We start from the raw sequence: 110,709 nt of genomic DNA, 5'->3' as shown, positions 1-110,709 counted from the left end.
CAGTGAATAAAATTAAAGCGGTAAAAAGACAGATGTACAATAGGGCAGGAATTAAACTACTGAGAGCGAAGATTATTTATTCACAATAGAAGAAGTACCACCAAATTTGACGAAGAACCAGATTACCACCAAATTTGACGAAGAACCCTTTTTCTGTAGAGGGGCGGATGGAAATTGTGTTTAGTTTATCGCCATACCTTCTTAAACAAATTTTTAATGCAGTTCCCCTTATTAAGCCTTTGATTATTTGCCGTTTCCGATAAAAATGTTATCTTTGGAGATAGATAATGTGCATCACATCATTTTCCAGTGCTCACAATGAAAATGAATTAAAATCTAAATAACGGATTGTTTAATCTTCTAAAGTTTGCATGATGGAAAAGACAAAAATTGGCTTGAATGCCGGGAAAGTATGGCGCATCTTAAATGAAAAAGGTGAACTTTCAATGTTCGATTTGTGCCGTGAATTAAGTTTGACGTTTGAAGACGTAGCTCTTGCTATTGGTTGGCTGGCCCGAGAAGACAAGATCTTTTTGAGGAAAAGAGAAGGAATGCTTTTTGCCAGTATCGAAAATGTCGAATTTACTTTTGGCTAAGGTGGTAGCTAACCTACATTTAAGATGGATCTCCACTTTATTATTTACACTGCTAAAAAAGTAATGAAGTGGATCAGTAGGATTTTTTATGCTCGTTTTTACTATTCCCCCTATTATTCTGTTTGATAAGAGAAGCATCTAATCTACTTTTTCTGTACCTTTGCACCCCATAAACTACTAAACACATAAATTCATGAGTGCATTGAAAGGGCATCCGAAAGGCCTTTATTTGATTTTCGCGACAAGCACGGCAGAACGTTTCAGTTATTACGGTATGCGTGCGATCTTTATTCTTTTCCTGACGCAGGCATTATTGTTTGATAAAGAAGCGGCAGCATCCATCTACGGCAGCTATACCGGACTAGTTTATTTAACCCCGTTGATTGGCGGATACATTGCCGATAAATATTGGGGAATCCGTCGCTCCGTGTTTTGGGGAGCGGTAATGATGGCAGTCGGACAATTCCTGATGTTTATGAGTGCTTCCACTTTAGATAATACAAACCTTGCCCACTGGATGATGTATGGCGGACTAGGCTTCCTGATCTTGGGCAATGGTTGCTTCAAACCCACTGTCTCTTCTCTGGTAGGTCAGCTCTACGAACCCGGAGACAGGCGGCTGGATGCTGCATACACCATTTTTTATATGGGAGTGAATGTAGGCTCTTTTGCTGCTCCTTTGATTTGTGGTTATCTGGGTGATACCGGTGATCCGCATGACTTTAAATGGGGATTTCTTGCAGCCGGAATCATGACACTGTTCACCGTTGTTCTTTTCGAGACTCAAAAGAATAAATATCTTTTTTCTCCTTCCGGAGAACCGATTGGTATTATCCCCGATGCTAAACGTGAAAAGAAAGAAGACAAGGCCGACCATATCTCACACCCGAAGATGGACAAACGTACCAAAGTACGTAATACCCTTGTAATCACAATTCTTACCATTGCTTTAATAGCCTTCTTTAACTATGCATTTGAAGGCGATTGGGTGAGTATCGGCATTTTTACCGCCTGCATTGTTTTCCCTGTTCTGATCCTGTTAGACGGTTCATTGACAAAAATAGAACGCAGCCGTATTTTCGTTATCTATATAGTAGCCTTCTTTGTCATCTTCTTCTGGGCAGCCTACGAACAGGCGGGAGCTTCTTTAACTCTCTTCGCATCCGAACAGACGAATCGTGATATTCTCGGTTGGGAAATGCCGGCTTCATGGTTTCAATCTTTTAATCCCTTGTTTGTAGTTGTTCTGGCATATATCATGCCGGGTGTATGGGGTTTCCTGAACAAACGAAAGATGGAACCCGCTTCTCCTACCAAACAAGCGATTGGTTTGTTACTCCTTTCTTTAGGTTATCTTTTCATCTGTTTCGGAGTGAAAGATGCAGTTCCCGGAGTGAAAGTGAGCATGATTTGGCTGACAGGACTTTACTTTATTCATACCATGGGTGAAATAGCTTTGTCGCCTATCGGACTTTCAATGGTAAATAAATTGAGTCCGCTGCGTTTCGCCTCCCTGATGATGGGAATCTGGTATCTGTCTACTGCCACAGCCAATAAATTTGCGGGAATGTTGAGCGGGCTCTATCCGGAAGCCGGAAAAGTGAAGTCAATCTTTGGTTATCAGATTGCTACCATGTATGATTTCTTTATGGTATTCGTCGTAATGTCCGGTGTTGCTTCGTTGATTCTGTTCCTTCTCTCGAAGAAATTACAGAAGATGATGCACGGGGTAGAATAAAAAATCGTATTTTTGCAAGGTTATTTTTAAATTACCGGTTATGGATACCATTCAGATAAAAGACAAATTGTTTACCGTTTCCATTAAGGAACAAGAAATTCAGAAAGAAGTGATTCGCGTAGCGAACGAAATTAACCGCGATTTGGCAGGTAAGAATCCGCTTTTCCTTAGTGTGTTGAACGGTTCGTTCATGTTTACCGCTGATTTACTGAAGCACATCACCATCCCTTGTGAAATCTCATTTGTGAAGTTGGCGTCTTATCAGGGCATCACTTCCACCGGAGTGATTAAAGAGGTAATCGGCCTGAATGAAGACATTGCCGGACGTACCATTGTAATCGTAGAAGATATTGTAGACACAGGACTGACGATGCAGCGACTGCTCGAAACATTAGGTACACGCAATCCCGAAGCTATCCATATCGCTTCTCTGTTGGTGAAACCTGAAAAGCTCAAGGTAAACCTCAACATTGAATATGTAGCGATGGAAATCCCGAACGACTTTATCGTAGGTTACGGACTGGATTATGATGGTTTCGGACGTAATTATCCCGATATTTATACAGTAGTAGATTAATATTAAATAGGTACCAGTTTAAATGGTAAATAGTAAATCGTTAAATTGTAAATAACAAAATGTTGAACATCGTAATTTTCGGTGCTCCGGGTTCAGGAAAAGGAACACAGAGCGAACGTATCGTAGAAAAGTATGGAATCAATCACATCTCGACAGGAGATGTATTGCGTGCTGAAATCAAGAATGGCACAGAACTGGGTAAAACAGCTAAAGGTTACATCGACCAAGGTCAATTGATTCCTGATGAATTAATGATTGATATTCTGGCAAGCGTATTCGACAGCTTCAAAGATAGCAAAGGTGTAATTTTCGACGGTTTCCCAAGAACAATAGCACAAGCAGAAGCATTAAAGAAAATGTTGGCAGAAAGAGGACAGGACGTTTCTGTAATGGTTGACTTGGATGTTCCGGAAGAAGAACTGATGGTACGTCTCATTAAACGTGGCAAGGATTCCGGTCGTGCTGATGATAACGAAGAAACAATCAAGAAACGTCTGCATGTATATCATTCACAGACTGCTCCACTGATCGACTGGTACAAGAACGAAAAGAAATACCAACACATCAACGGCTTGGGTACTATGGAAGGTATCTTCGCTGAAATCTGCGAAGCAGTAGATAAATTGTAATAATACAATATTATAAATAAATAAGTCAGTAGCCGGAGTGTTCTAATTAACTGCTCTAACTACTGACTACTTTAACTTTTAAAAAAAATATGGCTGAATCGAATTTTGTTGATTACGTAAAGATATACTGTCGCTCGGGCAAGGGCGGAAGAGGCTCTACGCACATGAGGCGCGAGAAATATTGTCCTAACGGAGGTCCTGATGGGGGCGATGGTGGAAGAGGAGGTCATATCATCTTGCGCGGTAACCGTAATTACTGGACATTGCTGCACTTGAAGTATGACCGTCATGCAATGGCCGGTCATGGTGAATCGGGGAGCAAAGGACGTAGCTTCGGAAAAGACGGTGCGGATAAAATAATAGAAGTACCCTGCGGAACGGTAGTTTATAATGCCGAGACAGGGGAGTATCTTTGTGACGTAACAGAAGACGGACAGGAAGTTATTTTGCTCAAAGGCGGTCGCGGCGGTCAGGGTAACTGGCATTTCAAGACGGCCACCCGTCAGGCTCCGCGTTTTGCGCAGCCGGGAGAGCCGATGCAGGAAATGACCGTTATCATGGAGCTGAAACTGCTTGCCGATGTCGGTCTGGTAGGTTTCCCGAATGCGGGAAAGTCAACTTTGCTTTCTTCCATTTCGGCTGCCAAACCGAAAATTGCCGATTACCCGTTTACTACGCTCGAACCCAACTTGGGCATCGTTTCCTATCACGGTGGAAAATCCTTTGTGATGGCGGACATACCGGGTATTATCGAAGGAGCCAGTCAGGGAAAAGGTTTGGGACTGCGTTTCTTGCGTCATATCGAGCGTAATTCATTACTGCTGTTTATGGTTCCGGCAGACAGCGACGACATTCGTAAAGAATACGAAGTCTTGCTGAACGAACTGCGTACCTTCAATCCTGAAATGTTGGACAAGCAACGCGTGTTGGCTGTCACCAAGAGTGATATGCTCGATCAGGAGTTGATGGACGAGATTGAACCTACATTGCCGGAAGGCATTCCACATGTATTCATATCTTCTGTTTCCGGTTTGGGCATCTCGGTGTTGAAAGACATCCTTTGGGAAGAACTGAACAAGGAAAGCAATAAGATAGAGGACATCGTTCACCGTCCGAAAGACGTGACCCGTCTGCAACAGGAACTCAAAGACATGGGCGAAGATGAAGACATCGTTTATGAATATGAGGAAGATGTCGACGATGACGATGATATCGATTATGAATACGAAGAAGATTGGGAAGAAAAATGATTTCACTTACAAAACATAACGAGTTGAAGGGATATAAGTCACTGGAGGCATATCCCGAAGTAGCTCATTTTGTAACTACGCGTCACGAAGGTATAAGCACCGGAGCTTACGGCTCTTTCAACTGTTCGCCTTATACCAACGACTCATGTATGAATGTCAATCGCAATCAGAGCTGGTTGTTTCAGTGCATGAATCATCAGATAAAGGAATTATTTATTCCTGAACAGAATCATGGCTGTGCCAGTCTGATTATCAATGAATCATTTTTTAAAGAATCATTGGAAATGAGACGGCTACTTCTGCGAGGAATGGATGCCTTGATAACTAATGTGCCGGGATATTGCGTTTGTGTCACGACGGCGGATTGTGTTCCTGTATTGCTGTACGACAAAAAACAACACGTTGTGGCTGCCGTTCATGCCGGATGGAAGGGAACGGTGAAGCATATTGTCAGTAATGTGATGGACCACTTGAATAAGATGTTCGGGACGCAAGGCGAAGATGTGATAGCTTGCATCGGGCCGAGCATTTCGCTCGAATCATTTGAAGTAGGTGATGAGGTGTATGATGCTTTTGAAGAAAGCGGCTTCGATATGTCTCTTATTTCTATGAAGAAGAAGGAGACGGGCAAATATCATATTGATTTGTGGGAAGCCAACCGGATTGAATTACTGAATCTCGGAGTGCCTGCAGAACAGATAGAAGTGGCCGGAATCTGTACCTATATTCATCATGATGAATTCTTCTCTGCACGTAGACTGGGAATAGATTCCGGTCGTACATTGTCGGGAATAATGATTAGAAAGTAATAATTGGTGTCCGTAATCGCAGGACGCTGATGATTGGTTTATGATAAGTTATGTTTGAAATAAAAGTATCTAAAGAAATAAAAGACGCATGCCCGGTTTTTGCCGGAGCCGCCGTGTATGCTGCAGTGAAAAATACAGCTTACAGCGAAGGGCTTTGGCAGGAGATCGACGCTTTTACTAGGCAACTGACTTCCACAACACAGATGGAAGACATCAAACATCAACCCGTTATCTTTGCTACCCGTGAGGCTTATAAACGTTGTGGCAAAGACCCCGGACGTTACCGCCCGTCAGCCGAAGCTCTACGCCGCCGCCTGATGCGTGGAATTCCTTTATATCAGATTGATACGTTGGTAGACCTTATTAACCTTGTGTCTCTTCGCACAGGACATTCGATCGGTGGTTTTGACACGGACAAAATACAAGGTACGCATCTTGAACTCGGTATCGGCAAAGCAGGAGAACCGTTTGAAGGTATCGGACGCGGTGTATTGAATATCGAAGGATTACCTGTATATCGTGATTCTTTCGGCGGAATCGGAACCCCGACAAGCGACCATGAACGTACGAAGATGGACCTCGGAACTACTCATATCCTAGCCATAGTCAACGGTTATAACGGAAAAGAAGGTTTGCAAGAAGCTGTTGAAATGATACAGACCTTATTAAGAAACTATACAGAATCGGATGGAGGCGAAATCGTATTCTTTGAATAATTAGAATGAGTGCTCTAAGAAAAAAGACATGAAAAACATACTTATCTTACTGACAGTTTTATTATTGCCGCTGACTGCCGACGGGCAGGATAAACCTTCCTTCTCTGCCCGCGAAATGGCTGATGTACGGGTAGCTACTCCCGGATTATTTGCTAAAAGCAATCATATCTATCTGCATTTGGATTCTCTGAAAGATCACGAATATGCTTTCCCATTACCCGGAGGAAAAGTAATCTCTGCCTATGGAACTCGCGGAGGACATTCGGGAACAGACATTAAGACCTGTGCAAAAGATACGATTCGTGCTGCTTTTGATGGAGTGGTGCGTATGTCGAAACCCTATTATGCCTACGGAAATATCGTTGTAATCCGCCACGCTAACGGATTGGAAACACTTTATAGCCACAATTTCAAGAATCTGGTTAAAACTGGTGATGTTGTAAAAGCCGGACAACCTATCGGGCTGACAGGACGTACCGGTTGTGCCACTACCGAACATGTACACTTCGAAACCCGTATTAACGGGCAACATTTTAATCCGAATCTCATTTTTGACTTAAAAGAGAGAACATTGCGGAAAGAATGTATCAAGTGTACCAAGAACGGGAGTAAAATCGTTGTGAAGACTCAAATTCCTGACAATCGGATTGCTCAAAATAAAAAGTAAAGGGCTATCAGTAGTTGATGAATAGCCAGGGGATTATGACAAATTATGGCACAAATTTTATGCAGACCGGCTTGTCTACTTTTATATCCTGCTGTACATCTGTTAATAGTCCTGTATCTGCATCTCTTTCATAAACTTGTATCACATTGCTGTCTCTGCAAGCAACCAACAAGTATTTACCATTAGGCGTGATGATGAAATTGCGTGGATGAATCCCTGTCAGTTGGTAGCCTGCTTTTGACAACATTCCGTTATCCGGGTGAATACTGAATATGGCAATACCATCTGCTTTCAAACGATTGCTGGCATACAGGAATTTACCATCCGGGCTGATATGAATATCGGCGCTTCCTTGTGCGTTTACCGTATCGGCAGCGATTGTTTGCATCTCTTTTAAATCTCCGTCTTTGTATTCAAAAGCGATTACTGTGCCCGATAACTCATTAATCAGATAGGCATAATGACCGTTTGGCGAGAAAGTCAGATGGCGGGGACCCGAACCGGCTTTCACTTTAAAGGCAGCAGGCGATCCTTCTTTCAGAAATGCTTCCTTATTTTCTGCATTTGCAGCTGGGTTAATGATAAACTTATGTATTTGATCTGTACCCAAGTCATCGGCAAACAAGTATTTACCATCCGGAGTGATACGGACACAATGCAGATGCGGTTTCTCTTGTCGTTCCTTGTCTACTCCCGTACCTTTGAATTGTATAATATCGGAAGCGGGTAGGAGCGAGCCATCTTTTGCGATAGGGAAAACGGAAATGCTGCCGCCACTGTAGTTGGCGGTTATCACATTATTTCCACTGGCGATGATATAACAGGGATCTTCACCTCCCGTTTGCTGTGAATTTAATAGTTGCAAAGTACCTTTTTCTTTATTGAAGGCAAATGCATTGGCGGCAGCTTGTGTATTATTGAATTCACTGACTGCATAGACGAATTTTCCGTCGGCAGATGGAACAAGATAAGAAGGATTTTCAACTTCCGTTTCACTTAACGGAGTGGCAGTCCCGTCTTCTTCGTTGAAGCGGTAGCTATATATCCCTTTACTGGTTCCTGATGTGTAAGTACCCACCAACATGGTTAGTTCGTTTTCCGTTGTATCGGTTGTTTCCATAGGAGTCTTTTTTTTAGAAGTACAGCCACTGATACTGATTCCGAATATGCAAACAGCGGCAAATGCTTTGAATATAGATGTTTTAGATAGATATGTCTTAATCATAAGTAGCTTATTATTGGTTGATTTTTCATGATGCTTTTTCATCTTAAATATAAAATAGCTCCGTAAAGATAGTGCTTTGATATAATATTTGCTAACGTCTTCTCGTAAATTAGAAAACATTTCCTATCTTTGCACTCTCGGAAAGCGTTCTAAACAATCGCTATTCTGTACGAATAAAAATTTGGGGTTGACTGGATTTGACAGCGGGCAGAAATGGTAGGTAAGCATGCAGTGGGTCGGTAATTTCCACTTAAATATCAGTTATCAAAATTTTATCTGGCGAAACTAATTACGCTCTTGCTGCTTAATCGAATCACAGTAGATTAGCTTAATCCAGGCACTAGGTGCCAGGACGAGACATCACTCGGAAGCTGTTGCTCCGAAGCATTCCGGTTCAGTGGTGCAGTTACATCGGGGATAGTCAAAGGCGGCCTCGCACTTTTGATGAAACTTTAGAGGATAAGGCAGGAATTGATGGCTTTGGTTCTGTTCCTGCACGAAAATTTAGGCAAAGATAAGCATGTAGAAAGCTTATGATTTCCTCGTTTGGACCGGGGTTCGATCCCCCGCAGCTCCACTTTAAATGCTGATTTCTAGCGTTTTATGAGATTTGCACCCCGCTTTACATCCTAATAATGTAAAGCGGGGTGTTTTTGTTTTATTTAATATTTCTATTTTCTGTGATATTTATCTGTTCGTCAATGCTCGGGTCGAATCGGTCGTTGTATAGGTGGCAGACGGCTTAAATGTCAAGACTGTCCAAACGGGACTGATCGGATTACTTTTCGTCTTTCTTGTTATCGAGTAGCTGTGATAATTCTTCCTCCACTTCCTCGATACTTGGCAAGGCGGATTTCAGATTTTCGGGAATGGCTTTGCTTAGCTGGTAGTCGCTAACTCCTATGGGCTGTGCATAGCCCGTCAAGGCATATTGTGCTACTACTTCATCCTTGCCTTTGCAGAGCAACAATCCTATTGTCTTGTTGTCGTTTTCACCTCTCAACTGGTCGTCTACGATGTTAATGTAGAAATTCAATTGCCCTGCATATTCTGGCTTGAATGGAGTAGCCTTTAATTCTACGACTATATAGGCGTGGAGTTTTATGGAGTATAGGATAAGGTCTGCATAAAAATCGCTGTCCCCGACTTGGAAATGTTTCTGTTTGGCTACAAAGGCGAAGCCGTTCCCCATTTCCAATAGATACCTTGTGACGTGTTCTACAAGCTGTTTTTCAATATCCCTTTCATCTGCCAGTTCTTTTGTACCTGCTACATCGAATATATACGGGTCTTTCAGCAAATAGTTGGCTAAGTCACTTTGAGGGGCGGGCAAGGTCTTTGTGAAATTGTTGACTTTCTGTGTTTCTATCTGCCGTTTGAACAGATTAGTCTCAATCTGTATCTTTAATACGTTGCTGCTCCATCCGTTTTCAACGGACTGTTTCATGTACCAATATTTGTTTCCTAAGGGTAATGAGCTATCCAATAGTATCACATGACTGGTCCAGTTTATTTTTGAAATGGGGGAACAAACAAAATCCTTTTCAATATCATCAATGGATGTTTGCAGCATTGCGGAGATTGTCTTGTCTATCTTTTGAATTTGCGCAAGAGGCTCTTGCGTAAATTCTTTTGATTGAAATATATTTGTCTGAAATTGCGCAAGAGGTTCTTGCGTAATTGGTAAACAGTTCAGTTCATCAGTCAAGGATAGCATATTGGGGATTGTTGGCGTTCTCAACACCTTGTCACAAGAAAGCATTCTTTGTAATATCTCTAGTGGGTATGTTCGGGCAAACTGACACATATAGGTAAGGCTTCTCGCTGAATATCCTTTCTTTTCGGGATAGTGCATCTTGATAGCCTTTGAAATCTGACTTATGGCTTTTGGATAGCCTCTTTTTATTATGGAGTCATAAATGAAGCACTCCCACTTCGCGAACCATTTATTTTTATATCCGTATCAGGCAATAATCTTTTAATACGCTCTATTTCCTCTTTAGTAATCTTTCCATATAAACTCAACGATCCGATTTTTATTTTTGATATTTCGTCCGGTATATCAATTGTATCGATAAATTGGATATCCAACCTTTTTATTTCTTTGAGCTCCAACAGTACAGCCGGAAATTCTTTTACTCTGATATTGATGCCGCTTCCCCAGCCATCCTTTTGAGCATCAGCACTTAATTTACTTTTTAATCCCTCCTTATTAACGTCTTTCTTCCTGACCATCCAACCAATTTGCGGTCGCAGAGCAAAAGTCTTGCTGTTTTGTTCTAACCCGATGAAACCTGCCCAAAATTCTAATGGAGTTTCTTTGACAGCGTCGCCATATACTTCCTGATACTTTACGTCTACCTTCACTATCTCATCAGGGAGACAATTCCTGCCTTCCAGCTGTTTCAGATTATTTCTTTTCCCTTCCTTATCGTAAGGGAAAAACTTCACGATCCATCCATCAATAATGTTTGGGGCTCCGTATCGTTTCTGTGAATGATATTTAAACATGTTGCGCCAAAAGTTCTTATTAACTTCTCCTTTGGATGCTTTGACAAATTCTTCCAAAAGAGGTTCCAGTTCTGAAATCCACCAATCGAGTTTGTATTCTTTCAAGCCTCTGGCTTTGTGCAGTAGTTTTTCCCAGTCCTCCGGTGTTCCTTCGAGAGTTATTTCAGGTATTCCACAGACAATGCGTATGATTATAAACTCAAAGTAAGGTTTTACAGCTTCCATGATTGTTATTTCGGAAGCAACTTTCTCTAAAGAGGTAGTCGTTGAAAAATTGCAGGTGAGCAGTTCGGTCAGATGCTTACCGGCGTATTGGGATATTTGTTCTGTAAATTGCGGAAAGATTTTCTCCCATGAAAGAGTAGGGTCCTCCAATTTTTTGTCTTCTCTGACAATTAAGGATAGTTTGCCGGAGAAATCAACAAGCTCATTTCTCATAGATTCCTGATTGGCATTGATATGGCGTGCAAATCCCTGGCTGATTAATAGCCAAATCATGTCCGGGGACAATACGAATGGCCTGTGATCCGCATAAGCCTGATACATACCATTGAAAAAAGAATTAGGGCCAAAAGAAACGAGACTGTCGGGAGATTCGCTCTTTGCAATGATATGATAAGGAACCTTGATATTCTTCTCTTTTATCTCATAAGGCTCTATGTCCATATCTGATAATATAAGACTTTCGTAAATTTCATTCGGGGAGTGTAGATGAAGTAATTCTTCAGGCTTTGAAAGCTTTTCGACCTTAAAAGTGATTCCATTTTGAGCGAATGTGGAAACACTGCAAAATATGAATAAGCAAAATAATGTGTTTTTCATAATCTTAAAGAGTTGTATGGTGGCACAAACTTATTAACTACCTCTATATTTTGAATAGACGATATGCAAATATAATATAATAAGAACTGTCTTTGACAAGATATTGAATGTTTTTTTGACTTATATCTATAAAAATCATAAGCATATTATTTCTTGAACCGATAAGCAGGATTTATTCAGGAATTTATAGTAAGTTTGCTCTGCTAATCCTAAACAATGACGCAGAGAAAGATTATACATATCGACATGGATGCCTTCTATGCCTCTGTAGAGCAGCGTGATAATCCAGAACTTCGTGGCAAGCCTTTAGCGGTAGGTCATGCTGAAGAGAGGGGAGTTGTGGCTGCTGCCAGTTATGAAGCCCGGCGTTACGGTGTCCGTTCCGCCATGGCTTCGCAAAAGGCGAAACGTCTTTGTCCCCAACTCATTTTTGTACCTGGCAGGATGGATGTTTATAAATCCGTTTCCCGTCAGATACATGAGATTTTCCACGAATATACGGATATCATCGAACCTCTGTCTCTGGATGAAGCTTTTCTGGATGTCACTGAAAATAAGAAAGATATTTCCCTGGCTGTGGATATAGCAAAGGAAATAAAGCAGAAGATTCGGGAGCAGCTCAACCTTGTTGCGTCTGCCGGAGTTTCTTATAATAAGTTTCTGGCTAAAATAGCTTCGGACTATCGTAAACCGGACGGCTTATGTACCATTCATCCGGAACAAGCCCTTGATTTTATAGCCCGTCTTCCTATCGAGTCTTTTTGGGGAGTGGGTCCGGTGACTGCAAAGAAGATGCATCTACTTGGCATCCACAATGGACTTCAACTACGGAAATGCTCTCTTGAAATGCTGACAGCCCATTTCGGGAAAGCCGGCGCACTGTATTATGAGTGCTCACGAGGAATTGACGAACGCCCTGTCGAAGCAATTCGTATCCGTAAATCCATTGGCTGCGAACGTACATTGGAACGTGATATTTCAGCCCGTTCATCGGTCATTATCGAACTATACCATGTAGCAGTAGAGCTGATTGAACGTCTTCAGCGAAAAGACTTCAAAGGCAACACGCTTACCCTGAAAATCAAGTTTCATGATTTTAGCCAGATAACCCGAAGCCTTACTCAATCGCAGGAACTCACCACCTTAGACCGGGTACTCCCACTTGCAAAAGAATTGCTTAAAAGTGTCGAATTTGAGCAACATCCAATCCGGCTCATCGGTCTTTCCGTCTCCAATCCAAAAGAGGAAGCCGATGAACAACACGGTGTTTGGGAACAGTTGAGTTTTGAATTTAGCGATTGGGATTGAAGGCGAAGAGGAAGAAATAGAGGAATGAAGAGGAAAGAATAGGGGATGAAAAAGAAGAGAATTAAAGAATGAAAAAAGAAAGAGGATAGAATATCCAAACAGATACTTTGTCTGAAGTAAAACAGATACTCTATTTGAAATAAAATAGAGCCTTTATTTGACCTAAACAGAGCCTCTGTTTGGAATAAATAGAACCTCTATTTTCTCCAAAGGAAGCCTCTGTTTTCTAAAACTGCATCTTTGTTTTTCCGAAATGAAAACCCGGTTTCCGTGTGACTTAAATTGTTTTTATAGTGACTTAAATTGTTTCTACAATGACCTAATTTGCTTTTATAATGACTTAAAAGCCTAAAATATAGCAATTAAAAGTACTATTTTTGAAGTATGTACTTTTTTGTCATCAGGTTCGTATGATTTACTCACCTCATTTTTTATCAGATACGTTATCTTTGCAATACTTAAATGAATGAAAATACCATGAATCGAATGAAACATTTATTTTGTGTTCTTTTACTAGCAGCTTTAGGAAGTTTTTCTTTCAAGGCAAACGCTTACACCGAACGCAATATGCTGCAAAAAGCGGCAGACGAAACTACGTTGAAAAACGTGTTGGTAATGAAACAAGCATGGGTGCCTTATCCTGCTTATACAGATCGTGCCGCCTGGGATTCTTTGATGGGCCCCAATAAGCAACGCCTCATCGAAGCCGGCGAAAAACTCCTCGACTATAAATGGCAACTGATACCTGCCACCGCTTATCTGGAATACGAACGTAGCGGTAACCGTAAAATAATGGAAGTTCCTTATGACGCCAACCGCCAGGCACTTAACGCCTTGATGCTCGCCGAACTGGCCGAAGGGAAAGGGCGTTTTATCGACCAATTACTGAACGGAGCATATATGAGCTGCGAAATGAATTCATGGGTTCTATCCGCACACTTGCCCCGTCAGAGCAGCAAACGTTCACTTCCCGACTTCCGCGAACAGATTATCGACCTCGGTTCAGGCGGATACGGAGCTTTAATGGCTTGGGTACACTATTTCTTCCGCAAACCATTCGACAAAATTAATCCTGTGGTATCCTTGCAAATGCGTAAAGCAATCAAAGAACGTATTCTCGATCCGTATATGAACGACGACGAAATGTGGTGGATGGCTTTTAACTGGAAACCGGGAGAAATCATCAACAACTGGAATCCCTGGTGTAACTCCAATGCCCTGCAATGTTTCTTACTGATGGAGAACAATAAGGATAAGTTGGCGAAAGCTGTTTATCGCTCCATGCAGTCAGTCGATAAGTTTATCAACTTCGTGAAATCCGATGGTGCCTGTGAGGAGGGAACCTCTTACTGGGGACATGCTGCCGGAAAGCTCTATGACTATTTGCAGATACTCTCTGATGGCACAGGCGGTAAACTGTCTCTGTTCAATGAACCGATGATTCGCCGGATGGGAGAATATATGTCCCGCTCATACGTGGGCAATGGCTGGGTGGTGAATTTTGCTGATGCATCGGCACAAGGCGGAGGCGATCCTTTGTTAATCTATCGGTACGGTAAAGCTGTAAACAGCGATGAAATGATGCATTTTGCCGCATACCTGTTGAATGGAAGAAAACCGTATGCTACCATGGGCAACGATGCTTTTCGTTCGCTTCAATCTCTACTTTGCTGTAATGAGCTGGCAAAAGCAACTCCGAAACATGATATGCCGGATGTAACCTGGTATCCCGAGACGGAATTCTGTTATATGAAGAATAAGAACGGTATGTTTGTTGCCGCTAAAGGCGGATTTAATAACGAAAGCCATAACCACAACGATGTAGGAACCTTCTCTTTATATGTAAATACAATTCCTGTTATTATTGATGCCGGTGTAGGTACATATACCAAACAGACGTTCGGCAAGGACCGCTATACCATCTGGACGATGCAGAGCAACTATCATAACTTGCCGATGATTAACGGAGTACCGCAGAAATTCGGGCAGGAGTATAAAGCTACCAATACCGTTTGCGATGAGAAGAAACGGATGTTCTCTACGGATATAGCTACTGCTTATCCGGCAGAAGCGAAAGTGAAAAGCTGGGTTCGCTCTTATGCTCTTGATGATAAAAAACTCATTATTGGTGATATTTATACGTTGGATGAGGCTATTGCTCCTAATCAAATGAATTTTTTAACCTGGGGCAATGTGACTTTCCCTTCAGCCGGAAAAATCCGCATCGAAGTAAAGGGACAAAAGGTGGAAATGAACTATCCGTTGCAGTTTAAAGCCGAACTGGAAACAATTAAACTGGATGATCCGCGCCTGTCTAACGTATGGGGCAAAGAGATTTACCGCATCACACTAAAGACTGAAGAAAAGAAAGTGACTGGTAAATATGGATTTGTTATTCAACAAGTGAAGTAGGATGAAATAGATTTTTAAAGCTAGAAAAAATAAAGTATAAACAATTAAATCACAGTAAGATGAAAAAAGTATTATTTGCCGGGCTTTTGGTCCTTGCAGGAGTAAGCGTAAGTGCGCAGAACCTGATAAAAAACGAAAAATTCGCCACTGAAGTAAAGACTAAAGTGACTAATGCCAACAAAGCTACCGCAGGAGAGTGGTTTATCATGAATAATGAAGCTGACGGTGTAACTACTATTGCTTGGGAAGAAACAGGAGATGCCAAATATTCGAATGCAATGAAATTGGATAACTCCGGTGCTGAAAAGAATCTCTCTTGGTATAAAGCTTTCCTGGGACAACGTATTACCGATGGTTTGGACAAAGGTATCTATGTTCTTACTTTCTATGCAAAAGCTAAAGAAGCAGGAACTCCGGTCAGTGTATACATCAAGCAGACCAATGAGGAAAAGAACGATAGTGGCAAGTACAATACTACTTTCTTCATGCGTAGAGACTATGACGCGGATGCTCAACCAAATGCTTCGGGCGCACAGTACAATTTTAAAATTAAAGATGCCGGTAAATGGACTAAAGTAGTGGTTTATTATGATATGGGGCAAGTGGTAAATGCTATTAGCAGCAAGAAAGCAAATGCTAACTTGGAAGTGTCTGATACAGACGATGATGCTGCTATTCTGAAAGATTGTTATGTGGCTATTCTTTCCCAGAACAAAGGCGGCGTTGTAGAAATCAGCGACGTGACATTGAAAAAGAAATAAAGAGCAAAGAATTTAATATAGTAGGTTAACAAAAAAATAGGGCAGTGAAGTAGTGATACTTCGTTGCCCTATTTTTTTTGTTATATGAATATAATGGAGAGTTCCGAATAAATAAATGTATGAAACAGTCAATCTCCCTTCGGGGCTGATTTCATGCGATTTATTGAATTCCGAGTTTCTTCTTCAGTTCCTTAGGCAGAGAATCTTTGTGTACCATCACACAGATTGTTTTAGCACGTACATAGCTTTCAGACATATTCAGATAACCTCCGGATTTGTTGCTTTCCGCTCCCCAGGAATTCTTGGTGATATAATATTTAGTACCATTCTGATCTTTTACAATGCCGGTGATGTGCATCAAGTGGTCGTCAGTTGTCACAAACTTCTCGTAACCATCCTGACGGATTTCCGGTGTTACGTTGATTTCCGGATAAGGATGTTCAAACTTGAATACTTCGTCCATTCGTTCGTATTTAGGCATTTTCTCAAAACGGGCACGGTCGGTGGTCGAGTAATCTTTCACATCCTCCACTTGCGGGTTGATGGCGATTCCGTTCTTGAAAGAGAAACCTTGTTCGCTAACGTCACCGTCCCAACATACGGTATATCCTTTGTTCAGTGCATAGTCGATAGCCCCGATCAGTTCGTCCAACGGAAGATTATACATCGGCTGGTTTTCCCAGTTGTCGGGAACTTCAGGTGAGAATGTCTCATAAGATGGCTTGTGAGTGAAACTAGTCAACTCAACGTAATCATCCATATTCAATCCCAGACTTTCTGTGAAAGATTGAGAAGTATATTCTTTTCCTTTATAAGTGAATTTTTCGGGAAGCTTGCCCAGATAAATATCGAACAGATTATTAATAAGCGCATCAAATTGCGGAGTACGCTTTTTAGATTCAATATTTGCGTCTACCAATGCTTTGAGGTAGCGTGACAATGCACCGTGATTGTGGTCTTTGTTATCGCCCGGCAATCCGGTGTACACTTCTTCCGGAACAATTCCCGCTTTCTTATAAGCGTTTTTGAAAGTGTGTGCCAAACTTCCTTCACCGATACTTCCTTTACCACGACGGAGATAATTGTCCTCCATCTGATTCATGTACTTTTGGCGGACGATAAACATTTCCGAGAGATCATATTCTCCTTTTCCCATTCGGAGCAGTTCCGACTCCATGAAAGAAGCGGTGGCAAAGCACCAACAGGTTCCTGTGGAACCCTGATCTTTAACAGGCGTTGCTTGGTGGGACACAACGGTTGTGAACTCATAACCGGGTGTTTGTGCAAAAGAGGTTACGACCAATAAGAGGAGCGCAACCGACATAAATAGCTTTTTCATAATGTGTTTTATTATCTTTCTTCTGCAAATGTATAAAAAAAGCGAGGATACTCGAAAGTTCCTCGCTCTATTTATTATAATTAGTGTGTTTATTTACATGGCAACCTGCTGTGACAGCAGTTTTTGAAGTTTACCGTTTAATGTTTGGCACATGGCACCATTTCCCATTGCTTGATAGCGTTTAATACGGTACTGTAACATCATAATTTTTTCATTTGCATTCTTTTTCATAATTTGTTTCCTCTTTTTTTGCCCTCCACGTTTTGAAGAGCGGTTTTACATCTTGTTTTCTCTAATAACACTGCAAAGATACAAATTGTTTTCGAATTATATGCTGTAAAACATAAAAATCTTCTTTTTCTTTTGAATTTTCTTTTTATAAGGGTTCGAACACGGTCTATATTACAAACCTGTTACAAAATTCCCGGATTTTCCCATCAATGACAATATTATTCTTATCTATCACATTTTTATGTACTTATCTAGGTATTCAGAAAATATTCTTCTATTTTTGTCAGTCAGCAACCTTATTAATAGAATAAACCAAACACTTATATGAAAACATTCACCCATCTTTTGTGCGTCCTGATTTTGTCGATTGTACTGTTTGCTTGTAACAATGCTCACTTCCTCAAAGAAGAATCCTACCGGAATCAAGTAGCTCAAGACTTTGAGCAGAAAAAACAGGCACTTCCTCATGGAGATTTATTTGCGATCTTTGCCGATTCTATTTTGTCAGTCTACGAGCGCGAAGCATTGATGTTTCTCTACGCTTATATGCCAATAGGGGATGTGACGGATTATCCGGGAGATTATTACTTGGAGAATGTCCGGCTGTCGAAGCAGACACGTGACGAGATGCCTTGGGGCAAAGAGATTCCCGATGAAGTGTTCCGTCATTTTGTTCTGCCGATCCGAGTGAATAACGAGAATCTGGATGATTCCCGTCGTGTGTTTTATGATGAACTAAAAGACAGGGTGAAGGGACTGCCGATGAAAGACGCGATATTGGAGGTGAATCATTGGTGTCATGAGAAAGTAGTCTATCGTCCGAGTGACGCGCGTACCAGCTCACCATTGGCATCCGTCAAAACAGCGTATGGGCGTTGTGGCGAAGAGTCTACATTTACGGTGGCTGCGCTCCGGGCAGTCGGTATTCCGGCACGACAAGTGTATACGCCCCGCTGGGCGCATACGGATGACAATCATGCTTGGGTGGAAGCATGGGCGGATGGGCATTGGTACTTCTTCGGCGCTTGTGAACCGGAACCGGTTTTGAACCTGGGATGGTTTAATTCCCCTGCCAGTCGGGGAATGTTGATGCATACCAAGGTTTTCGGACGTTACAACGGTCCGGAAGAGATTATGCTTGAAACACCCAATTACACAGAAATCAATGTGATTGATAATTATGCCCCTACTGCCAAAGCTATCGTAACGGTGACGGATGCCGACGGTCAACCGGTAGCAGATGCCAAAGTCGAATTTAAGATATACAATTATGCGGAGTTTTATACAGTAGCCACGAAATATACAGATGCAGAGGGGAAAGCCAGCCTGACTGCCGGTAAAGGAGATATGTTGGTTTGGGCATCCCGCAACGGACAATTTGGTTATGCCAAAATCTCATTTGGAAAAGATGATGCATTGCAACTCTCTTTAAATAGGAAAGAAGGTGAAGTCTATTCCTTGCCAATGGATCTTGTACCTTCGGTGGAAGGAGCGAATATTCCCGAAGTCACTCCCGAACAACGGGCGGAAAATGATCGGCGGATGGTGCAGGAAGATTCAATCCGCAATGCGTATGTAGCAACAATGATGACGGAAAAACAGCCCAAAGAGTGGATAGATAAACTATATGGAAATACCTTACAACCGGAAAAGAAAGAAAAATTAGTAAACTTCCTGGTTGCTTCGCGAGGAAACCACCAAACCTTGAAAGACTTCCTTTCGCCTATCCGAAAAGAGAAAGACGCTGTTTCATGGGAAGAAATACGGGCTATATGGATATTAGAGAGTCTTTCGGCTAAAGATCTCCGCGATGTAACTCTGGATGTATTGAATGATCATCTGCTGACTAATATCTCGGATTGGGAGAAGATAGAGACTGATTTATTTAAAAGAATGTACCTCAATCCTCCTCGTATAGCCAATGAGATGTTGACTCCTTATAAGAAGGTACTTCGTGAAGCCATTGAAAAAACAGTGTACCAGTCTGTGCCCGATAGCATGAAACGTGATCCCAAAGTATTAATAGAATGGTGCAGAAAAGAGATTAAAATCAATAATGAACTGAATTCTCAACAGATTCCTATTTCTCCGATGGGAGTATGGAAAGCACGGGTGGCTGATGAAAAGTCGCGTGACATATTCTTTGTGGCAGCTTACCGGAGCATGGGATGGGCGTCCGCTGCCTGGATTGATGAAGTGACCGGAAAGGTGCAGATTCTAAATGAAGAATTTGCAAAGGAAGATGTCAACTTCGATACGGCAGAAGCTGCACAGTCTCGAAAGGGAGTATTGCAAGCTACTTATACTCCTATCCGCTCTGTGGAAGATCCTAAATATTATTCGCATTTCACTCTTTCCAAGTTTAAAAACGGCACATTCCAGTTGCTTAATTATGACGAAGGAGAGACGGATATGGGGGATGGAACTACCTGGCGTAATTTGTTAAAATATGGGAGAGAGCTTGATGAAGGCTATTATATGATGGTGACCGGAACTCGGTTGGCAAGTGGCGCGGTGCTTTCCAACAGTACATTTTTTACTATAGAACCCGGTAAGACAACCACCGTTGACCTTGTGATGCGTGAAAGCAAAGATCAGGTGCAAGTGATCGGCAATTTTAATTCGGAAGCGACCTATCGTCCGGTTGACAACACTGAACAGCGGAGTATTCTGCAAACCTGTGGACGTGGCTATTTTATAGTAGCTGTGCTTGGAGTAGGGCAGGAACCTACCAATCATGCGCTAAGAGATATAGCCGCTTTGGGCAATGACTTCGAACAATGGGGGCGTAAGATGGTCTTTCTTTTTCCTTCGGAAGAACAATACAAGAAATTTAATGCCGACGAATTCAAAGGACTTCCGTCTACCATCACTTACGGTATTGATGTCGATGACAGCATCCGCAAAGAAATAGTGCAGGCTATGAATTTAAACAATTCTATTCTGCCAGTGTTTATCATTGCAGATACATTTAATAGGGTAGTCTTTGTTTCTCAAGGATATACAATCGGTTTGGGTGAGCAATTGATGAAAGTTGTACATGGGTTATAGAAAAGAGGAGGTATACAATAATCGTTAATTCTTGCCCTTAATGCGTTTTTTCGGAAAAGAATGATTACGTTTGCAGCAAATTATGACTAAGTACATTTTTTGCATATTAGCATGTGCATTTCTGGTATTGGGATTTAGTAATGTTTCCAATAAAGAATTGCAGGGATTTCAGAAAAAAACTGAAACCTCGTCTAATGACATGCGATATGAAGCAGTGTCATGCTGTTGCGTTTCTTCTGCCGGCTTCGACAAGCCAGGTAAAGATTCTCATTCGCAGTTTGTTGACGAGACATCCACTTGTAATGTTAGTGACTGCATTTTTGACAATATCTCTTTTCCGAGAAGCATTGTTCCTTTCAAGAACCTGAAGTTCAATACCAATACTGTCATTATACAGATATTGAGCTCTCTGAATGTTATGCTTCCGGAGAATCGTTTGGGGCATACCGGCCTTGATGTCAATTACACTAAATATTCGTGTAAGTATTACGTCTATACATTGGCGCATATTCTCATTTAGACTATATTCTTATCTTTGGGTAAGGTGAGGTGCCTATTCAGATCCTCCATCTACCATCATTTTCTTTATTTATTATCTTAGTTTTATTCATGTTAACATGGAAAACAAAGAATGTATTTCCTATGACTTGGAACAAAGGACGGATATTGATGTGTCTGTCTTTAAGGATTAAAATATTGTGTTCCCGTTGTGAAACGGGAGTTACGTCGTATAAAAGCAAGGATATTTGAATAAGATTATACAACCTAATTTTTTATATTACTATGATTCATTTATTACTATCTACTCTTGCGATGATGGGGCTTACGTTCCTCATCGGTTTTTTTGTCGCTGCGGTCATTAAGTTGATTGCCTATGCGGCCGATTCATTTGATTTTTATAGTTCTCACCGTTTGGAGCTACTCCGTTTGCGACGCTGGCGTCAGCATCGGCAAAAGGTGGAGAGATTAGTCCGACAGATTCCCATTGCAGATGAAGATGCTTTGGGAGATTTCCGTGAAGATTACAGTAAGGGGATCGACAGAAACTTTACTGGCTATTCCGGCTATTATCATGGCGTGAGTCCGGGAGCTTCTGAAAATAATCTGATGAATTATTATTATTCACAGGATACCCGCGAATTCTTTCTTCGGGAAGAAGAGCAGGCGCATGTCAATAAGAAGAACTCAAAGAAACTTACTAACAACAAACAATAAAAGAAAACTAATTTATGGAAAATATAGATTTTGCTACCTTGTTTCAAGGTATTGGTACAATGATGGCAAGCGGATGGGTGCTTGCTTCTGCAAGAGTTTTTTTAGTACTTCTCGGTTTGTTACTGATCTATTTAGGCTGGAAAGGTATACTCGAACCGATGGTAATGATTCCGATGGGATTGGGAATGGTAGCTATCAACTGCGGAACCCTCATTATGCCTGACGGTACACTGGGTAATCTCTTTCTCGATCCGATGCTTTCAGATACGGATCAATTAATGAATACTATGCAGATAGATTTCCTGCAACCTGTTTATACCCTGACGTTTAGTAACGGGCTGATAGCTTGTTTTGTCTTTATGGGTATCGGGACGCTTCTAGATGTCGGCTTCCTGCTTCAGAAACCATTTGCAAGTATATTTCTGGCTTTGTGCGCAGAGCTGGGCACTTTTCTGACAGTACCTATTGCTTCTGCTCTTGGTCTGACTCTGAAAGAAAGTGCATCTGTGGCTATGGTGGGTGGAGCCGACGGACCAATGGTGTTGTTTACTTCGTTGGCATTGGCAAAGCATCTCTTTGTTCCTATTACGGTGGTTGCTTATCTTTATTTGGGCTTAACGTATGGAGGCTATCCTTACTTGGTAAAACTTTTGGTTCCCAAACGCTTCCGCGCTATTAAGATGGTGACAAAGAAAGCTCCGAAGAATTACGATGCTAAAGTGAAACTGGCTTTCTCTGCTGTTCTTTGTGCTATTCTCTGTTTCTTGTTCCCGGTAGCTTCTCCTTTGTTTTTCTCTTTGTTCCTAGGTGTTGCTGTTCGTGAGTCGGGTATGAAACATATCTATGATTTTGTGAGTGGTCCGTTGCTTTATGGTTCCACTTTTATGTTGGGCGTACTGCTCGGTGTACTTTGTGATGCACATCTGTTGCTCGATCCGAAGATCTTGAAACTATTAGTATTAGGTATTGTAGCATTATTACTTTCCGGTATCGGAGGAATAATCGGAGGATATATCATGTATATTATTAAACGGGGTAATTACAATCCGGTAATCGGTATTGCAGCTGTTAGCTGTGTACCTACTACCGCGAAGGTTGCACAAAAGATTGTAAGCAAAGATAATCCGGACTCATTTGTTCTGGGAGATGCTTTGGGAGCTAATATCTCGGGAGTAATTACTTCGGCTATTATTACTGGTATTTATATTACGATAATTCCATATTTATAAATAAAAGTATAGCAGTTTTTTGAGATACTGTTGGTAATGATGCAAAAAAGAAATGGTGAACAAAAGGCTTGAAGGCTGTATGTTCACCATTTCTGTCTTGTATTAGTACTATTATGAAGCGATATCTCATCCCTTGCTGCCATATTTATCCATGTAAAGCGGCATCAATCGTTTCTTTTACTCTTCGTATGGAAGTTACATTTCGTTCGTACTCATTGATGTGTACTGTTCCTCCCATGGAGACAGCTTCATTTTTGAATATCATTTCGCTCTGAATACTTTCACGTGCCGAGAAATGAAACTCGTTGATTCCGGTTTCTGCGGCAATGCGTGCGATATTATTTTCATTTACTCCGCATCCGGCGAGTAACATGATTCTTCCGGCAGCCTGTTTCTGTGACTCTTTTAAAAGGGGGATTCCCTGTTCAGCCGTAGGTTGCTGACCGGAAGTCAGAATACGGTTACATCCCAGTTTGATGATCTGTTCCAATGCTCTCTGCGGGTTACGGCATACATCAAATGCCCGGTGAAAAGTCACAGATAGCCCTTGAGCTGCTTCCATTAGTTTCTGCATTGCTGGCAAGTCTACTTCACCCTCTGCTGTCAGGCAACCGAATACCACTCCGTCTGCCCCTAATTTCCGTGCAATTTCAATATCTTTCAGCATTGTCCGGATTTCGATATCCGAATACAGAAAATCTCCTCCACGAGGCCGGATAATAACGTGCAGGCGGGTATGAGTCAGTACTTCCCTTGCGATGGCGATCTCACCATAGGAGGGCGTTGTTCCACCTTCCGGTATTCCGGCACACAGTTCCACACGGTCTGCACCACCTTTCTGTGCGGCCAGGCAACTTTCCACTGAATTGGTACAAATCTCAAATTGATACTTTCCCATAGTCGTGTATTAAAAAAGGGCGAATTTCTTCGCCCTTATATGAATCTTCTTTTGAATCGTTACGTTATTTAGCGAAACTTACCGCACGTGTTTCACGGATGACGGTAATCTTCACTTGTCCCGGATAAGTCATTTCATCCTGGATCTTCTTGGCGATTTCACCTGACAGGCTTTCTGTCTGCTTGTCGTCAATCTTATCTGCACCAACGATAACGCGGAGTTCGCGTCCTGCCTGGATAGCATACGTCTTTGTTACACCCGGATAAGCCATTGCCAGCTGTTCGAGATCGTTCAGACGCTTGATATAAGCCTCTACGATTTCGCGGCGTGCGCCCGGACGTGCACCGGAGATGGCGTCACAAACCTGTACGATAGGAGCCAGCAGACTGGTCATTTCTGTTTCGTCATGGTGAGCACCGATAGCGTTGCAGATATCCGGTTTTTCTTTGTATTTCTCGGCAAGTTTCATACCCAACAATGCGTGCGGCAATTCCGGTTCTTCATCAGGCACTTTACCAATATCATGCAGCAAACCTGCACGTTTTGCTTTCTTCGGGTTCAGTCCCAGTTCTGATGCCATCACAGCACAAAGATTGGCTGTTTCGCGTGCATGCTGCAACAAGTTCTGACCGTATGAAGAACGATATTTCATCTTACCGATGATACGGATCAATTCAGGATGCAGACCGTGGATACCCAAGTCGATGGTAGTACGTTTACCCGTTTCGATAATTTCTTCTTCCACCTGTTTGCGTACTTTAGCTACCACCTCTTCGATACGGGCCGGATGGATACGTCCGTCAGTCACAAGCTGATGCAGGGCCAAACGGGCAATTTCACGGCGAACCGGGTCGAAGGCAGAAAGAACGATTGCTTCCGGGGTATCGTCTACAACGATTTCAACACCGGTAGCAGCTTCCAGAGCACGGATATTACGTCCTTCACGTCCGATAATACGTCCCTTGATTTCATCCGATTCGATATGGAATACTGTAACAGAGTTTTCAATGGCAGTTTCCGTAGCCACCCGTTGGATAGACTGGATAACGATACGTTTGGCTTCTTTGCTGGCAGTTAATTTAGCATCATCCATAATGTCGTTGATGAATGATTGTGCCTGCGTTTTAGCTTCTTCCTTCAGTGATTCTACCAGGCGTTCTTTGGCCTCTTCGGCAGACAATCCGGAGATTGCTTCCAGTTTATCGATTTCCTGCTGTTGCAGTTTATCGAGTTCTTCTTTTTTCTTGTCAACAATCACAAGTTGCGCTTCCAGATTCTCTTTTACCGCTTCGGCTTCCATCTTTTTACGTTGGATTTCTTCCTGACGCTGGCTAAGTACCATTTCACGTTGCTTCAACTTGTTTTCCGCTTGCTGAATCTTCTGATTCCGCAATGCTACCTCCTTTTCAAGGTCCGCTTTCTTATTCAGGAATTTCTCCTTCACTTCCAGCAGCTTGTTTTTCTTAATTACTTCCGCTTCCGTCTCCGCTTCTTTCAGGACATTGTCGTATTTGGATTTCAGTACATACCGGAATAGTATATATGAAAGGACTCCTCCTACGATGAAGCAAGCAATTGCTGTTGCTATTATTGCTATCATTCTACATTTAATTTAAGTATATAAATAAAAACGCACCGCCAAATATCAAAGCAATTATTTTTGCTTGGATATTGTGCAGTGCGTGGTTGTTTTATCTCTTATCAGCGAATAGCCGGTCGGGGATTTATTCTTCCTTAAAATAATCCTCCAGCAATTCTGTCAGTTCTTTTACCTTCTCCACATAGGGGCTGGTATCATTACGTTGCATCAATTGCAGTCTCTCTAACGAGAACTGATAGGCTACCATGGCAATAATTTTTTCGGGTTCCAGATTTTTATAGACTTCCCGATACTTATTAAGCCTGATATTTACCTGCTTGGCGGCTTCCCGTACCATTTGTTCTTCCTCACGGTTGATGGTTAACGGGTAGTTTGAGTCTGCTATCTGCAGGTTTATCTTTATTTTATCGTTCATACATCTTCTTCTTATTCATTCAACAAAGCGATGCATTTATCGACTTCACGCACTAATTTTGACAATCGCAGCTTCGTCTCTTTTACGTCGCTGCCGTTAAGGCTGATTGCCGTAGCTGTTTTTAGGTTTGTATAGCTGACTTCCAATTCATCGTATTGAGCTTGTACCTTCTCGTTTTTCAGCTTTTCATTTTCGAGAAGCTTCTTCAACTCGGCATTTTCACGCTTAAGTTCATCGTGCAAATAAATCAAATGCCGTAGTTGCGTTTCAAAGGAATTCAATAACTTTTTTTCTTCTTCTGTCATCACTACACCAAAATTGTACACAAAAATACGATTAACTCTGATATTACAAAAACTTTTCGGGAGAAAATGTTCTTTTTAGCCTAAATTAGCTATGAACGGAGGGAAAAGTAGAGTATTGCATAGGAAGCAAATACAGACTGCTTATAATATTATGGTATATTTTAAATTAATGCGAATTAGTAATTGAAAATGAATTGTCATTCATTTTTGTACGATTCTGAATCATTACAAAATCGATTAAATTTTTCTACTGGGTATTTATTTTCAATCTTTCTATTTCTTCTTTCACCTTTTCTCTGTCTCTTCGATGAATAAGGAGTTTGCGGGTGAAGAGTAACAATTTCACCATCTCTTCACCTGTAGCGAGTAGTTTCAAAAATAGTTTCAAGGCTTGAAACAATCTGTTTCACACCGAGAAACACTTCGTTTCGCTACTTGAAACAAAGTGTTTCCCGCCTTGAAACTTTTAGTTTCAAACAAGGTTGAAACTAATTACGAAATAGCTTTACTAATTTTACTCAATGGTGGAATCTGGAGGCTGCAATTTGATTTGATTCACGATGAAGAGCAGGTGAAGGGGCGGCTATTCACCTACAAACTGCTTGTTTATCGGCCATACAGAAGAAAAGTGAAGGAGCTGGAAGAATTGGACGTATTATAGAGAAAGAGCATTGAATGATTCAAAACTGTATAAATCTGAATTCTTCTTTTTTTGTTGGTATCGTATAAGATTACTATTCAGCAAACTTTTGTAACTTCGGTATGTTTTTCAGGAAAGTATTAAGATATAATATCTGGTAGATAAGTCATTAATATACCTCCAAACGTGGCGTCGATGCACGCATTTTGATTTCCGCATCCAACACGATTGAATGATTGGGAGATGCCGGATCTTTGATTTTCTCTAAAATAAGTTCGGCAGCTTTTCTCCCCATCTGGTACAAAGGCGGTTCTACTGTAGTCAATTTGGGATAGACTATGTTGGAAAGTTCAGTTCCTGAAAAACTGGCTACGGCGATTTCTTCGGGTATTTTTTTCCCAAGTTCCCTCAATCTGTTCATAGCTCCAATGGTCAATGTTTCCGTAAAAGCGAAAATAGCATTGAAAGGAATATTTCTTTCCACTAATATATCCGCAGCTTTTTTCCCTTCTTCAAAAGTCATACCGGTTTTTATCAGCATATTATTCTTATCAAAAGGAATCCCGAATTTAGCCAAAGCGTCTTTGTATCCTCTGACACGTTCTATGGAGTTGTAAATATCGTCCGGTCCCTGTATATGAACAATCTGTTTGCGTCCGCTTCGGATCAGACTTTCTACAAGAAAGAATGACTTCATATAATCGTCCACTATTACCTGCGGGACTTCAAGTCCATAGGGAATACGATCATAGAACACCATAGGCATTCCCGCTTGCTGCAAACGAGCATATTCCTCCTTATTCCTTTTATAACTGCAAAGACAGATGATGATGCCATCCACCATGAATCCTTCCATCAGTTGCAGGTTCTCTTTTTCTTTTTCCGGATCTCCTCCCGACTCTGCAATAATCACCTTTATATTTTTGGTGTGAAGCACTTCTTGTATGCCGTTTATTACTCGTGAAGCAAACGGCGTAACCATTTCAGGAACGATCACTCCCACGGTATTGGTATGTCCGTATTTAAGGTTGATTGCTACAGGGTTGGGTCTATATCCCAATCTTTTAGCTGCTTCTATCACCTTTTCTTTCGTTTCTTTACGGATATTCTTGTCATCTCCCAATGCACGAGATACAGTGGAGACGGATATTGACAAATGTCGAGCGATGTCTTTTATGGTTATATACTTCATGCTGAATGATTGTTTAAATCAAAGCAAAGATATTGATTTCAAACAATAAATCCTAATATTGGAGTAAAATACGAATCCCATTTGCCTTTGTGTAATGCTTTTGTAACGTTTGCAGATTTTGGGAACGTTCCCGCAATCGTTTGCAGGCAAAAGAGTTAGGAAAAAACTTTTTTTCAAGCTCTTGTTCTTTATCTTTGCTACATCAACATGATGTCGAACTAAAGAAAAAGAACTATGAAAACACACCTCTTTTCTTATAAGTGCGGTCGAAAGCACATCAAAGTTTACCATCTATTTGAATTGGTAATAATTAAAGGATAAAAAACGGTCATGGACAAGAAAGTACGAAGTATAGAAATTTCGAAACGGGTTCCAATTGTGGGCAACTATGATGTAGTTGTCTGCGGTGGTGGGCCAGCTGGTTTCATTGCGGCCATTGCGGCTGCTCGCAGTGGTGCGAAAACTGCTGTTGTGGAACAATATGGGTTTTTAGGTGGAATGGCTACAATGGGGCTTGTTACTCCTTTGAGTGTTTTCACCTATAATAGTGAAAAGGTGATAGGCGGTATTCCATGGGAATTTATCGAACGGCTGGAGAAGATGGGAGGCTGTATCATTGAGAAACCTCTTGGCAATGTAGCTTTTGATCCGGAGCTTTACAAGCTTTTATGCCAGCAAATGATGCTGGAAGCCGGCGTGGATATGTATATGCACTCTTACTTAAGCGGTTGTCAGGCAAAAGACGGCAAAATATCCTGTATCCTCTTTGAGAATAAGAATGGGACAGAGGCCATTAGTGCCGATATGTATATCGACTGCACTGGGGATGGTGACCTTGCCGCTATGGCGGGTGTTCCGATGCAAACAGATGAATGTAAACCGCTGCAACCTCTTTCCACTTATTTTATATTAGGCGGTGTGGATACAGATTCGCCCATGATAATTGATGCCATGCACCATAATAAACAAGGGCAGAATTGTCATTGCATTGCAGTTCGTGAGAAACTTTTGGCAATGAAAGAGAAGCTTGGTATCCCCGAATTCGGAGGTCCTTGGTTTTGCACCACTCTTCGTCCGGGCGAAGTAACGGTTAATATGACCCGTACTGCAGGAAATGCCATTGATAATAGAAATTTTACCGCAGCGGAATGTCGCTTACGGGAAGACGTATTTAAAATAGCACGAATCTTTAAAGAGAACTTTGAAGAGTTTAAAAACAGTTATGTGACGACCGTCGCCGTACATGCCGGTATTCGTGAGACACGTCGTATCAAAGGTGTACATACCATTACAGCAGAAGAATATGTGAATGCTTATAAATATCCTGATAGCATATCACGCGGCGCACATCCTATAGATATCCATGTGGCAGCAGGTGCGGAACAGAGCGTGACTTTCCTTAAAAAAGCGGCGTATGTACCTTATCGCGCTCTTATAGCTGAAGATTTTTCGAATCTGCTCGTAGCGGGACGCTGTATTAGTGCTGATAAGACTTCCTTTGCGTCACTTCGCGTTCAGGCAAGTTGTATGGGGGTAGGACAAGCCGCAGGAGTGGCAGCCGCACAATGTATAAAGGCAGGTGTGACCGTACAAAAGGCTGATATTCACAATCTCATAGAGGAATTGAAGAAACTTGGAGCAATTATATAAAGAAGAACCAGAATATGGAACAGTTAGATTATATTATTATTTTACTCTACTTTCTCGGACTGATTGCCGTGAGTGTTGTGATGTCCCGGAAAATCAAAAACTCCGAAGATATGTTTATTGCCGGGCGAAATTCTTCGTGGTGGCTGTCGGGAGTCTCTTCCTACATGACTATCTTCTCGGCAAGTACCTTTGTCGTTTGGGGAGGCGTTGCTTATAAATCGGGACTTGTTGCGGTAGTTGTTGCACTTTGTCTTGGCATAGCATCGTTTATTGTCGGTAAATGGATCTCGGGCAAATGGCGGGAGCTACGTATTAAATCGCCGGGAGAGTTCCTTACTATCCGGTTTGGACACCGCACGGTGAGTTTTTACACAATTTCAGGAATTATAGCCCGTGCGGTGCATACGGCAGTGTCTCTGTATGCGGTAGCGGTTGTGATGTGTGCATTAATCAAAGTTGATGGTGGCAGTATTTTTGCAAGTACGGGTATGATGGGTGATTCACCGATGGGTTACCTAAGTATTTGGTGGGCGCTTCTTATCCTTGGTGCCATCGCTCTTGGATACACCATTGCCGGAGGATTTCTTGCGGTACTAATGACTGATGTAATTCAGTTCGGAGTACTTCTGGCCGTGGTTGTATTTATGATACCTCTTTCATTTAACGCGGTAGGAGGCGTAAGTGCATTTATTGATAAGGCCAGTGAGATACCGGGATTCTTCTCGGGCACATCTCCGACCTATACATGGGGGTGGCTTTTACTGTGGATATTTCTCAATGTTTCTATGATTGGCGGCGACTGGCCGTTTGTACAGCGATACATAAGCGTGCCTACTACAAGAGACGCAAAAAAGAGTACTTATTTAATCGGAATTCTTTATATCGTCACTCCTCTCATCTGGTATCTTCCTACCATGATTTATCGTGTGATGGAACCCGGACTTGCGCTTGATTTGGATGCAACCACAATGACTTTCAACGGCGAACACGCTTATGTGAATATGAGCAAACTCGTGCTCATGAAAGGAATGGTCGGCATGATGTTGGCAGCGATGCTATCGGCCACATTGAGTAATGTTTCGGGTATTTTGAATGTATATGCCAATGTATATACTTATGATATTTGGGGACACAAAGAGAAAAACCGTCAGGCAAATGAGAAAAAGCGTATCAAGGTAGGACGTCTCTTCACATTTGTCTTTGGACTTGTGATTATCGCTTTGTCAATGCTCATTCCTTTTGCCGGAGGTGCCGAAAAGGTGGTAGTAACTCTTCTTACTATGGTGATGTGTCCTTTATACATTCCGTCAATATGGGGACTGTTCTCGAAGCGGCTGACAGGCAACCAACTTATTTCTGCAATGATTCTTACCTGGCTCGTTGGTATTATGGCTCGCGTCATAATTCCCGCCTCCGTTATTAGTCCAAGCCTTATAGAGTCAGTTGCCGGTTGTGTACTTCCTGTACTTATCCTTGCAATTATGGAAGTTTGGTCGGCACGTAAAAAGTATGAAGACAATGGTTATCAAGCCATTTGTGAATATACTGATCCTGAAGCCGATCGCGAACCGACATTAAAGGAGAAGAAAGCGGTATTAATCTATTCGCATTTGGCTGTTAACTGCTTCTGTATTACCATTGGTGTCGTTGCGCTCTTACTGACAGGTCTGCTTATTGCTGGAGATCCGAAGACCCTTGCGGTCAAAGGAATTGTGATAGGAAGTATCATACTGATGATTGCCATGATACTTGCTTATGTGATATACAGAATTATATATGCAAGACGTCTGAAAATGTCTAGCTAGTCAATTATTAATAACCCTAAATACTAATCAAATGAATCTAAAGATGTTATTGTTTGCAAGTGTGTCGCTTGTGCTTTTTGCATCTTGTCATAACTCGGATGATCCGTATATGACACTCGCGACAAAGACACTTGATGTAGAAGCAGAAGGTGGACTTTTCACTGTTGACCTTTCATCTAATGTCTATTACAGAGTCAATAACGATTGCCAGACCGATGGAAGCGATAGCCATTGGGCAGTTGTTGATTCGCATGAGACACAAGGTGAGATTACTAAGTTTACAATCAAAGTCTCTGAAAATTCATCGACTAGTTCACGTGTCGGTACCATTCGTTTCATTGGCGATGATGTAACTCCTCTAAAGCTGGTTATTACCCAAAAAATGATTGTTCCGAAAGGTATCAGTCCTATCACCGAATCGATTGACGCAACTACAACAGAATCCTCATTCAAAGTCTTTGGCGATAAGGAGTGGAAGGCTGTATGTGCAGATGCGGATGTGACCGTTTCTCCTGCAAATGGGGTAGGCGAATGTGATATTAAACTTACTTTCCCGGAGAACAAGACATTTGCCAAACGGACAATTAAAGTAACGGTAACCATCCAGGATGATACAGACTATACCTATACTCTTGTACAAGATGCTTTCTCGGGCATTTTGGCTGATTGGGACTTGAAGAGTTTAACTGCCAACACAAGTGGAACATTTGCTGATGATGAGGCACAATCGGTATTCCCGGGAACCAATGGCAAGTATATTGCTCCGAGTGCCGGAAGTGGTAAGATTGAGTATTGGGCATGTGACCGGACAGGTTATGTAGAGCAGAAAGTCGTATGCAGCCGTGCCGTGGGTGCTAATGGTGACCCGTATGTATCAGGAGCTATTCCGGGTGATTATTGGTATGTCTATGGGGATATGAAAGGTACGACCATTCCTGCCGGTACCAAGATACACTTCTATTTTGTGACCAAATTAGGAACGATGTGTTCCAACTACTGGATGATCGAATTCAAGGATGGAGAAGAATGGAAACCGGCTCTTCCGACTTCGACTCTTCAGGAAAGTGCGACAGAGACACTGTCGGGTGCACCTATCAATTACTCGGTGACTATTACCTACAACTTTGCGGGAATGTTGCTCGATAGCAGTAACAATGGCGCATATATCCCTGCCGAAGGAGTATTTACCACGACTAAGGATATGGATGAGATTGTGTTAAGATTCGGACAGGCAGGTCGTTTATGTCTTAATGGCGCCAAATTCGCTGGAAAGTATATCGACTGGACACATGCAAGCGGCCAGACACGTTTTTCAGCGCAACATCCGAGTAATCCTGAAACAGGTGCGGCAATCAAAGAGTATAACCAACATGTATTGCTTGAAATCGTAGAATAAAGAGTATGAAAAAAAGTATATTAAGCCTGTTATTGGCATGTTTCCTGCAAATCAATCTGGCTTTTGCACAGAATGTAATGAAGGGTGTCGTTAGCGATGCCAATGGTCCTCTTGTCGGAGTGGTGATCCACGATAAAGACAATGCAAAAGGTACTACCTCCGATATGTCGGGAAAGTATGCGCTCAATGGCGCTGAATCAGGCCATACAATAGAATTCCGTTATCTTGGTTATGTGACCGAGACTGTGGTATGGGATGGTAAAAGTGTAGTAAATATAAAACTTAAAGAGGATGCTGTACAACTTGAAGAGACGGTTGTTATCGGCTATGGATCTGTAAAGAAGAAAGATCTTACAGGTGCGGTCGGTGTAATCAACAGTTCGCTTATCGAGAAACAGAGCACGTCTCAACTTTCACAATCTTTGCAAGGACTGATTCCGGGACTGACGGTTACCCGTTCGAGCAGTATGCCGGGAGCGAGTGCTACGGTTCAGGTGCGTGGTGTGACAACAATGTCTGATTCGAGTCCGCTTATCCTTGTCGATGGTATGATGGTCAGTAGCCTCGACAATATAGCAAGCGAAGACGTACAGCAGATTACTGTACTTAAAGATGCAGCTTCTGCATCCATCTATGGTGCCCGTGCTGCTGCCGGTGTTATCTTGATAACGACTAAGGAGGCAACCGAGGGACAGCTTTCGATCGGTTATAACGGAGAGATTTCGTTGTCTTCTCCTACCGAATTTCCGAAATTCCTGACAGACCCTTATCACTACATGACAATGTATAACGAATGGTCGTGGAACGATGCCGGTAATCCTGCGGGAGGCGAGTTTGCCAACTATTCACAGGACTACATCGACAACTATGCTACCAACAACAGGTATGATCCCATTCAATATCCTATCTATGATTGGAAAGACGCTATTCTTTCGAATACCGCTATGCGCCATAAGCACAACTTGACCATGACGTATGGCAACAAGGTAATCAAGAGCCACACTTCCGCTACCTACGAAAATGCCGACGCTATCTATAAAGGTTCAAACCACGAAAGAATCTCTATCCGTTCGCGTAATAATCTCAAGATTAGCGATAAGCTCTCCGGTTCTATCGATTTCTCGGTACGTTATGCCACGAAAAATGACCCGACTTCCGGTAGTCCGATTCGTGCAGCTTATATGTATCCTTCCATTTATTTGGGACTTTATCCGGACGGCCGTGTAGGTCCCGGTAAAGACGGCAGTCTTAGCAATACGCTTGCCGCCTTATTGGAAGGCGGAGAGAAGAAGACTGTATCCAACACAATGACCGGTAAATTCTCGTTGAGCTATAAGCCCATAAAAGATTTGACCCTTACTGCCAATCTGACTCCTACCGTCGGAACTGTTTCGATCAAGGAGATGAAGAAAGCCATACCTGTTTACGATGCATACGAAACCGATGTTATGCTGGGATATGTTTCAGGATATACTTCCAATTCGTTAAGTGAAGAACGCCGTAACATCAAATCATTGGAGAAACAATTCATCGCTACATACGACAAGACCTTTAGCAAGGTACATAACTTCAATGCCATGGTCGGTTATGAAGATTATAGTTATACGTATGAAACGATGTCGGGATCGACCAACGATATATCTTTGTCTTCTTTCCCTTATCTTGATTTGGCGAACAAGAATGCTCTTGCCGTAGCCGGCAATTCTTATCAGAATGCATACCGTTCATTTTTTGGCCGTGTCATGTATAATTACGACAGCCGTTACTACCTCCAGCTCAATGCTCGTGAAGACGGATCTTCACGTTTTCACAAGGATCACCGTTGGGGATTCTTCCCGTCCGCATCGGTGGGTTGGGTCATCTCTAACGAGAAGTTCATGCAAAACATAACCCCGATAAACTATCTGAAGTTCCGTGCCTCTATCGGTACGCTCGGTAACGAGCGGATTGGAAATTATCCTTACCAGACATACATATCGTTCAATAATGCCATTATGTATGACAGTGCAGGTTCTACGCCCCAATCATCGATGTCTGCCGCTCAACAGGATTATGCGTATGAGAATATCCATTGGGAGAAAACACAGAGCTGGGATATAGGTGTGGATGCCGCTTTCTTTAACAATCGTCTTGACTTTAGCGCAGACTATTATTATAAGAAGACAACAGATATGCTCTTGTCGGTGGCAATCCCGTCGTTTACAGGTTATTCGGCACCTGACAGGAACGTAGGTAAAATGCACACCCGTGGTTGGGAGGTGAAACTCGGCTGGTCTGATCGTATCGGAGATGTAACTTATGCAGTAAGTTTTAATATCTCTGATTACAAGTCTATAATAGATAATCTTAATGGCAGGCAGCAGTTTAACAGCGATGGTACCATTATTACCGAAGGCGCAGAATATAACTCCTGGTATGGATATAAGACTGCTGGTTTATTCCAGACCGCAGAGGAAGTCAGTGAAAGCGCTCTGCTTTCGGCTTCTACCAAACCGGGTGATGTGAAATATGTAGATGTCAGCGGTCCGGACGGCACTCCTGACGGAATTATCAATGAGACATACGACCGTGTAGTGCTTGGCAGCTCATTGCCACACTATCTATATGGAGGTTCTATTAGTTTGGGCTGGAAAGGTCTCTCCTTCTCCTTACTCTTCAATGGTGTCGGGAAACAACTTTCACGCCTCACCGAAAGTATGATTCGCCCCATGCAGGGACAATGGCTTCCGGCTCCGTCAGTCCTTCTGAACGACAATGGCAGCCGTAATTATTGGAGTGTGTATAACACTGCAGAGCAGAACGCGGCAGCCAGCTATCCCCGTTTGAGCCATCAGGGCGGTGAATACAACAACTACAAAATGTCGGATTACTGGCTCAAGAGTAGTGCCTATATGCGTATAAAGAATATCAACGTTGGCTATACAGTTCCTAAAAAAATCGTCTCTAAAGTCGGAATCAAGGGACTTCGGGTGTACGTCAATATCGATGATCCATACTGCTTTGATAGTTATCTTTCGGGATGGGACCCTGAAGCAGGCGCTTCTACCTATATCACACGCACTTATACATTTGGAGTGGATATCAAATTCTAATGGAGTATGAAAAAATTACATAATATGAAAAAAATACATGTATTGATTTGCATGATAGCTCTTCTATCTGTAACTTCTTGTGTGAACCTCGATCTGAATCCTCCTTCAGCCGCATCCAGTGAAAACTGGTTCTCGTCACCGGAGGAAGTTCGAATCTCATTGAACGATTTTTATCGCAGTACCTTCTTTGTTATAGAAGAAGGTTGGACGCTGGATCGTAATACGGATGACTGGGCGCAACGAACCAACATTTATACCATTGCGGCAGGTTCACTGAATGCGTCTTCTACAAGTAATCCTAACATCAAGACTGTTTGGAGTTACACGTATAAGAACATTAGTCGTGCCAACCGAATTTTGGAGGCACTCGACAAACTTGAAGGCAAATATTCCACCACTGAACTGAATACGCTTCGTGCCGAAGCCCGTTTTTTCAGGGCATTTGCTTATTCACGTTTGATTACTCTTTGGGGAGATGTTCCTTTCTACGTGACTTCGATTACTCCGGAGGAAGCATTTGAGATGGGGCGTACCGACAAAGCTGTCGTTCTGAAACAAATTTATGAAGATTATGACTATGCCGCAGAAAATTTACCGGTCGCAAATAATAATAGCGGCGCCACCCGTGTGGACAAAGGAACGGCTTATGCTTACAAGGCTCGTACCGCTCTCTATCAACACGACTATGGGACTGCCGCAAACGCTGCGCAAGACTGTATGGATCTGGAAGTATATGACTTGGCCCCTGATTATGGAGAACTTTTCCGCGACAAGACAAGAGGAAGCAAAGAAGTTATCTTCTCTGTTGCTCACTCAAGCGACCTTGAGTTGGATGAAAACGGTAAACCTACTACACAGGCTATCGGTTCCTTTATTGCCCGTTCGGCAGGCGGTACACATAATGCACAACCTTCGTGGGAACTTCTTGCTGTCTACGAAATGACGAATGGCAAGACGATTGATGAACCGGGCAGTGGCTTTGATCCTCACGCTCCATTTGCCAACCGTGATCCCCGTTGCCTGGAAACATTTGCTGCTCCCGGCAGCCGTATCTATGGTATTGAGTGGAACCCTGCGCCAAACGCACTCGAAGTAATGGACTATACGCAAAATCGTATGATTACAAACAAAGATTCCAAAGGCGGTTCGGATGCTTCCAACTGTGCTTACAATGGTTGTTGCCTGCGCAAAGGCGCGCAAGAATCATGGCGTACTACTTTGTATAACGACAACCCCGTTATTCTCATGCGTTATGCCGATGTTTTGTTGATGTATGCCGAAGCTAAGATTGAACTGGGGGAGATTGACGCTACTGTCCTTGCTTGCATCAACGATGTCCGTGCCCGTGCTTATGGCACCACCCGTACACAAACCAACGACTATCCGTCCATCACGACAACCGATCAGACGGCATTGCGCAAAGTGCTCCGCCGTGAGCGTCGTGTGGAGTTTGCATGGGAAAATCTGCGCTATTTCGACTTGCTTCGTTGGCATCAGTTTGAGAATGCTTTCGGACACAATATGTACGGATTTACCCGTACAGCCAACAAGGCAAAGGAATACTTTGCGGCAGGCAACTGGTTTTGGCCGGAGACTCCGACATTTGACAAAGACGGATTTCCTTCTTTTGAAGCGATGGCCGACGGAACCTATATCGTCCAGCATGGTGAACGTAAGTATGATGAGAAGATTTATTTATGGCCATTGCCAAGTGATGATGTATTGATAATGAATGGCAAACTTGTTCAAAATCCAGGGTACTAACTTTATTAAATAAATGATATTATGAGCATTGGAGAAATTTTATTGCGCAGTCGCTATCAACCATTGAAAAGGGTGTTGAGCTATGATGTATTCAACACCGGCTTTAACGGCTGGATGACATTGATGCCTAACTTTACGGAATATCCCGATTTTGATGTTCCCAAGACATTGGTCAATAAAGACCAGTGGCCACCGGTCATGCTTAGTTCCGCTACTTTCAGGTATCCGGGCACTCACGGAGCTATGTCCGGCACTTACTCTCTTAAACTTTCGACAAGACCTGTTGCCGCTCCTTATACGGAGATTCCGGCGGAAGGTTGTCTGGGACATGCCATTAAGCGGCTTTCGTTCTCTCGTCCGGGCTGCAAATATTTGCAGATAGAATGTTGGTTTACATACACGGCGGAACAGGATGTGGTGGATGGCGGTGACCGTCCGCAACCGGGTTTACATGAGAGTTCCATCCGCGATTTTGGTATGGGATTCGATGTACAGGAGGGTGGAAAACGTTACCATGTAGGAATTCGTTATCTCAATGCAGTAGATGGCAAATTAATGCAGAAGTGGCAGTATGAACATTCCAATGAAGACATAACCGACCGCGATTGGGCTTATGGACTTGACGGAGACTGGTGTAAGAGGGGAGTCGATCCCTGGTGGTTCGGCCGCCGTTATCCTAATGGCGACCACGATGGATTCAAGGATTTGAAAGATGGTCATCAGAAACTCATTTACAATGAGACCGACTGTAAACTCAATTGGCAATACATGCGTCTGAAACTTGACACAGAGCTTCGTGAATATGTAGAGTTCCAATGTCAGGACAGAATTTGGGATATGCGTGGCATTGCAGCTGATACCGTTGACGGATATGGACGCATCGACAATCTTATCAATCCTCTTTTCTGGGTGGGTACTGATACCAATCGTCGTGTATTCTTTTATATAGATTCTGTTGTTGTTTCACAAGAATAAAAGGAGGAATGTAATATATGAAAATGTTTAATGATTCCCATCTTGAGGTAAAGAAGTTCTTTAAAGGTACTTTCTTCACTCATCCTTACGAGGCTGGTTGGGCAGATGAGGCTATATTCTTTGTTATGGTTGAGAAAATAGAAGGAGATCCCGTATTCGAAGGTCGTGTACAACTATCGCAAGACGGTATACATTGGGCTGACGACGGTAGTGAGCCTGTAATCTTCAAAGGACTTGGCCAACATATTATAAAGGTAAATTCAAATTTTGGTAATTATATTCGTCTTGCCGTCAGCATTGAAGGCGGAGAGATGTTTTTAAATCTTCATATAGCATGCAAAGGTTAATATTTATATTTAGTCTGTTCATCCTTGCGATTGTAGGATGCAGCTCCAATGAGTCTCACTCATTTTTGATTCGTCCGGATGGAGGTGGGGAAGATGCTGCCACTGAAATAGAGGTAGGTAAAACGATTCCTGCCTGGCAGGAGGGTGTGATGGATATTCATTTCATCAATACGACTACCGGTGAAAGCATGTTTGTAATATTCCCGGATGGTACGCAAATGCTTATTGATGCCGCAAGTTCGAGTGTTACAACCAACTCTAATAGTAATACGACCAATACCGGTATCCGTAGTCGTTGGGATCCGACTCTGACTTCTACCCGTGGTTCGCAGATTATAACTGATTACATTCGTAAGTGTATGGTATGGACAGGTAACAGTACGATTGATTATGCCGTACTTACCCACTTCCATAATGACCACTTCGGCGGTTATACTTCTTCCTTGCCAAAATCAGCTAATTCCAATACTTATTCGTTGATAGGTTTTGCCGAGATTTTCGACAATTTCAAGATTGGTACGCTTCTTGATCGTGGCTATCCCGATTATAACTATCCGTTCGACATGGCGACAATGGCAGACAATGCTCCAAGTTGTAATAACTATATCAATGCAGTGAAATGGCATGTCGCCAATCAAAAGTTCGATGCTGCGATATTCAAAGCAGGGGCGAATAATCAGATCGTTCAGAAGTATAATCCTGCAAAGTATCCTACTGCAAAGGTGCAAAACGTGGCAGTGAATGGAGAGATCTGGACAGGTTCGGGCACTACCACAAAGAAGACATTCCCTGAACTCTCGGAGATTACATACGAAAACAGTAAGAACATTACCTCCAGTGACAATTGTCCGCCGGAGAATATAACCAGTTGTGTGATGAAAGTTTCGTATGGCAACTTTGATTTCTTTGCCGGTGGTGACCTTCAGTATAACGGACGTTCGAGTCATGCGTGGAAAGATGCCGAACTGCCCTGTGCAAAAGCAGTAGGTCAGGTGGAACTCTTGAAAGCTAACCATCACGGTGTAACCAACACCAATCAAGTAGATGCTCTGAAAGCACTCAATCCACAAACGATTGTTGTCAATTCGTGGGTAGATTGTCATCCCCGTACCGATATACTGAATTCGATGGAGACAACACTCCCTGCGTGTGACATGTTTATCACTAACTTCTGGCAGGGCGATCGCCCCAGCGGAGTAGACGACCGGGTTACGGCGGAAGAGGCTGCGAGAGTAAAGGGATATGATGGACATATTGTAGTTCGTGTGACCGATGGGGGAAACAAATACAGAGTTGTGACAATCACAGATTCTGACGGGGCAATGACTGTTAAGACTATTTCCGGTCCATATACAAGCAGATAATGAATACAAAATATTATGATGTAATAGTAGCAGGTGCAGGTCCTGCCGGGATATGTGCGGCTGTAGCCGCCGCCCGGCAAGGAGCACGTGTTGCCCTTATCGAAAGATACGGAGTCATCGGAGGTAACCTGACCGCCGGGTATGTCGGCCCTATTCTCGGTAGTGTAAGCAAGAACACGATGCGCGATGAGGTTTGTGCTATTCTTGGCGTCAAAGACAATGACTGGATTGGCGAACATGGAAATGCTCACGATTTCGAAGAGGCAAAACTTACATTGGCAGAATTTGTCGCCAGGGAAAAGAACGTCGATGTCTTTTTGCAATGTTGCGTGTCGGATGTTATTCGTGACGGAAAGGTGGTAAAAGGCATTAAGTGTGCAAGTAACGAGGGGACGCTCTGTTTTGAAGCCGCGGTTACAATTGATTGTACCGGTGATGCCATAGTATCTTTTCTTGCCGGTGCAAAAATAGAAAAAGGACGTGCTGACGGACTCATGCAGCCTGTAACCCTTGAATACACCATTGACGGCGTAGATGAATCGAAAGGAATTATCTGCATTGGAGATGTAGACAATGTTCAACTGAATGGCGAGTGTTTTCTTGATTGGTGTAAAAAGAAAGCCGATGAGGGCAAACTTCCCCGGATGCTTGCTGCCGTGCGTTTGCATCCGTCGGTCAGACCGGGTTGCCGTCAGGTAAATACGACACAAGTCAATAGAGTGGATATTACTTCGGTAAGCTCTATTTTCGCCGCCGATCTTGAACTTAGGCAACAGATACGCCTCCTGACTCAATTCTTGAAAGAAAATTTGCCGGGTTACGAAAACTGTAGAGTGATCGGAAGTGGTACAACAACGGGAGTGCGCGAAAGCCGCAGGGTGATGGGCGACTATGTGATTGATGCCGATGAAATGGCGGAAGGCTGCCGTTTTGCCGATGTGGTGGTACATAAAGCATTGTTCATTGTCGATATACATAATCCTGACGGAGCCGGACAGGCGGAACCGACCATCCAATATTGCAAACCATACGATTTGCCGTATCGTTGTTTTCTCCCGTTGGGCTTGGAAGGGCTTCTGGTGGCGGGACGGTGCATATCGGGTACTCACAGAGCTCACGCTTCCTATCGTGTCATGAGTATTTGCATGGCGATGGGAGAGGCAGTTGGTATTGCCGCTGCCATGAGTGCGTCGCAGCATTGTACTCCGCGGGCTCTCGATGTGGGAGAGTTGCAGAAACGGCTTGAATCGTTAGGCGTAGAGCTGTTCGATTAACGTAGAACATAATCATACTTTAAATTTATAGAGCATACTTATGAAAAAGATCTATTTGTCTGTCGTGTGCTTACTGATCTCTATTCCCCTTATCGCCCAGTTGTATGTAGAGCCGGAGAAAGAGGTAGAGTGCTCTGTCTTCCTGGCAAAGGAAGGACGGGGGCGGGCACAGCAAGGACTTGAAATGTGGGATGATTACATATTCTCGTGCGAGGATGGAGGGCACGTGAATATCTATGATTTCAAAAGTGCCGATCCGAAACCTGTGGCAGGCTTTGAGTTGGCGTCCTCCCATCCGGACAACCATGTAAATAATGTATGCTTTGGCGTCGAGACAAAACGCGGAGCATCGTTTCCTCTCTTGTATATCACAAACGGGAAGGTAGGAAGCGAGTTGGAATGGTTGTGTTTTGTGGAGAGCATTACCCGTCGTGGAAAACGTTTTAGCAGCGAAATCGCACAGACAATTGAACTTGATGGCTCGAAGTGGGTGGAGAAAGGGTATGTCCCTATCTTTGGAGCGCCAAGCTGGCTGGTCGATCGGGAACGGGGCTTTATATGGATATTCTCGGCGCGTAAACGTACTGTGGCGAAGGTGACAAAGCATGCATGGGAAAACCAGTATGTCGCCACCAAATTCCGCATACCGTCGTTGAGTGAGGGGGCAAAGGTGCGCCTCGACGAAAATGACATTCTCGATCAGGTGGTGTTCCCCTATGAGGTATGGTTCACACAAGCGGGCTGTATGCATGATGGTAAAATCTATTTTTGCTTCGGAGTTGGGAAACAGGACGACAACCGTCCTTCCTGCATCCGGGTGTACGATACGGATAGGCGGACGATTACTGCCCGGTACAATGTGCAGGAACAGGTTATTTACGAACCGGAAGATATTGTGGTCAAAGACGGGGTTATGTATGTCAATACCAATACGAATGCGAAAAAGACGTCTGATCTTCCTTGCATATTCAAACTCTCTCTTCCGAAAGAAAAGCCGGTGACCGAAAATCCTCTCGACGAGATACGCAGGGATCCGGAACGTGCGGGCGGCGTGTATTATGTGACCGATCTTTCACATCCGGTTACGCCGGCGCCCAAAGGATATACGCCTTTCTATATAAACGGCTATTTTCGTCATGGAGCGCGTCAGATAGACGATGAGGTGACTTATCCTGCCATATACGGCGTATTGGAGAAAGCTCATGCCACAAACAACCTTACCGATTTTGGGAAAGCCCTGTACGAACGTCTTGAACCGTTCAAGAAGAATGTGTTTTACAAAGAAGGCGATCTGACACAAATCGGTTATCGTCAGACAAGGGAGATAGGCCGGAGGATGGTACAAAACTATCCGGAAGTATTTGAAGGCCATCCCTATTTGAAGACTAACGCAACGAATGTGCTTCGGGTGGCAGCCACCATGCAATCTGTAAATTCGGGCATTTTGTCGCTGCGTCCCGGGCTTGAATGGGCGGAGATAGACAACTCCCGTTCGTTCCTTACCACACTGAATCCCTACGGTAACGTATGTCCCGACAGGAGTCCGCTTGATAAGTATATACTCGGTAAAGAAAACAGTTGGTATAAAAAATATCGTTCATATATAGATGAAAAGTTGGATGTGGATGCTTTTTTTACAAGACTGTTTATAGACGTAACACAAGTAGAAAGTGAGTATGACAAGTACGACCTGATCCATCGTTTCTGGTTAATGGCATCACTGATGCAATGCCTCGACCGCCAAGTGCCTATATGGGATATTTTTACAGAAGAGGAAATATTGGCTTGGGCGGAAATCGAGAACTATAAGTATTTTGCGCAGAAAGGTCCTGAACCGGTATCTCACGGGCGTAGTTGGGGACTTGCATCCCGCACGTTACGCCATTTGTTAGACGAATCTGCCGAAGATCTGGTTCGCAAGCGTCATGGCATCAATCTCAACTTCGGACACGATGGCGTTCTGATGGCTATCTTGACAAATCTGCAAGCCGGAACGTGGGCGCGGGAGGCTAGTAATTCCAAAGAAGCGTTGCAGAGTTGGAAGTATTGGGATATTCCGATGGGGGCGAACCTTCAGATGATCTTTTACCAATCAGAAGACAATCCGGACGTTTTAGTTAAGTTTATGCTGAATGAAAAAGACCTCCGGTTGCCGTTGGAAGCGGTTGAAGCATCTTATTACAAATGGAATGAGGTTTATAAATTCTATATAGAACATTGCGACAAGGTGGAAAAATCACTTGCCGAAACATTGAAATTATCGTATGAAGACTTTTAATTATAATCGTGCTGAAATAAAGGCCGGAATAGTACATTTCGGCGTTGGAAACTTCCATCGTGCACATCTCGAAGCTTACACAAATCTATTACTTGAAGATCCGTCACAAAGGTGCTGGGGGGTATTCGGAGCCATGATTATGCCTACGGACGGGGTATTGTTCAACGCCCTCAAGAAAGACGACGGCATATATCAGTTGACGACATGCAGCCCTTCCGGCGAACAGGATAGTATGCTGATTGGTTCGCTTGTAGAACTGGCATGGGGGGAAATAGATAGTGAGCCTATCATCGCTAAAATAGCATCGGAGGAGATAAAAATCATCTCTCTCACCATTACCGAAGGGGGATATAGGGTTGATTTTAACCAATCGCGCAGTGTGTTCTGGTATGTAGCCGAAGGACTTAAACGCCGGATGGAGAAAGATTTGCCGATTACGATTCTTTCGTGTGACAACATGCAGATGAACGGCAATGCCGCCAAATACGCGTTTATGTCATACTTCGAAGCGAAATATCCCGAGGTGGCAGCGTGGGCGAAAAAGAAAGTGACGTTCCCGAATTCGATGGTGGATCGAATCACTCCCGTAACAAAACCGGGTAAGGTTACAGATGTGTGTTGTGAAGACTTTATACAATGGGTGATTGAAGATAATTTCATTGCAGGCCGTCCTGCATGGGAGAAGGTGGGAGTTACATTCACCCATGATGTGACCCCGTATGAAATCATGAAATTAAGTCTTCTCAATGCGTCACATACTCTTCTTTCTTATCCTGCCTATATGGAAGGATTCAGGAAGGTCGATGCTGTAATGGCAGACGAGAGGTATCGTGCAATGATAAAGCTGTTTATGAACAGGGATGTTACTCCTTATGTTCCGGTTCCCGAGGGCGTTGACCTTGAAGCGTATAAAGACCAGCTTATCGAACGATTTTCAAACAAGGCGATCAGCGATCAGGTATCACGGCTTTGCGGCGATGGCATTGCTAAGTTTGCGGTTTATGTGGTACCCATACTCAAACAGATGTTGCAGGATGGGAAGGATATTTCGATAGAGGCTTTCCTGATAGCTGTTTATTGCAAATACCTGATAGGTGCGCGCACCGAGTCCGGTGAAAATATAGCTATCTCCGAACCTCACATCACCCCGGCGGACAGGAAGTTGATTTCGGGAGGATCGCCGGCCGAGTTCTTGAAGATATCACCTTTTGTGTCATTGGGACTGGACAAATACCCTGTGTTTATGGAAAAGTATGAGCAGTTTTATGCTATGCAGGTAGCAGAAGGGTTGAAGGTCTTATTACAGTAAACAACTAAAAAATCCAAGGCAATGAAGAAGTTTTTCATAACGGTTGTTCTGTCGCTTTCGTGCGTATTGTCGGTTTCGGCACAAAAACAGACGGAGGCGTCAACGCTTAACCTGATAGGTAAGCCGTTTGAATCGACTCCCAATCCGTATCATAGAGTCGATACATTGGTTTATAAAGGTTTTAACAGGACGGAGAATCGACAACTCCGTTGTTCTGCCGGTATGGCTGTGTTGTTTAAAACGAACACGCGTAATATACAGATTACGACAAAGTGGGGATATGTATATTCGAGCCATTCAACCATGCCGATCTCTTATAAAGGATATGATCTTTATATCAAAAATGCAAACGGTCAATGGCAGTATGCGGCAAGCGGTTCATTGAAAGCGTATAAGGGCGAGAAAACCGAGACATTCACGCTCATTGAGAATATGGATGGTACGATGCACGAATGTATGATGTATATGCCGATGTATTCGGAGGTCATTTCTTGTAAGATAGGGATAGATGACGATGCTGTTATCGAACCGTTGAAGTCCGATTTTCGTCACAGGATAGCGGTATATGGCTCTTCGTTTACGCAGGGAGTGAGCACGGATCGATCCGGTATGAGTTATCCCATGCAATTTATGCGTAATACAGGTCTTCAAGTCGTGTCGCTCGCAACAAGCGGACGTTGCCTGATGCAACCTTACATGCTCGACGTTCTTGCGGAAGTCAAGGCTGATGCCTTTATATTCGATACTTTTTCAAATCCTGACGCAGAACTGATAAGAGAGCGCCTGATGCCGTTTATCGATCGGCTTATAGCGGCACATCCGGCTACTCCGTTGATATTTCAGCGTACGATCTATCGTGAACGACGTTCATTTGATACAGTTCTTGATGCGAAAGAACGGGCTAAGGCGGCAACCGTAGAGGAGTTGTTTGCAAAAATCCGCACGAACCCGAAATATAAAGACGTTTATCTGATTACGCCTGATGCTTCCGATGCGCATGAGACATCGGTCGACGGAACTCATCCAAGTAGTTATGGATATGCACTTTGGGCGAAGTCGATAGAGACTCCGGTAATAGAAATTTTAAGTAAATATGGTATAAAATGAGACAAGCGGTATTAGTAGAACCAAAACATATTGAATTTCGTGAGGTTGAGGCGCCTAAGGCGTCGGACCTGAAAGAACATCAGGTACTTCTGAATATTAAGAGAATTGGTATTTGTGGAAGTGAGATACATTCTTATCACGGATGTCATCCGGCAACTTTCTATCCGGTAGTTCAGGGGCATGAATATTCGGCAGTGGTAGTCGCTACGGGGGCGGCGGTTACGATCTGCAAGGCGGGTGACGTTGTCACCGCACGTCCGCAACTCGCGTGTGGGAAGTGCAAGCCTTGTCAGCGGGGAGAGTATAATATTTGTGAAGAGCTAAGAGTGCAGGCTTTTCAGGCAAATGGAGCTGCGCAAGACTTTTTTGTGGTTGATGATGACAGGGTTGCGGTGTTGCCTGAAGGTATGTCACTTGATTATGGGGCTATGATAGAACCGGTGGCAGTAGCTGCGCATGCAACCATGCGTGGCGGGGACTTGAAAGGTAAGAATGTGGTTGTATCGGGTGCCGGAACAATCGGTAACCTCGTGGCGCAGTTCGCTAAGGCAAGAGGAGCCAAACGGGTTCTTATTACCGATGTGAGTGATTTCAGACTTGAAATCGCTCGTAAATGTGGCATAATAGATACGCTCAATGTAGCTAAGACGCCGCTCAAAGAAGGAGCGAAGAGGCTTTTCGGGGATGAAGATTTTCAAGCTGCGTTTGAGGTTGCCGGAGTTGAGTCGAGTATTCGTTCGCTTATGGAGTGTATTGAAAAAGGGAGTACCATCGTTGTAGTGGCGGTATTTGGCAAGGATCCGTCGCTTAATATGTTCTATTTGGGAGAGCACGAACTGAAGGTGAACGGAACGATGATGTATCGCCATGAAGATTATCTTACGGCTATCGATCAGGTAAGTTCGGGAGCTATCCGTCTCGAACCGCTTATTTCGAATCATTTCCCGTTCGAGCAGTATGACGAGGCATATAAATTTATAGACGAGCATAGTGCAACATCCATGAAAATAATTATTAAACTATAAAACCATGAAAATAATAGGTATAGGAGAAGTTGTTTGGGATTGCTTCCCGGAAGGTAAGAGACTTGGCGGAGCGCCTATCAATTTCTGTTTTTTTGCAAAGGAGTTGGGAGCAGAATCATATCCCGTTACGGCAATAGGTGAGGACGAACTCGGCGATGAAACGTTTACAGTGCTTAAAGAGACCGGACTTGATTTAGGATATATTTCCCGTAATATTTTGCCGACAGGTAAAGTGCTTGTGTCGTTGAATGAGGCCGGTGTACCGCAATATGACATTGTTGAGAATGTTGCTTGGGATACTATCGAGTGTAGTCCTGCGACCATGAAACTTGTCGGCGATGCAGATGCTGTTTGTTGGGGCTCTTTGGCACAGCGAAGCGAAAAGTCACGTGCTGCAATTTTGAGACTCATAGATGCCGTGCCGGATACCTCTTTGAAGGTCTTCGATATTAATATCAGGCAACATTTTTATTCGACAGACTTGATTGTGGAGTCCTTGCAAAAGGCAAATGTCCTCAAATTGAATGAAGACGAATTGCCGTTATTGATTTCTCTTCTTTCTCTTTCTACTGATTTTGTGGAAGCTATCGCAGAACTCATAGCTCGTTTCTCGCTCAAGTATGTTATATTCACACAAGGGGCAGTACGTAGTGGCATATATGATGCAAGTGGGGAAATTTCATCCATAGATACACCTAAAGTCGAGGTGGCTGATACTGTAGGTGCAGGCGACTCGTTTACTGCTACTTTTGTTGTGAACATACTTAGAGGGGCGTCGGTCGCTGAATCACACCGCAAAGCGGTAGATGTATCGGCATATACTTGTACACAAAGGGGGGCTATTAATCCGTTGCCGGATAGTAAAAAGTAATATTGGGTACTCCACATAAGGAAGTTTCGTACTTGGTTTGAATGATTCTTCAAACCAAGCGTGGTGGATATGCCTTGTTCTTGTTGATTGCAGTTTAATTCCGTTAGTTAACCGCAGAATTTGCGGCTTAGCATACCTCTTTTGGCCGCATTTTATAGATAACTCCAGTTAAATAGTTATTTTTGCAGAAATAACTGATGGTATGTTTATCCATGAAATAGAAAATTGGAGTTCATTCAGATGGAACATCAAAAGTTTGTCAGATGAAATAGCCTGGATAAATAGGGCTATAGTCTATCTCGTGGAGCGGTTGAGTACAATTGGATTTGAATAGTAATTTTTACGAAATAAAGGAACCCATGTTGAAAATATTAGTAACCTACGCCGTACAAGGCGAATTTGTAGAACTTAAATGGCCGGATATAGAACCTTACTACGTTCGTACAGGTATTGGTAAAGTTAAATCAGCCTTTCATTTGGCAGAGGCAATCCGTCAGGTACAACCGGACTTGGTGCTCAATATCGGAAGTGCTGGAACAGTCAATCATCAGGTAGGAGATATTTTTGTATGTCGCAAGTTCATAGACCGTGATATGCAGAAAATGAAAGAGTTCGGATTGGAGTGTGAGATCGATTCATCAGCTTTGCTCGAAGAAAAAGGTTATTGCACGCATTGGACGGAACATGGGATCTGTAATACGGGAGATGGCTTCCTCACCGAGTTGACTCACGTTAGCGGAGATGTTGTAGATATGGAAGCATACGCACAGGCATTTGTCTGCCGTTCAAAAGAAATCCCGTTTATTTCCGTGAAGTACGTGACTGACATTATTGGCCAGAACTCCGTGAAACATTGGGAAGATAAACTTGCCGATGCACGGCAGGGACTATCGCATTACTTTAACGTCTTGAAAGAAAGAATATGATAAGTGACTCCTGCGGCTATCAATCCCAGGAGAATCTTTACCCATATAAAAGGAATCAGGAAGAAAATGCAATAAAGCATCGTTCCCCACATTAATACGAGAGAAATTATTTTGGCACGGAGAGGAATCGCCTTGTTCTCGCGGAAATTGCGGATGTAAGGACCGAAGTGCCGATGGTTGAGCAGCCAGTTATATAATCGGGGTGACCCTTTGAAATAAAGGGCGGCGGTGAGCAATAGAAAAGGGGTAGTGGGCAGTAGCGGCAGAAAGATGCCGAGAATGCCGAGCGCAAGGGAAATACTACCTAAAACAATATATAGAGTTTTCATGCGGCAAAGATAGTGCAAAAAAAGGGAAAAAATAACACTCTTTGCTGGATGAAAACTCTATTTTATATTACCTTTGCCGTTGCATCGAGGTGACATTAGATGCGTGTAACTATTAAAATACATACACTCATGTTTACAGTAATCAAACGCATGGAGATTTCGGCTTCTCATAAGCTGGTACTCCCGTATCGCAGTAAATGCGCCAGTTTACACGGTCACAACTGGATTATCACCGTCTATTGCCGTTCCGCGCGGCTCAACTCCGAAGGAATGGTGGTAGATTTCACCCGCATCAAAGAAGTGGTCATGGAGAAACTCGACCATCAAAATCTGAACGAAGTACTCCCATTTAACCCCACAGCGGAGAATATCGCCCGGTGGGTATGCAAACAGATTCCTCAATGCTATAAAGTAGAAGTGCAGGAATCGGAAGGAAACATTGTCATCTACGAGAAAGAACCCAGCGGCGCAGAAGGACAAGAATAGCAAACCAAACAAATTTTGATGATGAGAAAGATTAATGAAATCTTTTACAGCTTGCAGGGCGAAGGCTACCATACCGGAACTCCGGCCATCTTCGTCCGTTTTTCCGGTTGCAACCTGAAATGTGACTTTTGCGACACACAACACGAAGAAGGAAAAATGATGACCGACGATGAAATTATCGCCGAAGTGAAAAAATATCCTGCCGTCACTGTTGTTCTTACGGGCGGCGAACCTTCCTTATGGATAGACGATGAATTGATCGACCGTTTGCATGAGGCAGGCAAATATGTGACCATCGAAACCAACGGTACACGCCCCTTGCCGGCAGCTATCGACTGGGTGACCTGCTCCCCCAAACAAGGGGGGAAACTTGCCATCGACCGGATGGATGAAGTGAAAGTGGTCTATGAAGGACAAGATATAAGTATTTTTGAACTCCTTCCGGCCGAACATTTTTTCCTTCAGCCTTGTTCTTGTAATAACACTGCTTCAACAGTGGACTGTGTAATGCGACATCCCAAATGGAGACTCAGCCTGCAAACACACAAATTAATCGACATCCGTTGAACAAAATAGACGGGTGATGCGGAAGAAGCTTAAATTATTACAAAATATAGTATGAAAGTAGGTTTGTTTATTCCTTGTTATATCAATGCTATTTACCCCAATGTGGGAGTGGCATCGTATAGACTATTGAAAAGTTTGGGAGTAGACGTCGATTATCCGTTGGATCAGACTTGTTGCGGACAACCGATGGCAAATGCCGGTTTTGAAGATGAATCGATGAAATTGGCACTCCGTTTTGACGATCTGTTCCGGGAATACGATTACATCGTCGGCCCTTCCGCCAGTTGTGTGGCATTTGTGAAAGAGAATCATCCGGGCATCTTGGAGAAAGAAGGACATGTTTGTCAGAGTGCGGGAAAGATTTATGATATTTGTGAGTTCATTCACGATGTCTTGAAACCTTCCAAAATTCCTGCACGCTTTCCTCATAAAGTCAGTATTCACAATAGCTGTCATGGGGTGCGCGAACTGTTGATTTCCGCTCCCACCGAACTGAACATCCCTTATTACAATAAATTGCGTGACCTGCTCAATCTGGTAGAAGGCATCGAAGTATTCGAGCCCAGCCATATTGACGAGTGTTGCGGCTTTGGCGGAATGTTTGCGGTGGAAGAGCAGGCAGTCTCCGTCTGCATGGGGCGTGATAAGGTAAAAGATCACATCGCTACCGGAGCCGAGTATATTGTCGGAGCGGACAGTTCCTGCCTGATGCACATGCAAGGTGTCATCAAACGGGAGCATCTACCTATTCAGATTATCCATATTGTAGAAATTCTAGCGTCGCAATCATGAGTACAAAACATTCAAAGGCTGCCGAAAAGTTCTTGCAGGACAGCAAGATGGCAGCATGGCATAACGAAACCCTTTGGATGGTCCGTGCCAAAAGGGACAAGATGAGCAAGGAAGTTCCCGAATGGGAAGAGTTGCGCAACAAGGCTTGCGAGTTGAAACTATACTCCAACAGCCACCTCGAAGAACTTCTGCTGGAGTTTGAGAAGAATGCTACCGCCAACGGCGCCATCGTACATTGGGCAAAAGATGCCGATGAATACTGCGCCATCGTCTACGAAATACTGAATGAGCATAACGTCCACCATTTCATCAAGAGCAAATCCATGCTCGCCGAAGAGTGTGGATTGAATCCTTTCCTGATGGAGCGGGGCATCGATGTCGTAGAGTCCGATTTGGGCGAACGCATCCTGCAACTGATGCATCTCGAACCAAGCCACATTGTATTGCCTGCCATCCACATCAAACGGGAACAGGTAGGCGAACTATTCGAAAAGGAGATGGGCACGGAAAAGGGAAACTTTGATCCTACCTACCTGACTCATGCCGCACGTAAGAACCTGCGCCATCTCTTCCTCAATGCCGAAGCCGCCATGACAGGCGCCAACTTTGCCGTCGCTTCAACCGGTGACATTGTGGTCTGCACCAATGAAGGAAATGCCGATATGGGTACTTCCTACCCGAAACTGAACATTGCCGCTTTCGGTATGGAAAAGATCGTCCCGGATCTGGACGCATTGGGTGTGTTCACCCGATTACTCGCTCGTTCGGCCACCGGACAACCGGTGACAACATATACTTCTCATTACCGCCGTCCCCGCGAAGGCGGTGAATATCATATTATCATCGTAGACAACGGCCGGAGTGCCTTACTGTCCAAGCCCGACCATATCAAGACACTGAACTGTATTCGTTGTGGTGCGTGCATGAATACCTGTCCGGTGTACCGCCGGAGTGGAGGCTACTCTTATACGTACTTCATCCCCGGACCTATTGGCATCAACTTGGGTATGGCTCACGCTCCGGAGAAATATTATGATAATCTTTCAGCCTGTTCTCTGTGTATGTCCTGTTCCGATGTCTGTCCGGTGAAAGTAGATTTGGCAGAACAGATTTACAAATGGCGTCAGGATTTGGACGGACTGGGGAAAGCCAATACGGGAAAGAAGATCATGTCCGGTGGTATGAAGTTCCTGATGGAGCGTCCGGCATTGTTCAACGCAGCCTTGTGGGCAGCCCCGGTGGTAAATGGCCTGCCTCGTTTCATGAAATACAACGATCTCGACGATTGGGGAAAGGGGCGTGAACTGCCGGAATTTGCCAGCGAGTCGTTCAATGAAATGTGGAAGAAAAACAAAGTACAAGGAAAGGAGGAATCCAAATGAGTAGTAGAGAAGATATATTAGCCAGCATCCGCCAGCATACGCAGACCCGTTATGATAAACCGGATATTGCGGATATGAAACGATTGTCATATCCTGATAAGATAGAACAGTTTTGTGCAATCAGCCGTGCAGTGGGTGGTGCGGCAGTTGTATTGGGCGAAGGGGAAGATGTGAATGCGGTCATACGCCGGACTTATCCGGATGCTATGCGCATTGCTTCCGTATTGCCGGATATTTCCTGTGCTACGTTCAATCCCGATAATTTGGATGATCCGAAAGAGTTGGACGGCACAGATGTTGCCGTAGTGAAAGGAGAAATCGGAGTAGCCGAAAACGGAGCCATCTGGATACCGCAGACGGTAAAATATAAAGCGATCTATTTTATCTCGGAGAAGTTGGTCATTCTGCTCGACCGGAATAAAATTGTAGATACCATGTATGACGCCTACCGCGAACTGGACGGACAGGAATATCAGTTCGGAACGTTCATCTCCGGTCCGTCAAAGACTGCTGATATTGAGCAGGCTTTAGTGATGGGAGCGCATGGGGCACGGGACGTGTTAGTGATATTAACCTAATGTTTCCGTGTTGATTATTCTAAAATAAATTTGGTTTCAAAACAATGGAGTTTTATATTTGTTAGTACAAACGAAATGGAGACTCCGTTGACGCTTAAAAACAGAGGCTCTATTGATAAGAAATAGAGCCTTTGTTTCATATAAACAGAGCTTCCGTTTGATGTAAATAGAGGCTCTGTTTGGATAAAGTCCGGTTTCCATCGGATGTAATAGAGTCTTTGGGAGAATATAGTCGAATCTCCTTTGATGTAAATAGGATATCTGTTTCTGTTTGTCCATAGTAGATAAATGAATTTGTAGGATAAGAGTAGTAAAACGTTTAATTATAAATTATATGTATGCCAATAAAGTAAAGAAAATAGCCGCCGTCCATGACCTTTCGGGAATGGGGCGCGTATCTCTGACCGTCGTCATTCCTATTCTTTCATCCATGGGTTTTCAAGTCTGTCCGCTTCCTACGGCTGTGTTATCCAATCATACGCAATATCCCGGTTTCTCCTTCCTCGACCTGACGGACGAAATGCCGAAGATTATTGCCCAATGGAAGAAACTGGAGGTAGAGTTCGACGCTATCTATACCGGATACTTGGGTTCTCCGAGACAAATTCAGATTGTTTCTGATTTTATCAGGGACTTTCGTCGGCCGGACAGCCTGATCGTTGCCGATCCGGTGTTGGGAGATAACGGACGGTTGTATACCAACTTTGATGGAGAGATGATAAAAGAGATGCGCCATTTAATCACGAAAGCAGATGTGATTACTCCCAATCTGACGGAACTGTTTTATTTATTGGATAAACCCTATAAAGCAGATAACACGGATGAAGAGCTGAAAGAATATCTTCGTCTTTTGTCTGATAAAGGTCCGCAAGTGGTTATCATCACCAGTGTTCCTGTACATGATGAGCCTCATAAAACATCTGTCTATGCTTATAACCGTCAGGGAAACCGCTACTGGAAAGTGACCTGCCCTTATCTGCCTGCACATTATCCCGGCACGGGCGATACTTTTACCAGTGTCATCACCGGCTCTTTGATGCAGGGAGACAGTCTGCCGATGGCGTTGGACCGTGCCACACAGTTTATCCTGCAAGGTATTCGTGCCACTTTTGGGTATGAATATGACAACCGTGAGGGTATTCTATTGGAGAAAGTGCTTCATAATTTGGATATGCCAATACAGATGGCTAGTTATGAATTAATATAAAAGATAAAGAGTTTTCACGGCTAAGAAAAAAGTCACACTGTAAAGATAAAGAATAAGGGCTGACTAAAAAGGACGGAATTGGTATAACCATCCCATCTGCGAGTGTACGTAAGTAGGGATGAAAAACAATTTCCCAGTCTTTTTAGTCAGTCCTTTTTAACGTTTACAAGCTTTTGTGTTTCAAATATTTCCATTAATTTTACCGGCATTAAAAAAAGGAATAATTATATCTAACTAATGACTCAAACACTAAAAACATCCGAACGTCTTGGAGTAGTGGATGCTCTGCGCGGATTTGCCCTTTTGGCAATTGTATTATTACATAATCTGGAGCATTATAATCTGTTCTTAGTACCGGAGAATGTGCCTGCATGGTTACAGACAATTGATAAATATGCATGGGACATCCTGTTTTTCCTGTTTGCGGGAAAGGCGTATGCTACTTTCTCTTTGTTGTTTGGTTTTAGTTTTTACATTCAGTTTCACAATGCAGAGAAACGTGGTATAGACTTCCGCGGACGATTTGCCTGGCGGATGTGTTTGCTTTTCCTGTTTGCGCAGTTACATGCCTTATTCTATAACGGGGATATTCTTTTACTCTATGCGGTAGTGGGTTTTGCGTTGATACCCGTGTGCAAGCTAAAGGACAAAACGGTCTTTTGGATTGCCCTCATTCTGCTTCTTCAGCCTTATGAGTGGGGACGTGCCATTTATGCGATGATAAATCCAGACTATGTTGTATCAACCGGTCATTTTATGCCTTATGCTATGCGTGCACAGGAGGCAACTGCCAATGGTAACTTCTTCGAAGTACTCTGTTCCAACATCTCCGACGGACAATTATACAGCAATATCTGGCAAGTGGAAAATGGTCGTTTGTTTCAGACGGCTGCCCTGTTCATGTTCGGAATGTTACTGGGGCGCCGGAAATATTTAATAAAGAGCGAAGAATCCGTACGCTTTTGGAAGAAGATGTTGAAAGGTGTCGTCCTCGCATTCATTCCTCTCTATTGCCTGAAAACTTTTGTGCCGGACTTACTCACCAATCCGTCCGTACAAATTCCTTATAAGATTGCCGTTCCGTCCTATGCCAATTTTGCGTTTATGATTATCCTGGTTTCTATCTTCACCTTGCTTTGGTTTAAGAAAGAGAAAGGATATGGCTGGCAAAGTCTGCTGATTCCTTACGGTCGTATGAGTCTGACAAATTACATTTCCCAATCTATTATGGGGGTAATCATCTATTATGGATTCGGATTAGCTATGTACAAATATGCCGGAGCAACGGCAAGTCTGCTGATTGCATTGCTCATCTTTACTGTTCAGCTGATATTCAGCCGTTGGTGGCTTGCCCGTCATAAACAGGGACCACTCGAATTCTTATGGCGTAAGGGTACTTGGATTTAGTGACTTCCCACTATTCGAATTTGACAGTTACTTCTGCAAGTTTGTTGCCGTAAATCCAGTCCGGTCCCTCCTGGATCAGGCGGATTGCTTCCTTATCAGCAGACTCGCAAAGGCTCTCTTTTACTTTGATGTAGAAGGGACGCCCTTCTTTATTAACAAGGAAAGTTAATACAACTTTTCCTTTCACTTGTGCGCACTTTTCATCCGCCGGACGAACGAGATTCTCCTTCAGGTATTTCTGATAGCTACGTTTACCGATGACAGGTTGTGGAGTGATCTCTTTCTCTGCCTGTTCCTCAACCTTCACAACACTTCCGAGGGTTGTTGACTTCTTATTTTTCTTAGCGCCATATCCCACTACCACCACTTCATTGAGTGTCTGTTTGTTTTCGTTCATGGCAATGAGCATCGTCCGGCTGGTATCTACCCGGATTTCTACCGGATCATATCCGATATATTCAGCTGTCAATCGTTTCTTATCATCCTTTTTGACTAACGAAAATTCTCCATTCATATTTGTGATGGTTCCGATATTCGTTCCTTTATATGTCACACTGGCTCCGATAAGCGGTTCTCCTTTTTCGTCGGTCACTCTCCCTTTAATCATGTTATTTTGAGGAAGGATAGTCGCTACCTTAGCCATCTTCATTTTCTTATCTGATTCAGATTCGAAAGTATCTATCGTTGCTACTACTTCTTGCAATGCAGCAGTCTCTTCCGAGACTTCTTCCATCATCGGCACAGCTGCCACAGGCGCACCTTGTGGTTGCGAAGTCGTTTGGATTTTGGCAATCATATCTTTCTTATCCGCTTGTCTCGCAGTAATTTCGGAAATAGGAGTGGAATCCGTTTTTACCTTTGTAGTAGCTAATGCGATTTCCTTTTGCGGAGTTGCGGGAACTGTTGGAGTGGCAGGAATTGCCGGAGTTGGTGGAGCTGCGGGTTCAGCCAACTTTGTGGAAACACTCTCTTCCGCAATGAACACTTCATCTGTCATGCTCTTTTTCAGGAACAGGAAATAACTGCTGATACCGAATCCGATAATCAGACACGCAGCGATGCTCCAGGTGATAGCATAAGTGTTCTTTTTCTTTGCCGAATGAGCAGAAACCTGCATCCGCAGTTTCTCGATCCGTTGTTCGTGATTTCCCTCCACCTGGTTGTATCCATCCATAGCATCGGCCAGGAAAGGGTCTTGCATCGACTCTTTTTCCAGCCGGTGTGCCTCTTTTCCTTTGCGGAGTCCTCGTATGTAGTCCAATAGTTTCATAGGGCTTGTTTCTTAATACAAATTTTTAAGTTTCGCTTTCCGTTTTGGATATAGCTTTTCACATTGTTCAGAGTAAATCCGGTCTGTTCCACAATGTCGGCATACGACATTTCCTCTAAAAAGAAACGCGTAATGCTGGTCCGTTGTTCTTCGGGCAACTTTTCGAGACAGTGATGTAATGCCTTTAGTTGTTCCTCTGAACTTTCCTCCTCACTTAATAGATGCAGAAATTCGTCGGATTCCATAACATTAACGGTATAATCTAACGTAATTTCTTTATTTTCCTTTCGTAAAAGTTGCAAGCAATGATTCTTTGCCACCCGGTAGAGCCATGGCTTGAACACTTTTATCTCATAATTTCCCAATTTAGGCAATAAATCTTCAAACAACTGCATGACCGCCTCCTGTGCCCGGTCTTCATCATGCAGATATTTTAGGCAAAGTCCGTATAGTAACGGGATATATCGGTTATATAATTCGCCGAAATATTCCGTATCACCGGACTTCGTGTAATGTATTAGTAATTCCTCGTCCGATAGTTTTGATATTTTTCTTTTGAAAAACAACATCTATTCCTCTTCTTCGTCAATAATGACTTGATATTTTTCTTTCATTGCTTCAAAATCACCTGTAATCTGGTCTAATATTTCATGCGTATCCGTACTCTTTACCAATGCGGGCATACCGTAATAGATAGATGCTTTATATGGCAACAATATCATTTTTCCTTTGGGCAGAGAACGTCCCATACCGGTCATGAATACGGGAATATATTTCACTTCGGGTCGCAGAGACAGGATGCGGGCTATGCCGGATTTAATTTTTCCCATCTGTTCCGGCTTTCCTCTGGTTCCTTCCGGAAAAAGAATCAGTGAATATCCGGCGTCGATGGCTTCAAGCATCTTACGGATCGGATCATGCTCCGAATCTTTTTCTCCTTTTCTTCTGATTAGCAGTGTGTTGATGAAAAAGTTGCTGATGGAAGCCTGAAAGCGGGTTTTCCCGAAATAATCTTCTGCTGCTACGGGTTTGACTTTCCATAAAAGTCCTCCGGGCAGGGAAGATAACAAGCTTAGGGTGTCCAGATGGCTGTTATGGTTGGCAAGGATGATGAATTGCTTTTCCTTTTTGAGGAACTGGCAATCGGTGAACTGAACTCCTACAACCAATTTCAGAAACCATTGGAATACACCTTTATATATAATCTGCATGGCAGCAGCTTGCATGAATCTTTTTTCCATTCCCTCCGTTTAATATGCAATGTAATAAACTAAATGAAAAAATACAGGAGCCGTGTAGGCCAGAGAATCTATCCGGTCGAATACTCCTCCATGACCGGGAATACTGTTCCCCATGTCCTTAATTCCTTTATCTCTCTTGATGGCGGAGATGACTACGTCTCCCGAGAATCCGGCAATCGCAACGAGAGCACTTACCAGGATAACGTTGGGAGCGGAGAGGGGAGTCAGGAAACCGAGGAAGTAACCAATGACGGTAGTACTGATTACACCGCCCAGAAATCCTTCCCACGTTTTGTTCGGACTTACTTTCGGGAGTATCTTATGTCGTCCGAGAAGTTTGCCCCAGATAAATTGCATAACATCGTTGATTTCCGTAAGGAATACAAGGAATAATAGCAGACCTCGTCCTCCTGCATTGAATCCCGGAAGTTCAGGAAGCGACAGGAGATAAGCGAGGTGGCTGATACCGAATACTGAAAGCATCAGAATCCACTGCAACAGAGCCATCGACTTGGTAATTCCGTGGGTGTCTCCCTTTAAAACAAGTCGTAAGGGCAATACGAGAAACATAACTACCGGAATGAAGATGATGAATGCTCCATACCAGGCAAGGTAAGCAAGGTAATATTGAATGGGAATGGCCAATATCCCCCAAAACAATGCTCCGCGATCTGCCTCTCTGAATCCCAACACCGAATACAGTTCTCTGAAAGCGATGAAAGAGAGAAAGGCAAGGAAGAAGTAAGAAATGTTATAGCTGATAAATACAGCGCCGATAAACATGCCCGCCATGATCCACCATGAACGCGTGCGGGCGGAGAGTTCGCTGATATTTGTTTTTGGAGAGATCTTCTTTACGAGAAAAAGAATAAGGCTTGCCGTAACAAGCAGTCCGATGATGAGCGAAATGACGATAATCAATTCATCGCTTAGCGTAGGAAATATGATATCCAGTAGTTCTTTCATTTTATTTCATTGTTTGTTGTGTGTGACATGAGGTACAGACGGTGTATCAGTGTTGCGACAAGGCCGACGTTGATTATTATCAGAGCTATGAGACATACCATCCGGTCGTATCCTGCGTGAATGGTGCAGGTGGCTACTACAAAGGCAAGCGTGAGCAATGCCATGCGGTGTTGCTTGGCCATCGGACCGTTAAAGAAATGCTGGTGCGTTTTGTAGGCTCCTATCCAGCGGAAATAAGCTGTCATAACGGCAAGAAGGGCCGCTAGCCATCCCAGTTCAATACCGAATCCACCTGCTATATATCCGATGGGAATGATGAACAAAGCATCAGCAAAGCGGTCGGGCATATCATTGTAGAGATCTCCGTTGGCACTTTTCTTCCCTCCTTCAATAGCTACCATCCCATCGAACAGGTTGCAGAGTAACCGCGACTGCATGCAAACGATGAACAGAATGTAGGCTACATACTTGTTAAAACCGGGATCAATGACTGTGCCGATCAACAGAAGGCACCCCACCATAGCGAAGAATACGCTCATCATGGAAATTTGATTGGGAGTGACACCCCAACGAGTTAGTTTGCGGGCAATAATAGTAGCCCAGGCTGTGTTTCGTGAGGCTATTTCCCGCCTTCCGTCGACTTCGTTTTTCATATTTATAATATGTTTATGATCGGCAAATATACACATCATCTTAAGAGTTGCAAAGGAATGAGTGAGAATTTTGAAATGACTCTTTTTTCTGCCGGATAAAAAAAAGTTCAGGCAATTTATGGAATCTGTGTGAAATGTGCATCTCTATAATAAAAGCGAACTAATAGTAACATTTTAAAATAAGAAGTTATGAAAACAAATCAATTCAGAGCGATGATGCTCGTACTGCTCATGGCGGTTATTTCTTTAGGTAGGATGAATGCGCAAGTTATTACTGTGTCGGGTACGGTGACGGATGCAAAGGATGGAAATCCGCTTGTAGGTTGTTCGGTACAGATCAAGGGTACTTCGAAGGGTGCAATAACGAATATGAAGGGCCAGTACACCATTCAGGCCAAGAAGGGGGAGACGTTGTTGTTCCAGTATATCGGGTATAAGCAAGAGAGAAGGGTGGTGAAATCGGCTACGCTGGATGTGAAGATGAAAGCTGATGATGTGGTATTGGAAGAATGTGTAGTGGTAGGATACGGGCATGAGCTAAAGGCTACTAAATCGGTGTCTGCTGCTTATATGGCGGTATGTCCGACACCGGGAATCATGTATGATGCTGTAAATGCGGAAGAATACGGGCAGATTCAGGAGAATGGATTTAAGAGTGTGTCGGATGCTCCGCTTTCTACTTTCTCTATTGATGTAGATGCTGCTTCTTATAGTAATATGCGTCGTTTTATCAATAAAGGTGAATTGCCTCCTGTAGATGCTATCCGTACGGAAGAATTAGTGAACTACTTTTCCTATGATTATCCGAAACCGACAGGAAGTGATCCTGTGAAAATCACGATGGAAGCCGGAGCATGTCCCTGGAATGCGGTTCACCGTCTTGTGCGTATTGGCTTGAAAGCTAGAGAAATTCCGACGGATAATTTGCCTGCATCTAACCTGGTGTTTCTGATTGACGTCTCCGGCTCTATGTGGGGAGCCAACCGGTTGGATTTGGTGAAATCATCTCTCAAATTGTTGGTAAACAACTTACGGGATAAAGATAAAGTAGCTATCGTGACTTATGCAGGCAGTGCCGGTGTGAAACTGGAGGCCACTCTGGGTAGTGACAAACAGAAGATTCGTGAAGCGATAGATGAATTGACGGCAGGTGGTTCTACGGCAGGTGGTGCGGGTATCCTGTTGGCGTATAAAATAGCCAAGAAGAATTTTATCTCTAATGGTAACAACCGTATCATACTTTGCTCCGACGGTGATTTTAATGTGGGTGTTTCTTCCGCCGAAGGATTGGAACAATTGATTGAAAAAGAACGTAAGAGTGGAGTGTTCCTTACCGTATTAGGTTATGGCATGGGTAATTATAAAGATAAGAAGATTCAGGTGTTGGCAGAAAAGGGAAACGGTAATCATGCTTATATAGATAACTTGCAGGAAGCCAATCGTGTTTTAGTAGGCGAATTCGGCGCTACATTGCATACAGTGGCGAAAGACGTCAAACTGCAAGTGGAATTTAATCCTTCCCAAGTGCAGGCGTATCGTTTGATTGGTTACGAAAGCCGTCTGTTGAAAGACGAAGACTTTAATAATGATGCTAAAGATGCCGGAGATATGGGTGCGGGACATACGGTAACTGCTTTTTACGAAGTGATTCCTACAGGTATAAAGAATGAATATGTGGGTAAAATAGACGATCTGAAATATCAGAAGAAAGAGAAAGTGACAGTGAAACCGACAGGCTCTAATGATCTCCTGACTGTGAAACTGCGTTATAAAGCTCCGGATAAAGATGTCAGCAAGAAAATGGAACTTCCTTTCGTTGATAATAAAGGTAATAATGTTTCTTCTGATTTCCGCTTTGCTTCTGCAGTGGCTATGTTCGGACAGTTGCTTCGGGACTCTGACTTCAAAGGAAATGCCAGTTACGATAAAGTGATTAATCTGGCCAAACAGGGACTGAATAATGATGATAAAGGATATAGAAGAGAATTCATCCGTTTGGTTGAGGCTGCCAAAGGATTGGAAAGAACGAATAAGAACTAGGAAATCGGGCGGGAGTCATTGTGAGTGTACGCTATATGACTATGCGTAAGATTCGCAGATATGAATGAACGTAGAATTCCAGATGGATAATCGTAGAAAATGATAGTGACGGTATATGTTCGGGATAGTGACGCTATCGCTGTTGTATACCGTCACTATCTTTGTCGGATAGCGTCACTATCATTTATTTCGTCCGAATTTCGTCCGACCTGAAACGAAAAATAGCCGTAAACTTATTGTTTACAGCTATTTAACTCTGCACGGGAGGAGAGGCTCGAACTCCCGACACCCGGTTTTGGAGACCGGTGCTCTACCAACTGAGCTACTCCCGTGTTTGCGGCTGCAAAGGTAGTAGAAACTTCTGAATCTCCAAACATTCGGGTAAATAAGTTTTGAATTATTTTAATTTTTCCCACTCATCGGGTTTAAAACCGACCAGAACGAAGCTGTCTGTCACTACCAATGGGCGTTTCACCAATTTACCGTTGGTTGCCAATAGTGCTATCTGTTCTTCCTCACTCATTGCAGGTAGCTTCTCGCTTAGTTTCAGCTCTTTATATACTAATCCGCTCGTGTTGAAGAATTTCTTCACCGGCAGACCGCTGCGCGGAATCCATGCCTTTAATTCTTCCACCGTAGGATTTTCTTCTACGATTAAGCGGTTGGTAAACTCAATGTTATTTTCTGTTAACCATTTCTTGGCTTTTTGGCATGTGCTGCATGCCGGGTACTGCAAAAATAATGTTGCCATATTCATTTATAATTTAATACTTGATATTTAATACTTAATACTTGAACTTCACTTCAATATCTGTAAATCCTGAAACATAATCCGGTAAGCGGCTGCTTTCTTGTCCAATGCTAATGGATACGCCCTTGATGATGAGGGCATCCGGTATAGTCGCAAGGCACGACCTTCGAAAACAAATTCGGAGTAATCACCTACTTTGGGTTCTTCTATGTCGAATTGCTGTCGGAGAGTGTCCGTTGCTTTTTGGCCCGTAGTGACGATTGCTTTGCATTCGGGAAGCTGCCGCAGTAATGCTGCAACATCGGTGGCTTCCACTACTTCAAGAAACTTGTCCGATGCATTATCCTGCAACCGACGAATGGATGAAGCGGTATCAAATAGGGCAATCCCCTTTTCGTTTAAAAAGTCTATGATTTGCTCGCGGCAGAACGATTTTAGTGTCGAATTCAGAAAGTGATTCTTATCATTAAAGAATAAGATTCCATATATACGCCACATGTCGTTGTTTAGGTTCGGGTAGTAAAACTCCATAGACCAACGTTTTTTCTGTGGCGGAAAACTTCCCAGCATAAGTAATTTTGATTTCGCTGGGAGAAACGGTTCTAACGGATGTATTTCGATTTCCATAATTTCTTTCATTTTAATTTCGTACAAAAATAGTGATAATGTTTATTTCCTTCAAAATCAATGAGAAAAAATGCTAGATTTAAAATAATTAGTTATTTTTGCGGCGTGATGAACAAACAATATTTTATTATATCATTGAAAAAAGAAGTTTTTGTGAGTTGCTTCTTAATAGGCCTGTTTTTTCTGGAGGGAGGAAATTGTTATGCTTCGGAGCAACAAGCGTTAAGAGGGACGATAGAAGTTCCTTCTGATCATAATACCGTGAGAGGGCGTGTAATTGATATCTATGGTGAACCACTGATCGGTGCTACAATACGCGAAAAGGGGGGAGCCAATGGTACTGTGACCGATATTGATGGAAAATTCTTTTTGTCTGTGCCGGATAGTGCTGTCTTACAAGTTTCTTTTGTGGGTTATAAGACTGTAGAAGTCAATGTGGCAGGTCGGAATGTGCTTGAAATACGTCTTCAGGAAGATGCGGTGATGCTTGAACATGTCATCGTAACGGCCTTGGGACTTGAAAAGGATGAAGCTACATTGGCCTATTCTGTGCAAAAAATCAAGGGAGAAGAACTGAACCGTGTCAAAGAAGTAAATATGATTGCTGCTCTGGCGGGAAAAGCTGCCGGTGTGCAAATCAACAAAAACTCTTCCGGTATGGGCGGTTCCGCAAAAGTCAGTCTCCGGGGAATCCGTTCGGTATCCGGTGATAATCAACCGCTTTATGTAATAGATGGAGTGCCGATGTCGAATACCTCTTCCGAACAGGCTTATTCGGCTATTGGTGGTACGGCGAATGCAGGGAATCGTGATGGAGGAGACGGAATCTCTAATCTGAATCCGGAAGATGTAGAAAGCATCAGTATTCTGAAAGGTGCTCCTGCTGCGGCTTTATATGGTAGCATGGCTGCTAACGGAGTGATTCTTATCACGACTAAAAAAGGCAACTCTGTCGGACAAAGGAATATTAATTTCTCTACAGGACTCACTTTCGAGAAAGCATTCAGTATGCCTAAAATGCAGAATCGTTATGGTGTCAGTGATGTGGTAGACAGCTGGGGAGAGAAAGAGAATCTGATGGCTTATGATAATCTGGATGATTTTTTCCGTACCGGATTGACATCGATGACTTCCGTATCTATCAGTTATGGAAATGAAAACCTGCAAACTTATTTCTCCTATGCCAATACTACCGGAAAGGGGATTATCGACAAGAATAAACTGAAAAAGCATAATATAAACTTGCGTGAGACGGCTACCATGTTCGACAAACGTCTGAAACTGGACGGTAGTGTGAATGTGATGAAACAGACCGTCGAGAATAAGCCGGTGTCGGGAGGTTTCTATATGAATCCGTTGGTAGGGCTCTATCGTTTTCCTCGTGGGGAGGATTTGTCTTATTATAAAGATCATTTTGAAACCTATGACGAAGAACGGAAACTGGGTGTGCAGAATTGGCATACGTTTACCGAAGACTTCGAACAGAATCCATACTGGATAACGAACCGCATACAAAGTAAAGAAACACGTACACGCATTATCCTTTCTCTTTCAGCAAACTTTAAGGTAAATGATTGGCTGACGATTCAAGCCCGTGGAAACATGGATTATTGGGCGGACAAGTTACGCCAGAAATTCTATGCGTCTACTGCCACCGCCCTGTGTGGAGCGAACGGACGATATATCGAGATGGATTATCAGGAAACCCAGATGTATGGTGATGTCATGGCGATGGTGAAGAAAACCTGGGGGGATTTTACACTGGATGCGGCGATTGGTGGTAGTATAAATGATAAAGTCGTTAATTCTACCCGATATGATTCGAAAAATGCATCTTTGAAGTTTGCTAATGTGTTTAATATTGCCAATATCGTCATGAACAGTTCTGCCAGTATTGACCAGCGAATAGATCAACGCCGTCAGTTGCAATCTATATTCGGTACGGCACAGATCGGTTATAAGGAAAAATTGTTTCTTGATTTGACGGCCCGTAATGACTGGGCGTCAACCTTGTCTTATACCAGCCATGAAAAATCCGGATTCGCTTATCCTTCTGTAGGGCTTTCCATGCTACTTGATAAATGGGTGAAGTTACCCGAATGGGTTTCTTTCGCAAAATTGCGTGGCGCTTATAGTAAAGTAGGGAATGATATTCCTCCATTTATCACTAATCCCTCTTCGCAGATCAATGCCGGTGGCGAGATACAGGCGAATGACGCCGCACCTTTCAAGGAAATGGAGCCGGAAATGACTCATGCCATCGAATTTGGAACTGAATGGCGATTCTTTCAACACCGTTTAGGGGTTAATCTGACTTATTATCGTACCAATACTTATAATCAATTCTTCAAACTTCCCGCACTTGCAGGTGATAAGTATGCTTACCGATATGTAAATGCCGGAAATATCCAGAATCGGGGATGGGAATTGACACTGAATGGAACTCCCGTATTAACTCCTGATTTCAACTGGAAAACTTCTGTAAACTTCTCTACCAATAAGAATAAGATAGTGAAGTTGCACGAAGATCTGAAAGAAATGATTTACGGGCCTACCAGTTTTTCTTCCAGCTATGCCATGAAACTTATTAAAGGCGGTTCTATCGGTGATATATATGGTAAGGCTTTTGTGCGTGATGATGCAGGCAATATCGTTTACGAAACAGAGGGTGATAATAAAGGACTTCCATTGGTGGAGGGCGATGGGAATACGGTGAAAGTAGGAAATGCCAACCCTGTCTTTATGATGGGATGGGATCATACATTCTCTTACAAAGGCTTCACCCTTTATTTTCTGCTTGATTGGCGCTACGGAGGTGAAGTCCTTTCGCAGACACAGGCGGAAATGGATCTTTATGGAGTATCTGAAATAACGGCCGATGCGCGTGACAGGGGATATGTAATGCTCGACGGTCAGCGTATAGACAATGTGAAAGGATTCTATAAAATAGTAGGCGGGCGTGCCGGGGTGACGGAATATTATATGTATGATGCTACGAATTTACGGTTGCGTGAAGTATCATTGAGCTATAATTTCTCCAAGAAGTGGATACAGAAAACGAAGGTACTGAAAGATGTTCAGCTTTCGTTTGTAGCTCGCAATCTATGTTTCTTGTATAAGAAAGCTCCTTTTGATCCGGATCTGGTACTTTCTACCGGAAATGATAATCAAGGAATTGAAGTGTTCGGAATGCCTACGACCCGTAGTCTGGGCTTTACTCTGAAATGTGAATTTTAAAGGCAGGAGAGAGAAATGAAGAGAAAATATGTATATCTATATTTGTTGGGGTTATTGCTGTTCTCTGTAGCTTGTACCGGTAATTTCCGTGATTACAATACCGATTTGTCCGGTATCACGGATGATGACTTGATTATTGATGACAATGGCTATGGAATCCGTTTGGGAATTATTCAGCAAGGTATTTATTTTAATTACGACTACGGAAAAGGAAAGAACTGGCCTTTCCAACTGATACAGAATCTGAACGCGGACATGTTCAGTGGGTATATGCATGACGGCAAACCTCTGAACGGGGGCTCGCATAATTCCGATTATAATATGCAGGACGGCTGGAATAGCGCCATGTGGACACACATGTATTCTTATATTTTCCCACAGATATATCAGTCGGAGAATGCTACCCGAAATACACATCCTGCTCTGTTCGGGATAACGAAAATATTAAAGGTGGAAGCGATGCATCGTGTGACGGATTATTATGGTCCTATCATTTATAAGAATTTTGCTAATGCCGAAAAACATTACCGTCCGGATAAACAAGAGGATGTCTATTATGAGTTTTTCAATGAACTCGATTCTGCTGTAGTTGCTCTCACCAACTATATAGATGAGAAACCGGAATCCAATGGATTTGCACGTTTTGATATTTTGTTGGATGGGAAATACGCTTCCTGGGTGAAGTTTGCCAATTCGTTGCGTTTGCGGTTGGCAATGCGTATTGCCTCTGTTGCTCCCGATAAGGCTTGTGCTGAAATACAGAAAATAAAAGAAAACGATTATGGCTTCTTTGAAGCGGAAACAGGCGGAGCAATCGTTTCTACCAAATCCGGATATACCAATCCATTGGGAGAACTTAACCGTGTGTGGAATGAAACTTACATGAGTGCTAACATGGAATCAATCTTGGTCGGATATGATGATCCTCGTCTTGGAGCTTATTTCGAACACTGTACGGATGAAGCTTTGAAAGGACAATATCGTGGAATTCGTCAAGGGACATGTTTTGCTCATAGTCATTATTCCGGATTGTCGAAGCTGTTTGTCCTGCAAAGCACCGATGCGCCTCTGATGACTGCTTCGGAAGTCTGGTTTCTGCGTGCCGAAGCCGCTTTGCGCGGGTGGACCGATGAAGATGAAGAAGCTTGTTACCGGAACGGCGTAACTACCTCTTTTCATCAATGGGGAATTTATGGGGTGGAGGATTACCTGAAAAGTGAGCTGACAGCTTCCGACTTTATAGACACTTATGATGAAGAAAATAATATAGAAGCGCGTTGTAAAGTCACTCCCAAATGGAATCCGCAGGATGATAAGGAGACAAAACTGGAGAAGATTATCACGCAGAAGTGGATTGCCATGTTCTCGGAAGGTTGCGAAGCTTGGGCCGAACAAAGACGAACGGGATATCCCCGTTTATTTCCCGTTCGATTCAATCATAGTAGGAGCGGATGCATCGACACGGAGATCATGGTGCGCCGTCTTAATTTCCCAGGTACATTGCAGACAGAAGACCCGGAGCAATATTCTGCTCTTGTCGAGGCTTTAGGCGGAGATGACCATGGAGGTACAAGACTCTGGTGGGATACGGGAAATAATAACCTGGAATAAAAAAAGACAGAAGTAATGTGCTTATATGTGTAGCTTTAACTATTTTTGCATCTTCATTTAAACACATTTACTTATGAAACAGATTATCTCTGCTCTTTTCCTTTGTATGTTGCTCTCTGGCGTACCGAGATTGCAGGCGCAAAACATTCAGCTACATTATGATTTCGGACGTTCTTTGTATGATAAAGATTTGCAAGGTCGCCCGCTGTTCACCTCCACTGTGGAGAAGTTTCATCCTGATACTTGGGGAAGCACTTATTTCTTTGTTGATATGGATTACACTTCCGAGGGTGTCGCTTCCGCTTATTGGGAAATAGCCCGTGAACTAAAATTCTGGAAAGGTCCTTTCTCTGCACATCTTGAATATAACGGTGGATTATCGAAAGGCATGTCTTATAAAAATGCTTATCTGGCAGGAGCTACCTACACTTTTAATAATGCTTCCTTTTCCAAAGGCTTTACGCTGACTGCTATGTATAAGTATATTCAGAAACACCAATCGCCCAACAACTTCCAGCTGACAGGTACGTGGTACGTGAATTTCTGCCGCAATCTGCTCACTTTCTCCGGCTTTGCCGACTGGTGGCGCGAAGAAACCAACTATGGAAAGACTATCTTTCTCTCCGAACCACAATTCTGGGTAAACCTAAACAAAATCAAAGGAGTAAATAAAAATTTCAATCTTAGTGTTGGCTCCGAAGTCGAATTGAGTAATAACTTCGGCGGTCGTGATGGCTTTTATGTTATCCCGACACTCGCTCTGAAATGGACGCTGAACTAAAAAACGGATTATAAGAAATAGAATTAAAAAAAGTCGGACTAAAAGAAGCCGGACTTCAGAATAATCTCTGTTTATCCCTCTGCGGAACTTAAAAAAATATATAGAAACCCTGTTAAATGAAAACTGATTTAATCTACGGCGTAGAAGACCGTCCCCCTTTTAAAGACGCCTTGTTTGCGGCTTTACAACATCTTTTGGCTATTTTCGTAGCGATCATTACACCTCCGCTTATCATCGCAAGTGCCTTGAAACTTGATGTAGAAAAGACAAGCTTTCTGGTTTCCATGTCTCTTTTTGCTTCGGGAGTATCTACCTTTATACAATGCCGCCGCTTTGGTGTGATAGGAGCAAGACTGCTCTGCATCCAGGGAACCAGTTTTTCTTTTATCGGCCCTATCATTGCCACAGGGATGGTAGGCGGATTACCGTTAATTTTCGGTTCCTGTATGGCTGCTGCGCCTATCGAAATGATTGTCAGCCGCACATTCAAATATCTGCGTAATATTATCACTCCGCTGGTTTCCGGTATTGTCGTGCTGCTTATCGGATTGAGTCTGATAAAGGTAGGTATCGTATCTTGCGGAGGCGGATATGCAGCTATGGATAATGGTACGTTTGCTACGTGGGAAAACCTGTCTATTGCAGCACTGGTACTTCTTAGCGTCTTGTTTTTCAACCGTTGCGGGAACAAATACCTGCGTATGAGTTCCATTGTACTCGGACTTTGCCTTGGCTATGGTTTGGCATTTGCTCTGGGAAAAGTGGATATGAGTGCGTTGAATGTGGAAATGCTGATGAGTTTTAATATTCCCCAGCCTTTTAAATATGGTGTTGATTTCAATGTGTCTTCTTTTATAGCCATTGGTCTGGTTTACTTGATAACTGCCATTGAAGCAACAGGTGATGTAACTGCCAACTCTATGATTTCCGGACTTCCCATTGAAGGAGATTCCTATTTGAAACGGGTTTCCGGTGGAGTAATGGCAGATGGATTCAACTCCTTTCTCGCCGGTGTATTCAACTCTTTTCCAAACTCCATCTTTGCACAAAACAACGGTATTATCCAACTGACCGGAGTAGCCAGCCGTTATGTTGGTTATTATATCGCAGCAATGCTCGTCCTTTTGGGTTTATTTCCCATCGTAGGTGCCGTATTTTCCTTAATGCCCGATCCTGTACTGGGCGGTGCAACCTTACTAATGTTCGGCACAGTAGCAGCGGCGGGAATCCGTATTGTCTCCTCACAAGAAATAGGCCGTAAAGAAACTTTGGTATTAGCAGTCAGCCTCTCCTTAGGCTTAGGGGTAGAACTAATGCCGGACGTATTACAACAAGCCCCGGAAGCAATTCGAAGTATCTTCTCTTCAGGGATTACCACCGGAGGCCTAACTGCAATTATTGCAAATATAGTAATACGGGTAAAAGAGTAGGAAACAAGTAGTAGAAACAAGTATTAAGTAATAAGTATTACCGAAGCCGCTGGTTTATACTTGATAGGCGTTGATTAATACTTGTTAGTTGATGCTTGTCGATTAATACTTAATACCTAATTCTTAATACTTAAATTACTCATTTTATCTGTTGTGCGGAAGGGGAAATCAGGATACTCGTAAAGACTGAAACGAGGTTCGGTTTCTCCTTTCGTATAATTCCAGATAGAAGCATAGTCTTCCGGATCTTCTCCCATCTTGGCTAACTGGCGCAGGTAAGCAGCTAGCGATTTATTCTCTACAATATAAATCTGCCCCATCTGATCGATAATCGGGCTATGATGACGAGTACCGTCATGTTCGAAGCGTAGAATTCGTTTTCCTTCTTCAGTTAGTCCCACCAACTGGAAAGTCATGCTTTTACCGATAGCCGGTAAATTCAATACGCTGCGATCAGTGGCAAGGAAAGGTAAATGATGCTTTCTCATGAAGCGTCTTAATTGCTTGGCAACATCCTCTTTAGGCTCCTCTTCTGTTCCTACTTTCGTCTCTAATATCTTATATAACTCCTCCGCCTGTTCCGGTGTCATACGGCCATAAATCTTTTCCTCCTGTTGCTCCTGCATTGAACGACTGTTGGGTGCAAATACTGCATAATTCTCATTGAATCCCTTTACCGAGAAAGTGTAATAACATACCACCCCCAACGAATTGAGCACCTGACGAAGCCGGGTCGTATGCCCTCTACGTGAAGCAGCCACCGTATATACCAACTGATTCGTAATAATCCATCCCGCAGAAAGAATCTTCCGGATCGCTTCTTTAGCTTCAGGAGTAACCTCCAGCGGTGTCTGGAAATGAGTCTGTATAATAAACTGTTTCACACCGATAGCCGATGCTTTCTCCTTGAATTCCCGCAGAACATCAACCAGCCCGTCGTTGATACGCATCGGCAAATAAGCCAACAGACGTGACCCCAACCGTACCCGTTGCAATTCCGCATATTTCTCTCCATCCTTGCGTTCAAGATTCGCCCTTTGTTTGCGTGCCGCCATCCGATACACCGCATCCAGAATATTCTGAAGCGTTTTATTTTGACTCATCAGCGCATCGCCTCCTGTAATAAGAATATCCCGCAATTGCGTATCCTCTTCAAAATAAGCCATTAACCGACGCAACTTACGATCCCATGATTCCTTCGGGCGTAAAGACTCAAATTCGAAATTCAACCGCTCGCTCTGAAAATCATACATACGCTGACAAGAAGCACAAAGTCCTCCGCAAGCCCGTCCCATAGTGTCAGGAATGAGAATAGCCACCTCCGGATACCGCCGATGAATGTTATGCCCGTCCGGCAAAAGCCATCCCGCAGCATTAGGCTTCCCGGCTTCTACAATATCCTCTTTCTCCCACGCGCGAATATTTCCATACGTCTCCACCAAACGTGGAGAATACAGAATATAACTCCGAATAGCCTCGTCATTATACCCATATCCCGTTACATTAAGCAACGATAAATAATAAGGAGTTGCAAAGAACGGCATACCCTTCTTCCGGGCACGATAAAGCAAATACATAGTCTCTGACGAAAGTGAATTTCCCAGGAATCGATTCAACTCGCCCGGACTTTTCACAGCCATTGCCAAATGAAAGCGGAAATCGTTCCACCACTCATTGACCAACCTGTATTTTTCTTCATAACTCATTCCCTCCTCAAAGTGAAAACGCACCGAAGGCTTCGACTTCCTGTTTTCAATCTTCTGAATCAACAAGTGCAACATCCGCTCCTTATTCTCATCCCGCACTTCACGTACCTCTTCATCCAATCCCGTTTCCCACCGGTCATTCCTACTTTTGATACGCTGTGGCGATGGTAAAGGCACAACCTCTCCCTTCAACCGTTTAAACATCTGGAAAATTTCAATAAACAAATCCGTCGGTATCTCCATATTTTCCAACGTTCCCGTCAGAAACTCATAAAGCAACCGAATCGTCTGTACTGACATATCCTGTCCAGTAGACAGTTCATGGACATTCTGTCCATCATAATCGAGTAAGAGTCGAATTTGCTCCCTCGCCTCCTCCGCAGCCTCATTTTCTATCCTGCAAATTTCCAAAAAACGCAGCATCCCAGCCTTGAACTCTTCCACAGAAGAGCTCTTATCAGCTATCTCCACCACTTCCGGAATTTCTTGATTATAGATTTGTTTCAACTGTGAAAAAGTAAGCGCAAGCATTTTCTTTTGTTTCATAAGCAATCTCTCTATTTTTTAATTATTATAATATACTACCATACCGCATGGTCCTCCTCCGGCCTCGTCTGCACGGCGTCAAGCGAAGGTTTTATTACCGGCGTTAAGAAGGGCAGACTGTTTGAGCGAAGCGAGTTTCTACCCTTTAGACGGGAATGAAACCGGAGTAGCCGGGCAGGCGCAGCCTTGATTTTTTCTTTTGGGTACTTTTTCTTTTGTATCAAGACAAAAGAAAAAAGTACATAAAGATAACAAAAAAAGCGGAGGTACAAAACCCCCGCTTTTTCTATCCTATTAATCTTTACGATTTTCTAACATTTAAAGCGACTTATTTTTTCGTTTCCGTGTCGTCGTTCTTCCGTTTCGGCTCCTTCTTGGCAAGAAGAACAATATTATACACATAATCCGTCATCCACTGTTCAGAGTATCCCAAACGCTCTTTGTACTGGCGAACAGTCGCAGCCGTTTTATGCACATCATCAGCCTTCCACACTGTCTTGGTACAAACATCGTGTACCGTTTTCTGTGTCATACCATACAAAGCCTTCTTAAAGATCGACGGCATACGAAACTTCCACTGCATCAGATTTCCCATCAACATCATCAGATCATTGGAAAATCCCTGATACATGAACAAATAAGATTGAATATCATTTTGAGTGCGGCAGTTACGTTTCACGGAAGAGTCGATTTCCTTAAAGAAGTTCTCGTTCAACCCATAATCCTGCATCAGCATTTTGCGCGCAGCAGATTTTTCGGCCAATCCCAGTTTACCGTTTTGAGTAGGAACTTTAAACAAACGTTTGAAGTTAGCTACGTCCGGCAAGAAGCGGATATTAGTGATACCGAGGTTTGTGGCGATAACTGACTGGAAATACACCCGTGTCAGTGATATGAAATCTTCTACATTGCCGACTTTCGTTTCATCGGATTTTTTCTTGAATAAACCAAATAAGCCCATTGTTATCTCTACAATTTTATTATTTACAATTTACTATTTGAGCGTGTGGAAGGTATATAACATAACTACCATCTGTCAATTTGCGTGCAAAGGTACAAAAACAGTTGGTTTTCACCAACATTCCAAGTCCTTTTCGATGTCCGGCATTGTCTCTTTCTTAAAAACAGGGCTTTGGATGCCAGCTTTCTTTTGCGCGCGGTAATCATTTAGCAGACGGATAGCATATTTTCCGAGGAAAAGGATAGCGATCAGATTACAGATAGCCATTAACGCCATCGTGACATCTGCCAGGCTCCATACCATATCCAATGTGGCAAGTGAACCGAAGAGTACCATACCACCCACCAATATCCTGTAACCATGAAGTACCCATTTCCGGTGAGTGATAAAACGGATATTAGCCTCACCATAATAATAATTCCCCAGAATACTGCTGAAAGCAAAAAAGAAAAGAGCTACGGCAACGAAGATACTGCCCGAAGAACCTATTTCGTTTGTCAACGCCTGTTGAGTCAGCTGCACTCCATTAGCCGAACCATCCAGAGGAGCCCCACTAAAGAGGATGATAAAAGCCGTACAGGTACATATCAATAATGTATCTGTAAATACCGCCAAAGTCTGTATCAACCCTTGTTTTACGGGATGGCTGACATGAGCCGTGGCAGCCGCATTCGGGGCCGAACCCATACCGGCCTCATTGCTGAAAAGTCCTCTCTTGATGCCCTGCATTAATGCCATACCAACTCCTCCTGCCAATGCCTGCTCCCAACCGAAAGCATGGCTGACAATCAGTGCGATAACACCCGGTAAATGAGTGATATTGAGTGCAACAATAACCAGTGCCAGCCCTACATATCCCAAAGCCATAACAGGCACGATAATACTGCTGACGCGGGCAATGCGTTGAATACCTCCAAAGATGATAAGCAATGTCAGCAAAGTCAGCACACCTCCCAATATAATATGATTGAACCCAAAAGCATGCTCTGCCGCAGCACAGATCGTATTACTCTGTACAGAATTGAAAGCAAACCCGAAAGTAATGCTTATTAATACGGCAAAAAGCATTCCCATCCACGGTTGTTTCAACCCTTTCTTCATATAATAAGCAGGTCCTCCGATGAACGAATCCTTTCCGCGTATTTTGTATAATTGTCCCAAAGTAGACTCTATGAAAGCACTCGAAGCCCCTAACAGTGCGATGACCCACATCCAGAAAATAGCCCCGGGACCTCCGATGGCAATGGCAGTAGCCACTCCCGCAAGATTCCCCGTACCCACACGGCTGGCGATAGAAATAGCGAATGCCTGAAAAGAAGATACATGTTTCTCTCCCTGTTTTCCTTTGCCGGCGGATTCGCTTAACAGCACGATCATTTCCCGGATCATGCGAAATTGTACAAAGCGTGTCCGTATGCTGAACCAGACAGCACATCCTAATAACATAATAATTAGAATATACGTCCAAAGTATGTCATTAATCTCGTTGATAAAAGTCATAGTTAAGTATTAAGTATAAAGCATTGTTTGTGGTTATTCGTCTTTTATTCGGAAGTAAAATTTATGATTTTCGAATACAGGTTCCACAATATCATAACGAACAAATTTGGCGAGCAGATGTTCAGCGGCACGTCGTGAAAGTCCGGTTTGTCGACAGTAACGGTTGAGTGAGAGTAAAGTTCCGTGCTCCAGTTGATCGAGCAGGAGCTGTTCACGTTCGGTGTAGCGGATGAGTTCTCCACGGGGGCTATCGCTCTGTTGCCATACACGGAGATGTATGGGAGTTGCCAGAATATTTTCGTCCTTGATGCGGAGATAGGCTAGGGGTTTTCCGGTTTCGTCCTTGGCGTAAACCGGTTTATGTGGAGTTTCTTCGATGGTTGCCACTAACACTTGCCGTCCTTCCACTATGTATGTTTGCAGAGAATATTCCACTTCCGGCACGCAATAAAGTTGTGCGGCGGCTTCAATCATATATTTTTCTTCTTCGGAGCGTACTCCTGCGATTTTACCATTGTCTTTAACGCCAATAAGTAATCGTCCTCCGTCCGTGTTGGCAAAGGCCGAAAGTGTTTTGGCTATTTTGCGTGCGTCGGAAATTTCGAATTTAAAGTCCTGTTGCTGGTGCTCTCCTTCAGCAATCAGTGCATGTATATAATCGGTATCTGTAAGCAGTTTCATGGCTACAAAGGTAGGTAAAAAAGGTAAAAAGCCCCTTTTTTAGATATTTTTCGAAGATTATTTCAAAAAAAATATTGATTTTATGCTTTTATTTCGGGAAACAGTGTATTTTTGCGGCACATTATTAACGAAAAAAATAAAAGGATTATGAAAGAATTGGTAGAAAAGGTAGCAGCTCTTTATGCTGACTTCTCAAAAGATGCTAACGCACAGATCGAAAACGGTAACAAAGCAGCAGGAACTCGCGCTCGTAAAGCTTCTTTGGAAATCGAAAAAGCAATGAAAGAATTCCGTAAAGCATCTTTGGAAGCTTCTAAAAAATAATTTAGAAGACTACTAGGATATTGAAAAAGAGGGCATATCGTGAAGCGATATGCCCTCTTTTTGTTTTAATGCGGAATGACTTTTTATTGTTTTAGTACGGATAGTGGCAATTATTTATAGCATAAAAAGCGGTTCGTTTGGGTGAATCGCTTTTTTAGAAAAGAGATGTCTCCCAAGATGTAAGTCCGGGCTTTTTATATTTTTGTGGTTCTTTTAAATGATTTATTTGCAATTTGTAGGGGGCAAACTTTTTTCTTCTATACGCATCTCAAATTAAATCGTATATTTGCGAAAAGAATCAAGATCGGGAATGATGAACGAAAACGTCTTAGCTAAACTGAAGATACTTGCAGAATCTGCCAAGTACGATGTTTCCTGTTCTTCCAGTGGTACGGTGCGTTCCAATAAGCCGGGAACGCTGGGAAACACTGTGGGAGGATGGGGGATATGCCACAGTTTTGCCGAGGACGGTCGATGTATCTCGCTATTGAAAATCATGCTTACCAATTATTGCATTTACGATTGTGCCTATTGCGTCAACCGTCGTAGCAACGATCTTCCCCGCGCTACCTTTTCCGTTTCGGAATTGGTGGAGCTGACAATGGAATTCTACCGTCGTAACTATATCGAAGGGCTGTTTCTTAGCTCCGGAGTGGTCCGTAATCCGGACTATACAATGGAGAGACTTGTGCGTGTAGCCAAAGATTTGCGGCAAGTGTACCGTTTTAACGGTTATATCCATCTCAAGAGTATTCCCGGAGCCAGTCGCGAATTAGTGAATGAAGCCGGATTGTATGCCGATCGTCTTAGCGTCAACGTCGAAATTCCCAAAGAAGAAAATTTGAAACTGCTTGCACCGGAAAAAGACCATAAAAGCGTATTTGCTCCGATGAAATACATTCAACAAGGCGTGTTGGAGAGTAAAGAAGAACGGCAGAAGTTTCGCCACGCACCGCGTTTCGCACCTGCGGGACAAAGTACCCAGGTGATTGTGGGAGCTACCTCCGAATCGGATAAAGATATTCTTTTTCTTTCGTCGGCACTTTATGGGCGCCCCACCATGAAACGTGTCTATTACTCGGGCTACGTTTCCGTGAATACGTATGATAAGCGCCTTCCGGCATTGAAACAGCCGCCTCTGGTACGTGAAAACCGGCTCTATCAGGCTGACTGGTTATTGCGTTTTTATCAATTCAAGGTAGATGAAATTGTGGATGATTCCTATCCGGATCTCGATCTCGAAATAGACCCGAAACTTTCGTGGGCTTTGCGCCATCCCGAACAGTTTCCTGTTGACATCAATAAGGCAGACTACGAAATGTTGCTCCGTGTGCCGGGAGTAGGGGTGAAGTCGGCGAAACTGATTGTTGCTTCCCGTCGTTTTTCGCGGCTGGGATTTTATGAACTGAAGAAGATAGGAGTGGTGATGAAGAAAGCGCAATATTTCATCACTTGCAAAGAACTGCCTCTTCAGATGCAGACGGTGAACGAACTTTCTCCGCAACGAGTGCGCAGCTTATTGTTGCCGAAACCAAAAAAGAAAGTGGATGAACGCCAGTTGTTGCTTGATTTTGGCGAATAAGAATAATTTACGATTAGACAATTTACTATTCAAAAGTGATACCAAGCGTAAATCGTCTAATAGTAAATTCAATTGTAAATTGTCTAATAGTAACTTAAATAGTAAATCGTAAATTGTCTAATAGTAAATATGTTTAGTGTTTATATTTACGATAAAACCTTTGATGGTCTGCTGACGGCTGTGTTCGACGCCTATTTCCGCAAGACTTTCCCCGATGCTTTGCTGTCGGAAGGAGATGCTTTGCCTTTATTTTGTGATGAGCTGCATACGGTAGTGACCGATGAAGAAAAGGCCGGGCGTGTGTGGCGGGGATTACAGAAGAAAGTTTCCTCTTCCGCTTTGGGGTGCCTCACGCAAAGTTGGCTGTCGGAACTTCCGGAAGTAGGGATGCTTATTTTTCGTTATATCCGTAAAGCGATCGACGCGCCCCGGTCCATTGAAACCAATTTTGGTGATCCGGACGTTTTGCAATTGGTGCAAATATGGAAGAAGGTGGATGGCGAACGTGTGCACCTGATGCAGTTTGTCCGTTTCCAGAAAGCTGCCGACGGTACATTCTTTGCCGCTTTCGAACCGCAGTATAATGCGCTCCCGCTGACGGTTCACCATTTCAAAGACCGTTTTGCCGATCAGAAGTGGATTATTTACGACATGAAACGCCGTTACGGATTTTATTATGACTTGCAGGAGGTGACGACTATCTCGTTTGATGATGACAGTCGTGAATCCCATTTGATTACGGGGATGCTGGACGAAAGTCTGATGGACAAGGATGAGAAGCTTTTCCAACAACTTTGGAAGACATATTTCAAGGCCATTTGTATCAAAGAACGCATGAATCCGAGGAAGCACAGGCAGGATATGCCTGTACGTTATTGGAAGTATCTGACGGAAAAGCAAAAGTAGATTTCCATTTTGGGAGAGGAGCGAAAGTCTGACTATTCAATTCGCTGCACCGTTACATCCGGAAATTCCTGTATCAGCGAAAGCAGATGCCCTTCATCATTATTTCGTTTCGACTTGATAACCATCGTAACCTGATAATATTCTGTTTCACCCGTGTGTTGCGTTTCCATCTCGTAAGAGACTATCAGGTAGTCTTTAGAGTTGAATCTGTCCGCTATCTGTTTCAGTATGTCTTTGTTGGGAGTTGAGAAAGAAACCATCGAGCTTTTCATTCCGATGCTTTTAAATAGATAGCTAAGTAGTTCCAGTCCGACGAGGGTTAACACCGTGGCGGCAATACCGATGGTGTACATTCCTGCACCTACCGCCAAGCCGATACCTGCTGTTGCCCAGATTCCTGCGGCGGTAGTCAATCCGCGTACAATCTGTTTTTGAAAGATGATGGTTCCTGCACCGATAAATCCGATACCGCTGACAACCTGTGCCGCCACCCGACTGGGATCGAGTGTGACACTACTTTCTTTTATAATTTCCTGAAATCCGTATTGGGAAACAATCATAATCAAAGCACTACCTAGCGACACGAGAAAATGAGTGCGGTATCCGGCTTCTTTGGCACGGTATTCACGATCCAGTCCAATGATGGTTCCCAGTATTCCGGCGACCAATAAACGGATTACAAAATCCATATTCAACATCATGTGTTCAATCTCCTTTCTGTTTTTTATTGTTTGTGGAAAAATGCTTAGAACCATAAATATACAATTATTTCCCCTTTTTGTATCAATCATTTAGTAATATTTGAACGTATCCAATTCATTTTATCGTATATTCGCAGATTCAAATAAATGTTTAATCCCGCGACCGAGCAAATAATGAAGAAAAGAATTTTTTATATAATCAGCTTTCTGGTGATCTTCTGTATGGAGGTGTTGATAGCTTTGTATGTGCGCGACCGTTTCATACGTCCCTATGTCGGAGATATGCTGGTTGTAGTGCTGGTATATAGCTTTGTACGTATCTTTCTGCCGACGGGGATTCCGCGGATGCCGTTTTATGTCTTTCTTTTTGCCTGTTTTGTAGAAGTCTTGCAATACTTCCAGCTGGTGGAAACATTGGGTGTCACGAACCGCGTAGCCCGAATTGTGCTGGGTTCTACGTTCGATTGGGGAGATATTGCCTGCTATGCTGTGGGATGCGTTTTCATTGTCTTATTCGAGCATTTCGTCCGGCGTAGATCGTAGAGGATTTATTTCTCTTCCGCTTTGGTTTCGGATGGGTTTAGGCTGTGGCCGCAATATTTGCAAAACTCTGCATTATCTTCGTGTCCGGAGCGATGGCAGTTGGGACATTCTTTGTCTCTCCTGCGTTTATACTCTTTCATCATGGAGGCAGATACGATACCTGTGGGTACGGCAATAATCGTGTAACCGATCAGCATGACACAGGCGGAAAGGAATTTTCCGAGGCCGGTGGCGGGAGTAATATCTCCATAACCTACGGTAGTCATGGTGACGATAGCCCAATAGATGCTGTTCGGGATATTGTTGAACTGGGAGTTGGGTTGCGTTCCTTCAATCATATACATTAGCGTTCCGATGGAAGTCACCAGAATGACGACAAACAGGAAGAACACTGCAATCTTCTTACTACTTTCACGCAAGGCAGTGAGCAGCCGTTCCCCCTCATTCAGAAAGTTGAAAAGCTTGAAGACGCGGAACACACGTATCAGGCGGAAGGCACGGATGATGAGTAGATAGCGGGCGCCCGGAAAGAGCAGACCGATGTAAAGAGGCAATGTGGCCAGTAAGTCTACGATACCGAAAAAGCTGAATATGTATTTCCGGGGACGGGGTGAACAGTAGATTCTCGTCAGGTATTCGAAAGTAAAGAAGCCGGTGAAAAGGAATTCCATAATGACGAACGGAGTCGTCAGATAGGTGGGAAGTCCTTTCAGGCTTTCGATGATGACGAGCAATACGCTGACCAGAATACAGGCGATAAGAATCACGTCGAACAATTTCCCGGCAGGGGTGTCCGATTCGAAGATGATGACGTATAACTTTCGTTTCAGTTTCTCGTCATGCAAAAAACGATGGATTCTTTCTTTCAGTTTCATATCAATAGTGTTTGGCCGGAATTAAAGAAAAAGCCTTTTTAGTCGATGACCCACTGTTTATTGTAGGCAACGGTCTTTTGCGGGTTGTAATACATTCCCTCTTGTGTAGGAATATAGAGAATGTATGTCTTTCCGGTCTTGTTTTTCAATGAAGTGTCGCGCAGCCAGGGGTTGGCATCACGAAGTTGGGCATAGGTGATTCCCTGTGATTTTGCGTAGTCGTTCAGATCGTCGATAGAAGTGTTGACGGTTACCTCTTTATAAGGAATAGGCGGATACAGATGTTCCCGTTTCAAGAGGAATCCGTAACGTTGCGGGTTATTGAATATCTCTTTGGCTGCCAGCAGGCGGAACATGTAGCGGGAAGTTTCCTCTACCAGCCATAAGTCCATGGCATGACTTGCCAACTGCTTTTCAAGTTGGGAGGAGATACGTCCCTGTCCGGCGTTATAGGCGGCGGAGACAGCCATCCAATCGCCATATTTGGCATACGCCTGTTTGAAGTATTTGCAGGCGGCAACGGTTGCTTTTTCAATATGATAGCGTTCGTCTACGTTATCGTTCACTTCCAGCCCGAATTCCCGTCCGGTGGCAGGCATAAATTGCCATAGACCTGCTGCTCCTGCCGGAGAGCGTGCGATGTTATTCAGATTGCTCTCGATGACCATCAGGTATTTGAAGTCGTCGGGGATACCGTTTGCTTTCAGTATCGGTTCGATGATGGGGAAGTAACGGTTGGCGCGCTTGATTAATAGCATGGTGGTGGAGTGCATATAGGTGAAGGCCATCATCTCGCGGTCCATCCGTTCGCGGCGGTCATAGCGCCGGAGGTCGATCGTTTCCCCGTCGAAGGTGACCTGTGCGGGAACAGTAGGCGGAGTGACACAATAAGGCACTTCCGATTTGGCGGAATGTTGTTCGTTCACTTGGCTGCTGCCTGTCAATATTGGGATGGAAGCACCGATGCAAAATACTAATATAAGTGTAAGAATATAGTTGATTTTCATTTGTCTTTTCATTTTATAACCTTTTTGGATGCTTCAATGTTTACGTCTATCTTGCAAAGATAACCTCATTTTGCTTTTTTCAAAGAACTTTTCTTGCATTTTATACGTTTTTCTAATAGAGTTAAAATAAACAACGAATCAAGATGAATATAGCAATGACCGGAGCTACCGGATATATAGGTAAACATCTTTCTAATTATCTTACAGAAAAGGGCGGACATCGGATCATTCCTCTAGGAAGGTCGATGTTTCGCGAAGGTATGTCCGGTTATTTGATTCAGACACTGACCCATTGTGATGTTGTCATCAACCTGGCAGGTGCACCTATCAATAAACGTTGGACACCGGAATATAAACAGGAGCTTTTCAACAGTCGTATTGTTGTAACCAATCGTATTATCCGCGCTTTGAACGCAGTCAAAACGAAACCGAAACTGATGATTTCGGCTTCTGCCGTAGGTTATTATCCTTCGGAAGCGGAGGTGGACGAATATACCCGTACCCGTGGAGAAGGTTTTCTGTCCGATCTTTGCTATGCGTGGGAAAAAGAGGCGAAACACTGTCCCGAACCTACAAGGCTCGTTATTACACGCTTCGGCGTAGTGCTTTCTCCGGACGGGGGAGCGATGCAGCAGATGCTTCGCCCTTTGCAAGCCACCAAGATAGCCACCGCCATCGGTCCCGGTACACAGGTTTTTCCGTGGATATCGATACGGGATCTTTGCCGTGCAATGGAGTTCTTTATCACTCACGAAGAGACACATGGGGTATATAACCTGGTTGCTCCGCAGCAGATCTCGCAATATGCTTTCACCCGTGCGATGGGAAAGGCTTATCGGGCATGGACAACGATGGTAGCTCCGCAACGAATTTTCCGTATCTTATATGGTGAAGCGGCATCTTTCCTGACTGCTGGCCAGAGAGTTCGCTCAACGCGTCTTACGGAGGCGGGATTTCATTTCTCCATTCCCAATGTCGGACGTCTTTTCAGAGGTACGGACCATAGTACGGTTACCTCTCTCGATTTGCACCGGTATATGGGACTTTGGTATGAAATAGCCCGCTACGAGAATCGTTTTGAATACGGACTTGTAGACGTCACGGCTACTTACACGCTCCGTCCCGACGGCATGATTCGTGTGGAGAACCGGGGATGCAAACGTAATTCTCCTTACGACATCTGCAAGACTGCCAACGGACACGCCAAAATACCCGATCCCACACAGCCGGGCAAACTGAAAGTGTCTTTCTTCCTTAGTTTCTATTCTGATTATTATGTCTTGGAACTGGATGAAGAGAATTACAATTATGCCCTGGTAGGCAGCAGTACTGATAAATATCTCTGGATACTAAGCCGTACACCCCAACTGCCGGAAGAAATCAAGAAGAAACTCGTCACCGCTGCCGAACGTCGTGGATACGATACGAGCCAGTTGAAGTGGATCGAGCAACTCTGATCGCAGGCATATACATATATCAGTTTATGCAATCCGCACCTAATAAATAATATAAGATTGTTTAGCGAAAGTATTTAACGGACGATAAACCAACTTTAAAACAACAGAAATTATGGATTACGAAATTATTCATCAGCCCGAACAAAAATTGTTCAAGACAGAAGTAGACGGTCGCACCGCCTTTGTACAATATCGCCTGATAGGTGATTCTCTTGATATTATCCACACAATTGTGCCACAACCCATTGAAGGGCGGGGGATTGCCGCTGCTTTGGTAAAAGCTGCTTACGCCTATGCATTAGCTAACGGGATGAAGCCGAAAGCAACGTGCTCTTATGCAGTGAAGTGGTTGGAAAGACACCCGGAAATAAATGGTTAAATACTCGCTTTTGATTCGTCGGAAAAGGAAATAATATTATCTTTGTAATTGGAAATCAATGAAGAAAAATAGTGTTATGATAAAAGAAGGTGAAAAGGTAAAAGTGGATCCTAGATTAACGGGACTCGATGAATGGATAGAGGGTACAGTAATTGATATTGAACATAATCCGTTCAAAGGCTTAGTTATAGCGATTCGTGATAAATTTAACCGTATTTTCTTTGGTGAGCAGAAATATTTTATTCCTGTAAATGAGGATAATGTATGTATGCAATAGCCTTTGATATGGTCATTACAGACCTACGTGCCAATTATGGAGAGCCTTATAACAATGCCTATTTTGAAATAAATAAAGTGTTGCGTCAGTATGAGTTTTATAATACGCAGGGTAGTGTATATCTAACAGAGAAAACTGATATGGCAAATCTTTTTCGTGCAATTGACGCTTTGAAACGTATTCCTTGGTTTCAGGCGTCAGTTCGTGATCTTCGTGCGTTTCGTGTAGAAGACTGGTCGAACTTTACGGATTTTATAAAAGAAAATAAGTAGATAAGCTTTCAGGTCTGAATATGTATTCATGCCTGAAAGCTCCTTTTATTTCTCAATTACTGTTTCCACCTCTTCAACTGTGGAAAGTACTCCTTCATCGTTTTCCGTGCTTCCTCCACTGTGTATTTCACTTCCGAGTCTTTATTGAACTCATCCAGATAATTCAGATTAAGCTCGATCATCTCGTCCATGGTACACTCTTTCGTGAAATGTCCGTCCGCATAGCAATAGTGGCAATAATCTTCGTTCTTGCTACCGTCCGCTTCTTTTCCAAAAGTTGAGTCGTCTATCGGCATACCGCAACTTTGACAAAATTTTTGTTCCATCTTTTTTTGTTAGATTATAAGTTTATGTTACAAGACAAATGTAAGTAGAAATATTGGAAAAGAAGTAATCCGGTCTTGCTATTTATTCATTTATTTCTTTCCTGGTTTGCTTTTGGTGTTAATTGGTTTTCACGGGCAGCCGTTTCCACATCCAACGGGGAATCATTTTCCAGAAAAAGACCAGTATCCGGTAGCGCCAGTCGATCACTACTATCCGTTGTTTCCGCTCCAGTGACCAGGCGATGTGACGTCCCACTTTCGCTGCATCCATCAATAGCGGATAATGTTTCCCGTCGTTGAGCAAGTCGGTGGCAACAAATCCGGGACGGATATCAGTAAAACGGATATTCAGTTTTTGTAAATATGAAAGTTGTTCGAGAGCATCTATGTAAGTGTTCTGGAAGCGTTTGGTGGCAGAGTAGGCAGGAGCCACTCCAAGTCCTTTCGTTCCCGCGATGGAGCTGATGACTGCCAGGTGGCCGCCTCCGCTTTTCCTGAAATAGATGAAAGCGGTATCCACCATGCGGATAAATCCCTCTACATTCGTGTATGCTGTGTTCAGCTCCACCTCCATGTTCAGATTCGTATTCTGGAAACCGATGCCCGAGCTAAGAAGAAACAAATCCATGCCGCCCACCTTGTCGATGAGCATATTCAATTTCTCGCCTGCATCTTCCTGGGTTACGTCCAACGTTTGAATTTGAATCTGATCCGGTGCTGCCCGTTGTAGGTTTTCGAGAGCAGATTGCCGTCTGCCGGCTACTCCGATTTGCCATCCATCCAGTAACAGACATTTTGCAACTTCTTGTCCGATGCCGGAGGTAGCGCCAATGATAATGGCTTTTTTCATTACTGATTTTTTTAGTAAGTTATAGGTTCAATAAATGTCGTATGGCCTGCCAGGGTGCATAAAGCAACATCCTCGGTCCGGAGAAACGCATCACCTGTCGCATTCGTTCGCGCATGACGGGTTTGTAACAATGTACGGTGCATTCCTTGCATGCACTCTTCTTCTCTCCAAACGGACAATGGTCGAGACGTGCGTGGGCATAGCGGAGCAACTCTTCACAGTCGGCACAAAGAATTGTATTTTTTTCTTTTTTCCGGCAATAGAGGCGGATCATCAACTCTACCGTTTTCTTTTCGTGCGCAATGCGTGATGCTTTCATCTCTTTCTTTTTTACACTTTGGAATGACAAAGATAGCGAAGATTATGCAGAAATGCAGGCGTATTCTGTTAAAATACACCTTCTTCTTTTTTCTATTTTGAAAAGCACCCTTTCATTTTGGTAGGGTATTTAGAGATTACTTATTCAAAATGAAAAAAATATTGCATTGATTACAAGCTAATTATCAGAATCCTTTTCATTTTGGCATACTCTTGGCTATGAGGGGAACATACAAAATGATTCATGAGTTATGGAAGAGTACATTTCAGATAACAGTCTGTATATTCGGAGTAAGAATAATAGCATGATTAACCGGAAGATGATAGGGCGCGTGTTGGGTATGTTGCTATTTATCGAATTGGGGATGTTCTTACTTTGTGCCGGAGTGTCGGCTGGTTACGGGGAAAGTGATTATAAATACTTTCTTTACACCTGTATCATCAATGCTGTGGTAGGCGGATTGTTACTGCTCTACGGACGGGGAGCGGAGAATAAGATGAGCCGGAGAGACGGATATTGTGTGGTCACTCTTTCATGGGTGTTTTTTACCTTTTTCGGCATGCTTCCTTTTTATTTTAGCGGAAGCATTGATACGATAACCAATGCCTTTTTCGAAACCATGTCCGGGTTTACCACTACAGGAGCTACTATTCTCGATGATATTGAATCCCTTTCCCACGGTATGCTTTTCTGGCGAAGCCTGACGCAGTGGATCGGTGGTTTGGGGATTGTGTTTTTCACGATTGCCATTCTTCCTATCTTTACCACGGGAGGAGTGCAACTCTTCTCTGCTGAATCTACGGGAGTGACGCACGACCGTACCCATCCGAAAATCAATGTCATGGCCAAGTGGTTGTGGACAATTTATCTGGTATTGACAGTTTCGGAAACTGTCTTATTGATGTTTGGGGGCATGAGCTTGTTTGATGCCATTTGCCAGTCGTTTGCCACTACTGCTACGGGCGGATATTCTACCAAGCAGAACAGTATATCTTACTGGAATTCTCCGTATATAGAATATGTGGTGGCTATCTTTATGATTGTTTCCAGTATCAACTTCTCTTTGTTTCTGATGTGTTTGAAAGGAAAAGTCGGTCGTTTATTCAAAGATGAAGAGCTGCACTGGTTTCTGGCGTCAGTGGGTATCTTGACTTTTCTTATCACGTTGGCGCTCGTCTTTCAAAATCATTATGACTGGGAACTGGCTTTCCGGAAAGCATTGTTCCAGGTGTCTACGGTGCATACTTCCTGCGGTTTTGCTACGGATGATTATAATATGTGGCCTCCTTTCACGTGGTTACTGTTGTTTATTGCGATGCTTTCGGGAGGGTGTACGGGTTCTACCAGTGGAGGTATCAAGAATATGCGGTTGCTGATTGTGGCACGTGCCATTCGGAATGAGTTCAAACATCTGCTCCACCCGAATGCCGTGCTTCCCGTACGTATCAATAAGCAGACGGTGTCTTCTTCTATCGTAACTACCGTATTGATTTTCTTTGCTTTTTATCTGGTTCTGATCCTGATTGGGTGGACGGCTCTTTTGTTTTTGGGAGTTGGCTTTTCCGAGTCCGTCAGTACGGTTATTTCGAGTATAGGCAATGTCGGTCCGGGATTGGGAACTTGCGGGCCTGCATATTCGTGGAATTCTTTACCTGATCTGGCAAAGTGGATACTTTCTTTTCTGATGCTGGTGGGACGTCTGGAATTGTTTAGTGTACTCCTGTTGTTTTATCCGGGATTCTGGAAGAATAGATAAACTGTAAATCATGAACGGGCTTCTGAAACATCGTTGGAAGAGTTTGTGGTTGACGGAAACAATCTGTATCTTTGCAGCATGAAAAAGTTATTGTGTCCGCAATGCAAGATTGCAGCTATGTATGTGAAGAATGAACAGGGTGACAGGCTGCTGGTTTATGTGCTCGAAGATGGTGAAGTTGTTCCCAAATATCCGGAAGATTCGATGGAGGGGTTCGATTTGACAGAAGTCTTCTGCCTGGGATGCTCGTGGCATGGTTCACCTAAACGGTTGGTGAAACGATAGACCGGGAGACTCATGCTCTCATACTGATTTTTTTGATTTATGTCAACTAAAAGAGGAACGCAAATCAAGAACTAATTCATTGAATTTTCCGTATCTTTGCATCCGATTTTAGAACATAGACGTATGGCAACTTCTAAAGAAATGACGGCAGGGCCGGCATTACCTCTCATTTTAAAGTTTACGCTGCCGCTTTTACTCGGCAATCTGTTGCAACAAACGTATTCGCTTGTTGATGCTGCAATTGTAGGAAAGTTTTTAGGAATTAACGCGTTAGCTTCTGTTGGAGCTAGCACATCGGTGGTGTTTCTTATTCTCGGGTTCTGCAATGGATGTTGCGGAGGTTTCGGAATACCCGTTGCGCAGAAGTTTGGGGCGCGGGATTACAGTACGATGCGCAGTTATGTGGCCGTCAGTCTGAAACTGGCTGCGGGAATGTCTGTGGTGATTGCTCTTCTCACCTGTATTTTATGTGAGGATATTCTTCGGATCATGCGTACGCCGGAGAATATTTTCGAAGGGGCGTATGCTTATTTGCTTGTCACGTTTATTGGTGTGCCGTGTACTTTCTTCTATAATCTTCTTTCGAGCATTATCCGTGCGTTGGGAGACAGTAAGACGCCTTTTTGGTTTCTGCTGTTTGCGGCTGTTCTGAATATCATTCTTGATTTGTTCTGTATTTTGGTACTTGGCTGGGGAGTGGCGGGAGCTGCTATTGCTACTGTCTTTTCGCAAGGATTGTCGGCTGTTCTTTGCTACATTTATATGTACCGGAAGTTTGAAATATTGCAAGGTACTCCGAAAGAACGCCGGTTCCAGTCGAAACTGGCTAAGACACTGCTTTACATTGGTGTGCCTATGGGATTGCAGTTTTCTATCACGGCTATCGGCAGCATCATGCTTCAGAGTGCGAATAATGCATTGGGAACAGCGTGTGTGGCAGCTTTTACGTCTGCTATGCGCATCAAGATGTTCTTTATCTGCACGTTCGAGAGTCTGGGAATTGCGATGGCTACGTATAGCGGACAGAATTATGGGGCAGGAAAACCGGAGCGTGTCTGGTTGGGAATTAAGGCGAGTGCTTTGATGATGATCGTTTATGCGGCATTTACATTCGTTCTTCTGATGGTGGGAGCTAAATATTTTGCATTGATCTTTGTAGATCCGTCGGAAACGGAAATTCTGTTGGATACCGAGTTATTCCTGCATATCTCCTGTATGTTCTTCCCGATGCTTGGTTTGTTGTGTATCTTGCGTTATACCATTCAGGGAGTAGGCTTTACCAATCTTGCCATGTTCTCCGGAGTGGCGGAGATGATTGCTCGTATTCTTGTCAGTCTCTATGCCGTACCGGTATTCGGTTTTATTGCTGTCTGCTACGGTGATCCGATGGCTTGGATAGCGGCAGACTTATTCCTCGTGCCGGCCTTTATCTATGTTTATCGCAGGTTGAAGAAGCAGGTATTTACGAATAGTCAGGTTACGCAAACGGTGGCATGATTGCCGGTTGGTGGCTTGCGTAACCCGACTTGCAGTTTGCATAACCCGGTTTGTGGCTTGCGTAACCTGGTTTGCTTTGATTTTATTTCGGATATTTTAATCTTGTACAGGGTATAGCGGGTTTCCGCTTTCGTCTACCTCTGTCCATTCTTTCACACTGACATTGGCGAATGAGATGGAGTTTTCATTGATAACTGCCCGGAAAAGGTATGAATTTCCGGCTGACAGGAGGTTGTTGGGTGGAGTGAGCGGAGTGGTGTAGGTACGTGAAAAGCTTTCTCCGTTTACCATCAGCTCCAGTGTCAAAGTCATGGGAGAGGAGCTCTTTACGGGTAACATGATATATTGTACGGTGAAGTCGTTGATTCCCATATCGGCTGCTTTGTCATAGCTGACTTCCGAAGTGATGATACCTGTTGACAAATCCATGATTGCGCCCGGTTTCGGTGGGGTGATGGTAGCGGAAAGTATCTTGTTTAAAGTGATATTTTCTCCTCCGGCGATCGCTACAACTACTTGCGTGGCTGCGTGTTGGTAGGTTATGGGGATATTTATCTGTGAACTGGCGATGTCCTGATGAACTGCGTGCCACCAAAGATAATCTACTCCGTTGGATAAAGGTTCGGATAGTCCGTTGGTGAAAGTAGGCGCCGGGCTGGTGGAATTGCATGATACGGCATAAAAGCTATAGATAGCATTGCTCAAATACATTTTATATCCTAGATTTCCTGTCAGTACACCGGGGGAGGAGGTGACATAGTTGCCTTGAGCAACGGGAGCGCCTGTGATATTGTTCGATGTGTTGGCTGTATAGGCACACAACCAGCTTTGAAGTCCTTTTCCCATGGGGGACATGGCTCGTGTGATGTTTCGTCCTTCTACGGAAGCACTGAAAGTAATCAGCGCATTCTCTTTGGTCGGATTACCGTTGTTGTCATCATTGCCGGAGCCGGATGAGCCTCCGTTGTTTTCTTCGTCAGGATAGTTGATGTAGATATTGTTTTTGGAGCAGGCTCCCAGTAGCAGCATTGCTAAAGCAGATACGGCTAAATACTTTGTAATGCGGAATTTGATGTCCATAGTCAGGTTCTTTTTGAAAATTAGTAATTACCCCTATATACATTTCAAAAAGAATTTGGTTCATGGCTTAATCATATTTTTTTATGGAAATCGGCCTCTTTCTGTATGCAGAGAATGTCTCCGTATATGGGATGGCGGAACTCTATATATTCGGCATGGAGGTATAGTCTGTCTGCTTTCTTTCCGTAGAGTTCGTCTCCAAGTATGGGGCATCCCAAGCCTTCCGGATGGGCGGCGTGTACTCTTAACTGATGTGTGCGTCCGGTCAATGGATAGAAGATAATCCGGGTGTATTTTCTTGACTCATTGATACTCCGTTCTGATTCATCAATCCTGTTTGATTCGTTGAAAGTGTTTTCAGATTCACTGGTAATTCTTTCAGACTCACTGATTATCTGATATTCTGTAATCGCTTCTTTCCCGTGTTCGCTACTGACCATTTGCCGAGGACGGTCGAGAGGATTCAGACAAAGAGGGAGTTCGATTCTTCCTGTACTTCCTGTTCTTTCTGCTTTTGCTGTTTTTTTCGTTGATACAGTGTTCTTTGCTATTAATATAGCTTTCTCTGCTATTGGCTTTGTCTCTTTCTCTGTTTTTATTATCGCCCCATCCAACACAGCCACATAGCGTTTCTTAATACTTCTGTTTGCAAATTGCGCCTGTAAATCCTGATGTACCTCTTTTGTTTTGGCAACGAGCAATAATCCTGAAGTAGCCATATCGAGCCGATGTACAATCATGGGACCGGTAGCTTCGGGATATTTTTTCTTCAAACGATGATAGACTGAATCTCTGTCCTCTGCTTTTCCCGGAACGGACAACATCCCTGCCGGTTTATTGACTACCAGTAACCATTCATCCTCAAACACGATTTCTAGTTCTTCCTCTTCATGAACAGGATTCAGCAGTGGATTTTCGTCTATCTCCAATCCTTGCAGCATGTGTTGCAGAATCGGTTCGCATTTCCCTTTGCAGGAAGGATAATAATATCCGTGATGCCGGATTTCGTTTTTAGGAGAGTCGCCCCACCAGAATTCAGCCATAGCCAATGGCTTTAATTGATGAAGATACGCATATTGCAATAACTTAGGCAAAGCACATTCACCCGCACCGGCAGGAGGAACTTTCTGAACCGTTTGCTCAAAAATAGTATATAAGTCTTTCACCTCTCCTTGGGCGTTTAGCATCCGGAACTGCTCGAATAATTTTCTTTGTAAAGCTGCCGAACGTTCTTTTCGTTCGGTTTTCAGTCGTTCTATTTCAATATCGAAGTGCCTGACTTCCGTTTCGAGCTCTTCCAATCGTTTCTTCCATTCCTTTTCCAGTCGTTTGTATTCCGCCTTTTGGTATTGGCTTTCCCGAATCAGGGAGGCTTGTTCTTCTTCGGAAAGCTCCGGAGATGACTGGCGGCGAATCTCTCTCGCCTCCTTTGCCATTTTAAGCTCCGCTTTTGCTTGATTCAAAACAGCTTTAGCCTGTTCCGTTTCTATCTTCCATTTCTCTTTTGAACCGAGATAAGAACTACTGTTTTCCAATTCACGAATACGGATATTAATGGCAGAAATCTGTTCTTCTTCGATTTTGAAGAATCCCTCCGGTTGTAATAGGTCATAAACAGGAGGAACGAAATAAGGATGCAGATTCTTTCCGGCCAGATTGCCGGAGAAAGCTGCAAGATAACCAATCTGATTTTCTTCGTTGTTTGTTATTCCGTTGTCCGTTTGCACAATCAACACTCCAAACATCTTTCCGGAAGCCAATTCCTCTTGCCATTCTTTCCGGCTTGCAATATATTCTTTCACTTCTTCTGCAGCCAACACACACAATGGATGAGGTGTATAATGGAAAGGATAAGTGAATTTTTCCGGCAACGCAAGGTAAGAAACGGGTTTCTTGAAAAAATGTATCATCGGTTTATATATATGAATGAATGTGATTACCTTTGCAAAAGTAACGTAAATCCGCGAATTTTATTCTATATTTGTTTGAGAGTTTGAGTGAGATAACGTGGACGTTTGAATGAAATTGTATGGATAGGATAGAAGAAAAACCAAAATTTGCCTTTCTTGGCAACAGTCACATGGCTTTTTGGGCACTGGATATCTATTTCCCACAATGGGAATGTCTGAACTATGGTGCTCCCGGTGAAGGGCTGGCCTATGTGGAGTCTTTTGCGGTAGACACTTCCGATTGCCAGGTCGTTGTTCAATTCGGAACCAATGATATTTATCAGTTGAACGATGAAAATATAGATGAATATGTAGAGCGTTATGTAAAAGCGGTTCTTGCCGTCCCTTCACTGAAAACATATCTTTTCTGTATTTTTCCGCGTAATGATTATGATGATTACAGTACGGCTGTGAATAAATTTATCCAGATCCTTAACCGGAAGATACACGAAAAATTGCAGGGAACAGATATTGTCTATCTGGACGTATTCAATCGTTTATTGCAGGATGGCAGGCTGAATCCGGAGTTGACTCTCGACGATTTACATTTGAATGGTAAGGGGTACAGTATTCTGACAGAAGCACTGAAACAGGCTTCCAGTTTGTAAATCATACCTAAATACTTCATTCCTTGCTTTTATTTATAAATTTGGTGGCGTATCAGTTTATTTTTCCTATTTTTGTCCCCAATTTAATAGTAAATAACCCCCATAAAAACGATAAGACTTATGGAAAAAGTAATTATCAATTCGTACGAAGAATTCGAAAAACTAGTAGGCCAACAGATAGGTGTTTCCGATTATGTGGAACTCTCGCAGGAACGTATCAATCTTTTTGCTGATGCAACGCTGGATCATCAATGGATTCATGTAGATACGGAACGTGCGAAAGTAGATAGCCCTTATCATAGCACGATTGCTCATGGCTACCTGACATTGTCTATGCTTCCTTATTTGTGGAATCAGATTATCCAGGTGAATAACCTGAAAATGATGATTAACTACGGTATGGACAAAATGAAATTCGGTCAGGCTGTATTGTCAGGACAGAGCATCCGTCTGGTGACTACTTTGCACTCGCTGACTAATCTGCGTGGTGTGGCAAAAGCGGAAATCAAGTTTGCTATCGAAATAAAAGACCAACCAAAGAAGGCGCTGGAAGGAATTGCTGTATTCCTTTATTATTTCAATTAATGGCAAGCTGTTAAAGAAACAGATTTTATCCCCGGAAATGATCGAAATACGTCTCAAAAGTTAGATACAAAAACTTTTGGGATGTGCTTCAGATGGATCGTTTCCGGGGATAATTTTATCCTTTTACTCCCATAAATCTGAACGGCTGTGCCGGTTTAAACTCTTTCGTTGCATTTCCATGATAAGTTTCACCGTTTGCGATAGATAATTTGAGTACCGGAGCTCCTTCCGACAAGTCTGTTTCCCGTAAGTTTACCCAGAATGTATTAGGTGTCAGACTTGATTCGAAGAAGTAGAGCAAATTCTTACTATCCGATACCGTTCTCCATTGTGTGGTGGAAATTTCTGGAAATTCGGGAGTGGATATGCCATAAGGAACAGAAGTATTACGGATAACGCTGAATACGCTTGCTATGGCTATTCTCACATCATCTGTTTGGGGCAGGGCATTGATATAAAAACTGGCTCTTGCAAAACGGTCGGACGGACGGTTGGTTCCGGGCAGGAAGCTCAATCCTCCTATTGATTTCCAGTATTCGTTTAGTGCCAGTTGCTTGTTGTAGGTAGGGGAGTTGGTCATTACTTTGTACTCCTTGCTGTGGTAAACAGTCAGCTTTCCACTCGTATATTCGAATATTGCACAATCGCCCGTTGCGTCGGAAATAGATAAATGCAAGGTTGCCAGGCGGGAACCATCCGGCATCAGGTCCGATACCACTTGGAAAGTGTTTTCATCAATGAAAGCGACAGCCTCGTCTACGGTGGCGAAGTTATCCAGCATATATTGCACCCATGCAGTAATGGCAAGTCCCGGTTTACTTTGATCTCTGACCGGATACTCCGTTTCGGGCAACCATAACAGATTGGCAACCAAACCTTTCTCATTCATCCCGTCTGTGCTGGCAATCTCGAAAGCCGAAGTTACCACACTGCCATACTTGGACGTCCATTTCAGGGAGTTGGCTCCCGTTTCTCCATTTCTTTCCATACCTTTGGGAAATACCCAAAGATTGCTGTGCATTTCTGTTTTCCAGTCCATAGACCGGCCGGTTGCCACCATTCCATTCTTTCCCGAATAAACGACTCTTGTACACATAATTTTAATTTCTAGTTAAAGGTTTATTATAAGCTGCTTTTACAGGGAATCCAACGGATGCGAATTCATTCCGCAAAAGCGTATTCTGAAAACAATAACGTTCCATTTATGTTTTAGATAAGTATCAGATATTAATAAAGTATCAAAAAACAGGAATTATGTCATTAAGTAATCTTCTCATCATATTTTCGTCATCGTTTATGGCGCTGTTTCCGGTGATAAACCCTTTGGGGAATGGTTTTGTCGTCAATGGATTCTTTACAGACCTCGATCCTCAACAACGGAAAGCAGCCATTCAGAAGCTGACGCTCAATTTTATAATGATCGGTGTAGGGACATTGGTGATAGGACATCTGTTTCTATTGATTTTCGGTTTGGCTATTCCTGTTATTCAGTTAGGAGGTGGAATACTGATTTGTAAGACGGCAATGGAGCTGTTGGGCGATTCAGGTTCGTCTGATAAAGAAGAAGCCAGCAAGAATGTAGACGGCTTCAGATGGAAAAACATCGAGCAGAAGATATTTTATCCCATCACGTTTCCTATCAGTATCGGACCGGGCAGTATATCGGTTATCTTTACTTTGATGGCGTCTGCCAGTGTTAAAGGTAAATTGTTGCAAACTGGGATTAATTATTTGGTCATTGCGCTTGTTATTATTTGTATGGCGGCCATCTTTTATGTATTCCTTTCACAAGGACAGAGGTTTATTCAGAGGTTGGGACCGGTGGGAAATCAAATTATTAATAAGCTTGTTGCTTTTTTCACTTTCTGCATCGGTATTCAGATTTCGGTGACGGGTATATCCCAGATATTCCATCTGAATATACTCTAATTGAACGGTGAGATAAAAGCAATAGAAATTATCTGTTTTTCTTTGCTTTCATGGCTTTCAGGGTGTTTTTTCGTACGGAACGGATAGCGGGAACCAGTAAGTCGGGCTCCATGATTTCCAGTATTGTGCGTAATTCCTGTTGCAGTTCCGGGATGGAGCGTGTCAGTTGATAAGCCAGTTTCATGCAGAGCGATTGCACGCCCGGTGGTTCCTCGCGGGATATCATGCGTTCCATGCAGAAATCAAGGAAATCCACTCGTGGCGGATCGGCGGCAGGTTGCTGGCATATCAGGTTCAGGATCATTCTCCGTTTTCCCGAGTGTGGGCAGGTCATGGCAGCGTCAATCAATTCTTCTTGTTTCCGGCTCAACCATTCTACATCTGCCTTGGAGAAATGAGTACATACCCACAATGCCTGATAGGAAACAATGTGGTCTTTGTCGAATATCAGCTGGTAGACTTCTTCTCTAAGACGCTCGTCGTCCTGTATGAAATGGAGTACTTCTCTGATATCTTCAATGTGTACACGTTCGGATAATCTGGCACGTAAGTTCATGTTTCTTTCGTTTTTGGGAAATTAATCTCTATTAGTGGAATCAGCTTCCGGCAGTTGCAAATGAAGAATAGGGAAAGGTTTACCCATGCTGTCCGTTTCATCTCTGCCGATGACTTGGAATCCCAAATGGAGATAGAACTGGAGTGCTTTTTCATTCTGCTCGTTTACGTCCACCTTATCCATCTGCTTTTTGTCTCTTGCATATTCCATTAATCGTTTGCCATATCCTTTTCTCTGTTCGTCGGGGTGTACGAATAACATTTCGATCAGTTCGTCGCTCAATCCCATGAAGGCGGCAATCTTTCCGTTGGCATTCCGGATAACAAAAAGTTCAACAGCGGGTAGATAATGCTTCCGCACCAGTGGTTTATAGAACTGGATATGTTCTTCCGTCAGGAAATCATGCGTGTGGCGAACGGACATTTCCCATACATGGAGGATTTCATCATAGTCTTCCGGAGTAGGTTGGGAGATGCCGGGCAGGTAGTAGCACTGGTGGTCGTAGATGTTTCCGTTGTAAGTCAGTTCTGCCTGATGAAGTGTACCTTCATAGATGAAACCGTTCTTTTTCAGTACTTTCTGCGAACGTTTATTGTGCGGATAACAGGTCGCTGTGATGAGGCTAAGCCGCAATTCTTCAAAGCCATAGTTGAGGACACCCTGCACTGCTTCGGTCATGTATCCTTTGCCCCAATATGATTCGTCGAGCCAGTAACCCAACATTCTCACTTGTAGATTTTCGCGTTTAGGGTCGGGGATAATTCCTACCGAACCGATTAGCTGTTTTGTATCTTTTAGTATCACTGCCCATATTCCCTCTTGGTTGATAAATGTGGAATGAAGTATCCGGCGGGATTCATCCAACGTACGATGGGGTGGCCATCCGGCATTGTTTCCCAAATTCGGGTTCTGGCAACAAGCAAAGAACGCTTCAGCATCTCTTTCTTCGAAAGGGCGGAGAAATAAACGTTCTGTATGGAGCGTCACGGGGGGAATACTTTCTGTTTCAGTTTCCTGTCTTGCTTTGTTTTTCGATTCGTTTGCAGTTCTCCGATATACGCACTCAATCCGGTTTCCGTCAGGATCGAGGACTACACTTTCAAAGTATCCGTCTCCCGAAGTACGCGGTTCGCCGGCGATGGTATATCCTTCCGAACGCATTTGTTCGGTGAAGCGTAATACTTCTTCCTGGCTGGGAAAGGTGAAAGCAAAGTGTGTCAGTCCAACCCTGTTTTCTTCAATGGGAGTGTTCTGTACATCTGTACGACTCATCAGTTCCAAGTCTGTTCCCTCTCCAAAAGAGATAAAATAGGACTCGAATCCTTTCTTGGGATTGATATATTTTTCGTTGCTTTTTCCTCCGAAGAAGCGGACATAGAACTCTTTTAGTTCTTCCAGACGAAAAGTCCAGATAGCGATATGATGTAGTTTCATATAAATGAATTTTCTAATTTCTATTACTTTGTTTCAATCTTCATTCGTACCGAATATACTTTGTCTCCATCTTAATGCTGCATTACATATTCGTAAACGATACGGGAAATATCAGCGATAATTTTATTGTTCGCTTGATTATTTTCTTCAGAATCCTTCACGAAGACAGCTATACTATAAGTACGTCCACCGGGCAAAAGAACGAAACCGATGTCATTACAACCGATTTGTTGTCCTTTCGCATTAAGATCTCCCGTTCCGGTTTTATGACCTACGGTTACTTTTTTGTCGAGCAACGGAGCAACCAGACGGTCTTGCCCGGTTTGACATTCTACCATTGTTTGAAATATGAAGTCTTTGTACACTTTGGGAAACAATGGCTTCTTACGGAATATTTCCACTAATTCGGCTGCGGCTAACGGAGTAGTCCAGTTTTCATAACATAGGTTCAAGTCTTCGTGCATGGCAGTTTCTGTACCGACGATGGCACATTCCCGAATTCCTAGTGAATGGATATACTTATTCACAGCATCCGGACCACCCTGATAGTTGAAAAGAATATCGCAAGCATTGTTATCACTCTGCTGAAGTGTGTATCTTAGGAGGTCGGCAATACTCATTTCAATTCCTCCTTGCGGATATTTATCTCGAAGCGGACTATAAGTGTCCGGCTTTAAATCCGATTTCTTAATGGGTAACCGGGTTTCCAGCGATTGCTTCTGTTTTCCCATATAATCTGCCAATGCTAATGCCTGATGAAACTTGAATACGCTCATCAGTGGATAGTGAATATCATTATTGACAGTTACCGTATCTTTTCCATCAATGATGACGGCTATTCCTATTTCGGCCTTCTTTCCTTTGATGGCTTCTTTCAACTGTGTCTCAAGTTGAGTTTGTCGGGCAAACAGGAGGGTGGGGACCAGACAAAGAAATACTATGAATGAACGCATAATCAATTTCTCTTTTAACGGGTTACTAATTCTCTATTGAAATCATATTTTCTGTTGAAGTCACAAAGGTATAAATAGTAATTGCCTTTGCAAATTCTCATTCAAAAATAGTGATGTCGGATAAGAAATTCCTACTTTTGTGAATCAATCAATTAATGAGTAGATATTATGATAAGATGTCAGTCGGAATTATTTCAATCATCGGTAAAATTAGTAGATGGATTGAAGATGAATACAAAAGAAGATTTAAAGCAGATGGCGAAAATATTATGTCTACCTGTTCCCACAAAACTGCGCAAAGATGAATATGCAACCTACTTTGCAGAAGCAGTTTTGGCTTGCCCTGATATGTGGCTTCCCCGATTGACACAGTATGAGCTGACTTTGCTTGATAAGTTGGTGAAAGCGGGAACCGATACGTATGTAGAAACTACAAATTCATTTATGGTGAGTACGTTGGAAATTCTGTCTTTCGTAGCGACGGATACTTGTCACTTGGAAGAAAGTAAAGTCCGCTACATGATTTGTGATGAATTGCGTGAAGCCGTAGCTCCTTATTTAAATAATTATTTGACTTCGGAAAAGCAGGCAATCCGTTTTATGGTAGAGCAGTATGCTTATGGAATCATAAATTTATATGGTTATCTGTCTTATTTCGATCTGTTAAGTATGCTGGTTGACTATTTGCAGGATTCGGTGACGAAAAGAGAAATAGCCGATAGTTTGGCTAATTCGGCATTGATACAGCGGCTAACCTTTGAGGCGGTGGATGGTTATAACTCTACTATTTGTATACAGTCTCCATTTTTGGACGATTTAGATGATTTGGAAGAAAAAATGTATGCTCGTCGTGAAATAACAAATAGGAAGAAGTTTTCCAAAGAAGAAGCTTTTGCGGCAGGAATGATGCCGTTAGTCGTTATTCCTAATCCGTGTTGGGATGAATTGAAGGTATATATGATGAAGAAACTGGGATATACGGAGGAAAAAGCGGATAGCAGTTTGGCATATTTGTGGCTTACTGCTCAAACGGAAGAAAATTCAATGTCTATTATTACTTCAATGATTAGCCATAAACTTTCTTCCATGCAGGAGCTGCAAGAGGCTATTGAACTATTTATGGATTATGTGAATCATTGTCCCCGTTGGTTCCTGAAAGGTTATTCTTCGGATGAAACATTCGTTTTATTTCAAAAAGACAAATTTAGAAAGAATCCTCCCCGCGTTGTTGCAGGCCCGAATATGAAAGCTGCCGGTATGGACATTACTCCGGAAATGCAGGCTGGGATAGACAATCTGTTTCGTGGTATGCCTTCCGGACACACGGTCGGAAGGAACGATCCTTGTCCCTGTGGAAGCGGGAAGAAGTATAAAAAGTGTTGTGGAAGGAATAATTGACCTTATAAAGTTCGTATCTTTGTAAAGTTTTCAAATAAGCATGATTATGAAAAAGTCTATAAAACGTTTACCCAAGCGAACGCAGGAAGAATTGACAGTCTTGCTGGATTTAGTGCGTAAAAGCATCGGGAATTGTCAGATGGTTATCCTGTTCGGAAGTTATGCAAGGGGAAACTATGTTTTATGGGATAGTAATATAGAATTCGGTGTTCATACTTCGTATCAGAGTGATTATGATATTCTTGTGGTCATAACCGGACCGGCTAAGCAAGTGGAAGAGAAATTACACCGTATTACGAATAAATATCATGACTTGTTTGCAGATCGTCGTCATGCTTTTCCGCAATTTATAGTAGAGCATATTAATACTGTAAACCGTAACTTGGAAGTCAGCCAGTATTTCTTTACGGATATAGTAAAGGAGGGGATTATGCTTTATAATAGTGGCAAACATGAATTGGCTAAACCACGGAAGTTGAGTTTTAGGGAGATTCGAGATATTGCACAAAAAGAATTTAATGAATTATATCCATATGCTTGCGGGCTTTTAGAAGGGGTGAAAGAATATTATTTGCCTAAGAAACAAACTAAGATTTCTGCTTTTCTTCTTCATCAGACGTGTGAGAAACTTTATAATTGTATCCTGATGGTCTTTACGAACTATCGCCCAAAGAGTCATAAAATCAAAGAACTTGGTGGGATGGTGAAACGTTTTTCTATGGAATTAACTGCAGTCTTTCTTCAAAATACGGACGCAGAGAAAGAATGTTTTGATTTATTATGCCGTTCTTACATTGAAGCTCGCTATAACAAAGATTTCAGTATCTCGCAAGAACAACTGGAATACCTTATTTCTCGCATAGGTATTTTGAAAGATATAACTGAACGTCTGTGTAAGGAGAAAATTGCGGAATATGATACGATGGCGGAATAATTGTCCCCTGTGAAATAAGTAGGTGTCGCATTTATAACTTGAATTCAGCTTCAGGGTCCTATGAAATGAAAAAACGAAATATATCTGTCATCTGTCACAATTTATAAATTAACTTCCAGAGTATGAGTGCTTAATGGTGTGACAGCACAAGGTGATAGCAGTGTGATAGCAATAATGCTGTCACCCAAAAACAAAGAAAAAATCAAAGATACTGTTTGGAATTTGATAGTATCAGCCATAGAAAGATAAGGCGTTCTATTTATTATCCCCGTACATTATGAGTTGTGTCCTGCCTTGAAGCCAACGGTTTCAAGGTGCGAAACTGTTGGTTCTGCGGTTTGAAACTTTAGTTTCATACGCTTGAAACTCTAGTTTCAATTACTTGAAACCATTGGTTTCTTACCGATGAAACTACAGTTTCTCTTAGCTGAAACTTTAGTTTCAAGCAAAGGAAACTAACTTGAAGCGTAACTGCGTGTAGGCGAACCTGTTTCTTTCCCCCAAAGAAATACTTGACATATCAATAATTTTCTAAATTAAAGTATTGTTTCCCTTGTCGGTTCCGGATAATATGAGTAATTTAGCAGTCTCAACGATCACAAAGACGCTGACAAAACAAATTATTATCAAATTAATGAAAATTACTCAATTTCGTAAGAATGAAGATACGATAGCGCTCAGCGTAATGGATCTTGATATACTGGTAAATAAGATAAAGACAGAAATAAAATCCCGCCCTGTTTCTACATTCAGAGAGCATCTGCGATATACCCTTTCCGATGAACGGTGTATGTTTGCCGATAAACTGCCCAAGATAATTCCTTCCGCTGAATTCCGTAAAGTAAACGGTCAGAAACAGATGAAAAACTACAACGGTATTGTAGAACTGACCATCGGTCCTTTATCCAATAAGTCGGAAATCGCTTTAGTGAAACAAAAAGCCTGTGAGCAACCACAAACCCGTTGTGTTTTTATGGGTTCAAGTGGTAAAACGGTGAAAATATGGACTACCTTCACCCGACCGGACAACTCGCTTCCTAAAACACGGGAAGAAGCGGAACTATTCCACGCCCATGCTTATCGACTGGCTGTGAAATGTTATCAGCCCCAAATCCCATTCGATATACTTCCCAAAGAACCGACTCTGGAACAATATTCGCGATTATCCCACGATCCGGACATCATATATCGTCCGAATTCAGTCCAATTTTATCTCTCTCAACCATCATCAATGCCCGAAGAAACCACTTTCCGGGAAGCGGTTCAGGCGGAGAAATCTCCATTGACTCGTGCCGTACCGGGATATGATGCGGAAAATGCCTTCCTGATGCTTTTCGAAGCCGCTTTTCGGAAAGCGTATGCCGATCTTCGGGAAGCGGGACTTGAATTGCGTGAAGGCACATGGCATCCTTTAGTCGTTCAACTGGCTAAAAACTGTTTTGCTTCGGGACTTCCGCAAGAAGAAGTCGTGAGACGTACCGTTTTCCACTTCTATATGTATAAACAAGAAGAGCTTATTCGGCAAATGATCGGCAATATATATACCGAGTGCAAAGGCTTCGGCAAGAATATCAGCCTAAGCAAAGAGCAGCAACTCGCCTTGCAGACTGAAGAATTCATGAAACGCCGCTATGAATTCCGCCATAATACCCAAATTGGTGAGGTAGAATATCGTGAAAGGCTTTCTTTTCGTTTCCGCTTCAATCCTCTCGACAAACGTGCGTTGAACAGCATTGCTTTGGATGCACAAATGGAAGGCATCCCCTTGTGGGACAGGGATATTAGCCGTTATATTTACTCCAACCGCGTCCCTGTATTCAACCCGTTGGAAGATTTTCTCTACCGGCTTCCCGCATGGGACGGTAAAGACCGTATTCGTGCATTGGCAGCCACCGTCCCTTGTAAGAATCCGTATTGGATGGATTTGTTCCACCGTTGGTTCCTCAATATGGTTTCTCATTGGAAAGGAAGCAATAAAAAGTATGCAAACAGTGTTTCGCCCTTACTCGTCGGACCGCAAGGAACACGTAAATCCACCTTTTGCCGGAGCATAATGCCTCCTTCCGAGCGTTCCTACTATACCGACAGTATTGATTTTTCCCGAAAGAAAGATGCCGAACTTTACCTCAATCGTTTTGCGCTTATCAATATCGATGAATTTGACCAGGTGAGTTCGACACAACAAGGCTTTCTGAAACATATTCTGCAAAAGCCAGTATTGAATGTGAAGAAACCTCATGGCAGTGCCGTGCTTGAAATGCGCCGTTATGCCTCATTCATAGCTACAAGTAACCAGAAAGACTTGTTGACCGACCCTTCCGGCAGCCGTCGTTTTATTTGCATCGAAGTGACCGGAGTGATTGACACCAATCGTCCGATAGACTATGAGCAGCTTTACGCACAAGCTATGTACGAATTGGAACATGGCGAACGTTACTGGTTCGACCAGGAGGAAGAAAAGATCATGGTGGAAAACAACCGTGAATTTGAACAAGTCCCACCGGAAGAGCAACTTTTCTTCCGTTATTTCCGTGCCGCACAGCCTGAAGAAGGGGAGTGGTTGTCTCCAGCGGAGATTATGGAGGATATTCAAAAAGGCAGTTCAATCCCGATGTCTGTCAAGAGGGTTAATTCCTTCGGAAGAATACTGAAAAAGCAAGAAATACCTTCCAAACATACGCGTAGCGGTACTCTTTATCATGTCGTAAGACTAATAACCAGGTGACGGCAAAAATGCCATCACCCTGCTGTCACCTCTTGCTGTCACGGGCTTATCGGTTCATTACTAAACTATTAACTCCTAAACTGTGACAGATGACAGCAACTTACCAAATATATTCTTCTGTGTAACGTTGGTAAGTTGGTTCTTCTTTTATCCCTTTATTACGGAACAGTTGTTTTATATAGGCTTGGTCTTTAGGCATAAGCCCCCGTTCTCCACGATAGAACCGATAATATCCCGTTTTCCCGTAGTGTCCCACTAATTGTATTCTGATACTGACTGCATCCTCATAAGGGATTCTGTCGAGCAACCGTTTTAGTCCCCATGCCACATGAACTTTGACAGCAGTCTTGAAACATTCGCATTGGTTTCCATCCGCAGGATAACGTGCCGGATTAACGATGGAGATATAAAGATAGTCGGCTATTTTATCTTGCGTAACTACGTGGCGCAAGCATTTCGAGGCTTGTGGACATTGGTCGTTGAAACACCGGGAGAAATTGTAGGGGACAGACGGGCTGTCGGATTCTTCTTTCATCTTGTAGGGTTTATTTTATTTGTGAGATACTGTTGTTAATATGTTAATATACGGGAAAATATTCTTCGCAAAAGTAGGGCTTTATTTTGGGAATGGGAAGTGTTTGGACAAATATTACTAATATGCAAAGAATCTTTTATAGAGAAATTGTGTTGTGATGTATCAAAAAATCTCTATTTCTTTCTCATATTCTATATTTTTACCTATTTTTGTAACTTCCGATAATATAGCCTTATCGGAAGTTACAAAAAAGACACACACATGAAACCGGAAGAAAAGGCTCGAATAATAATTGACCGTATGCTTAATGATGCGGGTTGGGAAGTAGTTGATAGAAATCATTATTCTCCTGAAGTATCTGCTATAGCAGTCGAAGAAGGCTTGCTGAAAGGTAATCGTGAAGCTGACTATTTACTTTTTTTAAATGGTAAAGCTGTTGGCGTATTGGAAGCAAAGAAAGAATCTGTGTCAATTTATTCTGAAATTGTGGCAGACCAGGCTGAAAAATATACTAGAGGTGTACCTCATTGGTGTCAGGCTTGGATGAATCCTTTACCTTTAGTTTATTTGTCAAATGGAAGGGAACTGTTATTCAGAGATACCCGTGAAGTTGATTCTGAATATATTTCTTTGAATAAAATTCATTCTCCTAAAGAAATAGTAAAACTATTAGGACTTAAAGATGATTTTGCAGGACTTCCAACTTTAAAAAGGAAAGGATTAAGGGATTGCCAGTATGAAGCGATAACAAAATTAGAAAATAGTTTTCGTAGCGGGCATGATCGTGCATTGATGGTTTTGGCTACGGGAGCGGGAAAGACTTATACCGCATGTTTGGCTGCCTATCGTTTGTTGGCTTTCACTTCAATGAAGAGGGTTTTGTTTCTTGTTGACCGTAATAATCTTGGAAAACAGGCAGAAGGAGAATTTGGAACATTCCGTTTGACAGAAAATGGTGATCCGTTTAATACCATATTTGGGGTAGAAAGATTGAAAACCGCGAAAATCCCAAATGATGCCAATGTTGTTATCGCTACTATACAGCGTTTATTTTCTTTATTGTCCGGAGACGATTTTATAGATGATGATAATGAAGCGGATTATGTTGTCGACGGCACTAGAAATATGAATTTGCCAGTTCATCCTAACTTGCCCCCGGATTACTTTGATTTGATAATTATTGATGAGTGCCATCGCTCTATTTATGGTAGTTGGCGAAGTGTGCTTGAATATTTTAGTTCTGCAAAAATGATTGGGTTAACAGCTACTCCTGCTGTTGAAACATTAGCCTTCTTTAATAACAACTTAATAGTGAACTACACTCTTGAAAAGTCAATAGTTGATGGTGTCAATGTTGATTATAGGGTGTTCCGTATTAAAACACAAGTAACCGAAGATGGCGGTGCAATTCGCGAGGGGGATAAAGTACGTAAAATAACCCGCTATACAGGTAAAACTGAAAATATCGAAACACAGGAAACGACTACTTATACAAGACAAGAACTGAATAGGAGTATTATTAATCCTGCTCAAATAAAGTTGATTTTAGAGACATATAGAGATGCGGTTTATACAGAAATGTTTAATGATCCCCAAAGAGAACCTAATTTTGACTATTTACCTAAGACATTAATATTTGCTTTGAATGATGCTCATGCAAGTAATATTGTTAAAATAGCGAAGGAAGTCTTTGGACGTGAAGATGATACGTTTGTGCAGAAAATCACTTATTCGGCTGGAGATAGTAATGAATTGATACGTCATTTTCGTAATGATAAGGAGTTCCGCATTGCTGTAACTGTGACTTTGGTTGCTACTGGAACAGACGTGAAGCCTTTGGAAGTGGTGATGTTTATGCGTGATGTCGAGTCTGACTCTCTTTATACTCAGATGAAAGGTAGGGGAGTACGTACAATTGGTGATGAGCAACTGCGTAATGTTACTCCAAATGCTCATAGTAAAGATTTGTTTTTCTTAGTCGATGCGGTGGGAGTAACAGAACATGAGCATTATGTAACAACTTCTGGAGCGGGAAGCAATGCTGAAACATTATTGTCTTTCAGGCAACTTTTAGAGCGTATCTCTCATGGTGAACTGCCGGATGAACATCTGCGATTGTTGGCTAGCCGTCTGTCAAGAATACATAATAAGGCAAATGAAGAACAGAGGAATGAGTTTATAAGATTGGCTGGTACAGATATGCGGGATATGGCATCTCGTATATATGAAGCTTTGGATAATAATCTGTTGCCGGAATATGTGAATATAAACGAACCGAATAACGAACGGAAAGGCTTGGTGCGTCCTCTCGCTATTCATCCCGATGCCCGTGAATATCTGTGTATTCTGAACGCCGGATTTGTCACAATTTTAATGCCCGGTGAAGATACATTGATTGAGAAAGGATTTTCCATAGAGGAAGCTCACGACACGACTCAGGCGTTTGAACAATATGTAAATGAACATAGAGATGAGATAGAGGCTTTACGCATTATTTATAACAATAACGGAGAATCTATCACTTATGCAATGCTTAAGGATTTGGAGAATCGGATGAAAATGGAGAATTACAAGTTTACTCCTTCTCAATTATGGAATACATACTCTATTGTTAACCCTTCCAATGTAGTACATTTTGGGACGAAAGAAGAAAAAGAAGCTTTGACTAATATTATTCAGTTAGTCAGATATGCTTATCATCAGGTGACAGAACTTCGTAGCCTGTCATCAATGGCTGCCCAACGTTTTGAATTGTGGTGTGGGCAGATACAGCGTACAATGACTGAGGCTCAAAAGAATACTATCCGTCAGATTGTGAACTATATTGTAGCGAATGGTTCTTGTACAATAAAAGAAATAAAGGAAGATGATAAAACAATAGCGCTTCAGATGATACGTAAGTTTGGTACTATAGCAGCGGTGAATGAGGCTATTGTTTCATTATCTCAGTTTTTAATTTATAATAGAAAAGTAGCATAAAATTAATATGGCAAAATCAAATTCGAATGAGCAAGGTCTGACTAAAAAGGTTTGGACACTTGCCACTACGTTAGCGGGGCAAGGTATTGGATTTACCGATTATATAACCCAACTGACTTATTTGTTATTTCTGAAAATGGATGATGAAAACGTTAAATTGCTTGACGAAGAATCAGCCATACCTGAAGGATATCGTTGGGAAAACCTGATAGAATTGGATGGTCTTGATTTGATAGGTCAGTATGAAAATACATTGAGAATACTGAGTGAGCAGGATAATCTGATTGGTACTATCTATACGAAAGCTCAAAACAAAATAGATAAGTCTGTATATTTAAAGAAAGTCATAACAATGATTAATGAGGAGCAATGGCTTATAATGGATGGTGATGTTAAGGGGGCTATTTATGAAAGTATTTTAGAGAAGAATGGACAAGATAAAAAGAGTGGAGCAGGTCAGTATTTTACTCCTCGTTCTCTTATATCGGCAATGGTTGATGTAACTCGTCCTCAGATTGGGGAAACGGTTTGTGACCCGGCTTGTGGAACTGGTGGTTTTCTTTTGGCTGCTTATGACTACATGAAAAAACAATCACAAGACAAAGGCAAACGGGACTTTTTGCGGAATAAAGCTCTACATGGTTCGGATAATACTCCTTTGGTTGTTACATTAGCTTCGATGAACTTGTATCTTCATGGTGTTGGTACTGACCGAAGTCCTATCATATGTCAGGACTCTTTAGAAAAAGAACCTAATATACTAGTGAATGTCATTCTTGCTAATCCGCCTTTTGGAACCCGTCCTTCTGGTTCTGTCGACATTAATCGAAGTGATTTTTATGTTGAAACGAAAAATAATCAATTGAATTTCTTACAGCATATAATGCTTTCGCTCAAAACAGGCGGACGTGCAGCGGTTGTTTTGCCTGATAACGTACTGTTTGAAGGGGGCGCTGGAGAAGTGATTCGTAAGAAACTACTTTCGGAATTTAATTTACATACTATTTTGCGTTTGCCGACTGGTATATTTTATGCTCAAGGTGTAAAAGCTAATGTATTATTCTTTACAAAAGGTAGTGGTACGAAGGATATTTGGTTTTATGATTATCGTACGGATGTAAAGCATACATTGGCTACTAATCCAATGCAAAGGCATCATCTTGATGATTTCGTTTCGTGTTATCATGCGGAGGATATAAATGCTCGTGTAGAAACATATAATGCTGAGGATAATCCGAATGGGCGTTGGCGTAAATATACTTGTGATGAAATAATAACTCGTGACAAGACTAGCCTTGATGTATCTTGGATAAAACAGGGCGGAGATGAAGTAGACTATTCATTATCAGAATTAATTGATATTCTCAAAGAGAAAAGTGATAACATAAGTAAAGCGGTGGCTGAACTTCAAAAATTAATGGCAAATATCGAGGACTAATGGACACAAAGAAACTACGACAGAAAATATTAGACCTCGCTATTAGAGGAAAACTTGTCCCACAAGATCCAAATGATGAACCTGCATCTGTTTTACTTGAACGTATTAAGGAAGAGAAAGAACGTTTGATAAAGGAGGGAAAGATAAAGAAAAGTAAGAAAACTGTTTCTTCTGATACGTACCATTATGAGAACGTGCCGTTTGAAGTGCCTGAGGTATGGGTGTGGACAACATTAGGAGAAATCTTAGAACTTGTCTCTGGACAAGATTTTCCTCCTGAAAAATATAATGCCAATATTGCAGGCATACCTTATATTATTGGGGCAAGCAATATTGAAAACGAGCAACTTATTATAAACCGCTGGACAGAATCCCCTTCTGTTTATTCTTATTTAAACGATTTGCTTGTAGTATGTAAAGGTGCTGGTGTAGGAAAAATGGCAATTAATAATATTGGTGTAGCTCATATAGCTCGTCAGATACAGGCTGTAAGGGGATATACAAATTATACCGATATTAAATATATAAAAGCTGTTGTAAAGAATAACATAGAGAATATAATATCCAAAGCTAATGGTCTGATACCAGGACTAAAACGAGAGTTATTGCTTTCTTTGCAGCTACCACTTCCACCTATTTCTGAACAACGTCGCATAGTTTGTGAGATTGAGCGTTGGTTCTTCCTTATTGACCAAATAGAGCAAGGCAAAGCTGACTTGCAGACCGTCATCAAGCAAGCCAAAAGCAAAATCCTTGATCTTGCCATTCACGGCAAACTCGTACCCCAAAATCCGAATGATGAGCCTGCCATCGAACTCTTGAAACGTATAAATCCTGACTTCACACCTTGTGATAACAGACATTATACGCAGTTGCCTAATGGTTGGGCAGTTTGCAGGCTTGATCAAGTTGCAGACGTATTAGACAATTTACGGAAACCTATTAATTCAAATGAACGTAATTTACGAATAAAGGGTAAACAAATAGATAGGTTGTACCCTTATTATGGTGCAACAGGTCAAGTTGGACTGATAGATGACTATATTGTAGATGGTCATTATTTATTGCTTGGTGAAGATGGCGCACCTTTCCTTGATAAAAATGCGATTAAGGCATATTCTATAAGTGGAAAAAGTTGGGTAAATAATCATGTTCACATCCTATCTCCCAAAATTGATTTTGAATTTCTACAATACTCACTTAATCAAATTGATTATTCTGAGTACGTAAATGGAAGTACACGCTTAAAACTTACTCAAACCGATATGTGTTCTATAAGATTAATGTTACCTCCATTATCTGAACAAAAACTAATTAAGGCTAAAATACAGACTTTATTTTCTCAATTGGACATGATAATGGGGAGCTTATAAACTCTCCATTATCATATCTAAAGTGGCGAAAATCATTTCTATTTTATCGATTATCCGCTTCTGCTCAGAAGACGGTGGTAGGTATATAGGCATTAATAAAAATTTATCAAGAATCAGATTGTGTAAACCCGTAGTCTGTGTTTGCATCAATCTCATAGCTCCTGTCTGATATATAGCCAGAATATAATAGTACAAAAATTTGCTTAATATGGTGTTGCTATACTTTATTCTTAATACCATTGTAAAATTACTGAATGAAAAAACGCCACCTTCACCTTCATAGAGTATTGTTCTTCCTACAGGATTATTATCACTACCGCCTGATTTCTCTACAATTAAATCACCATTCATTAAATGGCGTTTAGTAAAAGTTCGTTGTTCAACATCAATATATTCGATATTTGAATAGTCTAACTTAAAGTCTTTTGTAAAATTTGCATTGCGTATAACACCCACATGGACAAATGGTTCTTTCTTCCCTTTCCACAATCCATTGATGTTTTCGCATAAATCTTTAAGTGTAGTAGTACACCAACCATTAGGCAACTGCGTATAATGTCTGATATATTCTATTATATTGTTACCGTATTCATTATAAATCAATATAATATGGTAACAAAATTCAAAAGCTATCTCGCCAAAACTAATTTGGCAAAAAACACTGTTACATCGTATGTGTGGACAGTACAGGAGGTTGTGTCAAAACGTTGGCACAACCTCTTTTATATTTTACAGTTCTGCTATATTTTCTTTTGGCTATGCTGCTTTTTCCTCATGCATTTGGCAACAAGTTGCTATATTCCAATTAT

The 110,709-nt window shown here is 42.8% G+C and carries 98 protein-coding genes, 1 tRNA gene, 1 other RNA gene and 2 pseudogenes; 65 read left to right on the top strand and 37 right to left on the bottom strand.

Going from position 1 to position 110,709, the window contains the following annotated elements; genetic code table 11:
• Nucleotides 1–371 precede the first annotated feature (371 nt).
• The 8 genes from N5O98_RS14305 (at nucleotide 372) to N5O98_RS14270 (ending at nucleotide 6,982) form a co-directional block, all read left to right on the top strand.
• Nucleotides 372–596, top strand: a complete 225-nt coding sequence (locus tag N5O98_RS14305; RefSeq protein ID WP_004301899.1) for a winged helix-turn-helix domain-containing protein — start codon at nucleotides 372–374, stop codon at nucleotides 594–596.
• 193 nt (nucleotides 597–789) lie between these two features.
• Nucleotides 790–2,334: a peptide MFS transporter gene (locus N5O98_RS14300; protein ID WP_004308352.1), complete on the top strand. Its 1,545-nt coding sequence runs from the start codon at nucleotides 790–792 to the stop codon at nucleotides 2,332–2,334.
• 40 nt (nucleotides 2,335–2,374) lie between these two features.
• Nucleotides 2,375–2,911: a hypoxanthine phosphoribosyltransferase gene (hpt, locus tag N5O98_RS14295; RefSeq protein ID WP_004308350.1), complete on the top strand. Its 537-nt coding sequence runs from the start codon at nucleotides 2,375–2,377 to the stop codon at nucleotides 2,909–2,911.
• 59 nt (nucleotides 2,912–2,970) lie between these two features.
• On the top strand, nucleotides 2,971–3,540 hold the full coding sequence (locus N5O98_RS14290; RefSeq protein WP_004301902.1) for an adenylate kinase: 570 nt from the start codon (nucleotides 2,971–2,973) through the stop codon (nucleotides 3,538–3,540).
• Nucleotides 3,541–3,629: 89 nt separating this feature from the next.
• Nucleotides 3,630–4,790 carry a GTPase ObgE gene (obgE, locus tag N5O98_RS14285; RefSeq protein ID WP_004308348.1) on the top strand — a complete coding sequence of 387 codons (1,161 nt, stop codon included), beginning with the start codon at nucleotides 3,630–3,632 and terminating at the stop codon, nucleotides 4,788–4,790.
• Nucleotides 4,787–5,599 carry a peptidoglycan editing factor PgeF gene (gene pgeF, locus N5O98_RS14280; protein ID WP_004308345.1) on the top strand — a complete coding sequence of 271 codons (813 nt, stop codon included), beginning with the start codon at nucleotides 4,787–4,789 and terminating at the stop codon, nucleotides 5,597–5,599. The genes obgE and pgeF overlap by 4 nt, the downstream gene beginning before the upstream one ends.
• Nucleotides 5,600–5,649: 50 nt before the next feature.
• Nucleotides 5,650–6,315 (top strand): B3/B4 domain-containing protein, encoded by a 666-nt coding sequence (locus N5O98_RS14275; protein ID WP_022199107.1) that lies wholly within the window; start codon nucleotides 5,650–5,652, stop codon nucleotides 6,313–6,315.
• 28 nt (nucleotides 6,316–6,343) lie between these two features.
• On the top strand, nucleotides 6,344–6,982 hold the full coding sequence (locus N5O98_RS14270; RefSeq protein WP_004308342.1) for a M23 family metallopeptidase: 639 nt from the start codon (nucleotides 6,344–6,346) through the stop codon (nucleotides 6,980–6,982).
• A gap of 43 nt (nucleotides 6,983–7,025) precedes the next feature.
• Here N5O98_RS14270 and N5O98_RS14265 read toward each other — a convergent pair whose 3' ends face one another.
• The gene (locus N5O98_RS14265) at nucleotides 7,026–8,207 is read right to left on the bottom strand and encodes a lactonase family protein (RefSeq protein WP_022199108.1); all 1,182 of its coding nucleotides are present in this window, start codon (nucleotides 8,205–8,207) and stop codon (nucleotides 7,026–7,028) included.
• A gap of 183 nt (nucleotides 8,208–8,390) precedes the next feature.
• Here N5O98_RS14265 and ssrA point away from each other — a divergent pair.
• Nucleotides 8,391–8,787, top strand: a transfer-messenger RNA (tmRNA) gene (gene ssrA / locus N5O98_RS14260).
• Nucleotides 8,788–8,985: 198 nt separating this feature from the next.
• Here the strand turns inward: ssrA and N5O98_RS14255 are convergent.
• A complete protein-coding gene (locus tag N5O98_RS14255) occupies nucleotides 8,986–10,128 on the bottom strand; it encodes a PDDEXK nuclease domain-containing protein (protein WP_074706869.1) in 1,143 nt (380 codons plus the stop codon).
• On the bottom strand, nucleotides 10,113–11,540 hold the full coding sequence (locus N5O98_RS14250; RefSeq protein ID WP_004308334.1) for a DUF4419 domain-containing protein: 1,428 nt from the start codon (nucleotides 11,538–11,540) through the stop codon (nucleotides 10,113–10,115). The genes N5O98_RS14255 and N5O98_RS14250 overlap by 16 nt, the downstream gene beginning before the upstream one ends.
• 216 nt (nucleotides 11,541–11,756) lie before the next feature.
• Here N5O98_RS14250 and dinB point away from each other — a divergent pair, with 216 nt between their 5' ends.
• The 3 genes from dinB to N5O98_RS14235 all read left to right on the top strand — a co-directional run bounded on the left by dinB (nucleotide 11,757) and on the right by N5O98_RS14235 (nucleotide 16,021).
• Complete coding sequence (gene dinB / locus N5O98_RS14245) at nucleotides 11,757–12,848, top strand: DNA polymerase IV (protein ID WP_004301910.1); 1,092 nt, start codon at nucleotides 11,757–11,759, stop codon at nucleotides 12,846–12,848.
• 477 nt (nucleotides 12,849–13,325) lie between these two features.
• Nucleotides 13,326–15,260, top strand: coding sequence for a heparinase II/III domain-containing protein (locus N5O98_RS14240; RefSeq protein ID WP_022199110.1), 1,935 nt, complete (start codon nucleotides 13,326–13,328; stop codon nucleotides 15,258–15,260).
• Between the two features lie 59 nt (nucleotides 15,261–15,319).
• Nucleotides 15,320–16,021, top strand: a complete 702-nt coding sequence (locus N5O98_RS14235; RefSeq protein ID WP_118161404.1) for a DUF4627 domain-containing protein — start codon at nucleotides 15,320–15,322, stop codon at nucleotides 16,019–16,021.
• 160 nt (nucleotides 16,022–16,181) lie between these two features.
• Here the strand turns inward: N5O98_RS14235 and N5O98_RS14230 are convergent, their stop codons facing one another.
• On the bottom strand, nucleotides 16,182–17,360 hold the full coding sequence (locus N5O98_RS14230; RefSeq protein ID WP_118161403.1) for a C1 family peptidase: 1,179 nt from the start codon (nucleotides 17,358–17,360) through the stop codon (nucleotides 16,182–16,184).
• A 93-nt stretch (nucleotides 17,361–17,453) separates the two neighbouring features.
• A complete protein-coding gene (locus tag N5O98_RS14225) occupies nucleotides 17,454–17,591 on the bottom strand; it encodes a hypothetical protein (RefSeq protein ID WP_004301914.1) in 138 nt (45 codons plus the stop codon).
• Nucleotides 17,592–17,915: 324 nt separating this feature from the next.
• Between N5O98_RS14225 and N5O98_RS14220 the strand changes: the two genes are divergently transcribed.
• From N5O98_RS14220 to N5O98_RS14205, 4 genes are all read left to right on the top strand, one after another.
• Entirely contained in the window at nucleotides 17,916–20,642 is a 2,727-nt protein-coding gene (locus N5O98_RS14220) for a transglutaminase domain-containing protein (protein ID WP_118161402.1), read from the top strand.
• A gap of 82 nt (nucleotides 20,643–20,724) precedes the next feature.
• A complete protein-coding gene (locus tag N5O98_RS14215) occupies nucleotides 20,725–21,162 on the top strand; it encodes a hypothetical protein (RefSeq protein ID WP_008645296.1) in 438 nt (145 codons plus the stop codon).
• Nucleotides 21,163–21,425: 263 nt separating this feature from the next.
• Nucleotides 21,426–21,857, top strand: coding sequence for a hypothetical protein (locus N5O98_RS14210; protein WP_008021027.1), 432 nt, complete (start codon nucleotides 21,426–21,428; stop codon nucleotides 21,855–21,857).
• A gap of 14 nt (nucleotides 21,858–21,871) precedes the next feature.
• Complete coding sequence (locus N5O98_RS14205; RefSeq protein WP_004308326.1) at nucleotides 21,872–23,086, top strand: sodium ion-translocating decarboxylase subunit beta; 1,215 nt, start codon at nucleotides 21,872–21,874, stop codon at nucleotides 23,084–23,086.
• Between the two features lie 145 nt (nucleotides 23,087–23,231).
• Here N5O98_RS14205 and N5O98_RS14200 read toward each other — a convergent pair whose 3' ends face one another.
• The 4 genes from N5O98_RS14200 to N5O98_RS14185 form a co-directional block, all read right to left on the bottom strand.
• Nucleotides 23,232–23,984, bottom strand: a complete 753-nt coding sequence (locus N5O98_RS14200; protein WP_004308325.1) for a copper homeostasis protein CutC — start codon at nucleotides 23,982–23,984, stop codon at nucleotides 23,232–23,234.
• A gap of 64 nt (nucleotides 23,985–24,048) precedes the next feature.
• Nucleotides 24,049–25,584, bottom strand: coding sequence for a ribonuclease Y (gene rny / locus N5O98_RS14195; protein ID WP_004313412.1), 1,536 nt, complete (start codon nucleotides 25,582–25,584; stop codon nucleotides 24,049–24,051).
• Nucleotides 25,585–25,708: 124 nt separating this feature from the next.
• Nucleotides 25,709–25,999, bottom strand: coding sequence for a cell division protein ZapA (locus tag N5O98_RS14190; protein WP_004304741.1), 291 nt, complete (start codon nucleotides 25,997–25,999; stop codon nucleotides 25,709–25,711).
• A gap of 11 nt (nucleotides 26,000–26,010) precedes the next feature.
• Nucleotides 26,011–26,325: a hypothetical protein gene (locus N5O98_RS14185; protein WP_004304743.1), complete on the bottom strand. Its 315-nt coding sequence runs from the start codon at nucleotides 26,323–26,325 to the stop codon at nucleotides 26,011–26,013.
• 436 nt (nucleotides 26,326–26,761) lie between these two features.
• Here N5O98_RS14185 and N5O98_RS14180 point away from each other — a divergent pair, with 436 nt between their 5' ends.
• Entirely contained in the window at nucleotides 26,762–26,965 is a 204-nt protein-coding gene (locus tag N5O98_RS14180) for a hypothetical protein (RefSeq protein WP_032811806.1), read from the top strand.
• 148 nt (nucleotides 26,966–27,113) lie between these two features.
• Here the strand turns inward: N5O98_RS14180 and N5O98_RS14175 are convergent, their stop codons facing one another.
• The gene (locus tag N5O98_RS14175) at nucleotides 27,114–28,136 is read right to left on the bottom strand and encodes a LacI family DNA-binding transcriptional regulator (RefSeq protein WP_118161401.1); all 1,023 of its coding nucleotides are present in this window, start codon (nucleotides 28,134–28,136) and stop codon (nucleotides 27,114–27,116) included.
• 330 nt (nucleotides 28,137–28,466) lie between these two features.
• On the opposite strand from N5O98_RS14175, the gene N5O98_RS14170 reads away from it, so the two are divergent.
• The 15 genes from N5O98_RS14170 (at nucleotide 28,467) to N5O98_RS14100 (ending at nucleotide 49,319) form a co-directional block, all read left to right on the top strand.
• Nucleotides 28,467–29,786: an FAD-dependent oxidoreductase gene (locus tag N5O98_RS14170; protein WP_004308317.1), complete on the top strand. Its 1,320-nt coding sequence runs from the start codon at nucleotides 28,467–28,469 to the stop codon at nucleotides 29,784–29,786.
• A 14-nt stretch (nucleotides 29,787–29,800) separates the two neighbouring features.
• Nucleotides 29,801–31,591: a sodium:solute symporter family protein gene (locus tag N5O98_RS14165; RefSeq protein ID WP_004308315.1), complete on the top strand. Its 1,791-nt coding sequence runs from the start codon at nucleotides 29,801–29,803 to the stop codon at nucleotides 31,589–31,591.
• A 31-nt stretch (nucleotides 31,592–31,622) separates the two neighbouring features.
• A complete protein-coding gene (locus N5O98_RS14160; RefSeq protein WP_022199514.1) occupies nucleotides 31,623–32,987 on the top strand; it encodes a BACON domain-containing protein in 1,365 nt (454 codons plus the stop codon).
• Between the two features lie 5 nt (nucleotides 32,988–32,992).
• Nucleotides 32,993–36,079: a SusC/RagA family TonB-linked outer membrane protein gene (locus N5O98_RS14155; protein WP_022199513.1), complete on the top strand. Its 3,087-nt coding sequence runs from the start codon at nucleotides 32,993–32,995 to the stop codon at nucleotides 36,077–36,079.
• Nucleotides 36,080–36,103: 24 nt separating this feature from the next.
• Nucleotides 36,104–37,843 (top strand): RagB/SusD family nutrient uptake outer membrane protein, encoded by a 1,740-nt coding sequence (locus tag N5O98_RS14150; RefSeq protein WP_118161400.1) that lies wholly within the window; start codon nucleotides 36,104–36,106, stop codon nucleotides 37,841–37,843.
• 21 nt (nucleotides 37,844–37,864) lie between these two features.
• The gene (locus tag N5O98_RS14145) at nucleotides 37,865–38,818 is read left to right on the top strand and encodes a DUF6772 family protein (protein WP_008651152.1); all 954 of its coding nucleotides are present in this window, start codon (nucleotides 37,865–37,867) and stop codon (nucleotides 38,816–38,818) included.
• 17 nt (nucleotides 38,819–38,835) lie between these two features.
• Nucleotides 38,836–39,165 carry a hypothetical protein gene (locus N5O98_RS14140; protein WP_004304776.1) on the top strand — a complete coding sequence of 110 codons (330 nt, stop codon included), beginning with the start codon at nucleotides 38,836–38,838 and terminating at the stop codon, nucleotides 39,163–39,165.
• Nucleotides 39,153–40,529, top strand: a complete 1,377-nt coding sequence (locus N5O98_RS14135) for a ComEC/Rec2 family competence protein (RefSeq protein WP_022199511.1) — start codon at nucleotides 39,153–39,155, stop codon at nucleotides 40,527–40,529. Before N5O98_RS14140 ends, N5O98_RS14135 begins: the two co-directional genes overlap by 13 nt.
• A complete protein-coding gene (locus N5O98_RS14130; protein WP_004308306.1) occupies nucleotides 40,529–41,803 on the top strand; it encodes an FAD-dependent oxidoreductase in 1,275 nt (424 codons plus the stop codon). Before N5O98_RS14135 ends, N5O98_RS14130 begins: the two co-directional genes overlap by 1 nt.
• Nucleotides 41,804–41,843: 40 nt before the next feature.
• The gene (locus N5O98_RS14125; protein WP_022199510.1) at nucleotides 41,844–44,081 is read left to right on the top strand and encodes a histidine phosphatase family protein; all 2,238 of its coding nucleotides are present in this window, start codon (nucleotides 41,844–41,846) and stop codon (nucleotides 44,079–44,081) included.
• Nucleotides 44,068–45,390, top strand: coding sequence for a mannitol dehydrogenase family protein (locus N5O98_RS14120; protein WP_022199509.1), 1,323 nt, complete (start codon nucleotides 44,068–44,070; stop codon nucleotides 45,388–45,390). Before N5O98_RS14125 ends, N5O98_RS14120 begins: the two co-directional genes overlap by 14 nt.
• 21 nt (nucleotides 45,391–45,411) lie before the next feature.
• Complete coding sequence (locus N5O98_RS14115; RefSeq protein WP_022199508.1) at nucleotides 45,412–46,497, top strand: SGNH/GDSL hydrolase family protein; 1,086 nt, start codon at nucleotides 45,412–45,414, stop codon at nucleotides 46,495–46,497.
• Complete coding sequence (locus N5O98_RS14110) at nucleotides 46,494–47,522, top strand: zinc-dependent alcohol dehydrogenase (RefSeq protein WP_008016966.1); 1,029 nt, start codon at nucleotides 46,494–46,496, stop codon at nucleotides 47,520–47,522. Before N5O98_RS14115 ends, N5O98_RS14110 begins: the two co-directional genes overlap by 4 nt.
• Nucleotides 47,523–47,526: 4 nt before the next feature.
• Entirely contained in the window at nucleotides 47,527–48,393 is an 867-nt protein-coding gene (locus N5O98_RS14105) for a carbohydrate kinase family protein (RefSeq protein ID WP_022199507.1), read from the top strand.
• 359 nt (nucleotides 48,394–48,752) lie between these two features.
• Entirely contained in the window at nucleotides 48,753–49,319 is a 567-nt protein-coding gene (locus N5O98_RS14100; protein WP_008775563.1) for a 5'-methylthioadenosine/S-adenosylhomocysteine nucleosidase family protein, read from the top strand.
• Here N5O98_RS14100 and N5O98_RS14095 read toward each other — a convergent pair.
• Nucleotides 49,289–49,648, bottom strand: coding sequence for a YbaN family protein (locus N5O98_RS14095; RefSeq protein ID WP_004304786.1), 360 nt, complete (start codon nucleotides 49,646–49,648; stop codon nucleotides 49,289–49,291). The two genes, N5O98_RS14100 and N5O98_RS14095, sit on opposite strands and share 31 nt — an antisense overlap.
• Before the next feature lie 129 nt (nucleotides 49,649–49,777).
• Here N5O98_RS14095 and N5O98_RS14090 point away from each other — a divergent pair, with 129 nt between their 5' ends.
• From N5O98_RS14090 to N5O98_RS14060, 7 genes are all read left to right on the top strand, one after another.
• A complete protein-coding gene (locus tag N5O98_RS14090; RefSeq protein WP_008775564.1) occupies nucleotides 49,778–50,134 on the top strand; it encodes a 6-pyruvoyl trahydropterin synthase family protein in 357 nt (118 codons plus the stop codon).
• Between the two features lie 21 nt (nucleotides 50,135–50,155).
• On the top strand, nucleotides 50,156–50,701 hold the full coding sequence (locus tag N5O98_RS14085; protein ID WP_008775565.1) for a 7-carboxy-7-deazaguanine synthase QueE: 546 nt from the start codon (nucleotides 50,156–50,158) through the stop codon (nucleotides 50,699–50,701).
• Nucleotides 50,702–50,752: 51 nt separating this feature from the next.
• A complete protein-coding gene (locus N5O98_RS14080) occupies nucleotides 50,753–51,493 on the top strand; it encodes a (Fe-S)-binding protein (protein ID WP_004304789.1) in 741 nt (246 codons plus the stop codon).
• Complete coding sequence (locus N5O98_RS14075; RefSeq protein ID WP_004304790.1) at nucleotides 51,490–52,875, top strand: lactate utilization protein B; 1,386 nt, start codon at nucleotides 51,490–51,492, stop codon at nucleotides 52,873–52,875. The genes N5O98_RS14080 and N5O98_RS14075 overlap by 4 nt, the downstream gene beginning before the upstream one ends.
• Nucleotides 52,872–53,453 (top strand): LutC/YkgG family protein, encoded by a 582-nt coding sequence (locus N5O98_RS14070; RefSeq protein ID WP_022199506.1) that lies wholly within the window; start codon nucleotides 52,872–52,874, stop codon nucleotides 53,451–53,453. The genes N5O98_RS14075 and N5O98_RS14070 overlap by 4 nt, the downstream gene beginning before the upstream one ends.
• 334 nt (nucleotides 53,454–53,787) lie before the next feature.
• Complete coding sequence (locus N5O98_RS14065) at nucleotides 53,788–54,660, top strand: pyridoxamine kinase (protein WP_004304792.1); 873 nt, start codon at nucleotides 53,788–53,790, stop codon at nucleotides 54,658–54,660.
• A 237-nt stretch (nucleotides 54,661–54,897) separates the two neighbouring features.
• Nucleotides 54,898–56,067: a DUF418 domain-containing protein gene (locus tag N5O98_RS14060; protein WP_004308292.1), complete on the top strand. Its 1,170-nt coding sequence runs from the start codon at nucleotides 54,898–54,900 to the stop codon at nucleotides 56,065–56,067.
• A 10-nt stretch (nucleotides 56,068–56,077) separates the two neighbouring features.
• Here the strand turns inward: N5O98_RS14060 and N5O98_RS14055 are convergent, their stop codons facing one another.
• From N5O98_RS14055 to N5O98_RS14035, 5 genes are read right to left on the bottom strand one after another with little or no spacing between them, the layout of a single operon-like run.
• Nucleotides 56,078–57,337, bottom strand: a complete 1,260-nt coding sequence (locus N5O98_RS14055; protein WP_004308291.1) for a carboxypeptidase-like regulatory domain-containing protein — start codon at nucleotides 57,335–57,337, stop codon at nucleotides 56,078–56,080.
• Entirely contained in the window at nucleotides 57,334–57,906 is a 573-nt protein-coding gene (locus N5O98_RS14050; RefSeq protein WP_004301947.1) for an RNA polymerase sigma factor, read from the bottom strand. Before N5O98_RS14050 ends, N5O98_RS14055 begins: the two co-directional genes overlap by 4 nt.
• Nucleotides 57,907–58,563: a lysophospholipid acyltransferase family protein gene (locus N5O98_RS14045; protein ID WP_004320683.1), complete on the bottom strand. Its 657-nt coding sequence runs from the start codon at nucleotides 58,561–58,563 to the stop codon at nucleotides 57,907–57,909. It lies immediately after the preceding gene.
• Nucleotides 58,564–58,587: 24 nt separating this feature from the next.
• Nucleotides 58,588–59,544: a phosphatidate cytidylyltransferase gene (locus N5O98_RS14040; RefSeq protein WP_004301949.1), complete on the bottom strand. Its 957-nt coding sequence runs from the start codon at nucleotides 59,542–59,544 to the stop codon at nucleotides 58,588–58,590.
• Nucleotides 59,541–60,197, bottom strand: coding sequence for a CDP-alcohol phosphatidyltransferase family protein (locus tag N5O98_RS14035; RefSeq protein WP_004308290.1), 657 nt, complete (start codon nucleotides 60,195–60,197; stop codon nucleotides 59,541–59,543). Before N5O98_RS14035 ends, N5O98_RS14040 begins: the two co-directional genes overlap by 4 nt.
• A 189-nt stretch (nucleotides 60,198–60,386) precedes the next feature.
• Here N5O98_RS14035 and N5O98_RS14030 point away from each other — a divergent pair, with 189 nt between their 5' ends.
• Nucleotides 60,387–62,237: a vWA domain-containing protein gene (locus N5O98_RS14030; RefSeq protein WP_004308289.1), complete on the top strand. Its 1,851-nt coding sequence runs from the start codon at nucleotides 60,387–60,389 to the stop codon at nucleotides 62,235–62,237.
• A gap of 259 nt (nucleotides 62,238–62,496) precedes the next feature.
• Here the strand turns inward: N5O98_RS14030 and N5O98_RS14025 are convergent.
• The 3 genes from N5O98_RS14025 to N5O98_RS14015 all read right to left on the bottom strand — a co-directional run bounded on the left by N5O98_RS14025 (nucleotide 62,497) and on the right by N5O98_RS14015 (nucleotide 63,615).
• Nucleotides 62,497–62,569 (bottom strand) — tRNA-Trp (locus tag N5O98_RS14025).
• Between the two features lie 65 nt (nucleotides 62,570–62,634).
• A complete protein-coding gene (locus N5O98_RS14020; protein WP_004308288.1) occupies nucleotides 62,635–62,988 on the bottom strand; it encodes an arsenate reductase family protein in 354 nt (117 codons plus the stop codon).
• Between the two features lie 48 nt (nucleotides 62,989–63,036).
• Nucleotides 63,037–63,615: a uracil-DNA glycosylase family protein gene (locus N5O98_RS14015; protein ID WP_004320682.1), complete on the bottom strand. Its 579-nt coding sequence runs from the start codon at nucleotides 63,613–63,615 to the stop codon at nucleotides 63,037–63,039.
• Nucleotides 63,616–63,723: 108 nt separating this feature from the next.
• On the opposite strand from N5O98_RS14015, the gene N5O98_RS14010 reads away from it, so the two are divergent.
• The 4 genes from N5O98_RS14010 (at nucleotide 63,724) to N5O98_RS13995 (ending at nucleotide 70,674) form a co-directional block, all read left to right on the top strand.
• Complete coding sequence (locus N5O98_RS14010) at nucleotides 63,724–66,852, top strand: SusC/RagA family TonB-linked outer membrane protein (RefSeq protein ID WP_032849444.1); 3,129 nt, start codon at nucleotides 63,724–63,726, stop codon at nucleotides 66,850–66,852.
• A 15-nt stretch (nucleotides 66,853–66,867) separates the two neighbouring features.
• A complete protein-coding gene (locus N5O98_RS14005; RefSeq protein ID WP_004308285.1) occupies nucleotides 66,868–68,463 on the top strand; it encodes a SusD/RagB family nutrient-binding outer membrane lipoprotein in 1,596 nt (531 codons plus the stop codon).
• Nucleotides 68,464–68,536: 73 nt separating this feature from the next.
• A complete protein-coding gene (locus N5O98_RS14000; RefSeq protein ID WP_004308283.1) occupies nucleotides 68,537–69,244 on the top strand; it encodes a nucleoside-specific channel-forming Tsx family protein in 708 nt (235 codons plus the stop codon).
• A gap of 116 nt (nucleotides 69,245–69,360) precedes the next feature.
• The gene (locus N5O98_RS13995) at nucleotides 69,361–70,674 is read left to right on the top strand and encodes a nucleobase:cation symporter-2 family protein (protein ID WP_004304803.1); all 1,314 of its coding nucleotides are present in this window, start codon (nucleotides 69,361–69,363) and stop codon (nucleotides 70,672–70,674) included.
• 116 nt (nucleotides 70,675–70,790) lie between these two features.
• Here N5O98_RS13995 and N5O98_RS13990 read toward each other — a convergent pair whose 3' ends face one another.
• The 4 genes from N5O98_RS13990 to N5O98_RS13975 all read right to left on the bottom strand — a co-directional run bounded on the left by N5O98_RS13990 (nucleotide 70,791) and on the right by N5O98_RS13975 (nucleotide 76,068).
• Entirely contained in the window at nucleotides 70,791–72,926 is a 2,136-nt protein-coding gene (locus N5O98_RS13990; protein ID WP_004308282.1) for a KamA family radical SAM protein, read from the bottom strand.
• A 328-nt stretch (nucleotides 72,927–73,254) separates the two neighbouring features.
• On the bottom strand, nucleotides 73,255–73,887 hold the full coding sequence (locus N5O98_RS13985; RefSeq protein WP_004301962.1) for a hypothetical protein: 633 nt from the start codon (nucleotides 73,885–73,887) through the stop codon (nucleotides 73,255–73,257).
• A 111-nt stretch (nucleotides 73,888–73,998) separates the two neighbouring features.
• Nucleotides 73,999–75,387 carry an alanine/glycine:cation symporter family protein gene (locus N5O98_RS13980; RefSeq protein WP_004325091.1) on the bottom strand — a complete coding sequence of 463 codons (1,389 nt, stop codon included), beginning with the start codon at nucleotides 75,385–75,387 and terminating at the stop codon, nucleotides 73,999–74,001.
• Between the two features lie 33 nt (nucleotides 75,388–75,420).
• Nucleotides 75,421–76,068 (bottom strand): AlbA family DNA-binding domain-containing protein, encoded by a 648-nt coding sequence (locus tag N5O98_RS13975; protein ID WP_004308278.1) that lies wholly within the window; start codon nucleotides 76,066–76,068, stop codon nucleotides 75,421–75,423.
• A 147-nt stretch (nucleotides 76,069–76,215) separates the two neighbouring features.
• Here N5O98_RS13975 and N5O98_RS13970 point away from each other — a divergent pair, with 147 nt between their 5' ends.
• From N5O98_RS13970 to N5O98_RS13960, 3 genes are all read left to right on the top strand, one after another.
• Nucleotides 76,216–76,392, top strand: a complete 177-nt coding sequence (locus tag N5O98_RS13970) for a histone H1 (protein ID WP_004301965.1) — start codon at nucleotides 76,216–76,218, stop codon at nucleotides 76,390–76,392.
• A gap of 313 nt (nucleotides 76,393–76,705) precedes the next feature.
• Nucleotides 76,706–77,974: a putative DNA modification/repair radical SAM protein gene (locus N5O98_RS13965; protein WP_004304808.1), complete on the top strand. Its 1,269-nt coding sequence runs from the start codon at nucleotides 76,706–76,708 to the stop codon at nucleotides 77,972–77,974.
• 129 nt (nucleotides 77,975–78,103) lie between these two features.
• Complete coding sequence (locus N5O98_RS13960; RefSeq protein WP_004308275.1) at nucleotides 78,104–78,880, top strand: TIGR03915 family putative DNA repair protein; 777 nt, start codon at nucleotides 78,104–78,106, stop codon at nucleotides 78,878–78,880.
• Between the two features lie 32 nt (nucleotides 78,881–78,912).
• Here the strand turns inward: N5O98_RS13960 and N5O98_RS13955 are convergent, their stop codons facing one another.
• The gene (locus N5O98_RS13955) at nucleotides 78,913–79,581 is read right to left on the bottom strand and encodes an MgtC/SapB family protein (protein ID WP_004308274.1); all 669 of its coding nucleotides are present in this window, start codon (nucleotides 79,579–79,581) and stop codon (nucleotides 78,913–78,915) included.
• A 174-nt stretch (nucleotides 79,582–79,755) separates the two neighbouring features.
• Here N5O98_RS13955 and N5O98_RS13950 point away from each other — a divergent pair, with 174 nt between their 5' ends.
• Entirely contained in the window at nucleotides 79,756–80,124 is a 369-nt protein-coding gene (locus N5O98_RS13950; protein ID WP_004308273.1) for a ribosomal maturation YjgA family protein, read from the top strand.
• A gap of 5 nt (nucleotides 80,125–80,129) precedes the next feature.
• Here the strand turns inward: N5O98_RS13950 and N5O98_RS13945 are convergent, their stop codons facing one another.
• Nucleotides 80,130–80,999 carry an ion transporter gene (locus N5O98_RS13945; protein ID WP_004304811.1) on the bottom strand — a complete coding sequence of 290 codons (870 nt, stop codon included), beginning with the start codon at nucleotides 80,997–80,999 and terminating at the stop codon, nucleotides 80,130–80,132.
• A gap of 38 nt (nucleotides 81,000–81,037) precedes the next feature.
• Nucleotides 81,038–82,018, bottom strand: a complete 981-nt coding sequence (locus tag N5O98_RS13940; protein WP_004308272.1) for a lytic transglycosylase domain-containing protein — start codon at nucleotides 82,016–82,018, stop codon at nucleotides 81,038–81,040.
• A gap of 131 nt (nucleotides 82,019–82,149) precedes the next feature.
• On the opposite strand from N5O98_RS13940, the gene N5O98_RS13935 reads away from it, so the two are divergent.
• The 4 genes from N5O98_RS13935 to N5O98_RS13920 all read left to right on the top strand — a co-directional run bounded on the left by N5O98_RS13935 (nucleotide 82,150) and on the right by N5O98_RS13920 (nucleotide 84,391).
• Nucleotides 82,150–83,463 (top strand): TIGR01777 family oxidoreductase, encoded by a 1,314-nt coding sequence (locus N5O98_RS13935; protein WP_004301972.1) that lies wholly within the window; start codon nucleotides 82,150–82,152, stop codon nucleotides 83,461–83,463.
• Between the two features lie 112 nt (nucleotides 83,464–83,575).
• On the top strand, nucleotides 83,576–83,842 hold the full coding sequence (locus tag N5O98_RS13930) for a GNAT family N-acetyltransferase (protein ID WP_004301973.1): 267 nt from the start codon (nucleotides 83,576–83,578) through the stop codon (nucleotides 83,840–83,842).
• A gap of 58 nt (nucleotides 83,843–83,900) precedes the next feature.
• Nucleotides 83,901–84,119: a hypothetical protein gene (locus tag N5O98_RS13925; protein ID WP_004301974.1), complete on the top strand. Its 219-nt coding sequence runs from the start codon at nucleotides 83,901–83,903 to the stop codon at nucleotides 84,117–84,119.
• On the top strand, nucleotides 84,107–84,391 hold the full coding sequence (locus N5O98_RS13920; RefSeq protein WP_004301975.1) for a virulence protein: 285 nt from the start codon (nucleotides 84,107–84,109) through the stop codon (nucleotides 84,389–84,391). The genes N5O98_RS13925 and N5O98_RS13920 overlap by 13 nt, the downstream gene beginning before the upstream one ends.
• Nucleotides 84,392–84,447: 56 nt before the next feature.
• Here the strand turns inward: N5O98_RS13920 and N5O98_RS13915 are convergent, their stop codons facing one another.
• From N5O98_RS13915 to N5O98_RS13905, 3 genes are all read right to left on the bottom strand, one after another.
• Nucleotides 84,448–84,717: a zinc ribbon domain-containing protein gene (locus N5O98_RS13915; protein ID WP_004301976.1), complete on the bottom strand. Its 270-nt coding sequence runs from the start codon at nucleotides 84,715–84,717 to the stop codon at nucleotides 84,448–84,450.
• 118 nt (nucleotides 84,718–84,835) lie between these two features.
• The gene (locus N5O98_RS13910) at nucleotides 84,836–85,567 is read right to left on the bottom strand and encodes an SDR family NAD(P)-dependent oxidoreductase (RefSeq protein WP_004308271.1); all 732 of its coding nucleotides are present in this window, start codon (nucleotides 85,565–85,567) and stop codon (nucleotides 84,836–84,838) included.
• 19 nt (nucleotides 85,568–85,586) lie between these two features.
• Nucleotides 85,587–85,886, bottom strand: coding sequence for a nitrous oxide-stimulated promoter family protein (locus N5O98_RS13905; RefSeq protein WP_004304816.1), 300 nt, complete (start codon nucleotides 85,884–85,886; stop codon nucleotides 85,587–85,589).
• Nucleotides 85,887–86,136: 250 nt separating this feature from the next.
• On the opposite strand from N5O98_RS13905, the gene N5O98_RS13900 reads away from it, so the two are divergent.
• The 3 genes from N5O98_RS13900 (at nucleotide 86,137) to N5O98_RS13890 (ending at nucleotide 89,424) form a co-directional block, all read left to right on the top strand.
• A complete protein-coding gene (locus N5O98_RS13900) occupies nucleotides 86,137–87,642 on the top strand; it encodes a TrkH family potassium uptake protein (RefSeq protein WP_004301980.1) in 1,506 nt (501 codons plus the stop codon).
• Nucleotides 87,643–87,720: 78 nt separating this feature from the next.
• Entirely contained in the window at nucleotides 87,721–87,927 is a 207-nt protein-coding gene (locus N5O98_RS13895; protein ID WP_007750505.1) for a hypothetical protein, read from the top strand.
• A gap of 123 nt (nucleotides 87,928–88,050) precedes the next feature.
• A complete protein-coding gene (locus tag N5O98_RS13890; RefSeq protein ID WP_004325098.1) occupies nucleotides 88,051–89,424 on the top strand; it encodes an MATE family efflux transporter in 1,374 nt (457 codons plus the stop codon).
• 96 nt (nucleotides 89,425–89,520) lie between these two features.
• On the opposite strand, the gene N5O98_RS13885 is transcribed toward N5O98_RS13890, so the two are convergent.
• Nucleotides 89,521–90,504, bottom strand: coding sequence for a fimbrillin family protein (locus N5O98_RS13885; RefSeq protein WP_004308267.1), 984 nt, complete (start codon nucleotides 90,502–90,504; stop codon nucleotides 89,521–89,523).
• Nucleotides 90,505–90,575: 71 nt separating this feature from the next.
• Complete coding sequence (locus N5O98_RS13880; protein WP_118161399.1) at nucleotides 90,576–92,414, bottom strand: RluA family pseudouridine synthase; 1,839 nt, start codon at nucleotides 92,412–92,414, stop codon at nucleotides 90,576–90,578.
• Between the two features lie 119 nt (nucleotides 92,415–92,533).
• Here N5O98_RS13880 and N5O98_RS13875 point away from each other — a divergent pair, with 119 nt between their 5' ends.
• Both N5O98_RS13875 and N5O98_RS13870 read left to right on the top strand, forming a co-directional pair.
• Entirely contained in the window at nucleotides 92,534–93,061 is a 528-nt protein-coding gene (locus N5O98_RS13875; RefSeq protein ID WP_008644372.1) for an SGNH/GDSL hydrolase family protein, read from the top strand.
• Between the two features lie 120 nt (nucleotides 93,062–93,181).
• Nucleotides 93,182–93,646 (top strand): MaoC family dehydratase, encoded by a 465-nt coding sequence (locus N5O98_RS13870; protein ID WP_004308264.1) that lies wholly within the window; start codon nucleotides 93,182–93,184, stop codon nucleotides 93,644–93,646.
• A gap of 115 nt (nucleotides 93,647–93,761) precedes the next feature.
• On the opposite strand, the gene N5O98_RS13865 is transcribed toward N5O98_RS13870, so the two are convergent.
• Nucleotides 93,762–94,742: a linear amide C-N hydrolase gene (locus tag N5O98_RS13865; protein WP_022200041.1), complete on the bottom strand. Its 981-nt coding sequence runs from the start codon at nucleotides 94,740–94,742 to the stop codon at nucleotides 93,762–93,764.
• A gap of 158 nt (nucleotides 94,743–94,900) precedes the next feature.
• On the opposite strand from N5O98_RS13865, the gene N5O98_RS13860 reads away from it, so the two are divergent.
• On the top strand, nucleotides 94,901–95,575 hold the full coding sequence (locus N5O98_RS13860) for a MarC family protein (RefSeq protein WP_004304823.1): 675 nt from the start codon (nucleotides 94,901–94,903) through the stop codon (nucleotides 95,573–95,575).
• Nucleotides 95,576–95,603: 28 nt separating this feature from the next.
• On the opposite strand, the gene N5O98_RS13855 is transcribed toward N5O98_RS13860, so the two are convergent.
• The 3 genes from N5O98_RS13855 to bla form a co-directional block, all read right to left on the bottom strand.
• On the bottom strand, nucleotides 95,604–96,131 hold the full coding sequence (locus N5O98_RS13855; protein WP_004325104.1) for a hypothetical protein: 528 nt from the start codon (nucleotides 96,129–96,131) through the stop codon (nucleotides 95,604–95,606).
• 21 nt (nucleotides 96,132–96,152) lie between these two features.
• The gene (locus tag N5O98_RS13850; RefSeq protein ID WP_022200039.1) at nucleotides 96,153–97,565 is read right to left on the bottom strand and encodes a GNAT family N-acetyltransferase; all 1,413 of its coding nucleotides are present in this window, start codon (nucleotides 97,563–97,565) and stop codon (nucleotides 96,153–96,155) included.
• A gap of 71 nt (nucleotides 97,566–97,636) precedes the next feature.
• The gene (bla, locus tag N5O98_RS13845; protein ID WP_032846009.1) at nucleotides 97,637–98,518 is read right to left on the bottom strand and encodes a class A beta-lactamase, subclass A2; all 882 of its coding nucleotides are present in this window, start codon (nucleotides 98,516–98,518) and stop codon (nucleotides 97,637–97,639) included.
• 1,320 nt (nucleotides 98,519–99,838) lie between these two features.
• Between bla and N5O98_RS27595 the strand changes: the two are divergent.
• From N5O98_RS27595 to N5O98_RS13830, 3 genes and pseudogenes are all read left to right on the top strand, one after another.
• Nucleotides 99,839–99,916 (top strand): annotated as a pseudogene (locus N5O98_RS27595) (SEC-C metal-binding domain-containing protein); the annotation flags it as partial.
• Between the two features lie 46 nt (nucleotides 99,917–99,962).
• Entirely contained in the window at nucleotides 99,963–100,850 is an 888-nt protein-coding gene (locus tag N5O98_RS13835; protein ID WP_004325108.1) for a HEPN domain-containing protein, read from the top strand.
• Between the two features lie 634 nt (nucleotides 100,851–101,484).
• Complete coding sequence (locus tag N5O98_RS13830; protein WP_070782614.1) at nucleotides 101,485–103,575, top strand: BT4734/BF3469 family protein; 2,091 nt, start codon at nucleotides 101,485–101,487, stop codon at nucleotides 103,573–103,575.
• A gap of 100 nt (nucleotides 103,576–103,675) precedes the next feature.
• Here N5O98_RS13830 and N5O98_RS13825 read toward each other — a convergent pair whose 3' ends face one another.
• Nucleotides 103,676–104,110, bottom strand: coding sequence for a DUF6078 family protein (locus tag N5O98_RS13825; protein WP_008651257.1), 435 nt, complete (start codon nucleotides 104,108–104,110; stop codon nucleotides 103,676–103,678).
• Between the two features lie 261 nt (nucleotides 104,111–104,371).
• On the opposite strand from N5O98_RS13825, the gene N5O98_RS13820 reads away from it, so the two are divergent.
• From N5O98_RS13820 to N5O98_RS13810, 3 genes are read left to right on the top strand one after another with little or no spacing between them, the layout of a single operon-like run.
• Nucleotides 104,372–107,089, top strand: a complete 2,718-nt coding sequence (locus N5O98_RS13820; protein WP_118161398.1) for a type I restriction endonuclease subunit R — start codon at nucleotides 104,372–104,374, stop codon at nucleotides 107,087–107,089.
• 7 nt (nucleotides 107,090–107,096) lie between these two features.
• Complete coding sequence (locus N5O98_RS13815; protein WP_118161397.1) at nucleotides 107,097–108,527, top strand: type I restriction-modification system subunit M; 1,431 nt, start codon at nucleotides 107,097–107,099, stop codon at nucleotides 108,525–108,527.
• Nucleotides 108,527–109,900, top strand: a complete 1,374-nt coding sequence (locus tag N5O98_RS13810; protein WP_118161396.1) for a restriction endonuclease subunit S — start codon at nucleotides 108,527–108,529, stop codon at nucleotides 109,898–109,900. The genes N5O98_RS13815 and N5O98_RS13810 overlap by 1 nt, the downstream gene beginning before the upstream one ends.
• On the opposite strand, the gene N5O98_RS13805 is transcribed toward N5O98_RS13810, so the two are convergent.
• The gene (locus tag N5O98_RS13805) at nucleotides 109,895–110,503 is read right to left on the bottom strand and encodes a restriction endonuclease subunit S (protein ID WP_004308158.1); all 609 of its coding nucleotides are present in this window, start codon (nucleotides 110,501–110,503) and stop codon (nucleotides 109,895–109,897) included. The genes N5O98_RS13810 and N5O98_RS13805 overlap by 6 nt on opposite strands.
• Nucleotides 110,504–110,509: 6 nt before the next feature.
• On the opposite strand from N5O98_RS13805, the pseudogene N5O98_RS13800 reads away from it, so the two are divergent.
• A pseudogene (locus N5O98_RS13800) lies at nucleotides 110,510–110,590 on the top strand (integrase); the annotation flags it as partial.
• Between the last annotated feature and the right edge of the window lie 119 nt (nucleotides 110,591–110,709).

This window comes from Bacteroides sp. LFL-34, assembly GCF_027257075.1.
GTDB classification, from domain to species: Bacteria; Bacteroidota; Bacteroidia; order Bacteroidales; family Bacteroidaceae; genus Bacteroides; species Bacteroides ovatus.
The sequence above is the reverse complement of the archived record's forward strand: the minus strand, read 5'-3'. Positions and strand labels throughout refer to the sequence as shown.

Bases quoted from the DNA above. Each gene is read 5' to 3' on its own strand.
- N5O98_RS14115 (WP_022199508.1), top strand. From the start codon at position 45,412: ATGAAGAAGTTTTTCATAACGGTTGTTCTGTCGCTTTCGTGCGTATTG.
- N5O98_RS14235 (WP_118161404.1), top strand. From the start codon at position 15,320: ATGAAAAAAGTATTATTTGCCGGGCTTTTGGTCCTTGCAGGAGTAAGC.
- N5O98_RS13850 (WP_022200039.1), bottom strand. From the start codon at position 97,565: ATGAAACTACATCATATCGCTATCTGGACTTTTCGTCTGGAAGAACTA.
- N5O98_RS14045 (WP_004320683.1), bottom strand. From the start codon at position 58,563: ATGCAAGCTGCTGCCATGCAGATTATATATAAAGGTGTATTCCAATGG.
- N5O98_RS14095 (WP_004304786.1), bottom strand. From the start codon at position 49,648: ATGAAAACTCTATATATTGTTTTAGGTAGTATTTCCCTTGCGCTCGGC.
- N5O98_RS14140 (WP_004304776.1), top strand. From the start codon at position 38,836: ATGAAAATGTTTAATGATTCCCATCTTGAGGTAAAGAAGTTCTTTAAA.
- N5O98_RS14055 (WP_004308291.1), bottom strand. From the start codon at position 57,337: ATGAAACTATTGGACTACATACGAGGACTCCGCAAAGGAAAAGAGGCA.
- N5O98_RS14100 (WP_008775563.1), top strand. From the start codon at position 48,753: ATGTTGAAAATATTAGTAACCTACGCCGTACAAGGCGAATTTGTAGAA.
- N5O98_RS13995 (WP_004304803.1), top strand. From the start codon at position 69,361: ATGAAAACTGATTTAATCTACGGCGTAGAAGACCGTCCCCCTTTTAAA.
- N5O98_RS13970 (WP_004301965.1), top strand. From the start codon at position 76,216: ATGAAAGAATTGGTAGAAAAGGTAGCAGCTCTTTATGCTGACTTCTCA.
- N5O98_RS13965 (WP_004304808.1), top strand. From the start codon at position 76,706: ATGAACGAAAACGTCTTAGCTAAACTGAAGATACTTGCAGAATCTGCC.
- N5O98_RS13835 (WP_004325108.1), top strand. From the start codon at position 99,963: ATGAAAAAGTCTATAAAACGTTTACCCAAGCGAACGCAGGAAGAATTG.
- N5O98_RS14305 (WP_004301899.1), top strand. From the start codon at position 372: ATGATGGAAAAGACAAAAATTGGCTTGAATGCCGGGAAAGTATGGCGC.
- N5O98_RS14270 (WP_004308342.1), top strand. From the start codon at position 6,344: ATGAAAAACATACTTATCTTACTGACAGTTTTATTATTGCCGCTGACT.
- N5O98_RS13990 (WP_004308282.1), bottom strand. From the start codon at position 72,926: ATGAAACAAAAGAAAATGCTTGCGCTTACTTTTTCACAGTTGAAACAA.
- N5O98_RS13920 (WP_004301975.1), top strand. From the start codon at position 84,107: ATGTATGCAATAGCCTTTGATATGGTCATTACAGACCTACGTGCCAAT.
- N5O98_RS14120 (WP_022199509.1), top strand. From the start codon at position 44,068: ATGAAGACTTTTAATTATAATCGTGCTGAAATAAAGGCCGGAATAGTA.
- N5O98_RS14290 (WP_004301902.1), top strand. From the start codon at position 2,971: ATGTTGAACATCGTAATTTTCGGTGCTCCGGGTTCAGGAAAAGGAACA.
- N5O98_RS14105 (WP_022199507.1), top strand. From the start codon at position 47,527: ATGAAAATAATAGGTATAGGAGAAGTTGTTTGGGATTGCTTCCCGGAA.
- N5O98_RS14010 (WP_032849444.1), top strand. From the start codon at position 63,724: ATGAACAAACAATATTTTATTATATCATTGAAAAAAGAAGTTTTTGTG.
- N5O98_RS14110 (WP_008016966.1), top strand. From the start codon at position 46,494: ATGAGACAAGCGGTATTAGTAGAACCAAAACATATTGAATTTCGTGAG.
- N5O98_RS13980 (WP_004325091.1), bottom strand. From the start codon at position 75,387: ATGACTTTTATCAACGAGATTAATGACATACTTTGGACGTATATTCTA.
- N5O98_RS13860 (WP_004304823.1), top strand. From the start codon at position 94,901: ATGTCATTAAGTAATCTTCTCATCATATTTTCGTCATCGTTTATGGCG.
- N5O98_RS13930 (WP_004301973.1), top strand. From the start codon at position 83,576: ATGGATTACGAAATTATTCATCAGCCCGAACAAAAATTGTTCAAGACA.
- N5O98_RS13975 (WP_004308278.1), bottom strand. From the start codon at position 76,068: ATGAAACTGCTTACAGATACCGATTATATACATGCACTGATTGCTGAA.
- N5O98_RS14040 (WP_004301949.1), bottom strand. From the start codon at position 59,544: ATGAAAGAACTACTGGATATCATATTTCCTACGCTAAGCGATGAATTG.
- N5O98_RS14250 (WP_004308334.1), bottom strand. From the start codon at position 11,540: ATGAAAAACACATTATTTTGCTTATTCATATTTTGCAGTGTTTCCACA.
- N5O98_RS13890 (WP_004325098.1), top strand. From the start codon at position 88,051: ATGGCAACTTCTAAAGAAATGACGGCAGGGCCGGCATTACCTCTCATT.
- N5O98_RS14225 (WP_004301914.1), bottom strand. From the start codon at position 17,591: ATGAAAAAGAATGCAAATGAAAAAATTATGATGTTACAGTACCGTATT.
- N5O98_RS14050 (WP_004301947.1), bottom strand. From the start codon at position 57,906: ATGTTGTTTTTCAAAAGAAAAATATCAAAACTATCGGACGAGGAATTA.
- N5O98_RS14035 (WP_004308290.1), bottom strand. From the start codon at position 60,197: ATGAAAAACGAAGTCGACGGAAGGCGGGAAATAGCCTCACGAAACACA.
- N5O98_RS13880 (WP_118161399.1), bottom strand. From the start codon at position 92,414: ATGATACATTTTTTCAAGAAACCCGTTTCTTACCTTGCGTTGCCGGAA.
- N5O98_RS13865 (WP_022200041.1), bottom strand. From the start codon at position 94,742: ATGTGTACAAGAGTCGTTTATTCGGGAAAGAATGGAATGGTGGCAACC.
- N5O98_RS13900 (WP_004301980.1), top strand. From the start codon at position 86,137: ATGGAAGAGTACATTTCAGATAACAGTCTGTATATTCGGAGTAAGAAT.
- N5O98_RS14275 (WP_022199107.1), top strand. From the start codon at position 5,650: ATGTTTGAAATAAAAGTATCTAAAGAAATAAAAGACGCATGCCCGGTT.
- N5O98_RS13905 (WP_004304816.1), bottom strand. From the start codon at position 85,886: ATGAAAGCATCACGCATTGCGCACGAAAAGAAAACGGTAGAGTTGATG.
- N5O98_RS13960 (WP_004308275.1), top strand. From the start codon at position 78,104: ATGTTTAGTGTTTATATTTACGATAAAACCTTTGATGGTCTGCTGACG.
- N5O98_RS14125 (WP_022199510.1), top strand. From the start codon at position 41,844: ATGAAAAAGATCTATTTGTCTGTCGTGTGCTTACTGATCTCTATTCCC.
- N5O98_RS14080 (WP_004304789.1), top strand. From the start codon at position 50,753: ATGAAAGTAGGTTTGTTTATTCCTTGTTATATCAATGCTATTTACCCC.
- N5O98_RS14090 (WP_008775564.1), top strand. From the start codon at position 49,778: ATGTTTACAGTAATCAAACGCATGGAGATTTCGGCTTCTCATAAGCTG.
- hpt (WP_004308350.1), top strand. From the start codon at position 2,375: ATGGATACCATTCAGATAAAAGACAAATTGTTTACCGTTTCCATTAAG.
- N5O98_RS14175 (WP_118161401.1), bottom strand. From the start codon at position 28,136: ATGAAGTATATAACCATAAAAGACATCGCTCGACATTTGTCAATATCC.
- N5O98_RS14190 (WP_004304741.1), bottom strand. From the start codon at position 25,999: ATGAACGATAAAATAAAGATAAACCTGCAGATAGCAGACTCAAACTAC.
- N5O98_RS14130 (WP_004308306.1), top strand. From the start codon at position 40,529: ATGAATACAAAATATTATGATGTAATAGTAGCAGGTGCAGGTCCTGCC.
- N5O98_RS13985 (WP_004301962.1), bottom strand. From the start codon at position 73,887: ATGGGCTTATTTGGTTTATTCAAGAAAAAATCCGATGAAACGAAAGTC.
- N5O98_RS14265 (WP_022199108.1), bottom strand. From the start codon at position 8,207: ATGATTAAGACATATCTATCTAAAACATCTATATTCAAAGCATTTGCC.
- N5O98_RS14220 (WP_118161402.1), top strand. From the start codon at position 17,916: ATGAAAACATTCACCCATCTTTTGTGCGTCCTGATTTTGTCGATTGTA.
- N5O98_RS14150 (WP_118161400.1), top strand. From the start codon at position 36,104: ATGAAAAAAATACATGTATTGATTTGCATGATAGCTCTTCTATCTGTA.
- N5O98_RS13895 (WP_007750505.1), top strand. From the start codon at position 87,721: ATGAAAAAGTTATTGTGTCCGCAATGCAAGATTGCAGCTATGTATGTG.
- N5O98_RS14015 (WP_004320682.1), bottom strand. From the start codon at position 63,615: ATGGAAATCGAAATACATCCGTTAGAACCGTTTCTCCCAGCGAAATCA.
- N5O98_RS14075 (WP_004304790.1), top strand. From the start codon at position 51,490: ATGAGTACAAAACATTCAAAGGCTGCCGAAAAGTTCTTGCAGGACAGC.
- N5O98_RS13885 (WP_004308267.1), bottom strand. From the start codon at position 90,504: ATGGACATCAAATTCCGCATTACAAAGTATTTAGCCGTATCTGCTTTA.
- dinB (WP_004301910.1), top strand. From the start codon at position 11,757: ATGACGCAGAGAAAGATTATACATATCGACATGGATGCCTTCTATGCC.
- N5O98_RS13950 (WP_004308273.1), top strand. From the start codon at position 79,756: ATGAAGAAAAGAATTTTTTATATAATCAGCTTTCTGGTGATCTTCTGT.
- N5O98_RS13870 (WP_004308264.1), top strand. From the start codon at position 93,182: ATGGAAAAAGTAATTATCAATTCGTACGAAGAATTCGAAAAACTAGTA.
- pgeF (WP_004308345.1), top strand. From the start codon at position 4,787: ATGATTTCACTTACAAAACATAACGAGTTGAAGGGATATAAGTCACTG.
- N5O98_RS14230 (WP_118161403.1), bottom strand. From the start codon at position 17,360: ATGAAAAAGCTATTTATGTCGGTTGCGCTCCTCTTATTGGTCGTAACC.
- N5O98_RS14145 (WP_008651152.1), top strand. From the start codon at position 37,865: ATGAGCATTGGAGAAATTTTATTGCGCAGTCGCTATCAACCATTGAAA.
- N5O98_RS14210 (WP_008021027.1), top strand. From the start codon at position 21,426: ATGATTCATTTATTACTATCTACTCTTGCGATGATGGGGCTTACGTTC.
- N5O98_RS13910 (WP_004308271.1), bottom strand. From the start codon at position 85,567: ATGAAAAAAGCCATTATCATTGGCGCTACCTCCGGCATCGGACAAGAA.
- N5O98_RS13945 (WP_004304811.1), bottom strand. From the start codon at position 80,999: ATGAAACTGAAAGAAAGAATCCATCGTTTTTTGCATGACGAGAAACTG.
- N5O98_RS14155 (WP_022199513.1), top strand. From the start codon at position 32,993: ATGAAAAAAAGTATATTAAGCCTGTTATTGGCATGTTTCCTGCAAATC.
- N5O98_RS13815 (WP_118161397.1), top strand. From the start codon at position 107,097: ATGGCAAAATCAAATTCGAATGAGCAAGGTCTGACTAAAAAGGTTTGG.
- obgE (WP_004308348.1), top strand. From the start codon at position 3,630: ATGGCTGAATCGAATTTTGTTGATTACGTAAAGATATACTGTCGCTCG.
- N5O98_RS14005 (WP_004308285.1), top strand. From the start codon at position 66,868: ATGAAGAGAAAATATGTATATCTATATTTGTTGGGGTTATTGCTGTTC.
- N5O98_RS13915 (WP_004301976.1), bottom strand. From the start codon at position 84,717: ATGGAACAAAAATTTTGTCAAAGTTGCGGTATGCCGATAGACGACTCA.
- N5O98_RS14240 (WP_022199110.1), top strand. From the start codon at position 13,326: ATGAATCGAATGAAACATTTATTTTGTGTTCTTTTACTAGCAGCTTTA.
- N5O98_RS14215 (WP_008645296.1), top strand. From the start codon at position 20,725: ATGACTAAGTACATTTTTTGCATATTAGCATGTGCATTTCTGGTATTG.
- N5O98_RS14030 (WP_004308289.1), top strand. From the start codon at position 60,387: ATGAAAACAAATCAATTCAGAGCGATGATGCTCGTACTGCTCATGGCG.
- N5O98_RS14000 (WP_004308283.1), top strand. From the start codon at position 68,537: ATGAAACAGATTATCTCTGCTCTTTTCCTTTGTATGTTGCTCTCTGGC.
- N5O98_RS14020 (WP_004308288.1), bottom strand. From the start codon at position 62,988: ATGGCAACATTATTTTTGCAGTACCCGGCATGCAGCACATGCCAAAAA.
- N5O98_RS14170 (WP_004308317.1), top strand. From the start codon at position 28,467: ATGGACAAGAAAGTACGAAGTATAGAAATTTCGAAACGGGTTCCAATT.
- N5O98_RS14060 (WP_004308292.1), top strand. From the start codon at position 54,898: ATGACTCAAACACTAAAAACATCCGAACGTCTTGGAGTAGTGGATGCT.
- N5O98_RS13925 (WP_004301974.1), top strand. From the start codon at position 83,901: ATGAAGAAAAATAGTGTTATGATAAAAGAAGGTGAAAAGGTAAAAGTG.
- N5O98_RS14200 (WP_004308325.1), bottom strand. From the start codon at position 23,984: ATGGGAAAGTATCAATTTGAGATTTGTACCAATTCAGTGGAAAGTTGC.
- N5O98_RS13955 (WP_004308274.1), bottom strand. From the start codon at position 79,581: ATGATGTTGAATATGGATTTTGTAATCCGTTTATTGGTCGCCGGAATA.
- N5O98_RS14300 (WP_004308352.1), top strand. From the start codon at position 790: ATGAGTGCATTGAAAGGGCATCCGAAAGGCCTTTATTTGATTTTCGCG.
- N5O98_RS14205 (WP_004308326.1), top strand. From the start codon at position 21,872: ATGGAAAATATAGATTTTGCTACCTTGTTTCAAGGTATTGGTACAATG.
- N5O98_RS13875 (WP_008644372.1), top strand. From the start codon at position 92,534: ATGGATAGGATAGAAGAAAAACCAAAATTTGCCTTTCTTGGCAACAGT.
- N5O98_RS14065 (WP_004304792.1), top strand. From the start codon at position 53,788: ATGTATGCCAATAAAGTAAAGAAAATAGCCGCCGTCCATGACCTTTCG.
- N5O98_RS13855 (WP_004325104.1), bottom strand. From the start codon at position 96,131: ATGAACTTACGTGCCAGATTATCCGAACGTGTACACATTGAAGATATC.
- N5O98_RS14135 (WP_022199511.1), top strand. From the start codon at position 39,153: ATGCAAAGGTTAATATTTATATTTAGTCTGTTCATCCTTGCGATTGTA.
- N5O98_RS13810 (WP_118161396.1), top strand. From the start codon at position 108,527: ATGGACACAAAGAAACTACGACAGAAAATATTAGACCTCGCTATTAGA.
- N5O98_RS13820 (WP_118161398.1), top strand. From the start codon at position 104,372: ATGAAACCGGAAGAAAAGGCTCGAATAATAATTGACCGTATGCTTAAT.
- N5O98_RS14165 (WP_004308315.1), top strand. From the start codon at position 29,801: ATGGAACAGTTAGATTATATTATTATTTTACTCTACTTTCTCGGACTG.
- N5O98_RS14070 (WP_022199506.1), top strand. From the start codon at position 52,872: ATGAGTAGTAGAGAAGATATATTAGCCAGCATCCGCCAGCATACGCAG.
- N5O98_RS13940 (WP_004308272.1), bottom strand. From the start codon at position 82,018: ATGAAAAGACAAATGAAAATCAACTATATTCTTACACTTATATTAGTA.
- N5O98_RS13935 (WP_004301972.1), top strand. From the start codon at position 82,150: ATGAATATAGCAATGACCGGAGCTACCGGATATATAGGTAAACATCTT.
- N5O98_RS14085 (WP_008775565.1), top strand. From the start codon at position 50,156: ATGAGAAAGATTAATGAAATCTTTTACAGCTTGCAGGGCGAAGGCTAC.
- rny (WP_004313412.1), bottom strand. From the start codon at position 25,584: ATGATAGCAATAATAGCAACAGCAATTGCTTGCTTCATCGTAGGAGGA.
- bla (WP_032846009.1), bottom strand. From the start codon at position 98,518: ATGCGTTCATTCATAGTATTTCTTTGTCTGGTCCCCACCCTCCTGTTT.
- N5O98_RS13825 (WP_008651257.1), bottom strand. From the start codon at position 104,110: ATGAAAGAAGAATCCGACAGCCCGTCTGTCCCCTACAATTTCTCCCGG.
- N5O98_RS13830 (WP_070782614.1), top strand. From the start codon at position 101,485: ATGAAAATTACTCAATTTCGTAAGAATGAAGATACGATAGCGCTCAGC.
- N5O98_RS14160 (WP_022199514.1), top strand. From the start codon at position 31,623: ATGAATCTAAAGATGTTATTGTTTGCAAGTGTGTCGCTTGTGCTTTTT.